General features: G+C 48.2%; 86 protein-coding genes, 10 tRNA genes and 1 pseudogene. 42 read left to right on the forward strand and 55 right to left on the reverse strand.

The annotated features are described in order from the left end of the window. Positions 1-1,386: pseudogene (gene tnpC / locus KIU71_RS16595) on the forward strand (IS66 family transposase); the annotation flags it as partial. A gap of 81 nt (positions 1,387-1,467) precedes the next feature. Then, the gene (locus KIU71_RS16600) at positions 1,468-1,776 is read left to right on the forward strand and encodes an amidase family protein (RefSeq protein ID WP_214132566.1); all 309 of its coding nucleotides are present in this window, start codon (positions 1,468-1,470) and stop codon (positions 1,774-1,776) included. Positions 1,777-1,991: 215 nt separating this feature from the next. Here KIU71_RS16600 and KIU71_RS16605 read toward each other — a convergent pair whose 3' ends face one another. The 4 genes from KIU71_RS16605 to KIU71_RS16620 all read right to left on the reverse strand — a co-directional run bounded on the left by KIU71_RS16605 (position 1,992) and on the right by KIU71_RS16620 (position 4,031). After that, the gene (locus KIU71_RS16605; protein WP_214132462.1) at positions 1,992-2,981 is read right to left on the reverse strand and encodes a serine hydrolase domain-containing protein; all 990 of its coding nucleotides are present in this window, start codon (positions 2,979-2,981) and stop codon (positions 1,992-1,994) included. Between the two features lie 700 nt (positions 2,982-3,681). Next, a tRNA-Val gene (locus tag KIU71_RS16610) sits at positions 3,682-3,757 on the reverse strand. A 100-nt stretch (positions 3,758-3,857) separates the two neighbouring features. Beyond that, positions 3,858-3,933 (reverse strand) — tRNA-Val (locus KIU71_RS16615). 22 nt (positions 3,934-3,955) lie between these two features. After that, positions 3,956-4,031, reverse strand: a tRNA-Val gene (locus KIU71_RS16620). 304 nt (positions 4,032-4,335) lie between these two features. Here KIU71_RS16620 and gltX point away from each other — a divergent pair. The 4 genes from gltX to KIU71_RS16640 all read left to right on the forward strand — a co-directional run bounded on the left by gltX (position 4,336) and on the right by KIU71_RS16640 (position 6,501). Continuing rightward, complete coding sequence (gltX, locus tag KIU71_RS16625; protein WP_214132463.1) at positions 4,336-5,745, forward strand: glutamate--tRNA ligase; 1,410 nt, start codon at positions 4,336-4,338, stop codon at positions 5,743-5,745. 87 nt (positions 5,746-5,832) lie between these two features. Next, a tRNA-Ala gene (locus tag KIU71_RS16630) sits at positions 5,833-5,908 on the forward strand. A 266-nt stretch (positions 5,909-6,174) separates the two neighbouring features. Next, positions 6,175-6,250, forward strand: a tRNA-Glu gene (locus KIU71_RS16635). Between the two features lie 175 nt (positions 6,251-6,425). After that, positions 6,426-6,501 (forward strand) — tRNA-Glu (locus tag KIU71_RS16640). 50 nt (positions 6,502-6,551) lie between these two features. Here the strand turns inward: KIU71_RS16640 and KIU71_RS16645 are convergent. Next, positions 6,552-6,974: a hypothetical protein gene (locus tag KIU71_RS16645; RefSeq protein ID WP_214132464.1), complete on the reverse strand. Its 423-nt coding sequence runs from the start codon at positions 6,972-6,974 to the stop codon at positions 6,552-6,554. A gap of 166 nt (positions 6,975-7,140) precedes the next feature. Here KIU71_RS16645 and KIU71_RS16650 point away from each other — a divergent pair, with 166 nt between their 5' ends. From KIU71_RS16650 to KIU71_RS16660, 3 genes are all read left to right on the forward strand, one after another. Beyond that, positions 7,141-8,100 carry a tRNA-dihydrouridine synthase gene (locus KIU71_RS16650; RefSeq protein WP_214132466.1) on the forward strand — a complete coding sequence of 320 codons (960 nt, stop codon included), beginning with the start codon at positions 7,141-7,143 and terminating at the stop codon, positions 8,098-8,100. 223 nt (positions 8,101-8,323) lie between these two features. After that, the gene (locus tag KIU71_RS16655; RefSeq protein WP_390881942.1) at positions 8,324-9,685 is read left to right on the forward strand and encodes an amidohydrolase; all 1,362 of its coding nucleotides are present in this window, start codon (positions 8,324-8,326) and stop codon (positions 9,683-9,685) included. Beyond that, positions 9,682-10,977 (forward strand): amidohydrolase family protein, encoded by a 1,296-nt coding sequence (locus KIU71_RS16660; protein ID WP_214132469.1) that lies wholly within the window; start codon positions 9,682-9,684, stop codon positions 10,975-10,977. The genes KIU71_RS16655 and KIU71_RS16660 overlap by 4 nt, the downstream gene beginning before the upstream one ends. Positions 10,978-11,027: 50 nt before the next feature. Here the strand turns inward: KIU71_RS16660 and KIU71_RS16665 are convergent, their stop codons facing one another. Beyond that, complete coding sequence (locus KIU71_RS16665; protein ID WP_250207604.1) at positions 11,028-11,708, reverse strand: arylesterase; 681 nt, start codon at positions 11,706-11,708, stop codon at positions 11,028-11,030. A 23-nt stretch (positions 11,709-11,731) separates the two neighbouring features. Between KIU71_RS16665 and KIU71_RS16670 the strand changes: the two genes are divergently transcribed. Next, complete coding sequence (locus KIU71_RS16670; RefSeq protein WP_214132470.1) at positions 11,732-12,412, forward strand: ABC transporter ATP-binding protein; 681 nt, start codon at positions 11,732-11,734, stop codon at positions 12,410-12,412. Next, on the forward strand, positions 12,413-14,932 hold the full coding sequence (locus tag KIU71_RS16675) for an ABC transporter permease (RefSeq protein WP_214132472.1): 2,520 nt from the start codon (positions 12,413-12,415) through the stop codon (positions 14,930-14,932). 349 nt (positions 14,933-15,281) lie between these two features. Here the strand turns inward: KIU71_RS16675 and KIU71_RS16680 are convergent, their stop codons facing one another. After that, on the reverse strand, positions 15,282-16,226 hold the full coding sequence (locus KIU71_RS16680; protein WP_214132473.1) for a LysR family transcriptional regulator: 945 nt from the start codon (positions 16,224-16,226) through the stop codon (positions 15,282-15,284). Positions 16,227-16,382: 156 nt separating this feature from the next. On the opposite strand from KIU71_RS16680, the gene KIU71_RS16685 reads away from it, so the two are divergent. The 6 genes from KIU71_RS16685 to KIU71_RS16710 all read left to right on the forward strand — a co-directional run bounded on the left by KIU71_RS16685 (position 16,383) and on the right by KIU71_RS16710 (position 20,041). After that, positions 16,383-17,549, forward strand: coding sequence for an MFS transporter (locus KIU71_RS16685; RefSeq protein WP_214132474.1), 1,167 nt, complete (start codon positions 16,383-16,385; stop codon positions 17,547-17,549). Between the two features lie 2 nt (positions 17,550-17,551). Continuing rightward, a complete protein-coding gene (locus KIU71_RS16690) occupies positions 17,552-18,088 on the forward strand; it encodes a hypothetical protein (RefSeq protein WP_214132475.1) in 537 nt (178 codons plus the stop codon). Between the two features lie 102 nt (positions 18,089-18,190). After that, positions 18,191-18,565 (forward strand): hypothetical protein, encoded by a 375-nt coding sequence (locus tag KIU71_RS16695; protein WP_214132476.1) that lies wholly within the window; start codon positions 18,191-18,193, stop codon positions 18,563-18,565. 25 nt (positions 18,566-18,590) lie between these two features. Next, positions 18,591-19,094 (forward strand): DUF2867 domain-containing protein, encoded by a 504-nt coding sequence (locus tag KIU71_RS16700; RefSeq protein WP_214132478.1) that lies wholly within the window; start codon positions 18,591-18,593, stop codon positions 19,092-19,094. Further along, positions 19,091-19,642 (forward strand): TetR/AcrR family transcriptional regulator, encoded by a 552-nt coding sequence (locus KIU71_RS16705; RefSeq protein WP_214132479.1) that lies wholly within the window; start codon positions 19,091-19,093, stop codon positions 19,640-19,642. The genes KIU71_RS16700 and KIU71_RS16705 overlap by 4 nt, the downstream gene beginning before the upstream one ends. 3 nt (positions 19,643-19,645) lie before the next feature. Beyond that, positions 19,646-20,041: a DUF6463 family protein gene (locus KIU71_RS16710; RefSeq protein WP_214132481.1), complete on the forward strand. Its 396-nt coding sequence runs from the start codon at positions 19,646-19,648 to the stop codon at positions 20,039-20,041. Between the two features lie 314 nt (positions 20,042-20,355). Here KIU71_RS16710 and KIU71_RS16715 read toward each other — a convergent pair whose 3' ends face one another. Continuing rightward, positions 20,356-21,255 carry a TIGR01777 family oxidoreductase gene (locus KIU71_RS16715; RefSeq protein ID WP_214132483.1) on the reverse strand — a complete coding sequence of 300 codons (900 nt, stop codon included), beginning with the start codon at positions 21,253-21,255 and terminating at the stop codon, positions 20,356-20,358. After that, complete coding sequence (gene folX, locus KIU71_RS16720) at positions 21,252-21,629, reverse strand: dihydroneopterin triphosphate 2'-epimerase (protein ID WP_214132485.1); 378 nt, start codon at positions 21,627-21,629, stop codon at positions 21,252-21,254. The genes KIU71_RS16715 and folX overlap by 4 nt, the downstream gene beginning before the upstream one ends. Positions 21,630-21,710: 81 nt before the next feature. Here folX and KIU71_RS16725 point away from each other — a divergent pair, with 81 nt between their 5' ends. Next, the gene (locus KIU71_RS16725) at positions 21,711-22,733 is read left to right on the forward strand and encodes an AI-2E family transporter (protein ID WP_214132486.1); all 1,023 of its coding nucleotides are present in this window, start codon (positions 21,711-21,713) and stop codon (positions 22,731-22,733) included. A gap of 4 nt (positions 22,734-22,737) precedes the next feature. Here the strand turns inward: KIU71_RS16725 and KIU71_RS16730 are convergent, their stop codons facing one another. From KIU71_RS16730 to KIU71_RS16780, 11 genes are all read right to left on the reverse strand, one after another. Next, positions 22,738-24,075: an ATP-binding protein gene (locus KIU71_RS16730; RefSeq protein WP_214132488.1), complete on the reverse strand. Its 1,338-nt coding sequence runs from the start codon at positions 24,073-24,075 to the stop codon at positions 22,738-22,740. Positions 24,076-24,079: 4 nt separating this feature from the next. After that, positions 24,080-24,763, reverse strand: coding sequence for a response regulator transcription factor (locus tag KIU71_RS16735; protein ID WP_214132491.1), 684 nt, complete (start codon positions 24,761-24,763; stop codon positions 24,080-24,082). Next, the gene (locus KIU71_RS17900; protein WP_250207605.1) at positions 24,760-25,122 is read right to left on the reverse strand and encodes a PepSY domain-containing protein; all 363 of its coding nucleotides are present in this window, start codon (positions 25,120-25,122) and stop codon (positions 24,760-24,762) included. Before KIU71_RS17900 ends, KIU71_RS16735 begins: the two co-directional genes overlap by 4 nt. Positions 25,123-25,227: 105 nt before the next feature. Then, positions 25,228-25,653, reverse strand: coding sequence for an alternative ribosome rescue aminoacyl-tRNA hydrolase ArfB (arfB, locus tag KIU71_RS16745; protein WP_214132492.1), 426 nt, complete (start codon positions 25,651-25,653; stop codon positions 25,228-25,230). A gap of 27 nt (positions 25,654-25,680) precedes the next feature. After that, positions 25,681-25,980 (reverse strand): YciI family protein, encoded by a 300-nt coding sequence (locus tag KIU71_RS16750; RefSeq protein WP_214132493.1) that lies wholly within the window; start codon positions 25,978-25,980, stop codon positions 25,681-25,683. Between the two features lie 3 nt (positions 25,981-25,983). After that, a complete protein-coding gene (gene trpA / locus KIU71_RS16755) occupies positions 25,984-26,808 on the reverse strand; it encodes a tryptophan synthase subunit alpha (protein WP_214132495.1) in 825 nt (274 codons plus the stop codon). Further along, positions 26,808-27,989, reverse strand: a complete 1,182-nt coding sequence (gene trpB / locus KIU71_RS16760) for a tryptophan synthase subunit beta (protein WP_214132496.1) — start codon at positions 27,987-27,989, stop codon at positions 26,808-26,810. The genes trpA and trpB overlap by 1 nt, the downstream gene beginning before the upstream one ends. Before the next feature lie 15 nt (positions 27,990-28,004). Then, positions 28,005-29,408, reverse strand: coding sequence for a bifunctional indole-3-glycerol-phosphate synthase TrpC/phosphoribosylanthranilate isomerase TrpF (gene trpCF, locus KIU71_RS16765; protein ID WP_214132497.1), 1,404 nt, complete (start codon positions 29,406-29,408; stop codon positions 28,005-28,007). Further along, a complete protein-coding gene (gene trpD, locus KIU71_RS16770; protein ID WP_214132498.1) occupies positions 29,409-30,443 on the reverse strand; it encodes an anthranilate phosphoribosyltransferase in 1,035 nt (344 codons plus the stop codon). A gap of 3 nt (positions 30,444-30,446) precedes the next feature. Then, entirely contained in the window at positions 30,447-31,058 is a 612-nt protein-coding gene (locus KIU71_RS16775; protein WP_214132500.1) for an aminodeoxychorismate/anthranilate synthase component II, read from the reverse strand. After that, entirely contained in the window at positions 31,055-32,656 is a 1,602-nt protein-coding gene (locus tag KIU71_RS16780; RefSeq protein ID WP_214132501.1) for an anthranilate synthase component 1, read from the reverse strand. Before KIU71_RS16780 ends, KIU71_RS16775 begins: the two co-directional genes overlap by 4 nt. Positions 32,657-32,878: 222 nt before the next feature. Between KIU71_RS16780 and KIU71_RS16785 the strand changes: the two genes are divergently transcribed. Genes KIU71_RS16785 through rluB form a run of 5 tightly spaced genes read left to right on the forward strand, consistent with a single transcriptional unit; the run spans position 32,879 to position 36,728 of the window. Then, entirely contained in the window at positions 32,879-33,748 is an 870-nt protein-coding gene (locus KIU71_RS16785) for a PHP domain-containing protein (protein ID WP_250207606.1), read from the forward strand. A 27-nt stretch (positions 33,749-33,775) separates the two neighbouring features. Further along, positions 33,776-34,396, forward strand: coding sequence for an L-threonylcarbamoyladenylate synthase (locus KIU71_RS16790; protein ID WP_214132505.1), 621 nt, complete (start codon positions 33,776-33,778; stop codon positions 34,394-34,396). Between the two features lie 3 nt (positions 34,397-34,399). Beyond that, positions 34,400-35,233 (forward strand): segregation and condensation protein A, encoded by an 834-nt coding sequence (locus KIU71_RS16795; RefSeq protein ID WP_214132506.1) that lies wholly within the window; start codon positions 34,400-34,402, stop codon positions 35,231-35,233. Next, positions 35,230-35,856, forward strand: a complete 627-nt coding sequence (gene scpB, locus KIU71_RS16800; protein ID WP_214132512.1) for an SMC-Scp complex subunit ScpB — start codon at positions 35,230-35,232, stop codon at positions 35,854-35,856. The genes KIU71_RS16795 and scpB overlap by 4 nt, the downstream gene beginning before the upstream one ends. After that, positions 35,856-36,728: a 23S rRNA pseudouridine(2605) synthase RluB gene (gene rluB / locus KIU71_RS16805; RefSeq protein ID WP_214132513.1), complete on the forward strand. Its 873-nt coding sequence runs from the start codon at positions 35,856-35,858 to the stop codon at positions 36,726-36,728. The genes scpB and rluB overlap by 1 nt, the downstream gene beginning before the upstream one ends. A gap of 16 nt (positions 36,729-36,744) precedes the next feature. Here rluB and KIU71_RS16810 read toward each other — a convergent pair whose 3' ends face one another. The 8 genes from KIU71_RS16810 to KIU71_RS16845 form a co-directional block, all read right to left on the reverse strand. Further along, positions 36,745-37,446 (reverse strand): hypothetical protein, encoded by a 702-nt coding sequence (locus KIU71_RS16810; RefSeq protein ID WP_214132514.1) that lies wholly within the window; start codon positions 37,444-37,446, stop codon positions 36,745-36,747. Positions 37,447-37,707: 261 nt separating this feature from the next. Further along, positions 37,708-38,058 carry an outer membrane protein assembly factor BamE gene (locus KIU71_RS16815; protein ID WP_214132519.1) on the reverse strand — a complete coding sequence of 117 codons (351 nt, stop codon included), beginning with the start codon at positions 38,056-38,058 and terminating at the stop codon, positions 37,708-37,710. A gap of 170 nt (positions 38,059-38,228) precedes the next feature. Next, a complete protein-coding gene (gene recN / locus KIU71_RS16820) occupies positions 38,229-39,899 on the reverse strand; it encodes a DNA repair protein RecN (protein WP_214132521.1) in 1,671 nt (556 codons plus the stop codon). Between the two features lie 134 nt (positions 39,900-40,033). Next, positions 40,034-40,909 (reverse strand): NAD(+) kinase, encoded by an 876-nt coding sequence (nadK, locus tag KIU71_RS16825; protein ID WP_214132522.1) that lies wholly within the window; start codon positions 40,907-40,909, stop codon positions 40,034-40,036. A gap of 55 nt (positions 40,910-40,964) precedes the next feature. Then, positions 40,965-41,732 carry a 3-hydroxybutyrate dehydrogenase gene (locus KIU71_RS16830; RefSeq protein WP_214132523.1) on the reverse strand — a complete coding sequence of 256 codons (768 nt, stop codon included), beginning with the start codon at positions 41,730-41,732 and terminating at the stop codon, positions 40,965-40,967. Continuing rightward, positions 41,729-42,805, reverse strand: a complete 1,077-nt coding sequence (locus KIU71_RS16835; RefSeq protein WP_214132524.1) for an extracellular catalytic domain type 2 short-chain-length polyhydroxyalkanoate depolymerase — start codon at positions 42,803-42,805, stop codon at positions 41,729-41,731. The genes KIU71_RS16830 and KIU71_RS16835 overlap by 4 nt, the downstream gene beginning before the upstream one ends. Before the next feature lie 43 nt (positions 42,806-42,848). Continuing rightward, positions 42,849-44,051: an E22 family MetX-like putative esterase gene (locus KIU71_RS16840; protein ID WP_214132525.1), complete on the reverse strand. Its 1,203-nt coding sequence runs from the start codon at positions 44,049-44,051 to the stop codon at positions 42,849-42,851. A gap of 13 nt (positions 44,052-44,064) precedes the next feature. Then, positions 44,065-45,360, reverse strand: coding sequence for a GntP family permease (locus tag KIU71_RS16845; protein ID WP_214132526.1), 1,296 nt, complete (start codon positions 45,358-45,360; stop codon positions 44,065-44,067). 203 nt (positions 45,361-45,563) lie between these two features. Between KIU71_RS16845 and KIU71_RS16850 the strand changes: the two genes are divergently transcribed. The 3 genes from KIU71_RS16850 (at position 45,564) to KIU71_RS16860 (ending at position 49,175) form a co-directional block, all read left to right on the forward strand. After that, positions 45,564-47,879, forward strand: coding sequence for a TonB-dependent receptor (locus KIU71_RS16850; RefSeq protein WP_214132527.1), 2,316 nt, complete (start codon positions 45,564-45,566; stop codon positions 47,877-47,879). 67 nt (positions 47,880-47,946) lie between these two features. Further along, entirely contained in the window at positions 47,947-48,618 is a 672-nt protein-coding gene (locus tag KIU71_RS16855; RefSeq protein WP_250207607.1) for a response regulator, read from the forward strand. Positions 48,619-48,671: 53 nt separating this feature from the next. Beyond that, positions 48,672-49,175 (forward strand): hypothetical protein, encoded by a 504-nt coding sequence (locus KIU71_RS16860; protein WP_214132528.1) that lies wholly within the window; start codon positions 48,672-48,674, stop codon positions 49,173-49,175. Between the two features lie 7 nt (positions 49,176-49,182). Here KIU71_RS16860 and KIU71_RS16865 read toward each other — a convergent pair whose 3' ends face one another. Continuing rightward, a complete protein-coding gene (locus KIU71_RS16865) occupies positions 49,183-52,572 on the reverse strand; it encodes a PAS domain-containing hybrid sensor histidine kinase/response regulator (protein WP_214132529.1) in 3,390 nt (1,129 codons plus the stop codon). Between the two features lie 242 nt (positions 52,573-52,814). Between KIU71_RS16865 and grpE the strand changes: the two genes are divergently transcribed. From grpE to KIU71_RS16890, 5 genes are all read left to right on the forward strand, one after another. Further along, positions 52,815-53,462, forward strand: a complete 648-nt coding sequence (gene grpE, locus KIU71_RS16870; RefSeq protein ID WP_214132530.1) for a nucleotide exchange factor GrpE — start codon at positions 52,815-52,817, stop codon at positions 53,460-53,462. A 99-nt stretch (positions 53,463-53,561) separates the two neighbouring features. Further along, positions 53,562-55,481, forward strand: a complete 1,920-nt coding sequence (gene dnaK / locus KIU71_RS16875) for a molecular chaperone DnaK (RefSeq protein WP_214132531.1) — start codon at positions 53,562-53,564, stop codon at positions 55,479-55,481. 128 nt (positions 55,482-55,609) lie between these two features. Beyond that, complete coding sequence (gene dnaJ, locus KIU71_RS16880; protein ID WP_214132532.1) at positions 55,610-56,752, forward strand: molecular chaperone DnaJ; 1,143 nt, start codon at positions 55,610-55,612, stop codon at positions 56,750-56,752. A gap of 119 nt (positions 56,753-56,871) precedes the next feature. Next, the gene (locus KIU71_RS16885; protein ID WP_214132533.1) at positions 56,872-57,351 is read left to right on the forward strand and encodes a c-type cytochrome; all 480 of its coding nucleotides are present in this window, start codon (positions 56,872-56,874) and stop codon (positions 57,349-57,351) included. 238 nt (positions 57,352-57,589) lie between these two features. After that, complete coding sequence (locus KIU71_RS16890; RefSeq protein WP_214132534.1) at positions 57,590-58,294, forward strand: hypothetical protein; 705 nt, start codon at positions 57,590-57,592, stop codon at positions 58,292-58,294. A 10-nt stretch (positions 58,295-58,304) separates the two neighbouring features. On the opposite strand, the gene KIU71_RS16895 is transcribed toward KIU71_RS16890, so the two are convergent. Genes KIU71_RS16895 through KIU71_RS16905 form a run of 3 tightly spaced genes read right to left on the reverse strand, consistent with a single transcriptional unit; the run spans position 58,305 to position 61,041 of the window. Beyond that, positions 58,305-58,985, reverse strand: a complete 681-nt coding sequence (locus tag KIU71_RS16895; protein WP_214132535.1) for a cytochrome b/b6 domain-containing protein — start codon at positions 58,983-58,985, stop codon at positions 58,305-58,307. Between the two features lie 3 nt (positions 58,986-58,988). Continuing rightward, positions 58,989-60,503: a PH domain-containing protein gene (locus tag KIU71_RS16900; protein WP_214132536.1), complete on the reverse strand. Its 1,515-nt coding sequence runs from the start codon at positions 60,501-60,503 to the stop codon at positions 58,989-58,991. 4 nt (positions 60,504-60,507) lie between these two features. Continuing rightward, a complete protein-coding gene (locus tag KIU71_RS16905; RefSeq protein ID WP_214132537.1) occupies positions 60,508-61,041 on the reverse strand; it encodes a PH domain-containing protein in 534 nt (177 codons plus the stop codon). 173 nt (positions 61,042-61,214) lie between these two features. On the opposite strand from KIU71_RS16905, the gene dapB reads away from it, so the two are divergent. From dapB to greA, 4 genes are all read left to right on the forward strand, one after another. Continuing rightward, positions 61,215-62,033 carry a 4-hydroxy-tetrahydrodipicolinate reductase gene (gene dapB, locus KIU71_RS16910; RefSeq protein WP_214132538.1) on the forward strand — a complete coding sequence of 273 codons (819 nt, stop codon included), beginning with the start codon at positions 61,215-61,217 and terminating at the stop codon, positions 62,031-62,033. A 240-nt stretch (positions 62,034-62,273) separates the two neighbouring features. Next, positions 62,274-63,419 carry a glutamine-hydrolyzing carbamoyl-phosphate synthase small subunit gene (gene carA, locus KIU71_RS16915; protein WP_214132539.1) on the forward strand — a complete coding sequence of 382 codons (1,146 nt, stop codon included), beginning with the start codon at positions 62,274-62,276 and terminating at the stop codon, positions 63,417-63,419. A gap of 11 nt (positions 63,420-63,430) precedes the next feature. Continuing rightward, positions 63,431-66,661: a carbamoyl-phosphate synthase large subunit gene (gene carB / locus KIU71_RS16920; RefSeq protein WP_214132540.1), complete on the forward strand. Its 3,231-nt coding sequence runs from the start codon at positions 63,431-63,433 to the stop codon at positions 66,659-66,661. A gap of 86 nt (positions 66,662-66,747) precedes the next feature. Then, on the forward strand, positions 66,748-67,224 hold the full coding sequence (gene greA / locus KIU71_RS16925) for a transcription elongation factor GreA (RefSeq protein WP_214132541.1): 477 nt from the start codon (positions 66,748-66,750) through the stop codon (positions 67,222-67,224). 18 nt (positions 67,225-67,242) lie between these two features. Here greA and KIU71_RS16930 read toward each other — a convergent pair whose 3' ends face one another. The 9 genes from KIU71_RS16930 to KIU71_RS16970 form a co-directional block, all read right to left on the reverse strand. Next, positions 67,243-67,791 carry a prepilin-type N-terminal cleavage/methylation domain-containing protein gene (locus KIU71_RS16930; protein ID WP_214132542.1) on the reverse strand — a complete coding sequence of 183 codons (549 nt, stop codon included), beginning with the start codon at positions 67,789-67,791 and terminating at the stop codon, positions 67,243-67,245. 130 nt (positions 67,792-67,921) lie between these two features. Continuing rightward, positions 67,922-69,568: a SulP family inorganic anion transporter gene (locus tag KIU71_RS16935; protein ID WP_214132543.1), complete on the reverse strand. Its 1,647-nt coding sequence runs from the start codon at positions 69,566-69,568 to the stop codon at positions 67,922-67,924. Positions 69,569-69,645: 77 nt separating this feature from the next. Further along, complete coding sequence (locus KIU71_RS16940) at positions 69,646-70,944, reverse strand: Xaa-Pro dipeptidase (protein ID WP_214132544.1); 1,299 nt, start codon at positions 70,942-70,944, stop codon at positions 69,646-69,648. 89 nt (positions 70,945-71,033) lie between these two features. Next, positions 71,034-72,536, reverse strand: a complete 1,503-nt coding sequence (gene lnt / locus KIU71_RS16945; protein ID WP_315853313.1) for an apolipoprotein N-acyltransferase — start codon at positions 72,534-72,536, stop codon at positions 71,034-71,036. An 11-nt stretch (positions 72,537-72,547) separates the two neighbouring features. Then, positions 72,548-73,423 carry a CNNM family magnesium/cobalt transport protein CorC gene (corC, locus tag KIU71_RS16950; protein ID WP_214132545.1) on the reverse strand — a complete coding sequence of 292 codons (876 nt, stop codon included), beginning with the start codon at positions 73,421-73,423 and terminating at the stop codon, positions 72,548-72,550. Positions 73,424-73,469: 46 nt separating this feature from the next. Continuing rightward, positions 73,470-73,925, reverse strand: a complete 456-nt coding sequence (gene ybeY / locus KIU71_RS16955) for an rRNA maturation RNase YbeY (protein WP_214132546.1) — start codon at positions 73,923-73,925, stop codon at positions 73,470-73,472. Then, a complete protein-coding gene (locus tag KIU71_RS16960) occupies positions 73,922-74,923 on the reverse strand; it encodes a PhoH family protein (protein ID WP_214132547.1) in 1,002 nt (333 codons plus the stop codon). The genes ybeY and KIU71_RS16960 overlap by 4 nt, the downstream gene beginning before the upstream one ends. Positions 74,924-74,937: 14 nt before the next feature. Then, positions 74,938-76,374: a tRNA (N6-isopentenyl adenosine(37)-C2)-methylthiotransferase MiaB gene (miaB, locus tag KIU71_RS16965; RefSeq protein WP_214132548.1), complete on the reverse strand. Its 1,437-nt coding sequence runs from the start codon at positions 76,372-76,374 to the stop codon at positions 74,938-74,940. Positions 76,375-76,473: 99 nt separating this feature from the next. Beyond that, the gene (locus KIU71_RS16970) at positions 76,474-77,451 is read right to left on the reverse strand and encodes a DMT family transporter (RefSeq protein ID WP_250207608.1); all 978 of its coding nucleotides are present in this window, start codon (positions 77,449-77,451) and stop codon (positions 76,474-76,476) included. 25 nt (positions 77,452-77,476) lie between these two features. On the opposite strand from KIU71_RS16970, the gene KIU71_RS16975 reads away from it, so the two are divergent. Genes KIU71_RS16975 through KIU71_RS16990 form a run of 4 tightly spaced genes read left to right on the forward strand, consistent with a single transcriptional unit; the run spans position 77,477 to position 80,729 of the window. Further along, positions 77,477-78,646: an FAD-dependent oxidoreductase gene (locus KIU71_RS16975; protein WP_214132549.1), complete on the forward strand. Its 1,170-nt coding sequence runs from the start codon at positions 77,477-77,479 to the stop codon at positions 78,644-78,646. Positions 78,647-78,649: 3 nt separating this feature from the next. Beyond that, positions 78,650-78,826 carry a hypothetical protein gene (locus KIU71_RS16980; protein ID WP_214132550.1) on the forward strand — a complete coding sequence of 59 codons (177 nt, stop codon included), beginning with the start codon at positions 78,650-78,652 and terminating at the stop codon, positions 78,824-78,826. Positions 78,827-78,875: 49 nt separating this feature from the next. Beyond that, a complete protein-coding gene (locus tag KIU71_RS16985) occupies positions 78,876-79,502 on the forward strand; it encodes a glutathione S-transferase family protein (protein WP_214132551.1) in 627 nt (208 codons plus the stop codon). 12 nt (positions 79,503-79,514) lie between these two features. After that, the gene (locus tag KIU71_RS16990; protein ID WP_214132552.1) at positions 79,515-80,729 is read left to right on the forward strand and encodes a PAS domain-containing sensor histidine kinase; all 1,215 of its coding nucleotides are present in this window, start codon (positions 79,515-79,517) and stop codon (positions 80,727-80,729) included. 38 nt (positions 80,730-80,767) lie between these two features. Here KIU71_RS16990 and KIU71_RS16995 read toward each other — a convergent pair whose 3' ends face one another. The 5 genes from KIU71_RS16995 to KIU71_RS17015 form a co-directional block, all read right to left on the reverse strand. Then, a complete protein-coding gene (locus tag KIU71_RS16995; RefSeq protein ID WP_214132553.1) occupies positions 80,768-82,207 on the reverse strand; it encodes an alanine/glycine:cation symporter family protein in 1,440 nt (479 codons plus the stop codon). 135 nt (positions 82,208-82,342) lie between these two features. After that, positions 82,343-82,418, reverse strand: a tRNA-Gln gene (locus KIU71_RS17000). A 52-nt stretch (positions 82,419-82,470) separates the two neighbouring features. After that, positions 82,471-82,546, reverse strand: a tRNA-Gln gene (locus KIU71_RS17005). A gap of 4 nt (positions 82,547-82,550) precedes the next feature. Then, positions 82,551-82,635 (reverse strand) — tRNA-Leu (locus tag KIU71_RS17010). A 29-nt stretch (positions 82,636-82,664) separates the two neighbouring features. After that, positions 82,665-82,741 (reverse strand) — tRNA-Met (locus KIU71_RS17015). Between the two features lie 282 nt (positions 82,742-83,023). Here KIU71_RS17015 and KIU71_RS17020 point away from each other — a divergent pair. Continuing rightward, positions 83,024-83,710: a NirD/YgiW/YdeI family stress tolerance protein gene (locus KIU71_RS17020; RefSeq protein ID WP_214132554.1), complete on the forward strand. Its 687-nt coding sequence runs from the start codon at positions 83,024-83,026 to the stop codon at positions 83,708-83,710. A gap of 165 nt (positions 83,711-83,875) precedes the next feature. Here the strand turns inward: KIU71_RS17020 and KIU71_RS17025 are convergent, their stop codons facing one another. From KIU71_RS17025 to KIU71_RS17035, 3 genes are read right to left on the reverse strand one after another with little or no spacing between them, the layout of a single operon-like run. Next, complete coding sequence (locus KIU71_RS17025) at positions 83,876-84,235, reverse strand: hypothetical protein (protein WP_214132555.1); 360 nt, start codon at positions 84,233-84,235, stop codon at positions 83,876-83,878. 50 nt (positions 84,236-84,285) lie between these two features. Further along, positions 84,286-85,071 carry a phytanoyl-CoA dioxygenase family protein gene (locus KIU71_RS17030; RefSeq protein WP_214132556.1) on the reverse strand — a complete coding sequence of 262 codons (786 nt, stop codon included), beginning with the start codon at positions 85,069-85,071 and terminating at the stop codon, positions 84,286-84,288. Positions 85,072-85,125: 54 nt separating this feature from the next. Then, complete coding sequence (locus tag KIU71_RS17035; RefSeq protein ID WP_214132557.1) at positions 85,126-85,587, reverse strand: hypothetical protein; 462 nt, start codon at positions 85,585-85,587, stop codon at positions 85,126-85,128. 191 nt (positions 85,588-85,778) lie between these two features. Between KIU71_RS17035 and KIU71_RS17040 the strand changes: the two genes are divergently transcribed. Both KIU71_RS17040 and KIU71_RS17045 read left to right on the forward strand, forming a co-directional pair. Then, positions 85,779-86,024 (forward strand): type II toxin-antitoxin system CcdA family antitoxin, encoded by a 246-nt coding sequence (locus KIU71_RS17040; RefSeq protein WP_214132558.1) that lies wholly within the window; start codon positions 85,779-85,781, stop codon positions 86,022-86,024. Continuing rightward, the gene (locus tag KIU71_RS17045; RefSeq protein WP_214132559.1) at positions 86,024-86,341 is read left to right on the forward strand and encodes a CcdB family protein; all 318 of its coding nucleotides are present in this window, start codon (positions 86,024-86,026) and stop codon (positions 86,339-86,341) included. The genes KIU71_RS17040 and KIU71_RS17045 overlap by 1 nt, the downstream gene beginning before the upstream one ends. A 93-nt stretch (positions 86,342-86,434) precedes the next feature. Here the strand turns inward: KIU71_RS17045 and KIU71_RS17050 are convergent, their stop codons facing one another. From KIU71_RS17050 to KIU71_RS17075, 6 genes are all read right to left on the reverse strand, one after another. After that, the gene (locus KIU71_RS17050) at positions 86,435-86,677 is read right to left on the reverse strand and encodes a hypothetical protein (RefSeq protein WP_214132560.1); all 243 of its coding nucleotides are present in this window, start codon (positions 86,675-86,677) and stop codon (positions 86,435-86,437) included. Positions 86,678-86,775: 98 nt separating this feature from the next. Continuing rightward, positions 86,776-87,072 (reverse strand): HigA family addiction module antitoxin, encoded by a 297-nt coding sequence (locus KIU71_RS17055; RefSeq protein ID WP_214132561.1) that lies wholly within the window; start codon positions 87,070-87,072, stop codon positions 86,776-86,778. Beyond that, on the reverse strand, positions 87,072-87,350 hold the full coding sequence (locus tag KIU71_RS17060; protein WP_214132562.1) for a type II toxin-antitoxin system RelE/ParE family toxin: 279 nt from the start codon (positions 87,348-87,350) through the stop codon (positions 87,072-87,074). Before KIU71_RS17060 ends, KIU71_RS17055 begins: the two co-directional genes overlap by 1 nt. Before the next feature lie 164 nt (positions 87,351-87,514). Beyond that, entirely contained in the window at positions 87,515-87,943 is a 429-nt protein-coding gene (locus KIU71_RS17065; RefSeq protein ID WP_214132563.1) for a DUF4265 domain-containing protein, read from the reverse strand. Between the two features lie 117 nt (positions 87,944-88,060). Next, positions 88,061-88,492: a hypothetical protein gene (locus tag KIU71_RS17070; protein ID WP_214132564.1), complete on the reverse strand. Its 432-nt coding sequence runs from the start codon at positions 88,490-88,492 to the stop codon at positions 88,061-88,063. 127 nt (positions 88,493-88,619) lie between these two features. Next, complete coding sequence (locus KIU71_RS17075; RefSeq protein ID WP_214132565.1) at positions 88,620-89,102, reverse strand: hypothetical protein; 483 nt, start codon at positions 89,100-89,102, stop codon at positions 88,620-88,622. Between the last annotated feature and the right edge of the window lie 89 nt (positions 89,103-89,191).

Here is an 89,191-nt window from a genome sequence, read left to right on the forward strand (position 1 = left end):
CAACTGGCGCAAAAGGATACCCTCATTCTCACCTTGCAACAGCAGTTGTTGGTGTTGCGTCGTCGTCAGTTTGGCCGCTCCTCTGAGCAAGTCGACAAACAAGTCCATCAAATCGAGCTTCAGCTTGAAGAGTTAGAAACCCAGGCGGCACAAACACCGGATGTGACACTGCCCACGGCAGAAACAAAGGATGCGCCTAAACGCAGAGTCGCCTTGCCTTCGCACTTACCGCGTGAAGATATGCGTGTTGAGCCTGCTAAAACGTGCCCAGAGTGCAGCGGCGAGCTGAAGCCTATCGGTGAGGATGTCTCGGAAGTGTTGGATGTGGTGCCGGCCTCTTATCGCGTGATTAAAATCGTGCGGCCCAAATACAGCTGTGTGCTGTGACACGCTTATCCAAGGTGACGCGCCACAACGCGTTATCCCCAAAGGCTTAGCCAGTAGCGCGTTGCTCACTCAAGTCATGGTCGATAAATACCTCGACCATCAACCGCTGTACCGTCAGTCCGAGCGCATGGCACGTGAAGGTGTGGATATCGAACGCTCCACCTTGGCAGGCTGGGTGGGTCAGGTCAGCACCCTTATCTCACCCTTGGTCGATGCCATTGGTAAACACGTCAAAAACGCCAACCATCTTTATGCGGATGACACCACAGCACCGACCTTAAAACCAGGTAAAGGCACAACCCAAACAGGGCGCTACTGGACTTATGTACGTGATGGGCGGGACTTGAATGAGCACGTCCCGCCAGCCGTGTGGCTACAATACTCTGAAAACAGAAAGAGCCTTCATCCCACTTCGCACTTAAAGGGTTACACCGGCTCAATGCAAACCGATGCCTATGCCGGATATAACGACGTATACCGTAAAGAGGTCACGTTTATCGGGTGTTGGGCACATGTCAGGCACAAGTTCTACGACATAACCCAATCGGGTCCTTCACCGATTGCCGAGCAGGCCGTCGCTATTATCCAACGGCTTTACGCCATTGAAAAAAATATCAAAAACAAACCGCCGGACGAACGACAACAAGTCAGACAACAGCAGGCCATCCCCATACTGGATGAACTGCATACCTGGCTGCAAAATACATTGCGTATGCCAAAAATGGACAGGCATCTATCGACAACAACACCGCCGAGCGTTCACTTCGTCCGATAGCATTAGGGCGTAAAAACTACCTGTTCGCCGGCTGAGTTGCAGGCGGGCAACGTGCTGCTACATTATACAGTCTGCTCAGCACAGCTAAACTCAATGGAATCAATCCGAGTCAGTATCTTACCGCTGTACTCAAACGCATTGGCCAACACCCCATCAATCGCGTTGATGAACTGTTGCCGTGGAATATCGACTTAACCCAAACCCACACTACCGACGCACTCTAAAAATAGGTGTCCACTTAAAAAGGAGTGGACACTTAAATTAAGATCAAGGTGTCATGACCGTACGCTTACGTTAAAAATTTCATAAGACCAAGATTTTACGAGCTGTTTAAAAAACACAATGTAGACTTGCTCCTTGCACCGACAACAGTTTCATTGCCTATGCACGCTTCTCCCACCAATCATCAAACTACTACGGTGAATGGTAAGGAAATTTCTATTTTCGAGAATGATAGAAACTCAACACCAGGTGCAGTGGCTGGATTACCCGGCATTACTATTCCAATAGGACGAAGTATAGAAAACCTGCCTATCGGCATTAACTTAGATGGCCCACGCAATGCCGACGAGCAATTCTTAAGTGACGTTGAAATTATTGAAACATTGGTGTGAAAAAGCTTATTAAATCTGCAGCATATAGTTGATTCGCTGGGCTTGCACTGTATAAGGAGCCATTGATAACTAACAGGTCGTATGCTTCGCTTGAGATTAACGCCAGAAAGGCCGTTGTCGATGATTATTGAGAATCAGATGCGGTGTAATAGATCTGACCTACACTGAATAAGCATTCTCAAAACATAGTCTGCTGTTGGTGAACTAATAATAGTTCACCAGCATTTGAGTATTGGAAAGATGTGTTCTTTGCTGAGTTTTTGATGCGATGCGTTGCCATATTTATCAATGTAGCTGTTGAGTAATATGACAATCGAAAACTCCAAGTCTGGTAGGTATTGCACAAGCGCTGTGTATCCAAAGTCTGTGCTGCCCCCGGCGTAGTAACTTAACGTTCCCCACGATGAAAAATGCCGAATGTTACCCAGCATCCACTGGCTATTTGCTTTTTGAAGCATCAGATTATTTTGGCTATTCGGAAATAATCTCCCATCTAGAATCGCTTCAAACCAAATACTCAAATCATCCGCTGAAGAAACCATCCCACCTTGACCTATCAATGCCCATGTCAGTTCTTTCTCAAAGGTGGTTTGACCACTGTCCGAGCCTCCATAGCCTTTGGCAAGCTTTGCTTCACGAATATTTTCATCGCCATAGAAGCCTGTGTTATTCAGTTTTAGCGGGTTGAGAATATTGTTGCGAACATAGTTTTGAAAGCGAGTCTTGGCGACTTCTTCCACAACAGCGGCTAAAAGCGTGTAAGCGGCATTAGAGTAAGCAATGCTTTCATTCTGTTCTCCAAGTAATCGAAGAGAGAAGATTTTTTCCAACGCTTCAGCTTTGCTCATTACATCAAAATCTGTCTCGTTATGGAAATTATCAAGTCCCGAGCTATGGGAAAGCAAGCTTCGTATCGTCAACTCTTTTTTGTCGTCAGGTGAGTCTGGAAAAATATCTGCGACTGTAGTTTCCAGTGCTAACTGACCTTCCGACACGAGCTTCAATATTGCGGCAGCCGTGAATGTTTTTGATATTGAACCAATATCAGTCACTGTTTCCGGTGTGTTTTTTAGCTCGCTAGCCCTATCTGAAAAACCATAGGAGTGACGGAATATCTCGCTGCCCTTCGATGTTATTATTATGGTTCCATCAAACTTTTCTCTTTTCTGTAAGCGGTGCAACTCATCTGACAGCTTGGTGACCACATCGTGGCCTGATTTTATGTTCGATGAACCGGGCTCATGTTCATCGGCCAATACCGTTGAACAGTTCATAAGCATGAACAGGGTAAAAACCGAATTGTATAGATATTTCAGACTCACTTATTGGCTTCTCAATAATTCGTATCTGATGATCAGCATATAGTGAACTGGCCCGTTAATTAAACGTTGATATGTAACAAGTTTTATCTGTCTGTTCTAAAGATGCAATGGCAACTATGCATTGGGTTCGTGGTCGCCGTAGACCTCAACAAAAGATAGCTGCCGTTAGTATAGCTATGTGTATCCACTGCAAAGGGGAACACCATCCGCGCAGATAAAGTTTTAACGCACCTGAAAGAACATCACTTGTCTTAAAAAAAAACCGGAGTCCAAGTACTGGCCTGCATTGGAAACTCAACCATGTTTGTTGGTATGAGTTACATTGATGTTAGGAGTAGCCGTAACCAAAGTGGTGAACGCTACTGCGGCACGGTCAGTCGACTTGAACTAACTTGCCTAGAAACTTCCAACAATCTTAATTTAAAAGTGGTGGATGTTGCTGCGGCACGGTCGGTTGACTTGAACTAACTTGCCTAGAAACTACAAATAATATCTATTTTAGGAGTGGTGGACGCTGCTGCGGCACGGTCAGTTGACTTGAACTAGCTTGCCTAGAAACTACAGATAAAATCGACTTTGGAAGTGGTGGACGCTACTGGGCTTGAACCAGTGACCCTCGCCTTGTAAGGGCGATGCTCTCCCAACTGAGCTAAGTGTCCATTGAATTATTTTCTTGAAAAGTGGTGGACGCTGCTGCGGCACGGTCGGTTGACTTGAACTAACTTGCCTAGAAACTGCAAATAATATCTATTTTAGGAGTGGTGGACGCTACTGGGCTTGAACCAGTGACCCTCGCCTTGTAAGGGCGATGCTCTCCCAACTGAGCTAAGCGTCCTAAGAGTCTGATATTTCAAAAGTGGTGGACGCTACTGGGCTTGAACCAGTGACCCTCGCCTTGTAAGGGCGATGCTCTCCCAACTGAGCTAAGCGTCCATCCGTTACCGCTGTCGCGATAAGTGGGCGGTATTATAGAGTTGTAAGTCGCGCTGTCAACCGTAAATTCGTGTGAAATTTCAATTGTTCACTTTGCGTTCAAAGTGTCTGTTCTGTGTACGTTAAATGCTCATTTAGCGCTCGATAGAGGCCTCATTGTCTGTGGTAGGGAAGGTCGCTGGTTGAGGTTGTTCATTTTTAAAGTAGGGCTTTCATCAAGATAGCAGCCTTTCATCAAGTGAGGGTTCGCTTGCGAACACAGGTGTTGTAGAATGCGCGGCAATATTTGATTTCGGATTAAACTATGTCGGTTGTTACGCGTTTTGCGCCTAGCCCTACGGGCTATCTTCATGTGGGAGGAGCAAGAACTGCTCTGTATTCTTGGTTGTACGCAAAGAGCCAGGGAGGCCAGTTCGTACTGCGTATTGAAGATACTGATATTGAACGTTCTACCGAAGAAGCAAAACAAGCTATTTTGGATGGCATGAATTGGCTAGGGCTTGATGCCGATGTCGGTCCGATTTATCAAACCGATCGGTTTGACCGTTACCGCGAGATTGTTGAGCAACTGCTTAAAGAAGGTAAAGCGTATAAATGCTTTATGCCAGCGGCGGAGCTGGACGACATTCGCGAGCAGCAAAAAGCGCGCGGTGAGAAACCTCGCTATCCGGGTACGTGGCGTGACCGCACAGACCATCCCGACGGCCAACCGTTTGTGATCCGCTTCAAGAACCCACTGGAAGGCAAGGTGAGTTTCGACGATCACGTTCGTGGCGCGATTGACGTTGCCAATAGTGAAATGGATGATCTCGTGATTGTACGTTCAGACGGCACGCCAACCTATAATTTCTGTGTAGTAATCGATGATTGGGATATGCAGGTAACGCACGTTGTGCGCGGGGAAGATCATATCAATAACACACCTCGACAAATCAATATTCTCAAAGCCTTGAACGCGCCGGTACCTGAATACGCGCACGTATCGATGATACTAGGCGATGATGGCAAAAAGCTTTCGAAGCGTCACGGTGCGGTGAGTGTGATGCAATATCGCGACGATGGTTATCTTCCTCAGGCGGTGTTGAACTATTTGGTGCGTTTGGGCTGGTCACATGGCGATCAGGAGATTTTTTCCAAACAGGAGATGATCGATCTGTTTTCGTTGGACGCCATCGGCCAATCTGCATCAGCTTTTAATACTGAAAAACTGATTTGGCTCAATCAGCACTATATTAAAACCTTGCCTACCGCTGAGGTTGCCGTTCATGCAAGCTGGCACTTTGAACAGCAGGGGATTGATATTACTCAGGGGCCAGCGTTGGAAGATGTCATCAGTGTACAGGCTGATCGCGTGAAAACCTTGGCCGAACTGGCCAGCATTAGTCGCTACTTCTATCAAGATTATGACGAGTTTGATGCTAACGCGGCGAAGAAGCATTTACGCCCTGTCGCGCGTGAAGCGCTAGAGGTGGTGCAGCAAAAGTTGGCTGACATTGATACGTGGTCGCCAGAAACTATTCAGGAGGCGATTAATGCCACGGCTGAATCCTTGGACATTGGCATGGGCAAAGTTGGCATGCCATTGCGTGTTGCAGTGACGGGCGGAGGCAACTCGCCATCGTTAGATTTGACCCTTAATCTGATAGAGAAGAGCAAAGTTGTACAACGAATAAACAAAGCGCTAGATTTTATACAAACGCGCGAAAATTCCTAAAAAAATCGTTGACACAAAAGGGGGGGATGCCTAGAATGCGCCCCGCTGTCACGGAACGAGACTCAGCTAAGAGTCGGGTTCACATACGGGGCCATAGCTCAGCTGGGAGAGCGCTTGCATGGCATGCAAGAGGTCGGCGGTTCGATCCCGCCTGGCTCCACCACGTTTTGCGATAGCGAAATTACTAGGTTAGGAAAAGGTCGTTCGGTTCGCCGGCTCACCTCTCCTGACAAAAAATCAGCAAAGCTTGCTTTGCTAACAAGAATACTAGGTAAGGTCGCTCAGTTTCTTACGAAACTTCGCCTTACAGAAATTTATCAAAGCGTGCTTTGATAGCAAAATTACTAGGTTAGGAAAAGGTCGTTCGGTTCGCCGGCTCACCTCTACTGACAAAAAATCAGCAAAGCTTGCTTTGCTAACAGATTTTTTGTCCCCTTCGTCTAGAGGCCTAGGACACCGCCCTTTCACGGCGGTAACAGGGGTTCGAATCCCCTAGGGGACGCCATTTTCGTGCTTTGCAGGTTAAGTTAAAGCACCCGTCAGGGACATGTCTGACGCTGATAAAATAGCAGAGCTTGCTTTGCTAACAAAAATACTAGGTTAGGAAAAGGTCGTTCGGTTCGCCGGCTCACCTCTCCTGACAAAAAATCAGCAAAGCTTGCTTTGCTAACAGATTTTTTGTCCCCTTCGTCTAGAGGCCTAGGACACCGCCCTTTCACGGCGGTAACAGGGGTTCGAATCCCCTAGGGGACGCCATATAGAAAAGCCCGCTTTTTAGCGGGCTTTTTTACATCTTTTGTTTTTGGTTATTCTTCTTGGCACTGAGAGTCAGCTAAGAACGCATCCAGCCATTCGTTCGCTTCAGCCACATTTGCTGCAAATACATGCGGTATATTGCACTCATCATACATTCTGCCCATTTGGCGGCGTGTGATTGATTGGCCTTCCGCCTGTTCGAGCACAAATGCGCAGGCAACCATACCCATGCTTTGGCGGTCGATCACTGTGCGTTTAAGTTCAGCTTCCGCTTCCGGTGTAAAAATGGGCATGCCTGTCATGACGGCAATTTGCGTCCACGGCGCGCTTAATTCGGTTCTAAGTTTCGCGGCAATATGACGATACGTTTTTATGGTTTCGGCGTTGAATGGGCCGTTTGAAACCACAGTTAACCGGTTGTTTTCGATGGTAATTTGGTATGTGCCATGCTGGGCATATTGCTTAGACATCATTCATCATGTCGCTTGAGCTAACAGCTGTAAGCTGAGTGTAGAGAATCCTCTATCGAATGCAACCCATTTTGAAAATAGGCCACGTTTACATCGCACCGCCTGTCAGTTATTCCATACGAGTAAACATGCTAAACTGCGCGCTGTATTTTTACTGATGGCAAACTTCATGCAAATCATGCTCGCCCCGATGGAAGGGGTTGTCGATCACCTGATGCGCGATATGCTAACAAGAATTGGTGGCTACGATCTGTGCGTCACTGAGTTTTTGCGCGTGGTTGAGTCGCTCCAGCCTGAGCATGTGTTTTATAAGATATGCCCTGAGCTTCGTCATAGAAGCTTAACGCCGTCTGGCGTGCCAGTTCGCGTGCAGCTTTTAGGGCAGCATCCACAGTGGATGGCGGCAAACGCGCAGCGAGCAGTCGAATTGGGCTCACCCGGCGTGGATATTAATTTTGGATGCCCGGCGAAAACTGTCAACAAAAGTCGTGGCGGGGCTGCATTATTGAACGAACCGAATACGCTGTTTGCCATCGTTGATGCAGTCAGGCGCGCAGTGCCTGCGGGGAAGCCGGTCACCGCTAAAATTCGCTTAGGTTTTGAGCATAAATCGCAAGTGTTTGATAATGTCAGCGCGTTGACTGACGCGGGCGCGACTGCCATCACAATTCATGCTCGCACTAAAACCGATGGGTACAAGCCTCCGGCCTACTGGGATTGGATTGCGCAGGTAAAGCAAATGAGGTCGGTGCCAGTGATCGCGAACGGTGAAATCTGGACTGCAGAGGATGCGGCGCGCTGTCGTGAAGTCTCGCAATGTGATGACATTATGCTAGGGCGGGGGGCGCTGTCGATGCCCAATTTAGCCCTCACTATCCGCGATGGCGAGCAGCCAATGCCATGGGATGAAGTTACAAATTGGTTGGTACGCTACTCCGGGTATGAAATCTTTGGTGATAAAGGGCGATATTACCCCAATCGCATCAAGCAATGGTTTGGTTATCTCAAGAATCAATACCCAGAGGCATTAGCTGTTTTTAATCAGATCCGCACATTGCGGCACGCCGAAGAGATCGTTGAGATTATCGACGCCAATCGGTGCATCAGTGTCTCATCTGAGTCTGCGTAACCTTACGACCAATCACAGCGCATCCGCGCTTAGGCGTGTTTTCAATCAGTTGCCATCATGATAAAACGGTAAGGGTAACCTAAACGTTGTGTCATCAGCGCGTTTTTAACCAATGATTAAATGACTTTACACACTCTACAATGAACACCAACAAAAGAAGAGCATTATGAAAAAACCACTGTCTTTAGGGGTTGTTGCACTTGGCTTGGTCGCCGCCGGCGTCATGTCAGGTTGTGCCGATAGCGATACTGGCGCAGACACCCAAGATCCAAAAGTTGAATTTAAGCAGAACCCGTACCCCAGCACATACAAGCCTTTGCCTAGCGAAACAACGTTAATCACTAATGTAACGGTGCTGGATGGCGTAGGCGGCAAAATCGACAATGGTGCAGTGCTCTTTGTCGATGGAAAAATCAGCGCCGTCGGTAAAGATATTGCCGCCCCTGATGATGCAGTGGTTATTGATGGGGCAGGAAAGTGGGTTACTCCCGGTATTATCGACACTCACAGTCATTTAGGCGTTTATCCTGCCCCCAGCACGCAATCGCATGCCGACGGCAATGAAATGACCTCACCTGTTACCGCTGATGTGTGGGCTGAACACTCTGTGTGGCCTCAGGATCCGGGGTTTGGTCGTGCTTTGGCCGGTGGCATTACGGCGCTTCAAATCTTACCGGGCTCCGCCAATCTATTTGGTGGCCGTTCAGTCACCCTAAAAAACCTACCCAGTCGCACCATGCAGGACATGAAGTTCCCAGGCGCGCCTTACGGAGTAAAAATGGCCTGTGGTGAAAACCCCAAAAGAGTTTACGGCGAGAAAGGCGGGCCAATGACACGGATGGGCAATGTTGCAGGCTATCGCCAGGCATGGGCAGACGCGCAAGCCTATGTGCACAGTTGGGAAAAGTACGAGCGTGAGTATGAGGCGGGTGGAAACCCCAAGCCGCCGAAAAGGGATCTGAATAACGACACATTAGCGGGCGTACTCAATGGCGAGATCATCGTACATATGCATTGTTATCGCGCCGACGAAATGACCGTGATGATGGACGTGATGAAAGAGTTTGACTATCAGATAGGCAGTTTTCACCATGCGGTGGAAGCCTACAAAATCGCTGATAAGTTAGCCGAAAACAACGTGTGTTCATCCATGTGGGCTGACTGGTGGGGCTTTAAGATGGAAGCGTACGATGGTATCCGTGAAAATATCCCGATGGTGCATCAAGCCGGCGCGTGTGCGGTTGTGCATTCTGATTCTGATCTCGGGATTCAACGCCTGAACCAAGAAGCTGCGAAAGCATGGTCAGATGGGAAACGTGCAGGTATTGATATTCCTATGGCGGATGCGTGGCAATGGTTATCCGCTAATCCGGCAAAGTCACTGGGTATATTTGACCAAACAGGATCACTGGAAGCAGGGAAAAATGCTGATTTAGTGATTTGGAGTGACAATCCATTTTCTACCTATACTCAAGCTGAGCAAGTCTTCATTGACGGCGCTTTAGCGTATGATCGCAACAACCCGGAAAGCTGGCCAATCAGCGATTTTGAATTAGGTCAGGTGGCTGAAGGAGATATAAAATGAAGCACTTTTATCAATTGGTTAAGGCCACCACAACGGCGTCGTTAACGCTGTGTTTCGCATCCCTAGCGTTTGCTCAGAATGTCGCATTAGTCGGCGCAACGGTTCATACCTTAAGCGACACTGGAACGCTTGAGAATGCCACGGTGCTGATGGCTGATGGCAACATTGAAGCTGTTGGCGAGGATCTCAACGTTCCTCAGAATTATGAGCGCATTGATGTGACGGGCAAAGTCATTACGCCCGGATTGTTTGGTGCATTTACCTCATTGGGTTTGCAAGAAGTCAGTTCATCTGCCGGCGTCGTAGACGACCGCGTGAAAGCGCATCCTGTGTCGGCTACCGGTGCGGCCTACGATGCAAGCTATGCGATCAACCCTGACTCGTCGCTGATGGCAATTACGCGTGTAGAAGGTTTTACCACGGCGGCCAGCGGTTTGAGCGATACCGACCAGCTATTTACCGGCCAAGGTGCCGTTATTTCATTGGCCAATACAACGTCACCTGTGCTGAAACCCCGTGCCTTCGTGCACACGCGGGTGGATAATCGCGGCGCAGCAGGAAACGGGGACAGCCGCGCTGCGTTGTGGGTTGCATTGGATCAGGTACTGAACGAGGCGGCTGGTGCCACATCTGCGGACTTGGCCGTGGGGGCGGATTGGCATGGTTTAACCAGCAAAGCTGATGTAAAAGCGCTGAAAAGTGTGTTGGCTGGCACAACGCCTTTACTTGTGACGGCGAATCGGGCTGCTGATATTCGTCAGGTGATTGCGCTTAAGCAACGGTTTAGTAGCTTAAAACTCGTGATTGTTGAAGGGCTTGAAGCATGGCGTGTCGCCAGCGAACTGGCCAGCGCACAAATTCCGGTCATCATTAACCCTGAGTATAACCTGCCGGGCGGTTTCGACCAGATGGGAGCAACCTTAGCTAACGCCGCGCGTCTTCATGAGGCTGGTGTCACGGTAGCCATTGGTATGGATACCCACAATATCCGGCTGGCGACCCAGCATGCAGGCAATGCTGTGGCAAATGGGTTACCCCATGAAGTGGGTTTAAAAGCCGTATCGCTGAATCCTGCCATCATTTACGGTGTGAGTGATCGTATGGGCAGCATTGAGTCGGGAAAAATGGCGAATATCGTGGTTTGGTCGGGTGATCCGTTAGAGGTCACCGAAGCGGCCGAGCAAGTGTGGATTAATGGCGAACCTACTGAAATGACATCTCGCCAAATCAAATTGCGCGATCGCTATTTACAGCTTAATCAGGCTAAAACCCAGCCTTACGTTAGACCTTAGTGAGTGAAAGCACTCCCCTAGCGCTGTTGAGCCGGGGGAGTGCCAACAACTTATTGTGATTGATGCAGTAACGGCGTGAGTTTTTCGCGCATGAACGCCGCGATAATGGGCTGAGCCTCTGCATTCGGATGAATGCCATCTCGCTGCATGAGCGCCGGATCTAAGGCGATATCAGCAAGAAAAAACGGCACCAGAGGAATATCGAACTCTTCTGCGATGAGAGAAAAACTGTCGGTGAACAGTTGGTTGTAACGCCGCCCATAATTGGTTGGGATCTGCATTTCCTGAATAAGCACCTCAACCCCTTCTGCTTGCGCTAATTTAACCATCGCTTTCAGATTCGCTTTTATTTTATTCACGTTATGGCCTTGCAGGCCGTCGTTACCACCGAGTTCGATCAGTAAATGTGTGGGTTCGTGCTGTTCGAGCAAGCGCGGCAGTCTTGCCAACCCACCGTCGGTTGTCTCACCACTAACCGCAGCATTTACCACTTCAATCTCAGCATTATGTTCTAGCCATTGTTTTTGTAACAAACTGACCCAACCTTGTTGAGATGTTAAGCCGTAGGCCGCACTTAAACTGTCTCCCAAGATGAGCAGCTTGACAGGTTTTACAGCGTTATCAGATGCTTGTATGTGATCTGAAAGCAACAATAGCGGTATTAATATCAACAGCGTGCTAACGCCGGGAAACGCCAAGCGTTTCGACAGTGTGCGCGTAAAATTAACCAAACTAAAGACTCCTCAAAAAGCTTATGATTGAAACGAAAGCGATTACCAAAACAGTTAGTACCAGTGAAGGCGAACTTCAGATCCTTCAGCCGATTTCTTTTCATGTCAAGGCAGGTGAGTCGATTGCTATTGTCGGTGCGTCGGGTTCCGGAAAATCGACCTTATTGGGCCTTCTCGCAGGTCTTGATGAAGTCAGTAGTGGAGAAATCATGCTTGATGGGCAGCCTCTTCACACCATGGACGAAGAGAAACGTGCGCGCTTGCGGGGCGAAAAAGTGGGCTTTATTTTCCAAAGTTTTATGCTGGTGCAGAGCCTTACGGCGCTGGAGAATATTATGCTGCCCGCAGAAATTAACGGTTTGAAGAATCCACGTGAGAAAGCCTTAGAGATTTTGCAGCAAGTCGGTTTGGGCCACCGTGCGCACCACTATCCAAATCAGTTGAGTGGTGGCGAACAACAACGTGTAGCGATTGCGCGTGCTTTTATTACACAACCTAAAATACTGTTTGCCGATGAGCCTACCGGCAATCTGGATGCAGCCAACAGCGATAAAGTCGAAGCCTTGTTATTCAAGTTAAACAAAGACAACAATACAACGCTTGTGCTCGTTACCCACGACACGGAACTGGCAAATAAGTGCGCTCGTCAGTTGCATATGCAAGCTGGCCAACTCAGCGAATCATCCTTACGTGAGGCCAGCTAAGTGAAGTCAGTCACTCTTCAACTTGCGTGGCGCTTGTTTCGCCATGAAGCCCGTCGTGGCGAGCTTACCATCATTTTATTCGCGATCATTTTGTCTGTTGCATCAGTTTTGTCACTGTCGCTGTTCAGTGAGCGCTTGCAACAAGCCTTGACCGATCGCTCAGCCGAATTCATTGCAGCAGACAGACGCTTAAACTCGCGCCACCCGGTTGAACAAACCTGGGTAGACGAAGCGGTAAATTACGGTTTACAAACTGCTCAGCAGGTGAGTACACGTTCAATGGTGTTTGGTGGCAACGAAATGGCATTGAGTGATTTGCGTGCCGTCAATCAAGACTACCCGTTAAAAGGAGCGATCACGGTTGCACCGCAACCGTTCGCCAGTGCTAGTGCAGTCGATGGTGCGCCGCAAGCCGGTGAAGTGTGGATAGACTCACGCCTTTTTCAGCTGTTGGATGTTGAACTGGGTGACACGATTTTTGTCGGTGACGCGCCGTTAACGGTCACTCAGGTGTTGGGCGAAATTCCTGATGCGGGGTTTAGTGTATTCAATACCGATCCGATTGTATTGATGTCAATGCAGGATCTGGCTGCGACTAACGTAGCGGGGCCTGGGAGCCGGGTGAATTACAAAACCTATTACACAGGCGAAGCATCGGCGCTGGAAGATTACTACGATTGGCTTCGTCCGCAGTTAAATGATGAAGTGCATTATTGGATGTCGGTCGAGGATGATGAGTCGCAAATCGGCAGAGCCGTAGCGCGTGCAGAGCGCTATTTTCTGTTAGCCAGTTTATTGGCTATCGTGCTCGCGGCGGTATCTATTGCTGTCGCAGCACAGCGTTACAGCCAACGCCATTTTGATCCCGTTGCTATCATGAAAACCATTGGAGCAACTAAGCGGCAGATCCAGCAGATTTATGTGCTGCAAATTACCTTTATAACCTTATTGGGTATATTCGTTGGTGCGGTATTGGGCGTCGGTATTCAACAGTTAGTGGTTACGGCGCTCGGGGATGCGGTTGAAGTTTCACTGAGTGTGTGGCATTGGCGACCTTTAGTGATTGCATTGTTTACCGGTTCGCTATGCGCGTTGATGTTTTCATTGTATCCGCTGATGCAACTGTTCTCTGTACCGCCACTGCGGGTATTGCGCAGAGATATGAATGCCAGCCTGAGTTCTCGCACACTGCAATTTGCAGCAGCGGGCGGCGCTATTTTTCTGTTGATGTGGGCTTATAGTAGCGACCTGATGGTCAGCGCTATTTTATTCGTTTCAGGGATTGTGCTTATCGCAGGCCTACTTGCGGTGACAATGGGCTTAATTGTGTTGGGTCGAAAACTCGGCGGCGGGGCCATTGGGCCGTGGCAACTGGCGTGGGCACGGATCAGACGCCGCGCGATGGACAACTCAGTGCAACTGATCAGCTTCTCCGTAACCATCATGCTATTGCTGGTCGTATTGGTGATGCGCAACGATATGATCGCGCAGTGGCGCGCGCAGTTGCCAGAAGGCACGCCAAATTATTTTGTCTCAAATGTTACTGAACAACAGCGCCCAGAGCTGATAGCGCATTTTGACGCGAACAATGTTCAGCATGACGATTTTTTCCCCGTCGTCAGAGGGCGGTTTGTGGCCATTAATGATGAACGCATTCGCACGGAAGTGACCAAAGAGGATGACGAAGAGCCACGTGAGGGGCGGGATGGACTAGGGCGTGAAGCGAACCTGACATGGGATTTGGAACTGCAAACTGGCAACGTGATCAAACAAGGGCGCTGGCTGGACGCGTGGCAGCCCGGTATGCCGGATGAAGTGTCGGTAGAATCTGAAGTTGCGCAGCGTTTGGATATTAATCTGGGCGATACACTTACCTTTAATGTCGGCAGCGAAATCATCACTGTCACGGTAACTAGTTTGCGTGAAGTCGATTGGCAAACGATGCAGCCCAACTTTTTCTTTGTGTTGCACCCGGAAGCCATGAAAAATTACGCAGCGACCTACATTACCAGTTTTCATTTGGATGAAAGTCGCAAATCTGAAATCACTCGTCTGATGATGCCGTTTGCGTCAGTGACGTTGTTTGACGTGGATGCGCGTATCAATCAGTTGCGTGATGTGGTGGATCAGGTGTCACTGGCGGTTGAGTTTATTTTGATCTTGGTGCTGGCGGCAGGAAGCTTAGTACTCATCGCTCAAGTTCAGGCTAGCATGGACGAGCGTCAACAAGAGCTCGCTATTCTTCGTACGTTGGGCGCAAAAGGCAGCTTGATCCGCTTAAGTGTGGTGTACGAATTTATCATTATTGGCGTTGTTGCGGGCTTTATGGCGGCGGTGGCGAATGAATTTAGTTTATGGCTGTTGCAGTCTCAGGTGTTTCAAATGGAAGCGTCGATACACTGGGAATATTGGCTGATAGCGCCAGCTGCTGGCGCAATCGTCGTGGGTATCTTGGGCGCTCTCGGGTGTTGGCGTTTGCTGGCGCTGAATACCGGTACACTGTTGCGCAAGATGGTGTAGTTAGAGCAGAGAGCGTCGTATTCAGGCGTGGGCGAGTCATAGAGTCTCGTACTGGGTGGTATAGTTTTATACTGGCGAAGGGCAGGATGAGACAAGGAGTGGACATTTAACGCCGAAAAGCAGCGGCGCATTTATACATCTTCTGCCTCTTTTTGTTAGCTCCTTTCTCTGCTAAATTTAAATTTATCCGATAGCTCAATCTTTGAAACCAGCTATCTAGTGAGACACTACTACCGAATTCAACAGGCCTTTGTGCTATATGAACTCAGCCAACAGCTTAAAGCCGAGCAAAGCGTAGAAACCGCCATCGATATTATTGAAACGGCTGTGAAAATATAAACAATCACATTTAATTCGGCAAGCTTTCTGCCCAAGTAGCGTGGGTGGATTCCTGTTGCTTAGCTAGATATTCAATAATGAAATCCACCAATAATTTGACTTTTTGCGGTAAGAATTCTCGTTTTGGGTAGATGGCAAATACACCCCCCTCTGGTTGTGGCGCCCTAAAGCTTGGATATGGAGAAACGAGCGTCCCCTTTGCTAAGCCTTCTTTGGCCAAAAAATGCGGAAGCTGGGCAAAACCAAATCCATCTTCACACAGGTGAGCCATAGTTTCGCCGTCGTCTGTCATGTGGGTTGAAATTAAGTTATACGGGATATACCCACCCGTCGAGTTGGGTAAAAATATCGGTTGGCGTTTTTGGCTTTGCTTAATTCGAAAACTTATCCAATTGTGTTGCTCGAAGTCTTTTGGTGATTGAGGTGTGCCATGTTTAGCTAGGTAATCAGGAGAGGCGCAAATCAAAAAATCCATCGGGGTTAAACATCTGGCCACAAGTCGGCTGTCACTAACAAATCCAGTGCGTATCGAAACATCAATATGGCTTTCAATAATATCTGTATATAAATCGTTTATTTCTATATCTAATTTTATATCAGGGTAATGTTGGCAAAAAGTGCGCAAAATTGGGCGTAGATAGAGATGTCCATAACACACCGCTGAACTAATACGTAATGTACCAGTTGGGCTATCATTTAGCTGTTTTAGCTCCTCTTCACAGGCGCTGAGGTCATTCAGTAATCGTCGCGCCGTTTGCTCATACTTCAACCCAGAAGGGGTGACTTTCAGGGCGCGAGTTGAACGTTGAAATAAGGTCAGTGCTAATTGCCTTTCTAACCGAGTGATGGCTTTGCTCACGGTTGAGGGATCTGACCGACACTTCTTTGCTGCAGCCACAAAAGAGCCTGCATCACATGTGGCTAAAAACATTTCAAGGGTGCGTAGTTTATCCATAACGTTCTCCAGCATTTACAAAAGTGGCAATACCAATAGGTATAACTAGCTCAATTATTAACGAATATTATTCACTACACAAAGTGAAACCCACCTATTTATTTGACAAATACAGCTCTTAAACTATCGCTATTGTATGCTCTTTAGGAGGTTTAGATGACGAGTTCAAAATATGCGCACAGCTATTTTCTGGTGGCCTTTTGCACTATGGCGTGCATGGCTTACATCAATTTCTTGCCTGCCGTTGTAGACGTAATGATCAACGGGCTAGGTTTGTCTCAGCAGCAGGCGGGCGAAGTAGTGGCAATAAACGGCTATGGCGGATTGTTAGGATTAGCGTTAGCCGTATGCTTGGGTGCTAGCTGCCCTTGGAGAAAAATAGTCGTCTACTGCTTAGTGACTATGATGGTCTTAGATTTAACCTCGCCCTTTACCCAGGACGGTAACTTTTTAGTGGTATGGCGTTTTTTTTCTGGGGTGATGGGCGGTGTGTCTATGGGCATAATGTTTTCATTTATCGCTAGATTACCTGTCCCCGACAAAGCCTTTGGTTTACTGCTTTTTTTACAATTTGTCTTAGGCTCACTGGTTATTTACCTTTTGCCCGAGTTAGAGCGCTCACTCAGTCAATATTCGGCGTTTCACCTTATGGCTGGTTTAGCGCTACTCGGATTAGGTGCGTTGGGTTTTATTCCTAGTCTCGCCCCACTCAAAAATGTAGCCACACCACAAAAACTTAAGGCCAAATTTAGTGTGAATAATATTGCCTTAATGCTCGCTATTTTTAGTTATCAACTTGCCGCGAGTGCTATCTGGGCGTATGCCAGTCAGATTGGCCAACAATTTAAGATACCCCACGGCGAGACCAGCACCATTATTGCCATAACCGGCCTACTTGGTTTAGTTGGTGCATCGTGGCCTGTGTTTTTAAATACTCAGCCACGGCGATATTTTTGGACCCTTGTGGGCATAGGACTGTCTGTTATGAGTGCGGTTATATTGCTTAATATGACCCAAACATATGTCTTTACTGTCGCTCTCGGATTGTTGTTTTTGTCGTGGCCAGCGGTAGTGTCATACACAATGGCAACGCTAGCCGAGCGAGATGCCGATGGGCAGCTTTCTACTATTGCCGGGCTATTTTCATTTCTTGGCTTGTCCAGTGGTCCATTGCTGGCAGCGGGATTAGTTTCGCCGAGTGACTTCTCTAGTGCAATAGTCGCTTGTGCCTTTGCCTTTCTTGTGAGCGGTGTCATAAATGCCAAAGCTATGGCGTCATCGGCACAGATATCACCCATTAATACACAGATTATGGAGAATTAACTATGTTCAAAGCATTATTCCGTTATACGGTAAATTCAATGCAAAAGAGGTATCAATATGATGTGGCCTATATGCATCACATCATCGATCTTGATGGTATGGCGTTTTTGAAACTTATGCTTTTTCAGCCCATTTATAGTCATTCTGCTAATGTCCCTCCTGGCCTAATACATGCTGCGAAGTTAAGAACCGTAATGCGAGCAGACTGTGGCGAGTGTACTGAATTACTCGCGAGAATGGCTCTAGAGCAAGGGCTAGACCCAGCCTTAATTGAGCAAATCCTGACCAAAGACGTGGCTCATTTGCCAGAAGATATTGCCTTAGTGGTGAATTTTACCGAACACAATTTAGATAAAACCATTGAGGCTGATATGTATCGAGAGCAAGTGCTGCAAACATGGGGAGAGAGGGGGCTAATCGCACTTTGCTACAGCTTAGCTTCAACTCAGGTATACCCGTTATTGAAAAATGCCTTGGGCTACAGTCATCACTGCCAAGATATTATGTTAAATCGAACAACAATCCGACCATTAAGATAGTATCCAACTAGTTTGAATAATATTTAACCAATAGACTTTCTCTAAAAGCATACCATATGGTATGGTATGTTTAGTAAGAGAATATTAAGGACGAATATAATCATGAATATGTACCTTATTGCAGCGGCTCTACTATCGATATTTGTAGGACTAGTGCACTCCGCATTAGGTGAAGTGCTTGTGTTTAAAAATCTCAGGCGTAGAACAGTGGTGCCCACCTTATCTGCGGTTCCCTTACAGGCACGCAACGTCAGAATTTTATGGGCCACCTGGCATATTGCCAGCATTTTTGGTTTTGCTGTGGCCTACATTCTCTTTCATGCCTCTACTCAACCAGCCCTCGAGGTGTATGTCATCAATGCCTTAGCACTGGCCATGTTGTCATCTGGGTTATTGGTCATGGTTGCCACCAGAGGTAAACATCCTGGCTGGGTTGGCCTAACGAGTGTGGCCGTGTTGTGTTGGCTTGGCCAATAACATTTATGAAAAGGAAGAAATCATTATGTTTAACTTTGTTACCAGCGGCCCCATTGAACAGCAAGATCGACTGGCCTCTTTTGCTCGCGGTTCTCATTTTAGAGATGCACTAAGCGCCAATATAAACCACCTCTTTATGACCCCTTCACAGCTACAGCACGGTATTTTTGCTCATATGCCCAGTTGGGTGAATACACTCATGTCTATCCGTAACAGGGTAGTAAAGTGGTTCGGGTTTAATACCTCAGAGAATACTATGGTTCCTGAATCTATCGAGTTAGACGTGGGAGACACCGCCGGCTTTATGCACGTGATTGCTAAGTATCCAGAAGAAATTATTTCCTACGCGGAAGATCGCCATATGGCATTTTACCTGTCTGTGAGTAAGCGGAATAACAAGGTGATTGTATCTACCTTAGTCAATCAAAAGACAGTTATAGGTAGACTATACGTGACCTCTATCCTTCCATTTCACTACATTATTGCTCGCGCTGTTATCCATAGTGCAGTTAAGGCGCAACGAATATGAATCAAGCTGGAACGACTCAAGCAAAAGAAGAATGGCTCGAATTTGCACTAAAAGTGCTGCTCACCGAAGGGCCAGAACAAATCAAAATCGGCCCTTTGTGTGAAAAGAAAGGCGTTACCAAGGGATCTTTTTATCATCACTTTAAAAATAGGCCAATGTTTATTAAGGAATTAATGCAATTTTGGTATCACATCATGACCCTCGATTTTATCGCCAAAGCCAATACCGAGGCCACCCCGCTTGAGCGGCTGGAAAAGCTCGACAAGATCATTGCGGAGAAACAAATTGGTAGTGAAAACCACATTCGCGCATGGGCGTTAAAAGAGCCTATGATTGTTGAATATCTGGCCAAGATAGATAGCAAACGCCAACAATATTTGTTCGACTGTTATGTAGAAATGGGGCTTGATAAAGAGTTGGCAAAAGACATAGCCCTTATGGCCTATGCTAATTTCTTGGGGATGCGGCAAATACACCCGGCTCCATCCATGGACACCATCTTGCGAGTCACAGCATTAGGCTCAAAAACATTTTTAGGGAAGGTATAAATCATGAAATATTCTGGATATTACTTACTTTTTACTGGCGTAATACACAACATAATCGGCTTGCTATTAGGCTGGCCGGTTTTAATGGATATGCACCGAGATGTTTGGTTTGCCAGCACAATAGTCAATGGAGAAATGCAGTTTGACCGAGAAGCCATCATTTGGTTTTTAAACGCTGGGTGCTTTTGGATCATGTTTGGTTGGACGCTACAAAAAGCCATTAATCAAGGATTCACCCCACCTCGCTCATTAGGTTGGGGCTTTGCTATTATCGGCGTAATTAACGTGATCATCCTGCCTGTATCTGGCGCCTATTTATTTATCATCCAAGGTGGGATCCTGATTTACGGGGTATCTAATCGCAAACGGCTTGATGCAAAAGTGCACCAGAAAACGTGAAGAAATGATTCCTTAATGTGTTAGAACTATTTGGGAGTATCAGTAAAAGAAATACTAACGCTATGTACAGTCCTTGCCAAGGATTGGTAGCTAAGTGTACAGATGGTTTAGCTGATAGTCTACTGTCCATTTAGGTGGAAAAATGCGTTATCCCAAGGTCCGCTGTACATACTTTTAAGACCTTCAGCATGAAACATTACTACTCCCCTACACCAAGCCGCAGAGTACATTCGCATTGCAAATCTTTCGGTTCCGGCAGTTTTCCCTTGCTCATCAATGCAAGGTCATTGCTGAGTTACCAGTCACAACACGAACTAGGCATCAATAATTTGTGCCAGTGCGTCTTCGAGTTTCGGGTAGAGAAAGGCGAAGCCTTCTTTGTCCAACGCTGAGGGCACAACGTTCTGACCGTAAACCAGTAAATCGGCTGACTCGCCCATCAGGATCCGCAGTGCAAACTCGGGCATGGGGATAAGGGCAGGGCGATGCAGCGCAGAACCCAGTTTTTTAACAAACTGACGATTGGTTTCCGGGTATGGCGCTGTCAGGTTGTACGCTCCTTGGCTGACATCACGGTTCAACAAATGATATATCGCATTGATCATGTCGGTGATGTGGATCCAACTCATGTATTGCTTGCCCGACGCAATCGGCCCACCCAGCCCCATTTTAAACGGTAACATCATTTTGGCTAATGCGCCGCCATCGTCAGAGAGCACAACGCCAGTGCGCAGTAAGCAGACTCGGGTTTGCGCCGAAGCCGCTTGTTTGGCAATACGTTCCCATTCAGCACAGAGCCGGTGCGAAAACTCATCATGGGTATCATCAAATTGCTCGCTGATAGGTTGGCTGCCTTGGCGACCGTAGTAGCCAATGGCTGAACCGCTAATCATGACGCTTGGTGGCAGTGATGACGCCTGAATTAGGTCAACCAGTTGTCGCGTAACATCATAGCGGCTCTGTTCAATGCGTTGCTTTTGCGCATCGGTCCAGCGTTTATCGGCAATGGGCTCGCCGGCGAGATTAATCACCGCCTCAAACGTATCTAGATCAGTCAAATCATCGAGGGTGCTGATTAACTGACAACGGGAGGGGAGCAGGCGTTTCGCTTTGTCGGGGTTGCGCGTTAGCACGGTAAATTGAAACGTACTTGCATACCGATGAATAAATGCGCGGCCAATCAGGCCAGTTCCTCCCGTAATCAATATTTTCATGACGCTGATTTTTCCTTAGTACAAGACAGCATTAATGACACCGAATCAGAAAACCGTAGTGCATGTGGCTTATCCACTTCAACTTCAGCATAGCTTACCCAGCGATGTTCTGCGGCAATGGCCAACACATCAGCAGTCAATTTTTCGAGTAGATAAAATCGATTATCTTCAACTAAGCGAATGATGGCTTTGGTAATGGTTTTGTAGTTCAGGGCATCATCCATCTGGTCACTATTCGTTGCCTGTTCAGCGTCATAATGGATCTTCACATTCACCACCACATCCTGTTTGTTCTTAATTTCATCTTCGTTAATACCGATGTAGGTGCGCAAACGAAGATTTTTGATGCGAATGGTGGCTTGGTTCAGTGTCATGTTGAAAGAGATCCCTAATGTTGTATTCAATATTGATGAGATTTGTTAATTTAACGCCAAATACATTCACTGCATGTGGTCATGGAAGTCAAATCGTCTACTGCCAAAGCGCTGGTTATTTGCGCCTCTGTTGTTATCGTTCTAGCCGGTTTAAAAGCAGCGAACGAAATCGTCGTACCTTTTTTACTTTCAGGTTTTATCGCCATTGCCTGTAGCCCTTTGATCAACTTGGGTTGCCGGTTGCGAGTGCCACGATGGCTGTCGATTACATTGGTTATACTGCTGATAATGGTATTTGGTTTTATGCTAGCAGGTTTAGTCGGTCAATCGATGACTGATTTTCGGGAGAACCTGCCTGAATACCGCGAACAGTTGAGTGGTGAATTTGCCTGGCTTGCTGCCAAACTCGCCACGTTCAATATCCATATCAATACCGACTTAATCCGTCAGCACCTGGATCCTAGCATGGCCATGTCCATGACAACGAATATTCTGGGTGGCCTGGGTGGCGTTTTGTCGAACCTGTTTCTTATTTTGCTGACCATTGTATTTATGCTGTTTGAGGCGGAAAGCATGCCGCGCCGATTGCATGTGGCCATGGCCGATCCTGATATGAAACTCAATCATATTGACCGTTTCATAAAATCAGTAAACAGCTATTTAGCGATCAAAACCTTAGTCAGCTTAGCTACTGGCTTTATCGTTGGTGTGTGGCTATGGGTGCTAAATGTCGACTACTTTATGCTGTGGGCTGTGCTCGCCTTTTTGCTCAATTATATCCCTAATATTGGCTCGATTATCGCGGCTATTCCTGCTGTGATGATGGCATTCGTTCAATATGGCTTTGGTGTTGCCGGACTTGTTGGGCTTGGTTTTATTGTTGTTAACACCGTAATGGGCAACATGGTTGAACCACGCCTGATGGGCAGGGGGTTGGGCTTGTCGACACTGGTGGTATTTTTGTCTTTGATCTTTTGGGGTTGGCTGCTTGGCAGCGTCGGTATGTTGCTGAGCGTACCGTTGACGATGGTGGTCAAAATAGCGTTGGAATCGCGCTCAGAAACCAATTGGCTGGCGATACTATTATCGAGCGATTCGCGCTGATCATTTACGCGCTGGGGAGCCGCACGCTGAAGCGTGCTCCATTGGCTGGACTTTTACTGATACGTAACTGGCCGTCGTAAGATTCGACTAAATCCATGACAACAGACAAACCTATGCCTTGGCCTTCTGCATAGGTATCGAGTCGTTTACCACGGCTTAGAATGTCTGACGCGTGCGCCACATCAATGCCGTTGCCATCATCATCAATGTGAATGACAACACTGTGTTGCTGCTGGTGAGCGCTTATTTCTATCAGCCGCCGTGCCGATTTGCAGGCGTTGTCGAGCAAGTTACCGAGTATCTCAAGTAGGTCGGTTTCATCCGCTTTTATGCTCACGGCCGGGTCACCGCTAATCTCTATATCGAGTTGGCGGCTGGCGTGCACTTTTTGCATAGCCCCCACCAGTTTTTTCAGCACCGGGCGCAACAGAACCGGCATCACTCGAGCCTCAGATGTGCCTACCGCTCGTTTGAGTTGGCGCTGGATAATCTGGTTAATTTGTTGCAGTGGCTCGGTGGCAGAGGGCGGCATCGCGCTATCACCAGACAGCACAGCCAGTGGCGTTTTCAAACTGTGCGCTAAGTCGCCAAGACTATTTTTATAGCGCATTCGCTGCTGGGCCTCGGCGCTGAGTAATTGATTGATACTGAGTTTCAGTGGCTCCAGCTCAGGCGGGTATTGCGCTGTGAGCCGCTCAATTTCGCCTTTGCCCGCAGCTTCAATGTTGCTAACGATTTCTGTGACGGGTGCCAGTAAACGGTGGGAGATAAAATAGATAAGCACCAACAGCACCGCACTAAGAAGCAGTAACCAGCGCCAAAGCGTTGTCATAAACATCTGCTTTTCTTGCTGAAACTCAAACTGTTCATTGAATATCACGAAGGTGACAGGCTCAAATTGACCGTCATTTTCGTATTCAGCACTGTACAAGTAGCGAAAGGGATCCTCTGTTCGGTTAACGTCTGCGATGGTTTCCAGCGGAAACGTATCGAACTGTTCGCTGCCAACCTCGGGCGCAATGATGTTTTGCGGGTCGTTGTAGTCCAACGCTGACAATGAGCGCCACACAACTTCACCTTGCCACAAAACAAAGCCCATATAGCCCGAACCCGGTAAGTTTAATTGTTCTTCGAACAACTGTTGCGGCATGAAGGCGCTGTCTTGGTCTAACTCAAAGGCGGTGATCATGGCCAGACTCATGAGCTTTAATTCATTGTATTTTGCCTGTTCAAGACTGGAGACAAAGGCGCGTTCCAGCGTGAACATCATGGCAGGCACGAATACTAACAACGAGATGATTGCAAAAATTAAGCTGCGCGCACGCAGCGAAATATTGCTCATTCGGCTAGTCGCCTTTGAGATTTTTATTGAGGCGATAGCCGCGACCGCGCAGGGTTTCGATGGGCTTTAACGTGTTTTCCGGGTCAATTTTTTTGCGTAATCGGCCTACAAATACTTCAATCACGTTGCTGTCTAAATCGAAATCCTGATCGTAAATATGCTCTGTTAATTCTGTTTTAGACACTACTTTGTCAGGGTTTAGCATCAAGTACTCCATGACCTTGTATTCATAAGCGGTCAGATCGAGTGCTTTGCCGTGCACGCTGAGTTCTTCACTGCGCGTATCCAGCGCAATGGGACCAAGCTCAATCACGGGGTTTGCCTGCCCGGAGGCGCGGCGGATCAAGGCTTTGATCCGCGCCAGTAATTCTTCGTTGTGAAAGGGTTTGGTCAGGTAGTCGTCGGCTCCGGCATCCAAACCTTCGACTTTTTCTTGCCAGCGCTCACGCGCCGTTAAGATGAGAATAGGGCATTCTACTGAATTTTTACGTGCGCGCCTGATCACATCAAAGCCATCCACAACGGGCAAGCCGATGTCAATGATGGCGAGGTCATAAGGATGCTCGCTGAGTTGAAATAAGGCTTTCTTACCGTCGTCTGCCAGGTCAACACTGTATCCATGATTTCTCAGTAAGGTATCGAGCTGCATCAGCAATCGACTATCGTCTTCTACAACCAATAGCCTCATTGCTCATCCTTCTTATCGATAGGCTGTTTAACCTGCCCTGAATTCTTATCCACATCAACCGATATGACGCGCCCTGACTTCTGCAACATTTTGACGCGATAATCATCCCGACGCCGTTCAACTTTCAGCACACGGCCGTTCATTTGTTCACGCGCGCGTGCAGCAGCCTGACTCTTACTGATATCGCGTTGTGTATTGGTGCGAGCTCGTTGTAATTCACGAATTTGTGCGGCACGTTGTGCTTCTTGCTGAGCGTCGCGTTGCTGCTGTTCTTGCGTGTCTTTTTGCTGAGCAATGGCTGGTTGAACATCAATCACGAACGTCAATACACACAGCAAGATACACCCGATTTTTCTCATACAGACCCTGTCAACTCACCCAAGAGATAACCTTTATACGCAATAGTGTAATGGAAACTTGCAGTAAAGCATACGCTGTGTGAATGAACAGAGCCTGAATTGTTGCTAGTCTAAATCCACTTTGCCGCGTAACGACTTGTTAAGGCCAGTGCGTTTCTTGGCTTCAATACGACGCCGCTGTGAGGCGCGCGTAGGGCGCGTTGGTTTTCGTGTGGGTGGAATGTACGCCGCTTCGTTGATAATAGTGACAAGTCTTTCAAGCGCGTCGCGTTTGTTCGCTTCCTGCGTGCGGTGCTGCTGGGCTTTAATCACCAGAACGCCTTCCGTGGTGACTCTGGAATCATTTCGATTAAGCAACTGTTCTTTTAGCCTGTCTGGCAAAGAGGAGGCGCTGATGTCAAAACGTAAATGGATGGCGGAAGACACTTTATTGACGTTTTGACCGCCTGACCCCTGAGCGCGCATTGCGCTGAGGTCTATCTCACTTAGTGCAATGCTTAGGTTGTCGTTTATGGGTAGCTGTTCTGTCAATCTATCCCTCCCTTTTGTTGACTAACACTACGGCAGCACTTTTTTAAACGGCTTCACAACCACCGATTCATACACTCCTGCGGCAAGGTATGGGTCGGCATCTGCCCAAGTTTTCGCTGCGTTGAAGTCGTCAAACTGAGCAATCACAATGCTACCACTAAATCCGTCTGGGCCGGGATCTTCATTATCAACGGCTGGATTAGGGCCTGCGACCAGTAAGCGGCCTTCTTCAGCCAGTGCGCGTAAGCGCGCCAAATGCGCGGGGCGGGTTTGAAGGCGTTGAGACAGCGTGTTCGGCGCATCCTGAGCAACAATTGAATAAAACATACATTATATTCCTGTGCGTGGCGCTTTAGCCGTTGCGGCTTTCATGTCGCGCACAAATTTATCCAGCGCGGCAAGCATTTTCGGTTCATCATCTACATGTTCAGCGATGATATTGACCGTGGCTGAGCCTGAAATCGCCCCGGCCGCCCCGGCATTAATCGCGTCGTTTACCTGTTGAGGCGTGGAAATACCAAAACCTAACAAGGGGGGCGCAACGTCATATTGTGTGAGTTTATCGATTAGCGCTTTCGCTGGCACAGCGGCAGCGGTTTCTGCGCCTGTCACGCCAGCCCGTCCGAGCAAGTACGTATACCCTGAGGACTTTTCACCGATGGTTTTCAATGTTTCATCACTGGCATTGGGAGGCGCAATGAGAATTTGCTGAATACTGTGCTGCTGGGCTGTATCGATAAACCGTTGCGCCTCGCGCAGGGGGACATCGGCAATAAGTATCGAATCGACACCAGCCTGCGCCGCATCATCATAAAATGTGTCAATCCCTCGCTTGAGTACAAGATTGCTGTAAAGCAGCAAACCTATCGGCACATCCGGGTGTTGCGCACGAATATTGCGTATGATGTCAAAGCAATCCGTTGGCGTTATCCGACTTTTCAGTGCTCGTATGCTGGCGCGCTGGATAGTGGGGCCATCTGCAATGGGATCAGAATAGGGAATACCAAGCTCTAGCGCATCGGCACCACTGTCGATCAATTGATTGATAATCGATTCGCTGACGGATTTATCCGGATCACCCAGCATCACAAATGGCACAAACGCGCCTTCATTTTTGGCTTCTAAACGGTTGAACAGGTTTCTGTAGCGATCCATTATTCATCGTCTCCTAAAATGTTGATCACGTGGGCTAAATCTTTGTCGCCACGCCCTGAGAGGTTAAGCACAATAATGGTGTCATCTTCAGCCTCGTCTGCCATGTTGAGCGCATGGGCGAGTGCATGAGAGGATTCCAACGCAGGAATAATACCTTCTTTACGTGCCAATAGTTTAAACGCATTCAACGCCTCATCATCAGTCACGGCAACGTATTCGGCGCGGCCAATGTCAGACAAATAAGCGTGTTGTGGGCCTACAGCGGGGTAGTCCAAGCCTGCTGAGAGTGAGTACGATTCCTCAATCTGACCGTCTTTGTCTTGCATGATATAGCTGTATGCGCCGTGTAGAATACCTTTCGAGCCCGTGCAAATTGTCGCTCCGTGTTCTTTGGTGTGTATACCTTTACCGGCCGGTTCAACACCGACCAATCGCACCGATGGTTCGTCAATAAAGTCGGCAAACATGCCAATTGCATTTGAACCACCGCCAACACAGGCAACCACGGCGTCCGGTAAACGGCCTTCTTTTTCCATGATTTGGCGGCGCGTCTCTTCACCGATCATGCGGTGATATTCCCTGACGATAGTGGGAAACGGGTGAGGGCCAGCGGCCGTGCCAAGCAGATAATGCGCGGTGTCGTAGTTTGCTGACCAATCACGCATTGCTTCATTAACGGCATCTTTGAGCGTACCTGATCCTGCATTCACGGGGATGACTTCAGCGCCCATCAGTCGCATGCGAAACACGTTCGGTGCTTGGCGTTCTACATCTTTTGCACCCATATAGATGCGCGCCTTGAGCCCCAGCAACGCGCAGGCTAGCGCAGTGGCCACGCCGTGTTGACCCGCGCCGGTTTCCGCAATGACTTCTTTTTTACCCATGCGTTTGGTTAACAGCGCTTGGCCCAACACCTGATTGGTTTTATGAGCACCTCCGTGCAGAAGATCTTCACGTTTTAGGTACAATTTCACCTTCGGGTTTGAGACTAAGTTTCGGCTCAATGTCATTGCTGTGGGTCGACCCGCGTAGTTTTTCAACAGGTCAAAGAACTCTTCTTGGAATGACGCATCCTCTTTGGCATCAATAAATGCCTGTTCAAGCTGGTCAAGCGCGGGGATCAATAGCTCTGGCACGTACATGCCACCGTATTCACCAAATTTTGTCTCAAGTTTGTGCATATCTTTTACTCCAATTTAATAAGCGCGTAACGCTGAAAACAGTGCGTCTAATTTTTGCTTATCTTTGTGGCCTGGTAACGCTTCAACGCCTGAATTCACATCGATTAGGCCCACGCCCGTGGCTGCCGCCTGGCGTGCGTTTTGTGGTGAAATTCCGCCGGCCAAAACCACAGACGGCAAGGATTCGATCTGCGATAGCAGCGACCAATCAAACTGCTTACCTGTGCCGCCACTCTGGCTGCCGACTTGGCAATCCAGCAGCACGCGATTACAGGTAGCTCGCAAGGTATTGTTGGGGTCTGTCAGCGCTGCTGGCAATGACTCAGAAATACCCAGCGCTTTCCAAATCTCACAGCAGTCAGCAAGGCGCTCGCGCAAAGCAGCCATGTACTCTGTTGACTCGCTTCCGTGGAGCTGTACCACAGACAAGCTAAGGGTATCTGCATAGCTGGCAACGGTATCAATATCTTCATCGACAAAAACCCCTACGTAGGGCTGTGCAACCGCATGAGCGATCACTTGCGCATCCGCTAACGAAACGGCTCGTGGTGATTTTGCAGCAAAAATAAGCCCGGCATAGTGCGCAGGGCTATCCGCCACCCATTGTGCTTGCTCTACTGTGGTGATCCCGCACACTTTGACTGCGGGATAAAGTAAGTCGGTAACAGCGCGAGCCAGATCGTCTTGCGCCATGAGTGCACTGCCGACCAAAAAACCATCGCAAAATGGCGATAACCGAGCGACATCCTGATGCGTATAGATGCCACTTTCCGAAATAACCACATGCTCAAAATCAACGTCTTTAAGCAAGGGGACGAGTCGTTCTGTGGTCGCTAAATCGGTACTTAAATCACGCAGATTGCGATTATTAATCCCGATAATATTGGCTTGCAATGCAATAGCGCGGTGCATCTCTTGTTCATTGCTCACTTCGGTTAAAACGTCCATGGAATACTGGCGAGCGAGTGTGGCTAGCGTTCGATATTCGTCATCGTTGAGCACCGACAACATGAGTAAGATCGCGTCAGCTCCGTGAACGCGCGCCAGATGAACCTGATACTCATCAATGAAAAAATCTTTGTTGATGACTGGTTGTGTTACGCGCTGCGTGACAAAGTCGAGATATTCGTAAGTGCCCTGAAAATACTTTTCATCTGTGAGCACCGAAATACAGGCTGCGTGGGGCGCATAGGCAGTGATGATTTCTTCTAAATCAAAGTGTGCTCGAATTAAGCCTTTGCTGGGTGACGCTTTTTTACATTCAAAAATGAATCCCGTCGACTCAGCAGACAACGCTGCGAAAAATGACTTTTCCGTGGGTTTGATACGGTCTACAAAATCTGCGAGCGGCCGAGCTTGTTTGCGCTGCTCAACCTCTTTGCGCTTGTCCTTAACAATTTTTTCTAGCACATTGGCCATCTATACGGTCTCCTGACTGAGTTTTGCCGCTGCTTCTATCGTGTTGAGCGGTTTTCCCTGTTGAATCGCATTCATGGCTAATTCAGCAGCGTCTTTGTACGTTGTTGCGACGCCGGTTAACTGGATGAGTGCCGCCGCATTAATCGCAATCGCTGCGGTGTGCGCCGCTTTGCCCTGACCCGCTAGTACGTCGGCAATTAGCTGTCGGTTCTGTTCGGGATCGCCGCCGGCAATTTCTGACAGCGCATATCGGGGTAAACCGAATAATTCCGGACTCAGCTCAACGGCTCGTTGACCTTCCTCGCTAATTTCGATGCCGTGTGTTACGTCATGGATGGCAATTTCATCTAAACCACTGCCATGAACAATTAATGCTTTTTCGCTGTTCAAGCTTGCTGCCGCGTCGGCGTAGGTTTGCAGCAAAGAGGGGCTATACACCCCGAATACACTGTGAGTTGGGGCTGCCGGATTTGCCAGCGGCCCTAAAATATTAAACAGTGTGCGCGTTTTCAGTGAGGTTCTCACCGGCATCGCGTACTTCACACCGGCATGGTAAACCGGCGCGAATAGAAAGCAAAAGTTAGTTTGGTCTAAGCTATTCCTTGCAGCCGCTGGCGACGACATGAGCGCATAACCAAAGGCGTTGAACAGGTCCGCAGAACCTGATTGACTGGAAACGCTGCGATTGCCGTGTTTAGCCACTTTTACTCCACAGCTTGCAGCAACGATCGCTGCAGCGCTGGAAATATTGATGGTGTTATGACCGTCGCCGCCGGTACCGACGATATCTGCAAAGGCGTAATCAGGTCGGCTAAACTCAGCGGCATTTTGACGCATGGCATGCGCTGCACCGGCGATTTCGCTGGGACGTTCGCCTTTTATTTTTAACCCTACAAGCAAAGCGGCAAGTTGAGCGTCATCAAGCTCGCCCTGCATCACTGCGCTAAACAGCAAAAAGCTGGTGTTTTGATCAAGTGTCTGACCTTGATAAATCTGCTCTAGGGCAGCGGTAATCTGTGAAATATCTAACGCCATGCTTCAGTCCTGATTAGTGTCTTTGGGTGCGATAAGAAACTGCACAGCTTGCAGCAACAGTTGGCTACCCTGTGCGGTAAGGATGGATTCGGGATGAAACTGAAATCCGATCATTTTGTCAGCGGCATGATAGACCGCCATTGCCATGTTGTTGACTGTAGCGGTAACTTCAAGCTCCACCGGCATATTGTTGCCAATTAGCGAGTGATAGCGAGCGACAGGTAACGGCTGAGACACATGAGCAAACATCCGATCGCCGCAGTGCTCGATAGCGGATGATTTACCGTGAACAACTTCGCCTGCGCGTTCAATAACGCCACCATAGTGTTCAACAATGGCTTGATGGCCCAGACAAATACCCACCACGGGGAAGCGGCCTTTCACTTTCGCTAATAAGGCGGGCATACAGCCGGCGCTGGCGGGATTGCCCGGGCCAGGTGAGAGGACTAATACTACCGGTGAGACCGCGGATTGATGCTCCATTTGTGCAACGATGTAGTCGGCATCCACGGTATTACGAAAAATCTGCACGTCAAAGGCAAGGGTACGCAGTTCATCCACGAGGTTGTAAGAAAATGAATCGATGTTGTCGAGTAAAAATACGCAGGTTTTCATGATAGTGCTCCAGCGTGAGTCTGCTGGCTACTCAAGATCGCTGTGATCACAGCCTGCGCTTTACCGCGGGTTTCATCGGCTTCGGCTTGCGGAATGGAGTCATGTACGACACCGGCACCAGCCTGAATATAGGCCACTCCGTTGCGCACAAAGGCACTACGAATGACGATGCAGGAATCCATGTCGCCCTGACCATTTAGGTAACCCACGGCACCGCCATAACTTCCGCGCCGTTGCTTTTCTGTTTCTCGAATCAATGATGCGGCACTGACCTTGGGCGCACCAACAAGTGTGCCCATGTTCATGCACGCCTGATAGGCATGTAAGGCGTCTAAATCATCGCGCAGTTCACCGACCACTCGAGAAACCAAATGCATGACGTGCGAATACCGGTCAACTTTGAGCAAATCCTTAACATAACGAGTACCGGCCTTACTCACACGGGCTACATCATTGCGGGCTAAGTCAACCAACATAATATGTTCCGATGTTTCTTTACTGTCTTCGCGCAAATTCAATTCAATCCGACTGTCGAGATCGTGGTTTAAGCTACCGTCCGGACGTTTACCACGAGGCCGCGTGCCCGCAATAGGATAGATTTCAACGATGTTACTGATGGCAGAATACTTAAGCGCGGATTCAGGCGATGCGCCGAACATAGTAAAATCTGCATCTTTCAGAAAAAACATATAAGGGCTGGGGTTTTGTTGGCGCAGCGTCGCATAAGCATGTTCGGCAGAAGGGCAAGCGATGGAAAATGTGCGAGAGGGAACCACCTGAAAAATATCACCGGCCAAAATGTGTTCTTTCAGAAACTCTACATCTTTTACGTAATCACCATCAGACTTATCGACGCGCACACGCTTATCGCTAGCCGCCTGTGGTGCTGGCGCTAATGCGCTGGGTAATTGGCTGATCGCTGTTTGAATCGCTTCTACCCGTTGATTAATACGTAGATAGTTATCAGCTACGTTTGGCCCGGAAAATACACTCCCGACAATATCGGTTGTTTGTGCCTGATGATCAATTCTTAACAGGGTCTCGGCGACGTAAAACACGTAATCGGGGCAGGTATTTTCGCTATCGTCGACTGTAGGTAAGTCTTCAAACGTAGCGAGTAAATCGTAGGCAAAAACACCGCCCAAGAACACCGCATGAGGAACATCACGAATGGCTTTTATACCGTTAATGACAGCGCGTAAAGCGTCAAATACTGACGGGCTTTTTAGGCGAGTATCTTCGTCACTGTTCGGATCGCTGGGCGGGCACGAGAGCGTGATAGCACCACTGTCGTGAGAGACACAGGTTATTTGGGCGGGGCAGTTGGCTTTAATGATGTCAATGATGTTAGTGCCGTTACTGGTCACAGGGGAGCAGGTGACGTCTTGGTGCTGACATTCAATACGTAGCGCCGCATCTACCAACAACAGGCTCTTAAGATTGTCTTTACTGTCAATTTCAGCTGATTCGAGCAGCAGTGCGTAGGGGCTGTCTTTACACAACTCCGCATACGCAATAAGCGGGTCGCGAATGTAGCCTGCGGTTTGGCAAATGGATTCAACGCGCCCGGTCGTTGTGCCAAGTTGAGTTAAACTCATGTCCTAATTACTCCGTCCATCAGGTAAAAAAAAAGCCCGTAATCACGGGCTTTCGTCTATTTGCTGCGCACACGCGCACATCGCCCGATTCATTTCAGCGAGTGCCACCACCAGTTTGATGCAGTTGTGTGAGCCATTGTAAAAATATTCCTGTGATGCGCTTGGGCATTAATGGTAACGAGGCTATTCGCCGCGTATACTGTGCATATAGAAGAAAACAATTTGAGTCTTGTGTCAACCGTAAATTCATCTAGCCCGTTAAAAATTGACCTGCATAGCCACACGCGTCACTCCGATGGGCATCTCACGCCAGAGGAAATTGTTCAGCGTGCACATACGATGCAGGTAGACGTTTTGGCGATTACTGATCACGACACTGTCGCTGGGATAGCACCTGCACTGCGTTACCAACAGCGCCAGAAGCGGCCGTTAAACCTGATTGCGGGTATTGAACTGTCAACCCGTTGGCACGCGTTTGATATTCATATTATTGGGCTGAACATTGATCCGACTGACAGCGCGTTTCAGTCCCGCTTGGCATGTCAACACGAAACGCGACGTGCTCGCGCAGCGAACATTGCGCGCAAGTTGGGTCTGTGCGGTTTCGACGAGGCTGCAGAACAGGCTATCGACAGTGCACAGGGCGGTCAGGTAACGCGCTCGCATTTTGCCAAGGCTTTGGTGAGCGCGGGTATCGTGAAAGACAATGTGCAGGCGTTTAAGCAGTATCTAGGTAAAGGTAAGCGGGCTTATGTGGCAGCGCAGTGGATATCAATTCAAGAGGCCATAACATGGATTAAAGAGGCCGGTGGTCAAGCGGTGCTGGCGCATCCCAGCCATTATGACATGGCCACAAAGTGGCTACGTCGTTTGGTCAGCGAATTTGCACTCGCCGGTGGGCATGGCATTGAGCTCAGCTATCCCAATTTAACCAAAGAAAAACAGGCACTGCTCATTGAGATGGCGCGGTCGGCTGAATTGATGGGCTCTTCAGGCTCTGACTTTCACTTCCCCAGCCGATGGACAGAGCTAGGCAGGCGTTCAACTTTACCTGACGACATCACGCCAATATGGCATGATTGGAATCTATAACAAGAGGCAGCGCGGTTTCGCGATATTATGAGTCAGTTTTTTTACATACACCCAGATAACCCGCAGGTACGGCTATTGCGCCAAGCGGTCGAACTTATCCGAGACGGGCAAGTGGTGGTCTATCCGACCGATTCAGGTTATGCCATTGGCTGCCAAATGGACGACAAATCGGCGCTGGAACAACTCTGCCGTATTCGTGATATTGGTAAAGACCATAATTTTACCTTGATGTGTCGCGACATGTCGGAAATCTCAAACTATGCGCGTGTTGACAACACGGCGTTCCGACAAATCAAAAACAACACCCCCGGACCGTACACCTTCGTATTAAAGGCGACCAAGGAAGTTCCTAAGCGTTTGCAAAATCCGAAGCGAAAAACCATTGGTATTCGCGTACCGAACAATACGATTGCCCTGCAATTGCTGGAAGCGTTGGGTGAACCATTGATGTCGACGACTCTGTTGCTTCCGGGCGAAGACATTGCTGAATCAGATCCGGATGCGATCCGCGAAAAGCTGGAGAAACAGGTTGGTCTGATTATTCATGGGGGTTACCTAGGCGAGCAGCCGACGACCGTTATCGACATGTCGGAAGGCGAAAACACCATTATCCGCCTTGGCAGCGGTGATCCCAGCCCCTTTGAGTAGGTGATGGCCGACGATACGCGCGATCCAATCGGCCAAGAGCCTGTTCAACAGCCTCTGCCGCTGGCATTTGTTCATGGAGAGGCACTGATCGAGAAGCCCGAAGACTTGTATATTCCGCCAGATGCACTGGAGGTGATTCTTGATTCATTTGAGGGGCCACTGGACTTATTGCTGTATCTCATTCGTAAGCAAAAATTCGATATTGTCAGTATGCCAGTATTGAAAATAACTCAGCAGTACATGCAGTATGTGGATGTAATGCAGGAACTCAAACTTGAGCTTGCCGCAGAGTACCTGCTGATGGCGGCGATTTTAGCCGAAATAAAATCGCGTTTGTTACTGCCCAAACGTCCCGCCGAGGAAGAAGACGAAGGCGACCCTCGCGCTGAGTTGATGCGTCGTTTGAAAGAATATGAAGTCATTAAAAAGGCCGCTCATGATTTGGATAGACTGCCTAGAGCTGAACGTGACCATTTCACGGCAAGCGCCATACCGGCGGACAGTATTGAGCCGATCCGCCTGTTGCCGCACACCTCACTCCAGGAGTTAACCTTAGCGTTTCAGGCGGCCATGCAACGCGCCAAAGCATTTGAACACCATCATATTGCCAAAGAGACGCTCTCGACACGTGAACGTATGGCCGCAATTTTACAGCGTTTATCGCTGCAGCAGTACACGCCGATGCAGCACCTTTACACGGTTGAAGAAGGCAGGACTGGTGTGGTCGTGACATTTCTGGCGCTCCTCGAACTGACGAAAGAGGGGCTGGTAGACTGTATTCAGGCTGAGGCGTATTCACACGTTCACGTCAAACTGAAATCGAATGATTTGCTATGACAAGTATCTCTAAAAAGCAGTTAAAACAGTTGGTTGAGGCCGCTATTTTTGTGGCTGATGAGCCTTTGTCTAAAGCCCGCTTGCAACAAACCTGCTTGGCGGATTTCAATGTATCGACACTGCAATTGAATAAGGTGCTAAACGAGCTCACCGAAGATTATGCGTCACGTGGTATTCAGTTGGTCGAGCTGGCCTCAGGGTATCGTTTCCAATCCAATGATGCATTGAGTCCGTGGTTATCAACATTGTGGCAAGAGAATGCGCCACGTTTATCGCGTGCTTTATTGGAAACACTGGCGTTAATTGCCTACCGTCAACCCATCACTCGCGGTGAAATTGAAGATGTTCGCGGCGTTGCTGTGAGTAGTAATATCATGCGAACCCTGATGGAGCGTGAGTGGGTGAAAGCCATTGGCCACAAGGAAGTTCCGGGTCGGCCGGCGCTTTATGCGACTACCGATCGGTTTTTAGACTATTTTGGGTTAAAATCGTTAAACGAATTACCGACTGAAGCTGCATTTGACGCGTTACTGTCCGACAATCAGACAGCAGACGATGCTTCTCCACCGACTACTATGGGGGATCGAGATCCCGATGAACCCAGTAAAGAGCATTTACATTAATGAGTGAAAAACTACAAAAAATCCTCGCAACCTACGGCTTAGGTTCACGTCGTGAGATGGAAAAATGGATAGCAGATGGTCGGGTCTCTGTGGATGGCACCACGGCGACACTGGGTGACCGCGCCGAAGCTTCAGCGCAGATCCGCGTGGATGGGCATATCATCACGGGCGTGGATAAAGAAACCTCCTGCCGCGTGCTGATGTACAACAAACCTGAGGGCGAATTATGCAGCCGCAGCGATCCACAAGGTCGTAGCACTGTTTTTGACCGCTTACCCCAGATCAAACCCGGCCGATGGATCGCCGTCGGGCGCTTAGATATTAATACATCCGGTTTGTTGCTGTTCACCAACGATGGTGAGTTGGCAAATCGATTGATGCACCCTAAACATGAAGTGGAGCGCGAATACGCCGTGCGCGTGTTCGGAGAGGTTGGCCCGACGCATATTAAAGCGCTCAAAAAAGGCGTTAAGCTGGATGATGGCGTGGCTAAATTTACTTCCATCAAAGCAAAATCACGTTCCAGTGAGGATGAAAGTCTGAATCAGTGGTTCAACGTAACCCTGTCGGAAGGCAGAAATCGTGAAGTTCGCCGCTTGTGGGAGTCTCAAGGGGCGCAGGTAAGCCGACTTATCCGTGTTCGTTATGGTGCGCTGGAACTGAAAAAGCGATTACCTCAGGGAGCATGGATCGAACTGGGGCTGGATGATATCAATGCACTAAGAGGCATGGTGAAACTTCAACCGGAGACTGAATCGAAGGTCGTCGATAAACTTTCTCAGCTTGATCATGCGCGCTTGTCTCGCATGCGTCGTTCAGTAAAAAAACATAAATTGATCAAAGCGCGTCATCATAAATTTCAAACGAAATAACGTTGTTAACGGGTATTTATTCTCCGCTGAAACGTCTGACCACTTTAGCCGCCGTTGTTGCATCGTCTATGACTAAATTGACATCACGGTGCAGCACGATTTCACCACTCACTTCGCTTCCTTTTTCGATTCGAAGTGTGGGTTTGTTTTGCTGGTTCCAACCTTTATTGTTTGAACGTTCATAAATAATATCGCCCATAACAACGCTGTTATTAAATAGATGGATGTCACCATTAACCGTTTCAACGTCTTCTCCTACAAGCGTATTGTTCAATGAAATATCACCGTTGACGGTTTCGACATCCCCCGACACATCACCAGCGGCATCAATGCTGATATCGCCGTTAACAGACTCTACGTCATCGTGGGCTTTAAAACGCTCTCCTATTTGAATGTCGCCGTTGACTATTTCAACGGACTCAACGGTCACGTCGTTTTTAATCGATATGCTGCCATTGACCGTGGACACTTCCTGAGCCGTTACCCTGTTGTGCAATGTTACGCTGCCGTTGACCGACGATACATCGTTGACTTGTTTGCCTTCCGACACAGATACGTCACCTAACACACTGCTCATTGACCTATCATCCTCTAAATCGAATTCATAATCGCCTTTTGCAGGGCCACCCACATGAATAATACAGCCTGACAAAAGCGTTACTGATGATGCAATTACGAGCGCGGATACAAGAGTTTTTTTAGTATGAGGTAAAGTCATGGTCGATTTCCTTAGTGTTGTAATTAACGATACTTGTTGGTGTCGTCGTCATTTCTGTGGTGGCATTGCACCAACTGTGCCAGTCTAAAATAACTAAGTAAATCAATTGGATAAATAGTTTTACGGCCGCATATGTTGCATATTTAGTAGCGCAACAAGCGAAAAGTTCGCGTAAATGACTAAAGGCTAACGAGCCAATACAGCTCACAAAAAAGCCGCGATACTGGCGTCATCGCGGCTGCATGAATAGGGTAAGTAAACTTATTGGTCGAGCGGTGTGTTAAAGTCTTCCGATAGTTCAAAGTCACCTTCGACTTTGGCCACTTTGTCATCCTCGAAATCAATAATCAAAGACTTTTTAAAATCTTCACCACGCTTGCTCATACCGCGCTTCATTTCATACAGGTAATACCAGGTATCATGGTCAAAAGAATCTTGAACGACAGGGTTTCCAAGCACGTAAATAACCTGTTCTTTATTCATACCAATGCGCAATTTTTTAACGTCGCGTTCGTCCAAAAAGTTTCCCTGAGGAACATCGATACGATAGATCCAGTTTGAGCAACCTGAAAGAAACAGTGATAACGACAAAATGACAGCAAAAAACTTCATGCGAACCTTAATGAGTAAAGTGATTAAAATGGCACCGTATTGCGCCAACGCAGCCTAAACGCTGAACTGGGCAACGCGCCGAGCATGCTACCTCAGCACGGTATGACCAATCAATAACTAATTAGTTCGATCGCAATAAACGCCCGCCCAGCCAAAACGCGGCTCACGCTTTATTGAGCAACATTTTCCAGTAAAGAGCGCGCGTTAGATAACGCACTTTCTGTGACCTTATCACCGGCCAATAGGCGCGCTAATTCAGAAATCCTGTCGTCTGCGCTCAGGTTGAGTATCTGTGTTTCGGTGTTATTTCCCGTTACCTGCTTAGTCACAAACAGTTGGTTGTGTGCCTGAGCCGCTACTTGGGGTAAGTGAGTGACGCACAGTACTTGCGCATGCTTACCCATGGTACGCAGTAACTGACCAACAATGCTCGCCGTTGGGCCACTGATGCCCGTATCAACCTCATCGAAAATTAAGGTCGGTATCGCGCCGTTATTCGATGCAATAACGTGCATCGCTAACCCGATGCGGGCCAACTCTCCACCCGATACCACTTTATCTAAACTGTCGGCCTTCTGACCTGGGTTGGTTGCGATTAAAAACGTCACATCATCGCTGCCTAACGCGCTGCGCTTCTCGGGCGAAAACGCGACGTCGATACTGAGTGTTGCATGCGGCATGTTCATGCGCTGTATTTGCGTTTCAATCGCCGCTGCCAGCTCTATTGCATGCGCCTGGCGAGACTCACTCAAGCGTTGTGCTGCTTGATTGTAATCAGCCTTTAGCTTATCAAGACGGGTTTGCATGTCTTCCAGTTCGTCACTGGCATTATGAATATCGCTCAGTTCTTGTGCCAGTGTCATATGGTGCGAATACAACATTTCCGGCATCACCTGATGCTTTCTGGCCAGTTCGTTAACTTTGTCGAAGCGGGCTTGAACCTCAGCAATTTCAGCAGGATCAACGTCCAAATCTTCGTTATAAGCGCGCAGCTCAGTGGCAGCCTCTTTAACCTGAATGGCTGCTTCGTTGAGGAGACTCACAATGGGTTCAAGTGCGGGATCGCTGTCACACAAATCTTGCAGGCTATCGACGCTTTGCTGAATGGCGCTGAGAGCATTAAATTCATCATCGTCATAAAGACGCGCATAACTGTGTTGTGTCTCTTCTAACAATGCCTGGCTGTTACTCAAGCGCTTGTGTTCTATTTCCAGTGATTCAAATTCAGTATCGCCCAAACCAAACTCATCAAGTTCACTAACCTGATAGCTCAACAGTTGAACGCGATCTTCTCGAGCCTGTGCCTGGGACTGTAAATATTCAAAGCGCGATTGCGCTTCATTCAATACTTTGTAGGCGGACTGTGTCTGAGTGACCAGTTCTGGATGCTCTGCGAAATTATCCAACAACTGTCGCTGAACTGAATCTTTTAACAATGACTGGTGCGCATTCTGACCGTGAATACTGATCAGAAACGCGCCGAGTTGTTTGAGCTGCTGCAACGACACCGGAATACCGTTGATAAATGCCTTAGAACGCCCCTCAGCCGAAATAACACGGCGTATAAAACATTCTCCCTCATCGTCAAGTTCGTGCTCAACCAACCACTGCTGAACTTTCGTGCGATTATTGATATCGAAATGCGCGATGATCTCTGCCTTCGCAGCACCAGAGCGCACCATATTGGCGTCTGCACGCCCTCCAATACATAGAGAAAGCGCATCAATACCAATGGATTTGCCCGCACCCGTTTCACCGGTAATCGCAGACATACCCTCTGCCAGCGAAAGACTGATATTTTTAACGACAGCAAAATTCTGAATGGACAAATGAGTCAGCATAATTAACAACTAGGTTTATATACAGTATGTGTAAATATATACAGTATTTGGCGTTTGTAAAGGGGGGCAGGAAAAAACTGTCATCTTTTACTCAGTCCCTGTATCAGGGCCTACAAACAACAATGCCAACCATCTCAATACAGTTTGCTGCCCCAGCCGAGCTTGTTCCGCAACACGGTGAAGTAGTTGTACCCTTTGGGATGAACCAGCGATAAGCGGTCAGGGTTTTTGCGCACGCGTATTTCGTCGCCTGGCAGCACGGGGAGAACAATATGACTGTCGCAGCTTACCTGTAAATTACTGCTATTGACTTTGGATACACGCATCGATACCGCGCTGTTGGCGTCGACAACAATAGGGCGGCTACTTAATGTATGCGGAAACATTGGCACCAAGGTTAATGCATCTAATTTAGGCATAAGAATTGGCCCACCACCACTGAGTGAATAGGCGGTCGAGCCTGTCGGCGTGGCGATAATCAAACCGTCGGATCGTTGCGAAAATACAAATTGGTCGTCGATATAAACTTCAAACTCCATCATGTGCGCCACTTTGCCGTGGTGCAGCACGACTTCATTGACGGCTGAGCTAGCGCTTTTTAACTTTTCATGACGGAACACTTCCACTTCGAGTAAAAAGCGCTGTTCGGTGACGCTGTCACCGTTGAAAATTAAATCCAACTGTTGCTGAATATCGTCGGGGTTGATGTCTGTGAGAAACCCAAGATTGCCGCGGTTTACTCCCACAACGTCGACATTGAAACGGGCCAGCACGCGCGCAGCGCCAATCATTTTCCCATCACCACCGACAACAATGGCTAAGTCGGCTTGCTTACCAATATCAACCAGGCTGCACGGAATAATATCGTTACCTGCAAATTCTTCCGCAATGTGCTCTTCAATCAATACGGTGCAATCGCGGGCACGCAGATAATCAATAACCGCTGCAAGGCTAATTTGTGTGCCTTCGTGTGCAGATTTCCCAATCAAACCAACGGTTTTATACGCCATATGTGAGTCACTAAAGTCGCAGATAATGGCTGCACGTTAGCATAATTTATGTCGCCTAGCGACAGGTCCAGCCACCATCTAAAATCAGCGTTTGTCCGGTGATGTTGCGAGCGGAGTTGCTGAGCAAAAACAACGCCGTATCTGCCAGTTCGTTCACGTCAATAAACGCTTTTTTCGGCATCGGCTCTAGCATGATTTTGTTGATAACATCGGCTTCACTAATCTTGTTCTCGAGCGCTTGCGCTTTGATTTGTTGCTCTACCAACGGCGTTTTAACATAGGCAGGGCAGAGAGTATTAATCGTTACATCGCAGTCGCCGGTCTCCAGTGCCACGGTTTTCGCGAAACCGAGTAGGCCATGCTTCGCCGCAACATAGGCAGATTTAAACGGCGATGCTATCACCGAGTGGATCGAGCCCACGTTAATGATCCGTCCAAAATTCTGTGCGCGCATGTGAGGCAAAAATGCCTGCGTCAATAACGCTGGCCCAACGAGCATAACATTGATCAATTGTTGCCATTTATGTGCTGGAAAATCCTCCAGTTTCGCAACGTGCTGTATACCTGCGTTGTTGATTAGCACATCCACCGGTGTATCGGCGAGTATGTCGGGCAGCGCCGCCACGTCGTCAGCGTTACACACATCCACGCCCACCGCGTTTGCCGAAAAGCCTTGCCCGCTCAGCTTGTCAGCCGCAGCCTGAGCGGCGGCTTTGTTCACATCGGCAATAATCACAAAGAAACCGGACTGCGCCAGCTTCTCGGCAATGCCATAACCGATGCCACTGGCACCCCCGGTGATCAATACATTTTTAGTGGTCATTGAGATTTTTCCTTAAAACTGTTTGCAGCTAATGCGCGCGCCATATTCTCCACGGCGATGATCTGCGGGCCATTCTTGTTCGCGTAGTTTTCGTCAGTGTATCCCCACCAATCCCAGCAACCTTGCGGATTGAGAGGCATAAACAAAGACTTTTTCGTTTGCGGATAAAGCACGACCATTTGATTGGTGTCGGCCCACGCATTGAGTCCTGTTTGGGTGGCGTAGGCGTCACCCACGGCCCCCATGTATTGGTTGCAGCCATGAAAACTGATGTGTAGCTCACAGCTTCCGCTAGCGTTGTCTTGTTCACACTCGGTGGGCACATAGACAACCCCTTCATCCGCCAGTGAACTTGCTGCTTCCTTTCCTAGCGCTTGCTGATCAAAACGATAAAGTTTGCCGCTGGATTGGGTTGGCTTGTCTGCCAGAGGGCCGCGAATATGTGTCAGCAACGCGCCGGCAGCATCATAGTCGCATGCGCCTATAAACGGAGCGGCAGATTGATCGCACTGCGTGCCGTTTTGCTCGGTGGGGAAATGATGCGCAAAGGGTTTATCATTCACATAACGCACATGCTCTTCGCCAGCCCACTGAGTATACTGCGCAACAAGTGCGTCAGCGGCGCCACGGTTGACCGTGGTGTCAGCGGTACCATGCAGGATCCATACTTTGCTACCGGCAAGATGCTCAAGAGGCGCTATGACCCCCGCGTCTTCATATAAGGTGGCTTGTTGTGATAGCGCATCAACCTCAATTGGTGGTTCCATTTTAGACACGCACTGACTTAACGCGATGCCGATATCGCCTTGTGCACAAAAATACGGGCCTGCACCAATCACACCAATACCAGTGACCCAGTCACTGTGGGCAAGATGGAATTGAGTCGCCATGTAACCTCCCGATGAGAGGCCACTTACCGTCGTGTTCTCCAACGTAAGATTGAGCGCCGGTAACGTTTCTGCTGCAATCGAATGCGACCCGCAGGCAAACAGAGATGTCAGGCTAAGCGCCAGTGCTTTGCATTTCGCTAAGCGTTTTTTGCTCGAACGTGGTGATTGAGTGAGTGTTGTCATGGAAATCCTTTATCGTAACGATGATCAAATAATTGGCGCAATTTTAGCGTGCAGGTGAATCGAGAAACTGTTTAATTTTTTCTGCTTGCTGTTGTATCCCAACCACACCCTCAAGATGCCCCAGCGTACCGTTAAGTTCCGCATACTCAACCGCTTTGCCTTGTGCCGCCATTGCCGTGTATGCGCTGTGGGCGTGGTAGGGCATGAGTAGCAAGTCTGTTGATGCCGGGAGAAATAGGGTTTTCGCCTGAATGTCGGCGAGTCCGGTTTTGAGTGAGTCTTTCTGACCTGCCATAAAAAGCTGGCACGCACGAACCAGATAGAGAAGATGATTCGCATCCATCATGGATGCGCGCTTCGCTGCGCGTTGGTAGAGCCAATCAGTGATGGCATGATCAGCGCGAATGTCATTTAATGGCGCATTTTCAAGCGGTGAATGTGCCAGTGCTTTCCCTTGCTGATTAAAGTATTCCGGCGTTAACGCCACTTGGGTGATGAACATGAGTGCGGCGGTCAGGCCTTCCAATGGTGGCTGATCCCCATAGTAGTTGCCGTTATTCCATAGCGGATCGAGTTTGATGGGAATGGCCCATTGTTCAAGCGCGGTAGTGGTCCAGGCATCGCTTTGTGCCGAGCCGATCACGGAAATGAGCCTTTCTACCCACTCTGGATAGGCGCTGGCCCATTCGATAGCTTGCATTGAGCCCATAGATGGGCCGACAACCGCATGCAGTTGGTTGATGCCCAGTGACTCCAGTAGCGCTTTTTGTACATTTACCATGTCGCGCATGGTGACCACTGGGAAGTCAAGCCCATAGGGTTTGCCAGTCTGCGGGTTCGTAGAAGCGGGTCCGGTTGTGATGACATTTGGGTCATGAACACCCAGATTAGCAATTGCATCAACGCTAACAACAAAATACGTGTTGGTGTCGATAGCCTTCCCAGGGCCGATGATTGCATCCCAGTAACCTGGCGTTGAGTCGCTTTTTGAATACTTCCCAGCGGCGTGCGAGCTGCCGGTAAAGTAGTGGGTTATTAGAACAACATTGTTCTTGTCCTCATTTAGCGTGCCGTAACTTTCCCAGCCTACGGCGAGCATAGGGATTTGTTTGCCATTAAAAAAGGTGAAGTTCTGTACTTCAAACCGCTGTTTCTCGACGAAAAGTGTCGTGTCATCAGCGTGAGAAACAACAGGAAATAGCAACGCGCTAAGGAGCGCGATCAGAAAAACGTGAGTTCTCAGCACAACAATATCTCCCTTAAAACACGCTAAATAAAGCAATAGCCATGATAACGCCAATCATCGGGATCACTACCGTCAATGCGGCAAGGGGCCAATACGCCGCCTGATGAGTCTCGCCACAAATAGCGCGAATGGTCGTCACAACATAGCCGTTATGCGGTAGCGAGTCGAGAGCACCCGAAGAAATTGACACAATGCGGTGTAATTCCTCTGGGTCGACGCCTTGATCGATATAATGCGGGCCAACGAGCGGCAATGCGATCGCTTGCCCACCCGATGCTGATCCCGTCAGCCCCGCAATAACGCTGACGGCAATTGCAGCACCAATCAATTCGTTGCCGGGTATTTGGGTCATCACCTCAACGGTTTGTTGAAAAGCGGTGGTTGATTTGGCGATAGCACCAAACCCAACAACGGCGGCCGTGTTCCCAATGGCCAACAGTGCTCCCGTGGTGCCGAGGTTAACCGCCTGCGGTAAGTTGTGGAAGTGTTTAAAATTTATTGCCATTAACGTGAGCACACCGCCCCCTAAGGCAACAATGAGCGCGAGTTGTGCCAGTGATTCATGTAGCGTAAAGGATAATACCAACACCACCATGAGCGGAATGATACCGGTGACAGGGTGGGGATATTCACGCTCAGGGATCTTCGGATCGGTGTCACGCGCTTCAAACCTTTCGCCCTCGGCAACAGCTTTGCCAATCATTCGCTTCAGCCACCAATAGCCGAATGTTGCCATAAAAATAGCAACGACAAGGCTGACTTCCCAGCCTGCAAACGGGGATGTACCTAGGTATTTTATGGGGATCCAGTTCTGAATTTCCGGTGAGCCCGCCGAGGTCATCGTAAAAGTGACCGAGCCAAATGCTAATGTGGCGGGAATGAAACGGCGCGGCAAATTGGCGTCTTTAAACAGACTGATCGCCATCGGATAGACCGAAAATGCAACGATGAATACGCTTACGCCACCGTAAGTGAGTATCGCACACGCGATAACTACTGCTAACACGGCTTGTTGGTAGCCTAATTTATTGATTATCCAGCGGGCAACTGAATCCGCAGCGCCGGTGTCTTCCATAAATTTACCGAACAAAGCGCCGAGTAAAAACATAAAAAACCAACTTGCGATAAAGCCTGTAAAGCCTTGCATGTAGGTGGTTACAAAATTACTGTCGCCTAAAAAAACGGGTAGACCACTGGTTAGTGCAACGATAAGTGCACATAAAGGCGCAGCGATAAATAAATTCATTCCGCGAATGGTGAGGATAATCAGTAGTGCAAGACCGCCAATCAAACCGAATAAACTGAGCATAATGGTTTCCTATTGAGTGCTGTGACCGCAGCCTCTTGAAAACGATGGACATTGTGTCTGCTAAACATTTTATTGCCCATAGTACCATCGTACTACATACGTTAACGTCAGTTTCACATACATTTAACACCAGACCGCAGCCCTGTATCAGCAGCAGCATGTAACAACGATTAATAGAATGATGACAAACAAGGGACACAACCATGCAAACTCAACCCAATAAAATAACGAATTCACGTTGCTTTAGCCGAAGTGCCTGCGCCGTAGCAATTGCAACCGCAATGTGCTCTGCGCCGGTATTCGCTCAGCAGACCGGCGACACAGAGCCCGCTGCGGAGAGAAAGCTTGAGCGGATTGAAGTCACCGCGCGTAAAACTGTTGAATCATTACAGGAAGTTCCGGTAGCGATCACTTCGCTGGGTGAGCAAGAACTCGCTGAAAAAGGCATCTCGGTGCTGACCGAACTGCAGCAGTTTTCCCCGAATACCACACTACAAACCAGCCGTGGAACAAACTCAACGCTAACGGCGTTTATTCGTGGGTTGGGGCAGCAGGACCCGCTGTGGGGATATGAGCCAGGTGTTGGTATTTACATTGATGATGTTTACTTAGCGCGTCCGCAAGGTGCCGTACTTGATTTGCTTGACGTTCAACGTATTGAAGTATTGCGTGGACCACAAGGCACCTTATACGGTAAAAACACGATTGGCGGCGCGGTTAAGTACGTCACTAAAGAGATGACGGGTGATACTTCGTTAACGGTTCAAGGAACAGTCGGTAGTTATTCGCAGAAAGACTTGAAAGTGACGGGGCAATTGCCAGTCATTGACGACACGTTATTCATTGGTTTTGGCTATGCGGATTTGAGTCGCGACGGATTTGGTACTTTCTTGCAATCAGCACTACCGGATCAAGATCTGGAAAACTACAACAAGGATTTGTGGGCGGCGCGTTTGTCGGTTGAGTTACACCCCGCTGATGACTTGTTTATTCGTGTAGGCTGGGACAAAACCAAAGATACGTCAAATGCTAAAGGCGGCTATCGTCTTATGCCAAGTCTACTAACCGATGCGCCTGTGCCGGATAGCGTGTTTGATTCCTACACCAGTTTGCCGACATTCAATGAAGTGACACTAGAAGGGCTGAGCTGGCTGATCCGCTATGATGTTAGCGACAATTTAGAGCTTAAATATATCGGCTCAGATCGGGAAAGCTATTCACCTACCAATATTGACTTTGACAACACGGCGTTAGACATTTTCGATGTACCTGCTGAATACGATGACAGCAATACCACCCACGAGGTACAAGCGAATTATGACAATGGCAATTGGTCTGTTGTCAGCGGTGTGTATCTTTATGACGGCGAGTCGTGCGGAAACTTCGATGCGATTTTAGGGTTTTTGGGCCGCGAAGCGTTTGGTACGCCAGGCTTAACCCGTGAAGTCAGCGGTTGCAATAACAGCGATAGCTGGGCGGTGTATTCACAAGCCAGCTTTAACTTAACCGATCAGCTTTCCATGTCGATAGGCGCGCGTTACACCGATGAAGAGAAACAAGCGACGGTAAATAATGGGCTGATTTTCGACAACGTTTATCCCTCCACTGGTTGGATACCGGGTTATGTTCGACCTGCTGGGGATTTGGTTCCTCAGGTACTTGGCACTGATACCGATGGCGACGGTGTACTTGATGCGCCAGCCGTTGACAGTTGGTCGCGCTTCACGCCACGTGTAGGAATCGAATATCAAGTCAACAGAGACTTAATGTTTTACGCCAGCTACTCACAGGGTTTCAAATCCGGTACGTTTAACCCGCGCGCTTCAACGCAGGAGCCCGGTGTTAAGCCAGAGGTTGTTGACTCTTATGAAGTGGGCATGAAGAGTGATTGGGGCTCGAATTTCCGTGCCAACGTCACCTTGTTTGCCTATGACCATTCTGACCGTCAGTACATCGGCGTAGAAGGCAATAGTGATGATCCAACCGCATTGCAACAGCGCTTGCGCAATGCTGCGGAAACCTCAGCCGAGGGGATCGAAACCGAATTCACTTACATTGCAACAGACGATCTAACCTTTGGCCTATCAGCGGGCTATATCGACTTTGAGATCAAGCGCAACGACGCCATACCGCCGCTAATTGGTTTATCCAACACGCCTGAGTTTACCTATAACTTTTCGGCAAACTACATATTGGAAACGGGTATCGGTGATATTGTCTTCAATGCGAATTACTACTATCGCGACGACTATCTCATCTTTGAAACCAGTGACCTTATTCAGCAGGAAGGCTACGGGCTGGTTAATGTCAGCGCCAGTTGGGAAAGTATGGACGGTAGCTGGTTTGCCAGCTTACACGGCAAAAACCTGACCGATAAAGAGTATGTCATTGGCGGTTACGATTTTGTCACGCAAAATGAAGATGGGACGCTTGGCCCGGGCCTAGGTGGTGATACGACACTGATTGGCTACTACGGTGACCCGCGTACAGTTCATTTAACCGTCGGATATCGGTTTTAAGTTTTCAAACTAGCTTCATGTGTGTACCTTGGCGGCTTCGGCCGCCTTTTTTGTGATAACATTTCCCATGATGACAACGCATATTCAGACACCTTTTAAAACCAACGTTCTCATTGCAGACGACCATCCGCTCTTCAGAGCGGCGATGCGCCGTGCACTGCATGATGTGATAGATGGAGAAATACTTGAAGTGGATGCGTTTCAGGGCGCGCGTTTGCAATTGCAAGAAAATCAAGACATTGAACTGGTATTTCTTGATTTATCGATGCCCGGCAATGAGGGGCTCACGGGTTTAACGCAGCTACGCAACGAGTTCCCAAATACGTTAGTGGTGATTGTTTCTGCGCAGGACGAGGCGGGGCTTATCCGTCGTGCAATGACACTCGGCAGCAGTGGCTACATACCGAAATCAACGCCATTACCACAAATTGTAGAGGCAGTTAAAACCGTTCTTAATGGTGAAAACTGGTTGCCTAGCGACATAGTACTTGATGTTGCGGAAACACAAGAGGACCAGTTTTTAGCCAAACTAGCTCAGCTGACTCCCCATCAATTCACGGTATTAAAACTGATCGCTAATGGATTACTGAATAAACAGATTGCGCATGAACTGAGCATCTCTGAGTCCACCGTCAAACAACATGTTTCCGCCGTACTCAAAAAACTGAATGTGATCAATCGCACGCAGGCAAGTGTTATGTTTAGACAGATCATGAACACAGAGCCAACCGCTAAATAAACCCTTTTTTGTCCGGTAGCGTATTGATTTTTAACCAATACCGGATGTCTCTTATGTCGCAACCATTTTCATGCTCTATCAGTCACAATGTTATGCGGATCCGCTTTCTGTCAAATTGGGATCATCGGCGTGACTACGCTGCTATGTATAATGCGACAGGGCACATTGCAAAAACTGCATTCAGGCAACAACAATGGGCACTGTGGGTAGACTGGAACAACTGGTTGATACAAATTCCTGAAGAAGAGCGCATTTGTTTGCGCACCATTCAGCGCCATATTGCGGCAGGGCTGAGTCACATTGTTCATGTGACTCAGCACAACCCTGTTACCGAGTGGCAGCTAAATAACGTGGCAAGTCAGCACAACACCATTGAAGCGAAGCTGGTGGAAAAAGACGGGCAAGCGATTAAATGGTTGTGTAGTAAGGGGTATGATCCTGAGTGTATTGCGGTCGACATCAAACCCGAGTGGTTGTTGGCTACGGATGGATTTAACAACGAATTGACCTCACTGGGACTCGACCCAAAACTGTTCTCCGCTGACCACAACAAATAGCGTCGGCTTAGGGCCGATTCTGTAGTAACTGCTTTAACATTCTCTTCAGGGCAGCTGGTTTCACCGGTTTAGGCAGATAGCGTAGCCCCGCATTTAAGGCTAGTTCTCGGATGGAATCATCTCGATTAGCCGTGGTTAAAATACCCGGTACGGTTTTTTTCCAGAGGCGAGTCGCCTGAATAACCGCTTCCGTTCCTGTTTCGTCACCATTGAGATGGAAGTCGACCAACATAACGTCAGGTGCAGTTGGACATACCTGCTCAATATGAGCGTATCCATCAGTCACCAGCACGGTGGCTCCCCATTGTGCGAGCAGCGCCGACATTGCCGCCTGGATCTGTGTGTCATTTTCAATGAGCAAAACACGCTGCTCATGCAGAAATGCTTCCTCAGTCCAATCGATACGAGGCTCGTGTTGCACCGAGTGACTGATGAAAGAAGCGTTTGGCATGGCGGCGGTGGGAACGGTGATGGTAAAACACGTACCACGACCAAACTCTGAACGCATGTCCACGTTGTGATCCAACAGGGTTGCCATGCGATCAACAATCGTCAGACCCAGACCCAAACCTAGTGCTTTAGCGTGAGGGTTGACCTGATGAAATTCATCGAAAATAGCGCGTTGCTGCGAGGGCTCGATACCAATACCATTGTCAGCCACTACGATGCGTGCAGCGTCACTTTGCGGTGTGCGACGCATTCCAATCAACACTTTTGCCCCGCCTTGATCTTTTGCGTAGCGAATGGCATTAGACAGCAAGTTTTGCAGAATCCGACGCAAGAGTTTTTTGTCTGAATGCAGCACTATTTGGCTGGGCACATAGCGGATTTCAACCTGTTTTTGCTGGGCGATAACGCTGAATTCGGTCAGTAAAGATCGCATTAAATCGTTAAAACTAAACTGTCCGCGATTGGGCTGCAACACGCCCGATTCCAGTTTCGTCATGTCTAGCAATGTATTTAAAAGCGACTCTGCACTGTTTAGCGATTGCTCTATACCTTGACTGATATCGCGAATAGCGGGGTCGATAGCGCTACTGTTAGCGCGCTGAGTTAACATCGAAGCATACAGTACCGCGGCATTAAAAGGTTGCAACAAGTCATGTCCGGCAGCGGCTAAAAACTTTGTTTTACTGACGTTGGCGCGATCGGCGGCATCCCGTGCCTTCTCTAACTGCTGCGTACGTTGTGTGACGCGGTTTTCAAGATCGGTTTTCGCCAGCCTGAGTTCATCCTGAATACGAATATAGTCACTGATATCGCTGTAGGTCGTCACATATCCGCCATTGGGCAACGGGCTGCCGTTGATTTCAATTGTCTTGTGGTCAGATTGCTTGCGCACATATTTGTATTCACTGCCGTGGCGCATATAGCTAATACGTTTCTCAATTTCAGCATCAATATCATCGACATCACCAAAAAGTCCGCGTTGGGCATTCGCGTACAAGATGCTGCGTATTGGCAGACCCACTTTGATAAAGTCGCTAGGGTAGTCGAACATCTCGATATATCGGTCATTCCATGCCAACAACGTGAGGTCACGGTCAAGCACACTGATCCCCTGTTGAATGTGCTGTACTGATGACTGCAAAACTTCGTGATTAAACTGTAAGGTTTGTGATGTCAGCTCAGCCAGTTCGACGCGTTCAGCCGTTGAGGTGCGGTCTGTAGTGGCGATGGTAGAGAGTAAAATCCGCGCACCTGCGTTGCCGACCTGCGCGGCCAGCAGTTGTTCGCAACGCGATACCATCGAACCACTGGCAATGGCGGTCTGTGAACTATGACCCACCTGGCTGGCAATATCTTCATACTGCGAGGCAGGGAGTACGCGTTGCAGCAACGCCAATAAATCGGCAACCTTCACCATCATCAGGGGGAAGCTGTCATCCTCTGACAGTGGGCGATTCTGCGTGTTTTTGATCAGCAATGAGATACCGAAATGTACCGCAAAGTTGATGGCTAAGCTGGAAACAAAGCCCAGACCGAGGGTTTGGTCCGTGGGTGTTGGCGCGAAATAATAGGTCGCGGTAATGCTTGGCCACAATAGCCAGCTGAACCAGCAGATGCCGCCAGCGAGAATACCCAACCACGCTGCCAGTGGGTGAGAACGACCCCAGTACAGAGAGATCACGATGGCAGGCATTAACTGGGCCAGTAACGCGATGGCGATGGTACCGCTTTGAACCAGCGGTGTAGATTGGCTGATGTTTACATGATAGGCATAGGCGAGCGACAACACGACCAGTACCGTTAAGCGTCGAATCGTTAAGATTTGCGCAGTGGGCATGGGCTTCTGGCCAGTGGTGGCCAAGGTGAAACGCAACCAAATTGGGGTCACAAGGTTGTTGGAAATCATAATCCCCAGTGCCAACGTGGCCACGATCACCATTGACGTTGCTGCGCTGATACCGCCGATAAATGCAATCACGGATACCGCGCTATTTTGCTGCGCGATCGGTATGGCTAATGCAAAACTGTCTGATGAGAACTGGGCCGGGTCAAGTTGCATTTTCCCCGCTAAGGCGATGGGCAGAATAAATACTGTCATCACCAGTAAGTAGAGTGGAAATGCCCATCGAGCGGTGCGCAACTCGCGCTCGCCATTATTCTCGACAAACGTGATATGGAACTGCCGAGGTAAACAAAATGCGGCACACACGCCTAATAGAATGTGGCAGACGTACACCCACCATGCGCTATGGGTGGTCAACACTTCACGTGCGAGCGGGTGCTCAGTCGCTGAAACGATCAAATCCAGAGGGCCGCCATACAGATAAAAACACACATACACACCAACGCTGACAATACCAATAAGCTTGAGCACAGATTCAAAAGCGATGCTGGTCATTAGCCCAGGATGCTTTTCGGTCAGGCTCAATGTACGCGTACCAAACAAGATGGCGAACAGTGCCATCAAGCCAGCAACATACAATCCAATACCTGCAGTTTGTGGCGTGTTTTCACTGGATATTAAGGTTAACGACAACGTAATGGCGTCGAGTTGCAGTGCGATATAGGGCACGACACCAACAAAACAAATCAGCGTGACCAGCACGCCGAGCCCAAAACGATTCTGATACCGTGAGCCAATAAAGTCCGCGAGTGAGCTGATTTGTTGCGTTTGGCAATACTTTGCGATTTTGAGCAGTACACTGAAGGCCAGAACAAACACCAAAATCATGCCGATATAGGTGGGAACAAACGCCCAACCGTATTGTGCCGCTTGCGTGGTGGTGCCAAAAAATGCCCAGGATGTGCAGTGTACGCCCAGTGCCAGACTGTAAATAAGGGGGTGTTGCTGATGTTCAGATTTACGTCGGTCTGCCCAAAATGCGATAGCAAATAAAATAATCAGGTAGACCGCGATAATGGCAGACACCGTCCATAAATTAAACATAGCCGATTTCTAAACGCTTACTATGCACAAACATTAACACAGTCAATTCTCCAATGTCCTTGATATTCAGCGATTTTTACCCTGTTTTCATGCGGTCGTTAAGACAGGTTATGCTTTATCGCATCAGCAAATCTAAAAAATATCCGTAAAAGTCGTGTGGATACCCTTGATCCGTTCCTAACCAACCCCATAAATGCCAGCAGCAAATCGGGTTACATAGACACAAACTATTGGAGGGCTGCATGAGCGACCACCGCGACGTGCAAAATCAAAATGAGTCTCAGGCGAATGATGACGCTGAGCTTGAACAAAACGCAAACACCGAAGAGTTCGCCGAAGGCGCATCAGCAGATGCTGCACCTGCTGAGGGTGAGCTGGAATCTTCCGAAGCGGTGATCGCCGCACTGGAGGGTGAATTGGCCGCTGCACAAGCGACGATAGAAGGCCAGAAAGAAGGTGTACTGCGAGCGCGCGCTGAAATGGAAAATGCAAAACGTCGCGCAGAGGGCGAGGTAGAGAAAGCGCGCAAGTTTGCGCTTGAGCGGTTTGCCGGTGAGCTTTTGCCCGTCGTGGATAACCTAGAGCGCGCATTGCAGGTGGCTGACGCCGAAAACGACGCGGTAAAGCCGCTTCTGGAAGGTGTTGAGTTAACCATGAAGTCGTTTATGACGACAATCAGCAAGTTTGGAATGGAGCTTATCGATCCGCAAGGTGAGAGCTTCAATCCTGAACTGCATCAGGCGATGTCAATGCAGGAGTCTGCAGACGTTGAGCCGAACACCGTGATTGCGGTGATGCAGAAAGGTTATCAATTGAACGGTCGACTTTTACGCCCCGCCATGGTGATGGTGTCGCGTGCCCCGGAAGGCGGCGTGGATACGCAAGCCTAGTCGCTTCAATTGAAACAATTTACGTGGTGGTGTGTTGAATTTAATGACAAAGCCCCCACAACTAACGCAGGTATTTGAAACAGTTTTTGGAGACACGCAATGGGTAGAATCATTGGTATCGATTTAGGTACAACAAATTCATGTGTCGCAGTTCTAGACGGCGACAAAGCAAAAGTTATTGAAAATGCAGAAGGCGAGCGCACAACCCCGTCGATCATCGCTTATGCAAATGATGGTGAAACGTTAGTTGGTCAGCCAGCGAAGCGTCAGGCGGTCACTAACCCGGCCAATACGTTGTTTGCGATCAAACGTTTGATAGGACGTCGCTTTGAAGATAAAGAAGTGCAGCGTGATATCGATATTATGCCGTACAAAATCATCAAGGCAGATAATGGCGACGCTTGGGTTGAAGCGAAAGGCGAGAAAATGGCGCCACCGCAAATCTCTGCAGAAGTATTGAAGAAAATGAAGAAAACCGCTGAGGACTATCTTGGTGAGACAGTAACCGGTGCCGTTATCACAGTACCCGCTTACTTCAATGACTCTCAGCGCCAAGCAACCAAAGATGCTGGCCGAATTGCCGGTCTTGATGTCAAGCGTATCATCAACGAACCGACTGCCGCTGCGTTGGCTTACGGCATGGACAAGAAAAAAGGCGACAATGTGGTTGCCGTGTATGACCTTGGTGGTGGTACCTTTGATATTTCAATCATTGAGATTGATGAAGTTGACGGTGAGCATACCTTCGAAGTATTAGCGACCAATGGTGATACTCACTTAGGTGGTGAAGATTTCGATAACCGCATGATCACGTATCTCGTCGACGAATTTAAGAAAGATCAAGGCTTCGACCTACGTAAAGATCCTCTTGCCATGCAGCGTTTGAAAGAAGCTGGCGAGAAAGCAAAAATCGAATTGTCATCAGCGCAGCAGACCGAAGTGAACTTGCCGTATATTACCGCTGATTCTTCAGGTCCTAAGCACCTCGCGATCAAGGTGACGCGTGCGAAACTTGAATCGTTAGTTGAAGATATGGTGAAAGCCACACTAGGCCCGGTTAAGCAGGCATTGGCTGATGCTGACCTTAGTGTGGGTGATGTGAACGACATCATCATGGTCGGTGGTCAAACACGTATGCCGTTAGTGCAGAAGTACGTGTCTGAATTCTTTGGCAAAGAGCCGCGTAAAGATGTTAACCCTGATGAGGCCGTTGCTGTTGGTGCCGCTATCCAAGGTGGCGTGCTATCAGGTGACGTGAAAGACGTATTGCTATTGGACGTTACCCCTCTGTCTCTGGGTATCGAAACCATGGGCGGCGTAATGACCGCATTGATCGAAAAGAACACGACAATCCCGACGAAGAAGTCGCAAACCTTCTCAACGGCGGAAGATAACCAATCCGCGGTCACGGTTCACGTGCTTCAGGGTGAGCGCAAGCAAGCAGCCGGGAACAAGTCGTTAGGGCAATTTAATCTCGAAGGTATTCGTGCCGCTGCACGGGGCACGCCTCAGATTGAAGTGACTTTCGATATCGATGCCGACGGTATTTTGCATGTATCAGCGAAAGATAAAGATACAGGCAAAGAACAGAAGATCACGATTAAAGCATCTTCTGGTCTGAGCGATGAAGAAGTCGAAAAAATGGTGCAGGACGCCGAAGCGAATAAAGAGTCAGACAAGAAGTTTGAAGAATTGGTACAAGCTCGCAATCAGGCCGATGGTCTGATCCACGGAACGCGTAAGCAAGTCGAAGAAGCGGGCGATGCATTACCTGCGGATGATAAGGCAACGATTGAAGCGGCTGTAGACGCACTTGAAACTGCGCGTAAAGGCGAAGATAAAGCGGAAATCGAAGCCAAGACGCAAGAGCTTATTCAGGCTTCGGCTAAACTCATGGAAATTGCGCAAGCCAGTGCGCAACAAGCCGGCGCTGAGCAGCCTGCTGATGAAACTCAGGCAAAAAGCGACGATGACGTTGTAGATGCTGAGTTTGAAGAAGTGAAAGACGACAAGAAGTAGCAATTATTTGGGGTGTATTCTTACGCCCCCTAATTGTCTAGCAGGCAAAGGCGTAGCAGTTTTTCTGACTACGCCTTTTTGCCGACAGAGTCACAAATCAGTTGTAAAAGGTGAGACCAGCAAAGCGTATGTCAAAACGAGATTACTACGAAGTATTGGGTGTCGAAAAAGGCGCTACCGAGCGTGATATTAAAAAAGCTTATAAAAAGCTAGCAATGAAATATCACCCTGACCGGACGGCGGGCGATAAGGCGCTTGAAGAAAAGTTTAAAGAAATTCAAGAAGCCGTTGAAGTGCTCACCGATGAACGCAAGCGCGCCGCTTACGATCAATACGGCCACGCAGGTGTCGATCCAAACCGCGGAGGTGGCGGTGGTTTCGGCGGAGGCGCTGATTTCGGTGATATCTTCGGTGATGTTTTTGGCGATATCTTTGGTGGCGGCGGTCGCGGAGGTCGTCAGTCGCGTGCGCGCGGCGGTGCGGACTTGCGCTATAACCTAGAGCTCTCACTGGAAGAAGCGGTTCGTGGAAAAGACGTCGAAATTCGCGTCCCCACCTTGGTAGAGTGTGACGTGTGCGACGGTTCAGGTGCGAAGAAAGGTTCCACGCCGACAACATGCCCAACGTGTCATGGCAATGGCCAAGTACAAATGCGCCAGGGATTCTTTGCGGTTCAACAAACCTGTCCAACCTGTTCTGGCAAAGGCAAAATCATTAGCGATCCTTGCGGCAGCTGCCGTGGTCAGGGGCGCAAAGAGAAAACCAAAACGTTATCGGTGAAAGTACCTGCTGGGGTCGACACCGGTGATCGCATTCGTCTAACGGGCGAGGGTGAGGCCGGCGAACATGGCGCGCCTGCAGGCGATCTGTACGTTCAGGTACATGTCAAAGAGCATAAGATTTTTGCTCGCGATGGCAATAATCTCTACTGCGAAGTCCCGCTTAGCTTCACCACGGCGGCGCTGGGTGGAGAGCTTCAGGTACCCACCTTGGACGGTAAAGTAAAGTTAAAGATTACGCCAGAGACGCAAACCGGCAGGATGTTCAGGTTACGGGGCAAAGGTGTTAAGTCGGTCCGCAGTGGTGCTGTCGGCGATTTGATGTGCAAAGTGGTTGTTGAGACGCCGGTCAATTTGTCGTCTCGTCAGAAAGAACTACTTCAGGAGTTGGATGAGTCAATGGGAAGTGGTCAGGACATTTCTAAACACCGCCCGAAGGAGCAAGGCTTCTTTGATGGTGTTAAAAAATTCTTTGATGACCTAACCAACTAAGCGATTAGTCAACCGAAAGCCCCTTCATCAGAAAGGGGCTTTTTTTATGGCCTTTACCTATACTGTGATCCCAGTAATAATAAAATCTATTAAGCTGTTTATGTGTTTAAGGAAAAATAATGAAAAAATCAGTTACCGTAGTATTGGCTGCCGGCCTCAGTGTTTGTGCTGCTTTATCGACACCAGTGATGGCGGAGCCTGCAACGAGTGAGAAGCAGGCTGCCAATACTGTTCAATTTCGGCAGGCACTACTTCAGTTGGTCCGCAGCAACATGGGCCCACTGGGTGCGATGGCGAAAGGTCACATTGCTTATGACGAAAACGTCATGAAAACGAACGGTTTACGTATTGAGCAGTTATCGATGATGATGACCGATTACTTTGCGACCGATACCTCAGGTTTTGACGTGGAAACCGATGCACTGCCGAAAATTTGGCAGAATATGACTGATTTTGAAGACAAAGTGTCGGCGATGACTAAAGCGGCTGAAGCGTTACAGATAGCCGCCAGCAGTGCTGACGAAGGTCGCTACCGCAGTGCTATCGGCGAACTAGGGGCATCCTGCAAGGGCTGCCATGACGAATATAAGAAAGATTAATGCTTACCCCTAATGGCTGCCGTTAACGGCAGCCTTTTCATCCCCTTCAATCACTTAATCGTTTTTAATCGTTTTTAATTGTTGATTGGTCTGATTTTTTGCGCTACCGTGTCAACGTGTCAAAAAAATGACGTCAAGATCATTACCCATGACACAGTAAGATAAGCATCAATTAAGAATGCTGTCTTTACGCGCTAATTATAATCAATCGGTTGAATCCGATACTTAGGGGATACACATGCGTTCAATATTATTCGTATTGGCGATGGTTGTTTGCAATCCATCGTCCGCCAACTTTATACCGTTCAATGATACTGCCTCCGGCACGTATGGATTCGAAGATACCAGTACCAACACACAGTGGCTAAGCTTAGAATTGAGTTTAGGGCAAACACTTGCTGATTCATTAGCTCAGTTTTCATCATTGGGCTATAAATTGGCCACAGGTGCACAAGTATTCAGTCTGCTCGATACTTTTTTCACAGCAGATATGCTGAACGGTAAGTTCGTGGATACGGCTCGTTCAAATCGCATTGCCTGCGGTCCTGCCACAGATTGCTACGCCTCTGGGCTTGATTGGCAAGCGCTATTTTTACCGAACTTAGTCTCTGAGCCGGATATCGAAAACGGTGTCGTTAATGAAGAAAAGCGCAGTGCCATGGGACTATTCGATGCGGGGAATACCGTTGCTGGAGCTCCGGCATTTAATTTGGGGGGAACTTATGTGCGCCCCAATATCCTCAATTATGTTTACAACGACACCTTTACCCAGTACACCGTCGCCGACAATAACACGGTGTTTCGGTACGGTTTTTTTCTGGTGAATGCGCCGCAGCTGCAAATTGAGCCGGTTGTGCCCACGGTGAACGAACCATCAAGTCTAGCAATACTTGTCTTGGCATTGGCTGGAGTCGCAGCGAAACGTGGCCGCCTTAACAACTAAGGTTCCATCCTTACCACATCGGTTCAGGTTGCGGTGGCCACACCGCGACCAACAAATAAACGAACAGCCCAATCAGTGCGGCGACTCCCACCGCGAGCAAAAGTCGAGATGATTTGATCGCGGGGCTGGAAACCTTTTTTTTGCCGGTAATCATTGCTCCGATCAAGTTGTTTTTCTTGTAAAACTGATAAAACAAGACGGCAGCAATGTGAAGCGCGACGATGATCAATAAAACATCGAACAGATTGAAGTGAACAAACTCCATCCACTCTTTCACGTTCTCGTCGGCCAGAGCACGGTACGGGCCATCTGAAAAAATATCATCGCTAACAAACAATCCACTCACCGCTTGCAGCGCGATGAGTATCAGCATCACAATCACCATCCAGCCGCCCATGGGGTTGTGGCTTGCATGCGGTGTAGAATGCCTGTCGGTTACGGTTTTTGCGTACTGCCATGTTGCACCCGGCGAGTAAATAAAGGCTGTAAAGCGCGCATACCGCGTACCGACAAATCCCCAACAGAGACGAAAGAGCACCAGTGCTAACAGGCAATAGCCGATAGTAAAGTGCCAATCAATCGCATTATCTAAAATCTTTGCAGTCAACCATTGCGCTGCAAAGCCTGCGACTAACAGCCAGTGAAAAAGTCGTGTGGGAATGTCCCACACTAACGTGTTAGGTTTATTCATCGTTCACATCCAGGCCTTATCAGTTTGCATCGATTGAGTCAGCGCCGCATTGACTAAAGTCGCGGCCGTTTCTTCAGGTACAAAAGGAATGTTGGCTAGATGCGAGGCGTAATTCAGCTTGGCGCTCGCAAGCCCTTGTTTCTTTTGCAATACACTCTGTTGAAAACACGTATTTTGGCTCTTATACAGCGGATAAACGGACAGTTTCGTGCCAAGCAATCCGTTTCTGATATACACAAATTCGCGGGTTATGTGATAACCCCAACGGTACCACCGTAATGTAATTAATATCGCTAGCAGCAAAGGGATGAGCAACCAAAGGAAACTCAGCACATCGGCGGTCTCTTGACAGTGTCTGATGATCAATAGTACAGCCATCACTAGCGAGGGTAATACCAGAATCATCATATAACGCATAATATACCGAGGGCTAATAGCGCTAAAGAAAACGTCGTAAGGGGAAGGGTGAGCAAAGCCATGCTGAGCAAGTGATGATGCCTGCGATGGCGTGACGGAGGGGACTATCAACGATTTAACGCTGCCATTTTGATGCTGAGCAGCACCTTTGATTTGCTTGAATGTGAGGTTAACCCGGCCAAACACTCTGTCGAGCCAGTTCTGTTTGTACTCTATGTGTTGAATACGACTGACTTTTGCGCTGGTCTGATAGCGTGTCAGCAAGCCGCTTTGCCGTTTGAGCCTGCCCGCTTCTGAAAACAAGCGATACCCATGAAACGAAATGATCGAGCCACCGATCGATAGCAACAGCACAAACGCAATAAAGAGGATTATCGTGGAAGCGACGATCACACTGAACAGTAACAAGCCTTGCTCAGACACGGAGAACAATTGCTCAACGTTAAAAAATGACAGGGTGTCGTCCAGTTGACGCAGTGCATCATCAATAAAGGGAGATAGCGCCGCCAATACTAAGAATACACGGTTGTTGGTGATCCCGTGGATGACCAAGTCGCTTATGTTACGTTCCAGCAAGGGGGAAGCCGATGCGGGAACCGATGTCGAGGTCTCAGTTGCTGTTAGGGTGGACATGGTGGAGGCGGTCTGCTGAACCACTTCGCGCAACGTTTCAGCATTGGCGACAGTCATTGCCACAATGGTTGCTTCTTGCTTAGCCGAACCTGCGGTGTCAAAAATCACCACACAGCTATCACTCATGCGATAGTAAAATGGCTGCTCGATTTTGACATCCTGAATTTTGTCGAACGGGATGTTCAATCTGAGTTTGCTAAATAATCCTCTGCGAATATCAATTTGTTGGCCTTCAATTTTAAATTGAAAGGTGAGGTACGCAGAAACCACATAGGCAATTAATAGGCAAAAAAGGGCGCTTAAGATAGCGTATCCCCACAGTGTATTTTGGTTGAAAAAACTGCGCACTCCCAGAAACATCGGCACTAAAACGATCACATTCGCAATAACAGCTCGAATAAGCTTGTCAATAAAGTACAGCATGGCAACTGGCTTTACACGTTGCCACCCACTAAATTGCTCTAGCATGGCGTCAGTCATCTGGGTTGTCGGTTTGTGCGAGCAGGCGGCTACGAAGTTCATGTGCGACCGGCGTAGGTAAGCCAGGAATCGAAAATGTTTGCAACGCACTACCGGCTGAATACACATGTAATTGTGCCAGGTTGGCAATGCGGTCAACCGGGCCCTGACTCACTTCGATATGTTGGATACGTGATGCAGGCTGTGAAATCAGCGACCGGCTGAGCAACCCATGTTGATAACTGATATCTGCGCTTCGTACCGCATACCGTTTATGGCCGTCAGCCAACCAGCGATAAAAAATGACTAAAGCTATCAATAGGGAGACACCGATAAACAATTCGGTTTCCCACACTCTGAACGGTTGAGGTAGCTCAACCTCAGTAAAATAGGCTGTGAACCACGCAATCCCGATAATCACAGCGCCCATCACGCTGCCTAATGCGCAACGAATGTGGCGATAATGTGATGCTAACGGCTGCAGTTCGAGCTCATCCAGCGTGTACCGATCAGCAATGCTTTCTTGTTCTTTGTCAGTGGAGTTCATCAATCGTGGTTATTACCTGTGCCGTGGAAGTTTATTCAACCTTTACCATCAAGAGGCGCTGGTCTCGTCATGGACTTGTATGGCATAGTTTGCCCCAGTTAATCGTCGGAATAAACTGGTTTAGAGACCGGTTGAGTCGCACGGTGCTAAACCGCAAGTGATTAAGGAATTTTATGAAGGTGGCAATCTTAGGTGCGAACGGTCGCATGGGGCGGGCATTGTTAGAGGCGGTGGATAGTACCCAGGGCATTTCACTGGGCGCCACGTGTGTGCGAGAGACTTCAGCGTATCTCGGGCAGCGGGCTGGGCAATTGGTGCATTTGGATCATGACGCTGACACGGAAATAACAACACTAACCAAAGACACCCTGTTGGGGTGTAGCGTGGTGATTGACTTTACCTTACCCGAGACACTAGAACATCACTTAGCAATATGCGCTGAGGCTAAGACACCTATGATTATTGGCACCACGGGATTAAGCTCAACGCAACGCGACTGCCTCGACTCCTACGCCCAGCGCTTACCGATTGTGTTTGCGGCCAATTACAGTGTGGGAGTCACGTTAATGGCACGGTTGTGTCAGGTCGCCGCGAGTCGTCTGGCCGACTCGGCGGATATTGAGATCATCGAAGCCCATCATCGGCATAAACGTGATGCTCCTTCAGGAACGGCGATGTTAATCGGTGAAGCAATTGCACAGCAAACCAACCGTAATTTAGAAACTGACGGCGTCTACGCCCGACACGGCGATATGGGTGAGCGGGAACAACGTAGTATTGGGTTTTCGACAATTCGAGGTGGCGATATTATCGGTGAGCACACCGCGCTATTTGCGGATGTTGGTGAACGTTTAGAAATTACTCATAAAGCGAGCAGTCGACAAACCTTTGCGCTTGGTGCGTTGCGCGCTGCGCGTTGGATTATCGACAAACCGGCGGGTTTGTACAGCATGGAAAATGTTTTGGATTTGAAAGATATTTTATCTTTTTAGAGCGTTTGTTTTAAAAAATGTCCTTACACTGCGTTTTAATAAATTAACTGGATTTCGTTAGACCTGCATTTCTGCATGATGTATACTCAGTGGAATTTGCCAAAAATCCGCGCTTTAGTCTGTTAAAGCGCTATTTTAGTAGCTGCAAAGGCCGCAAGTGAGCAAAGGATGCTCATTTTTCGTCATGCATTTAGTGTTTTTACAGTAAATGCTTGGGTTAACTTATTTTTGGAGGTTGACTTGGCTTATTCTGCCCTGTTAGTGCTTGAAGATGGTTCTGTTTTCAAAGGCACTTCAATTGGTGCTGACGGTACCACTGTCGGAGAAGTTGTTTTTAATACGTCAATGACGGGTTACCAAGAAATTCTTACTGATCCATCCTACGCTGAACAAATCGTTACACTCACTTATCCTCATATCGGTAACACCGGGACTAATGCTCAAGATGTCGAATCCAATGCCGTTCACGCGAAGGGATTGATTATCCGAGATCTTCCGCTGCTGGCGAGCAACTTCAGAAGCGAACAATCCTTAAGTGATTACTTACGCGAGAATAATGTGGTGGCAATTGCGGATATTGATACCCGCCGCCTAACACGAATCTTGCGTGATAAAGGTGCGCAGAATGGCTGTATCATCGCCGACACATCCGCATCAGGGGCATCATTAAATGAAGCCACAGCCAGTGAAAAAGCCAACGCGTTTCCGGGCTTAAAGGGAATGGATTTGGCGAAAGTCGTTTCAACTAATGCGGTAACACAATGGACCGGTAATACCTGGGCGTTAGGAAAAGGCTATCAAGCGGCGCCTGATTCAACTTTTCATGTAGTCGCCTATGATTTCGGCGCTAAGCACAACATTTTGCGTATGTTGGTTGAGCGCGGATGTAAAGTCACTTTGGTGCCTGCGCAAACCTCTGCAGAAGATGCGCTAGCGCTCAATCCAGATGGTATCTTCTTATCGAATGGGCCGGGTGACCCTGAACCCTGTGACTACGCAATCGCAGCAACCAAAGAGTTTTTAGCCAAAAACGTTCCGGTATTCGGTATTTGTCTGGGTCATCAACTCTTAGCGTTGGCCTGTGATGCGAAAACAGTAAAAATGAAGTTCGGCCATCATGGCGCTAACCATCCGGTCAAGGATATCGCTCGTAACGTGGTTATGATCACGAGCCAGAATCATGGTTTCGCGGTGGATGAAGCAAGTTTACCTGAGACACTAAAGGTCACTCACGTGTCTCTGTTTGATGGCTCATTACAGGGTATTGCTCATAAAACTAAACCGGCGTTTAGTTTTCAGGGGCACCCCGAAGCCAGTCCCGGTCCGCAAGATGCCTCTGCATTGTTCGACCATTTCATCACCCTGATGACCAATCAGCAACGCTAGGACATATTACGATGCCAAAACGTACCGACATAAACAGTATTCTTATCCTGGGGGCAGGCCCCATTGTGATTGGTCAAGCCTGCGAATTTGATTACTCCGGTGCTCAAGCCTGCAAAGCGCTGAGAGAAGAGGGCTATCGGGTTATTCTGGTTAACTCAAACCCAGCCACGATCATGACCGACCCTGAAATGGCCGATGCGACCTATATTGAGCCCATTCACTGGGAAGTGGTTAGAAAAATTATTGAGAAAGAGCGCCCTGATGCCGTGCTACCGACCATGGGCGGACAAACGGCGTTAAATTGCGCGCTTGATTTAAACAAGCACGGTGTGCTTGACGAGTTTAACGTTGAGTTAATTGGTGCAAGTGCTGACGCGATTGATAAGGCAGAGGATCGTGAACGCTTTGATCAGGCGATGAAATCTATTGGCCTAGAGTGCCCACATGCAGAGATAGCCCACTCTATTGAACAAGCGCATGATGTGCTTAGCCGTATTGGTTTTCCGTGTATTATTCGACCGTCGTTTACCATGGGCGGCACGGGCGGCGGTATTGCCTACAATATCGATGAATTTAACGAAATTTGTACGCGTGGTTTAGATTTATCGCCAACGAATGAATTACTGATTGATGAATCGTTAATTGGCTGGAAAGAATACGAAATGGAAGTTGTGCGTGATAAAAACGACAACTGCATTATCGTGTGTACCATTGAAAACTTCGACCCGATGGGTGTGCACACCGGCGACTCTATTACCGTAGCACCGGCGCAGACCCTGACCGACAAAGAATTCCAACTTATGCGTAATGCGGCAATGGCCGTGTTGCGTGAGATTGGCGTCGAAACGGGCGGATCCAACGTTCAGTTCGGGATTGACCCTAACACAGGCCGCATGGTGATCATTGAAATGAATCCACGCGTGTCTCGTTCTTCAGCCCTCGCGTCGAAGGCGACGGGCTTCCCAATTGCCAAAGTGGCCGCAAAATTAGCCGTTGGTTATACGCTGGATGAGCTTGCCAATGATATCACCGGTGGAGCAACACCGGCTTCGTTCGAACCTGCCATAGACTATGTCGTTACCAAGATCCCTCGCTTTAACTTTGAAAAATTTGCGGGTGCGAATGATCGCTTAACCACACAGATGAAATCAGTCGGTGAGGTGATGGCAATTGGTCGAAACCAACAGGAATCTTTGCAAAAGGCCCTGCGCGGCCTAGAAGTCGGGGCCAACGGTTTATCACCTATTTTGGATTTGAACGACTCTGATGCGCGTAACAAGCTGGTTTACGAGCTTAGAGAGCCGGGTGCCGAACGGATCTGGTATATCGGCGATGCGTTCAGAATGGGCATGAGTATTGACGAAGTGTTCGAATTGACCAACATCGATCGTTGGTATCTGGTGCAATTAGAGGAGCTTGTGCAGTTAGAAGCATTGGTTGAGCGACAAGGCGTAGCGCAAATTGATGGTGACCTAATGCGCACGCTTAAGCGTAAAGGCTTCTCTGACTCGCGCTTGGCTGAGCTGACGAATGTGGCAGAGAGTGATATCCGCGACATTCGGGTTAAACACAATGTACTGCCCGTGTATAAACGCGTTGATACGTGTGCTGCAGAATTTTCGACCAGCACCGCGTACATGTATTCTACTTATGATGAAGAGTGTGAAGCCAACCCCAGTGATCGTGATAAAATCATGGTATTGGGCGGCGGTCCAAACCGGATCGGTCAAGGTATTGAGTTTGATTACTGTTGTGTTCACGCTGCGCTTTCCATGCGTGAAGATGGCTATGAAACCATCATGGTTAACTGTAATCCTGAGACCGTGTCCACCGATTACGACACCTCAGATCGTCTGTATTTCGAACCGGTAACCTTGGAAGACGTACTGGAAATCGTGCGTGTAGAAAAGCCTAAAGGTGTGATTGTGCAATATGGCGGTCAGACGCCGCTCAAGCTGGCACGTGCGCTGGAAGAAAATGGCGTACCGATTATTGGTACGTCGCCGGATGCCATCGACCGAGCAGAAGATCGTGAGCGCTTCCAGCAAATGGTGAATAAGTTAGGCTTGAAACAGCCCGCCAACGCAACCGTGCGCAATATCGATGAAGCGCTATTGCGCGCAGAAGAGTTAGGATTCCCGTTGGTGGTCAGACCGTCTTATGTTTTGGGTGGTCGAGCGATGGAAATCGTTTACGACATGAAGGACCTGAAGCGCTATTTAAATGAGGCGGTTAAGGTGTCAAACGACTCGCCCGTACTGCTCGACCGTTTCCTTGATGATGCCGTAGAAGTTGACATAGACGCGATCAGTGATGGAAAAACGGTTGTCATCGGCGGGATCATGGAGCATATCGAACAGGCCGGGGTGCACTCTGGTGATTCGGCGTGTTCATTACCACCGTATTCTTTATCGAAAGACATTCAGGACGTGATGCGTGAACAGGTCAAAGCCATGGCCATTGAGCTTGGCGTGGTCGGCCTGATGAACACCCAGTTCGCAATCAAAGATGGCGAAGTCTATCTGATTGAAGTTAATCCGCGTGCGGCACGTACCGTGCCGTTCGTGTCTAAAGCAACGGGTTTGCCCATCGCTAAGATTGCTGCCCGCGCGATGGCGGGTCAATCGCTTGAATCACAAGGTGTCACGAAGGAAGTGATACCGCCGTTCTTCTCCGTCAAAGAAGTGGTTCTGCCTTTCGCTAAATTCCGTGGTGTTGACCCACTGTTGGGCCCGGAAATGCGTTCGACAGGTGAAGTCATGGGCGTAGGTGATACGTTTGAAGAAGCGTACGCCAAAGCGAATTTAGGTGCAGGCTCGCCCTTGCCAAAATCTGGAAAAGCGCTATTGTCTGTACGTGAGCATGACAAAACCAAACTGATTGGATTGGCTAAGGAGCTGGTTGCTAAGGGCTTTGAAATTGAAGCAACGCGTGGCACCGCCACCGTCTTATACGATGCCGGCATTGTAACTACCGTGGTCAACAAGCTTTCTGAAGGCCGCCCCAATATTGTTGATGCGATTAAAAACAAACGTTACACCTACATTGTGAACACCACCGAAGGTCGACAGGCAATCAATGATTCGGTGTACATTCGCAGAGAGGCGTTAGCGAGTAAAACGACGTACACGACAACCATCAACGCAGGCTTTGCAACGATCCGTGCAAAAGACTTTGACGATAAAGCAAACGTATCGTCTGTACAGGAATTGCATGAGCGTGTACGCCAGCGCGCTGAGTAAGTGACAAGTGCCGCACTACGCGGTATATTTCGAATCAAGTGCGCTTCAGGGCGCACTTTTTTGTGCTAAGAATAAGAGAGAGAACGATGAGTCAATACCCCATGACAGCAGAAGGTGCGAAACAGCTTCGTGACGAACTGCATGAATTAAAATCGGTCAAGCGTCCGCAGATTATCGCGTCTATCGCAGAAGCGCGTGAGCATGGCGATTTGAAAGAAAACGCTGAATACCACGCCGCGCGTGAACAACAAAGTTTTTGTGAGGGGCGTATACAGGATATCGAGGGTAAGTTATCGAACGCGCAAATCATTGATGTGACCAAGATGGAAAATACCGGCAAGGTTATCTTTGGCACCACGGTAACTATCTTGAACAGCACCACCGATGAAGAAACCACATACCGCATCGTCGGTGATGATGAAGCGGATATTAAGCAGAATCGTATTTCGGTTAATTCACCGATTGCTCGTGGCTTGATTGGTAAAATGATTGATGATGTGGTGAATATTCAAACGCCTGCCGGCACCGTAGAATTCGAAATTATTGCGGTCGAGTATATTTAGCACATCCGCATGGCTTACTTAACAGTCGCTGCTCTGTATCTCGTAGGTGGGTGGCGAGTCCACGCTGGTTGCCATATTGTACTGAACATAGCAAAGAGGTTCAGTCCCGCTGGCTGCGGGGCTGACACCAATACTGATGTGATAAAATTGCACATGGTCATCGTCAATATCGAATAACCAATCTGCATCCTGACAGGCGCTGGCACTGGCTAGATGATGGCATATGTTGAAATTCATTGAGCTGAGCATATCTTCTGCGCCAGTACTGCGCGAGCCCGATGCGCCGTTATAGGCGATATAGCCATAACGTGTTGTGATTGTGGCGCCGCCGTCTAACGTCACCACAGCATCTTCTTCTTTTTCCACGCGCTGAATAACCGATTTGGCGTAAACAATGGTATTTGCTGACTTAAGTGCCCCCTCCAAGCCGGTCAGTGTGGATGCGACAGCTTCTGATTGAAAGCTAATAAAGCGGGGGAGTGCAACAACGGCGAGTATTCCTAAAATGACTATGACGATAATCAATTCGATTAACGTAAATCCAGACAGTGGCTTTGTGTGTTGCACTCGTTGAGTCTCATTTATGAAGTTGAAATAAGGGCGTATTGATCAAACGTTGTATTGCGCAAACCAACACGGCTCAATATAACAAGCAAGAAGGCGCCCGTAAACGCCCGTTATTGCTCAACAATTTAATTCATTTGAGGCTAGACAGTGCTTTTTCTAATGCAACGGTTCTATCGTGGGTAAACGCATCGTTGCTAAGGAGTTCTTCAACACCCAATCGTTTGAGCTTTTCTGCCGCTTTACGGGTTTTCATCACCACGTACACCGCTTTGCCAAGCTCCGTGGCTTCTTTGACAACATTTTCAATAGACAATGAAATCGTGTCATCGAGCATAGACACATCACTTAAATCGATAATCACGACCTCATGATCAGCAATGGCAGCACGTTCCCGTGCCAGCGCCTTAGAAACGCCAAAAATCATGGCGCCGGATAAGTAGAAAAACAGGATCCTGCCTTCGCCAAGATTCAGTAATCTTTTCTGCTCGCGGGTTAACGGCAGTTTATCGTCCATGTCACTGATGGCGCGGATATTCTTGGATTGGCTCGCACTGAGCTTTTCGATAGTAATGATATTGGCAATAAATACACCGATACCGACGGCAGCAATTAGGTCCACGAATACCGTCAGGAGCAACACCGCATACATGATCAGGGTTGAGTGAAACGAAACGCGATGGGCACGTTTGATAAAACTCCAATCCAGAATGTCGACACCGACTTTAACGGCGATCCCGGCTAATACAGCGAGCGGAATGTTGCCTATAAGCTGCGCCGCCCCAAACACGGCAATAATGAGTACGACAACCCGAACCACGCCAGACAAGGCGGTTTTTGCTCCTGATTGAATGTTGACTACCGTGCCCATGGTCGCGCCTGCGCCCGGTAATCCACCAAACATGCCCGACACAATGTTACCCAGCCCCTGACCGATAAGTTCTTTGTCTGATTTATGCTCGGTACGCGTTAGGTTGTCAGCGATCACGGAGGTAAGCATTGAATCAATACAGCCCAACATACCCAGTACCATGGCATCGAGCAGCATGGTCTGGAATTGTTCCGCAGTGAAACTGGGTAAGTTCAGGCTAGGTAATGAAGCATTGATGTCGCCAATACGTTGAATGTCAGCGTAACTGAAAAACAACACTGACAGGAGTGACACAATCACCAGCGCATACAACTGCGGTGGGATCAACTTTTTCCATTTTGCTGGCGTAAAAAATAGGATGCCTAAGGTGAGTAGCCCCAGTAATAATTCCTGCCATTGAATATTGCTCAGTAATGTGGGGAGATTTTGTAAGGTTCCGCCAACACCACCGGCGGGTGCACTTTGGCCGATTAAAGGGGCAAATTGAATGATAATCAAAATACAGCCAATACCCGACATAAACCCGGAAATCACGCTGTATGGCATCAGCGTAATGTATTTACCCAGCTTGAGCACACCGAACGCTATTTGAAACACCCCGGCCATCATGACGACCGTAAACGCCATGGCCAATCCATTATCTGGATTGTCGGCAATCATGGTCGTTACCACCGCCGCCATCACCACCGTCATTGGCCCAGTGGGTTCCGAAATAAGGGTAGGGGTACCGCCAAAGAGAGCGGCAAATAAGCCTACGAGGATGGCACCGTATAAGCCTGCTTCCGCGCCAGCACCTGATGCCACGCCAAATGTCAACGCCAGCGGCAGAGAGACGATTGCCGCTGTGACCCCACCGAGGATATCGCCGCGTAAATTCGTTCGATTTATCGTGTTAAGCCAAGTGGTCATATTTATATTAATATAATATTGTTTCGTAAAGTATAAATTAAAATAAATAACGATGCAGCATTAATGAACACGGAAATTTACTGGTCTGGCGAGTCGGAATGTTTGAGTATCTTGCCTGATTGCATCACAAAGCCGACCGACTCGAGCAGACTGATGTCTGACAGTGGGTCGCCTTTCACCGCAATAATATCAGCGTGCTTGCCTGCACTGATGCTACCTAATGTTTCTGATTGATTCAGCAACGCCGCGGCATTAATGGTTGCTGCCTGAATTGCCTGCATCGGTGTCATACCAAATTGCACCATGCGAGCAAATTGCATCGCATTGTCACCGTGAGGGTACACGCCCGCATCAGTACCAAACACCATTTTAACGCCTGCCTCGACGGCTTTTCTGAAGTTTTCTCGTTGCCGTTTCCCAACCGTGCGCTCTTTAGCCAGACTTTCTTCCAGGATCCCAGCTTTTTCGCCCTCACCGAGAATATACTCAGTCACGTAGATATCCATCGAGAACACGGTGCCGTTTTGCTTTGCCAATTCAATACTTTCATCATTCAAGAAGCTCACATGCTCGACGGAATCCACGCCAGCTTTAATCGCATTATAGATCCCCTCGGTACCGTGGGCATGGGCCGCTACGGTTAAGCCACGCATGTGAGATTCTTCAACAATCGCCTGCATTTCAGCGAGTGTGAGCTGTTGCACACCCACTTTTGTGCCTTTAGACAACACGCCGCCCGTTGCACAAATCTTGGTTACATTGGCACCATACTTGATATTTTCACGTACTTTTGCCCGCACAGCCCACGGGCCATCTGCAACACCACCGCCAGTCGCGGCGTAGTCAGACGGGAGCAGGTTATTGTCACAATGCCCGCCCGTAACGCCAATCGAGTGCCCGGCGACAAATAACCTTGGCCCAACAATATCGCCTGCATCAATAGCATCCTTAAGCGCTACATCGGCGTAACCGTCTGCTCCGACATTGCGCACCGTGGTGAAACCTGCCATCACTGTTTTCCGCGCATTGTTTACGCCATTAATAGTGGCTCTGGGCAATGAAATGGCTAAACTCTTGTATCCGTGATCATCTGCGTTGCCTGTGAGGTGAACGTGCATATCCATCAGGCCTGGCAGCAAGGTATAACCGGAAAGTTTAATTACGTTTGCATTGGGGGGCGGTTGACTATCGGTGCTGACTTTTGTGATTTGGCCGGCTTCAATGGTCACAAGGGGGTTTTCTACCCGCACTCCGTTTTCTACATCGATGTAGGCATCTGCACTAAGATATTGGGTGCTTGCGTCACTGAGCGCGCTGAATAAACAGCTTACTCCTATAACAATGTAGCAAAGTGGTTGGTGCAATCGCTGAAACATGCGGGTGAGACCTTTGTGTCGATTCATTGGCGTCAGTATAGCAGGGGTTGCCAGCGCAACAATGATTAACTCAATGAAAGCATAGGCCGTTAGCGTGCAGAGCGCTTACGCAAAAGAAATGCGCTTAGTGCAAACAAACTCGTAACGATCCAAATGGGTAAATCACCAAAGCGTCGATAAGGTGTGGTGCCTGATACCAGCGGAATGGTGTAGCTGGCGCTGGCAAGTTCGAACTGCGGTAACGCCAGCGTCTGCTCGCCTCGATGATCAACAAAGGCGCTTATTCCATTATTGGTCGAGCGTATCAGTGGTAAGCCAAACTCTTTGGCGCGTACCTGCGCAATTTCCATGTGTTGGGCTGGGCCATGGGAGCGGCCAAACCAGGCATCGTTGCTCACCGTTAACATCACTTGAGTATCGTTATAGAGATTCGCCCGGACTTGACGCGGAAAAGCGATTTCAAAGCAAATAGCCGGCGCAATCGCAATGCCATTAGCGATTAAGTTTCTTTGCTGGAAGTCGCCGCGGGTGAAACTGGACATCGGCAAATCAAATATCGGCGCCAATCGACGCAGCCATCGCTCAAAGGGGACAAATTCACCAATCGGCAGTAAATGATGTTTATCAAACCGATTATTGTGGAAGTAGCGGTAGTGACCATTTTCATCACCAGGTTGTTTTCGCCCGACGACAATCAGATTATTAAATACCTGCTCATTTTCAAAATTATAATTCACGATGCCGGTGATGAGTGCACTCCCGGCGTTTGCCGTAACGGTGTCTAATTCGTGTAAGTAATCCAGCGCGAGCGATTCCAGTTTGGGGATTGCGGCTTCTGGCCAAACAATCAAATCGTGGCCTAAATACGGGGTTGTCTCGCTTGCGTAGGTTTGCATGGTCGGCGCATCCTGCTCAGGAACCCATCGTAATGCCTGTTGTATGTTGCCTTGTACCATCGCCGTGCGCAGCGTCTGCCCGTTCGGTTTTGACCACTCAACACTGTTCAGAACCGATCCCGCAAAGGGAAAAACGATCAGTAAAAGCCAGCAAGAGACCCAATGCCGCTGATGGAGCGCGTAAGCCATGCCTGAACTCATGAGTATGAGTAGCGCGGAAACACCGGTTTCCCCGACCACCGGAAGCCACCCACCTAACGGGGAGTGCAATTGTGAGTATCCCACAGATAACCACGGAAAGCCGGTTAACACCCAGCTACGCAGCCATTCTGTTACCACCCACAGAAGCGGTAAAACCAAGGCCCAATGCGAGGCTTTGAAGAAGCGATGTGCGATGTACACCGCGAGTGCAGGGTAGAGCGCGAGATAACTGCACAGCAGGAACATCATGGCGACTGAGGCGATTAAAGGAATGCCGCCAAAGTCAGCCAGACTGACGTGCACCCAGCTAATACCTGCGCCGAACCAGCCTAACCCAAACCACCAGGCCGTCAACGTTTTTGACACGGTACCGGGTTGGTGCAGTAAGTAGAATAAGCCGGTTAAACTGACTATTGGCCACCACCATAGGCCGAAAGGCGCATAGCTAAAGGTCAGTAAAGCGCCTAAAGCCAGCGCGATGACAGAGTGGGCGATCGGTTTCAGCGCTATTCTTCCGTAGACGATTCTCTGGCTTCAGGCAGTGTCAGTTTCAGTTGTTGAAGACGACGTTTGTCCGACTGCGTTACCTTAAAAAGAATGTTATTAATTTCAATTTCTTCATTGGTTTCAGGCATATGCCCAAACGCTTTGAGGACGATACCACCGATAGTATCCGCTTCATCTTCACTGAACTTAGTTTCAAAAAAGCGGTTAAACTCATCCAATGGCGTTAACGCTTTTACCGAGTAGGTGTGTTTATTCAGCGGACGTATATCATCGGTTCCGTCCTCTTCGGTATCAAACTCATCCTCGATTTCACCCACAATTAATTCAAGAATATCTTCAATGGTGACCAGCCCGGAAACGCCGCCATACTCATCAACCACGATGGCCATGTGATAACGTTGTTGGCGAAATTCTTTCAACAACACATCCACGCGTTTGCTTTCCGGCACGATGACTGCGGGACGTAATACATCGCGTAACTTGAATTCTTTACCAGGTATAAAGGCGTACGCAAGTAAATCCTTTGCCAGCAAAATACCTTCTATATGATCTTTATCTTCGCTGATCACAGGAAAACGCGAGTGGGCGGAATCGAGCATTAACGGCAGAAATTCATCAACGCTCTGTTCAATATCAATGGTGGTCATTTGCGCTCGGGGTATCATGATTTCGCGCACACGCATGTCATGCACACCAATCACGCCCTCAATCATTTCGCGAGTTTGCGGGTCGATGACCTCTCGGGCTTGCGCCTCGCTGATCACTTCAACGAGGTCTTCTTTGCTTTTCGGTTCTCCATTAAATGGCTGGAGTATCTTTTCAAACCAGCCTTTCTGTGCAGAACCGCTGGTAGAGTGCGGGTTATCTTCGCTCATAGAATTTAAATTTTATCGCCAAAACGCCGTTGTCGGCTGTTAATAGTTAATGATCTTGGTAGGGGTCGTCAATCCCTAATTTAGCCAGCAGCTGAGTTTCTAACCGTTCCATTTCTTGCGCTTGCTGTTCTTCAATATGGTCATAGCCCAGTAAATGCAACACTCCGTGTAGCGTGAGATGGGCATAATGATGGTCTAAAGGCTTTCCCTGCTCGCGCGCTTCCTGCTCAACGACATCAGCGCAAATGACCAGATCGCCCAGTAGTGGAATATTCACCTCCGGTGGGCACTCAAACGGAAAAGACAGTACATTCGTGGGTTTGTCTTTACCTCTAAACTGGTCGTTTAACTGTTGCGATTCAGCGGAAGAAACAAAGCGTACGGTAATTTCTTTGTTGTCAATTCCAGCATAGGCCAAGACTGAATCAATCCATATCGCAAGCGTTGCATCATCAGGCACTGTATTTTCACAGGCTACCTGACGGTCTACTACTGCTGTCATTGCGCGTCAGTCTTAGGTTTTTGTGCTGATTCGTAATCCTCATACGCTTTCACAATGCGCGCCACTACCGGGTGTCGGACTACGTCATTGGCATTGAAAAAGTTAAACGACAACTCTTTTACATCCTGTAAAACTTCAATGGAGTGTCTTAAACCAGAGCGCGTATTGCGCGGAAGGTCGATCTGCGTAATGTCACCGGTGATCACCGCTTTGCTATTGAAACCAATGCGGGTTAGAAACATTTTCATCTGCTCAACCGTGGTGTTTTGACTTTCATCAAGAATAATAAAGGCATCGTTCAACGTTCTACCGCGCATATAAGCCAGTGGCGCAACTTCAATGACATTCCGTTCAATGAGTTTTTCGACTTTTTCAAAACCTAACATTTCAAACAGTGCGTCGTACAATGGACGCAGGTAAGGATCAACTTTTTGCGACAAGTCACCCGGCAAAAACCCTAATTTTTCACCCGCCTCAACCGCTGGACGAGTGAGCAGGATACGTCGTATTTCTTGACGCTCCAAAGCATCCACTGCGCATGCCACTGCCAGATACGTTTTTCCTGTTCCGGCGGGGCCGACACCAAAAGTGATGTCATGGCTGACAATATTCGCCACATACTGAGACTGGTTAGGGTTACGCGGTTTGATTACACCACGCTTGGTTTTAACGTGCACCTCTTTGCCATAATCACCTGCCTCAGCACGTTCCAGACATTTGGCTTCCTGAATGGCTAAATGCACTTTATCGGCCTGTAAATCTGGTATTTTGCCCTTCACTGGCTGAGTTTCTATATACAGCAACTTCAGTAATTCACCCGCGCCGCCGGCGCGCTGAGGTTCACCTATCACTTTAAAGGCGTTATTGCGGTAGGTGATCTCGACGCCCAATCGACGTTCAATCTGTTTAATATTGTCGTCAAACGGGCCGCATAAACTGGAAAGACGCTTCTGGTCTTCAGGCTCAAGAATAATTTCGTTGCTGGTTAGGTTACTCACATGACCTCATAAGGTTAAACTGTCGGTTGAAACTGACTCACGCCTAACGCATCAGGCTCGAAAAGTTTCGCTTTGGTTAATATACTTTGCGGGCTCACGGCAACGCGCAATCCCATTTCCTGCTCGGTACGCACAACATCGCCGCGCAGTGAATTCGAAAACACATCGGTGATGATGACATCAACGAACTGCCCAATCATGTCTGGCGTGCCTTCAAAATTAACCACTCTGTTATTTTCCGTTCTACCGGTAAGTTCCATTGGATTTTTCTTCGACGGACCTTCAACCAGCAAACGCTGTTCGGTACCAACCATATTGCGCGCAATGCGCAATGCCTGTTGATTAATACGTTGTTGCAGCAAATACAAACGCTGTTTCTTGGTGTCTTCTGTCACATCGTCAACGGCGTCGGCGGCGGGTGTGCCGGGACGAGCACTGTAAATAAAGCTAAAGCTCAGGTCGTAATCAATGGCCTGAATTAAATCCATGGTTGCTTCGAAATCAGCGTCGGTCTCACCCGGGAAACCGATAATAAAATCAGATGACATGCTGATGTTAGGACGAACTTTGCGCAACTTACGGATGGTCGACTTATACTCAAGCGCAGTATGGCCTCGCTTCATCAAATTTAAGATTCGGTCAGAACCACTTTGTACGGGCAGGTGTAAATGATCAACCAACTCAGGGATCTCGGCGTACGCTGCAATGATATCGTCAGTGAATTCCACCGGATGCGACGTGGTGTAGCGAATACGGTCGATGCCATCGATAGAGGCAACAAGTTCGAGCAATTCAGCAAAACGACAAATAGTGCCATCATGATGCGGCCCACGAAATGCATTGACATTCTGACCCAGCAGATTCACTTCGCGAACGCCTTGCTCAGCCAGTTGGGCAATTTCAAACAAGACATCGTCAACGGGGCGACTGACTTCTTCGCCACGAGTGTAGGGCACGACACAAAAACTGCAGTATTTAGAGCAGCCTTCCATGATCGAAACAAATGCTGTTGGCCCTTCAGCGCGGGGCTCTGGTAGCCGATCAAATTTTTCAATTTCCGGAAAGCTCACATCGACGACCGCTTTTTCGCCGGCTTTTATTTGCTCAATCATCTCGGGCAGACGATGCAGCGTTTGAGGGCCAAAGACTAGATCAACAAAAGGCGCTCGCTGGCGTATGGCATCGCCTTCCTGAGACGCGACACAACCGCCCACGCCGATGATCAAGCCGGGGTTGGTTTTTTTGAGGTTCTTCCAGCGTCCCAGTTGATGGAATACTTTCTCTTGGGCTTTTTCACGGATCGAACAGGTATTCAGCAAGATCACGTCTGCATCATCGGCTTCCTCAGCCAATGAATAGCCGTGGGTGCTATCGAGGAGATCAGCCATTTTTTCCGAGTCATACTCGTTCATTTGGCAGCCCCACGTTTTGATAAACAACTTTTTACTCATGCGTTTCTAAAAGCTCAATAAGGTGTATGGATAGCAGGTCGATAACTGCTCAAAATAGCCGCATATTGTAACGCTTTGAGAGGACTAACGCCACCACATTCACCAAAACCACCGTTGACGAATGGTGACATTGGCAGCCCAGATGATGAGCAAACTGCCTACCACGAGTGACACAGTGATTGGCTCTTGCCAGCCAATGGCACCGATAACGGCGGCAAATATCACGCTGGTGTAAGATAAAAGTCCAATTTTCACCGGGGAAGCCAATGCGAACGCTTTTGTCATCAATAGTTGGCCCAGTCCGGCGAGCAGGCCCATGAGCGCCAGCCAAGGTAACAAAGCCAGCACAACCGCCTGCCAGCGGACAAACAGAGGGAACGCTGACATCAACGTGGCCGCGCCGGTAAAATACACCACAATTCGTAAAGAGGGCTCTGTATCGGTTAGTTTGCGGATTGTGCATTTTGTGGTTGCCACGAGACACGCGCAAATAAACGCGACAACAATCGGAAGCCAAGCGACATGGCCCGGCAATGACGTTTCACTGGCCGGTGTCATTAACAGGATAATACCGACACCGACGAACCCAATCACCATGGCCACTAGCGTCTTTACATCGATCAGCTCTTGCAGCCACACTCTGGCGATAATGGGTACGATAAATGGGGCCAATAGCAAGGCCATCATGGCTTGTGCGAGTGTCATCGTCGCCAAGACAAAAAAGAATAGGTACATGGCAACCATGCCACAGGCAGCTCTGAATAGATGTAAACGCAAACGCGTCGTTTTTAGCGATCGTAACCCGCTGCGTGCGCCGTGGCGAAACAAAAGGGGAAGTAGCACAACCAAGGCACTGGCGTTACGGAAGAAAACCAACTGCGCTGGCGGCATGTCGGTACTGAGCGCTTTCACAATGCCACCGACACCCGCAAAGCACAATTCAGCAAAGATGAGACACAATGCGCCTATCGCCAAGCTACGTGAGGGGCTAGGAGTCAACGAAGAGGATTTAGATGGGGGCATCAAGCGTAGGGCAGTGAGTAGTTGAAAGGTTGGCGGAATTCGCCATAATACCATTAAAGGACCAACGAATGTGCGCATTATGTACGATGTTATTGTAGTAGGTGGGGGAATGATTGGCGCATCGACGGCCTTGGGATTAGCGCAGCAAGGGAAAACCGTGGCTGTCATTGAGAAAAATACCCCACAGCCTTTCACGGTAGATCAATTGCCTGATATTCGTTTATCCGCCCTCAGTTTACAGTCTGTTACTCTGTTGCAGGCGCTTGGCGTGTGGCAGCGGATTGAGCAGATGCGCTGCAAAGCCTACACCGACCTATCCGTATGGGAACAAGCACAGCCGTTCAATGCAATGGCCAGGTTCAGTTCAGCTGATTTACGGTTGGATAAATTGGGCTACTTCGTTGAAAACCGGCTAACCCAATTAGCACTGCATGAAGCGTTGCACCAATTCGACCGTGTTGATTGGTATACGCAGCACAGTATTCATGCCATCGACGCTGACAAAGGCTCCGTCACACTCTCCAGCACTGACAACGATGCTGAATTGATTGAAGCGCAGTGGATTATTGGCGCTGATGGGGCTCAATCAGCAGTGCGACAACTCTGTGGTATCGGCCAGACGGGTTGGCAGTATGCGCAACATGCATTAGGTATTATTATTGCCTTGCCGCAGGATTCAGGAGCAACGACGTGGCAGGAATTTCGGCCCAGTGGGCCTGTCGCTTTTCTCCCCATGTACGATCATTACGCGGCATTGATATGGTATGACTCAGCTCAGGCTACCACTGAGCGTCTGCAACTGGACGATGAAGCTCTCTATGCCGCCGTTGATGGCGTGTTTCCAACACATTTACCCCGCGGTTTTTCGATCGTCAACCGAGCCGCTTTTCCGTTGGCTCGTGCACATGCCAATCGATACAGCGTTGGCCGCGTCGTATTGATTGGCGATGCAGCGCACACCATCAATCCGCTAGCCGGGCAGGGTGTGAATATTGGATTTAAGGATGTCGAGGCGCTGTTATCCGTTTTTGCCGCGCACGAGCAGGTCAGCGAAGCGCTGATTGAAAAAGAGTACGAACGCAAACGGCGATACCAAAATGCGTTAATGATGACCACGATGGATATGCTGTATGTTGCCTTTAGCAACGACATCACGCCCCTTAAACTCGCACGCAACGCAGGCTTGGCCTTAGCTGAACGAGCCGGTCCGTTGAAACGACGTGCACTCAAATACGCGATAGGATTTTAACTTATGACGCTACTCATTATCATCGCAGTGCTGTTCGCCACGCTGTTTATTGTTATCCCATTGATTGAGCGTTCCAAAATGCGTATCAGTGGCGAGGATGCGGCCAAAATAAGTCGCTGGATTTGGCCGTTAATGATTATATTAGTGGTAGCGCAATTGATAAGAATGATTGTAAGCTAACTGCTGCCCAACAGCCACTGGCTACGCTTAGAAAAAGGAATACACAACAATGCTGACAATTTATGGATATTCAGGTACTCGCTCGATACGAGCGACCTGGGCGGCTGAAGAGCTTGGTATTGCCTACGAGTATCAGTGTGTTGATCTGAAGCGCGGGTTACATAAAAGCCCTGAGTATCTTGCCGTTGCGGCTACCGGAAAAGTGCCATCACTGCGCGACGATGGGCTGACTATCACTGAATCCGGCGCGATAGTGACGTATTTGGCGGATCAAGCGGGGCGGCTGATCCCCAGCACCGGTACTGCCAAACGTGGAAAGTATGAAGAAGCGATGTACTTTGTTCACACTGAGCTTGAACAACCGCTCTGGTCGATTGGCAAGCACAAATTTGCGCTGCCAGAAGATAAACGTATCGAGCAAAACATTTCATTGGGTGAGTGGGAATTTCAGCAGGTACTGTCGGTCTTTGCAAAAATGCTTGGTGATCAAACGTATTTACTTGGCGACACGTTTAGCGTCGCTGACGTCGCGGCAGGGCACACATTGTCGTGGGCGAAAGGGTTTAAACAAGCGCTCACGCACGACAATGTGATTGAGTACGCTGAGCGAGTATTGACTCGCCCCGCTTTAGCCAGAGCCAGACAGCGAGAAGCTGAAGCAGTATCAGTTAGTTAAGGAACAGATTAGATGATTTTAGCCTTTCTGAGCGGGTGCGCCGTTGGTGTAATTGCGCTGATCATTTTGGGCATACCGGCACGTAAAAGCCGTAAACAAGTTAACGAATTGAGCGAAACGCTAAGCAACGTTTTTGATAGTTCATTACATGGCGTGATTGTTTTCACGCCTGTTCGTGACGCACAAGATAAGATTTGCGATTTTCGTTTCGAACTTATCAATCGTGCTGGCTGTGATATCATTGGCAAGTCGGATGATGTCATTGGTAATACAATGTTGACACTTTTCCCCGGCAATAAGGAAGCAGGTCTTTTCGACCACTATTGCACGGTGGTAGAGACCAAGAAACCGTTCAGCACCGTTATTTATTACGACCACGATCATCTCCAGGTATGGTTTTCGATTAGCGCGGTCAGTAATGCGGATGGACTCATTGTCACGTTTTATGATGTGTCTGAACTAAAATCCAATGAAGCGAGGCTGTTGACTCATCAACGTGACCTTACCGCCGTGAATCAGAATCTTGAACAGTTTGCCTATATTGCATCCCATGACCTGCAAGAACCGCTGCGTAAAATTCGCTCATTCGGCAATATTTTATCCACTCGATACGCTGATGGTTTGGACGAGAAAGCCCGCGATTACATCTCACGTATGCAAATAGCCGCGGAGAGAATGCAACTTTTGATCACAGACTTGCTGGCCTTTTCACGGGTCTCCAAACAAGACGATGGCGGAGAATTTACCGATCTCAACAAAACACTCAGTATTGTAAAAGATAACCTCGGTGAATTGATCAGTGAAGCAGACGCCGTGGTAGAAGTGCGCCGTTTGCCGGTGGTTCGCGCTGGTGCAACTCAAATGATCCAGCTGTTTCAAAACCTCGTGTCAAACGCGATCAAATATGCAAAAGAGGATGTCGCTAGCAAAGTGCTTATTGATGCGACGCCGGTAAAAATCACCATTGACGGTTCGATGCGATCCTATTGGGAAATCAGCGTTGCTGACAATGGTATCGGGTTCGCGCCTGAAGATTATGAAGAGATATTTCTTATATTTCACCGTCTGCATGGTCGCAGTGTCTACAGTGGTTCGGGTATAGGTTTAGCGATCTGCCAAAAAATCGTACACAACTACGGCGGCACTATTCGCGCCGAGAGCCAATTGGGGGAAGGGGCGCGCTTTATCGTACAATTACCCGACGAGGATGGGGTAACCGTGGGATAACGGCCCCCATTTATCGTTACTTTGAACGGCACTAGGCGCTATCTTTGAGCCTTTACCGGCGCTGGCGCTGCGGCGTTCCAAATACCATCTTCATTTTCGCCCTGTATTTCACAGTCGCCTTGCACATACTCAGGTTGTTCACCGCGATCGCGTTTGGCAAAGTAATCTTTGCTGATCGACACGATAGTCGGCGTTAACCACATAATGGCAATAATATTGATCACGGTCATCAGGCCCAGCGCCATATCGGCCATCGCCCACACCTGTGGCAATGCGGCCATGGAGCCCCATAAAATCATTAACAAATAACCCACCGTGTAAAAAGAGCGGCCGACCTTATTGTCGAGCCTGAACATGTGTAAGTTGCTCTCACCGTATGCATAGTTGGCAACCACGGAAGTAAATGCGAATAGCGTGATGGCTGCTGCAACGAAATCTCCTCCGCCTTCTCCCAAATGTGACGCCATTGCTGTTTGGGTGAGACGAATACCTTCCATCTGCTCACCGCTTGAACCGCCGGCGAGTAGAATAATAAATGCGGTACAGGTACATAAAATCATGGTGTCTATGAATACACCCAGCATTTGCACATAACCTTGCGAGACGGGGTGGTTAGGATTGGGTGTGGCACTGGCAGCAGCATGCGGAACACTGCCAGAGCCGGCTTCATTAGAATACAAGCCGCGTTGAATGCCATTTTTAACCGCGGCAGCAAACGCACCCGCAGCAGCCTCTGTCAACCCAAACGCGCTTAGTACAATATCTTTAAGCACAGCAGGTAGTAACTCAATATTGGAGACCGTGATAAACACAGCAACCAGAATGTAGCAAACGCCCATAAAGGGAACGATCCATTCGGCAAAGCGCGCGATCGCCCGCAGACCACCAATAACGATAAGGCCTGCGACTAGGATGATAGCGAGACCAGAATGCAACGTATCGATGTTATACGCATTGTTTAATGCATCGGTAATGGTGTTTGCTTGCACTGCACTGAAAATAAAGCCATAGCCCATAAATAAGCAGAGTGAAAACAGTACCGCTAGCCATTTTTTCTTTAAGCCTTGCTGAATGTAATAGGCTGGGCCACCACGAAATTCACCGTTGCTGTCTTTCACTTTGTATAACTGGCCTAGCACACTTTCGGCAAAACCCGTCGCCATGCCCAGTAGTGCAATAACCCACATCCAGAAAATTGCACCAGATCCGCCTAACGATATCGCTACCGCAACTCCGGCCAAGTTACCTGTGCCTACGCGGGCGGAGAGGCTGGTACACAGTGCTTGAAACGAACTAATGCCAGCGGCATCGCTTCGGGTAGAACCGCGCATAATAGAAAACATATGGCCGAAGTGACGCAATTGCAGTGCACCGAGTTTCCAGGTAAACCATATGCCACAACCCAACAGCATATAGATCAGCACCTGACCTTGGCCCCATAACACATTGTTGATAGCTGAAACGATCTCGTTGATCAAAAGAAAAATCCCACAAAATGGCGCAAAGCCTGAAAGTCTGCCGCCGAACGGTTTAGATGTCTAGAACTCTATCGTCTAATTCAGTTAAAAAAAAGACACAAAAAAAGCGCCGTACTTGTCGGCGCTTTTTCTGAATGGCTGGGGTAGCTGGACTCGAACCAACGAATCGCGGGATCAAAACCCGCTGCCTTACCAACTTGGCTATACCCCAATTTTGGGTGTTTTTTGTCTGCTCATTATTGCGCAGCCACAAAACAAAAGAGTGGCTGGGGTAGCTGGACTCGAACCAACGAATCGCGGGATCAAAACCCGCTGCCTTACCAACTTGGCTATACCCCAACAATGGTGCGGAAGGAGAGACTTGAACTCTCACGCCGTGAAGCACTGGAACCTAAATCCAGCGTGTCTACCAATTCCACCACTTCCGCATATCAAACTCTCACTTTAGCAGTGAGAATGGTGGCTACGGCGGGACTCGAACCTGCGACCCCATCATTATGAGTGATGTGCTCTAACCAGCTGAGCTACGTAGCCACGTGGGCACTCCGTTTTGGAGTGGCGCGTATTATGCTGATTACCCTATGAAGCGTCAACCCCTTTTTAGGGGAATATACGGGCTTCGAAGTCAAATGCCTACAAACTAATCAAATGTGCGATTTATCGCTCGTGTAAATCTTACAGTTCGTCTGTAACCTTTCAATATCGTCGGCTTTCGAAACCGCCGTCAGATGGTTGAAAAGTGAGCTAAGGCGTTGATATTAAACGCTGGTACGTAACTTGAATCAAATTTATTGTCTAACAACTGAGGAGGATGTAATGAAATTTATGAAAACTTCAATCGCCGCCGCAATGTTGACAGCATTGACTGCAGTCTCTGCGACTGGCGTAGTGCAAGCCAATGAACATAAGAAATCAGATGAGATGAAAAGTGAGCATCACCAGCATCTCTCAATGATTGACGACGACGCGTGGGTAACCATTACCGGTAAAGTCACTAAGGCAGAAGCCGACGGCTTTATGCTTGATTACGGTCATGGCGATATTCGCATCGATTTGGAAGACGGTAATTACACTGAAGCGACGGCTGAAATGATTGATGGCGACAGCGTCACCGTCACCGGTCAATTGGATGATGACGTATTTGCCACACGTTCAATTGAAGCCTCAAGTGTTTATGTGCCGCGTTTGATGACAACCTATATCTCAAGTTCGCTTGATGATGAGTCATCAGATCTTTACAAGTTCGCCTCCAGAGTACCAACCAATACGTCACAATTGACGGTAACGGGTACGGTCATCGCGGCTGAGGATGAACACATTCAGCTGGATGTTGGCGAAAATCATTTAGTTGTCGATTTGAGTGAGTTGCCAATCGACGTGACATCAGAATCTAGTAGTTTCGAAGTCACCGAAGGTGATTACGTTGAAGTGCAAGTGCGCTTCGATCCAGAAATCTTTGGCACGTACGATATCGACGCCACAGCGATTACTAAAATCGGATAATACAATCTTTACTGTTAAAAAAGCCTCTCACGAGGCTTTTTTTATGCGCTTTGAAGTTCCGGGGATGGGTTTTCCAACAATTCTGGGAAAACGTAGACGGGCATAAGATTAATGCCTCAGTGACCGCAGGGAACGGGTTTAGCACTTGTTAGTGACCAGCCGATACTACACGTATTCTGCTTGTTTATATTTTCTATAACCTGCTCGTGTTAATTCGTTGAGCTCTTGAAAGAGTTTGGCATCGGTTGCTTTAAAGTTGAAGCATGATTTACCTTGCATTCGCTTTTTAAGTTCTGGCGATAGGCTTTCCAATAATTCTGGAAAGACGTAGACAGGCATTAGATGAAAACTGACATAATGCCGATTGATTTTGACCGAGCCAAAGTACATTGGCTTCTTGTTTTTCATGACATGATGAGTGTTTAAGTAATAATTGTCGGGCTTATCGGTGACAACGACCATGTCGCTTGAATATGCACGCAAAATTTCTTTTAGGTGATTAAATATTTCTTCTGAATTATCCACATTTTACAGCCTCTTAGACTAAAACTTTAAGAAGTCACATGACGCTTCAATCACGCGCTTGTCGCGTGCACTCCTTTGTTATTGGTTTTTATCTCTATCGCACTCTCAAATGCACTAGGATTTTCGAGTTTTCCCAGTGTTTCAGCGTCTGGCAAGCAACTGTCATCCACGAATTTCACTAGCTCGAGAACCGGATCGCAAAACAATACATCAAGTGATAGACGATCTATGCCGTATATTCCTCGATGAATCATATTTGCGCTAAATACCAACAAATCGCCTGCATCTAAGGTAACTCTTACTCCAGTAGGGAGGTCCTCATGGTTCTTGCGGCCATTCTGCTCTAAGCGTACATCAAGCTCTTCTTTGCTATCCCAGCGTCTGTGGGTTCCGGGTATCAACTCAATACCTGGTTCATCGACCAAAGGAATTCGAAAATGAAGGACATTGGGACCTAGAAGGGCTTCCTTCTGCTCTTCAACGGACAAATGATATTGCGGATCTCTATGCCAATAATTTTTCTGGGAGCTATTCGCCGGATCAAAAAACAGCTGGGTATTCATAAATGTTGCGCAACTGCCCATGATAGAAGTCACTACGTCCATCAGCTTATCTGAACCGATGAACGTGAATAATGACACTCTCTCAGAATCCATCAAGTGCTTTTGGGCTGTTAGATAAGCAAAGTTTATAGCCTTTTCAGCGTAGAACCTCGAATTCTCCTGCATCCATGACTGATGGAACTGAAGGACCACTTGTCGCAGCTTCTGAAGCTCACTCACTTCAAAAACATCTTTAAGAACGAGATAGCCATTTTCTTCATAATCCGTCTTCATGAGCATACCAATAATACTGCCCCTGTGAACGGAGTGAACGTGTTTAGCGCTTCGCTAGGCATGTCCACTTAAAACCTCGATCTGGGAGATGTCCATGATCCTTATATGCGTTTGATAATAGTACTTATTAGACGGTTTTTTCCTTGTACCAAAAGTAATTTTAACTCGTTGAGCTTCGCCATTTACTCTGATGGATTTATTGATGAAATACTCTTGAGGTTTTACTCCATATTTTTGAACGAAAAGAGAAATAACACTGGGGTGTAGAGCAACGGTTACTGCTCGTTGGTCACGGTAGTCAAATTCAGTGTTGAGATAAACATAAGGACCCTGATTCCCGGCAGCCTTAATCTTGAGCGTGTATTCTCCGGCGATACCTGTTGGTGCAGATTCAGCGGCACTTCTGATTATTTCCATGGTGTCTGAATACACCACCTCAGCTTTATGGGGTGATGCAATTTGAGTCGAACTACAACCTGATAGAAATAAAACAAGTGTGATTAAAACTATTTTCATTATTTATTTCCTTATAAATGCCTAACGCAAAGCTAGTGGGCAGTGACGTAGCGGCATAATCGCGAAGCGCAGCTGCGTTACTGTCCCAGTGACCGAATGGAACGAGTTAAGCGCCTGGTTACATGCCAGCCCTGCTATCAAATGCGCATTTCTATGCGTATACTGTGTTTGAAATAAACAGGAGATTGGCAATGACAGACCTTTATGATTTAACTGCACCCAAAAAAGCAACAAACTTGAGTTTGAACAGCGACTTGTTAAATAAAGCTAGAGGATTAAAAATTAACCTGTCTGCAACTTTGGAACAAGCATTAAACGATAAGCTTAAGACTGAGGCGGCCGCAAAATGGAAAAAAGACAACGCTGCAGCCATAGAAGCGTACAATGAGTTTGTTGCGGAAAGTGGGTTATTGAGTGATGAATACAGAGAGTTTTAATGGCCCAGTTTGATGTTTATAGAAACCCAAGCAAACAATCTAAAGAAGCCTATCCTTATTTAGTAGATATGCAAAATAGTGTGATTGACCAATTGGCGACAAGACTGATTGTGCCACTAAGTATTGCGCGCTCGAAGCCCACTATGCTGATGAAAAACCTGATGCCAGAAATACTTTTTGAGGGCGAGCGTTACTTCTTCTTAACCCAGCAACTTACTTCCATGCCAGCAGAAAACCTAAAATCGCCGATTGGTACATTAGAGAGTTCAAGGTCTTTGCTGATAGATGCGATAGACTTCGCCATTACTGGCATATAACTTTAAGCTAAGGGGCAATGATGTGGGGCTATAATCGCGAAGAGGCCCCGCGTTACTGTCCCAGCGAACCAAGTGAGCGCGTTTAGCGCCTTGTTATACATACAGGCTCCCAAACAACAGCAGTACAGGAAGCATAAAAAACATAGCATACCGTTTTAGCTGTTGATCTTCGCCCGCAGAACGGATGAATTTTTGATAAACGAATTTTGCAAAAATAATTACTGCGACAGTAAATGAAATAGTCAGATAAACAGGATCCAAACCAATTAGCTCAGCGACTAAAACGACGTAAGGAATTAAAGCGGCAAATTCAAATCCTTTTCCAGAAAAATCCATATTTGTTTCCTTTTACAGTATGTATAACGCTAAGCTAACGGGCAGTGACGTAGCGGCATAATGTTTGAGTTGACACCATAGTCGTTTGTTAGGCCCCACTACGCAGCTTCGAAGTCGTAAGGTGAAACATTTAATTTTTCTTTTTCCATTCTCGTTTGCCAAAGGTCGTATGCATTTTGAACACGTAACCAATGATCTGCGTTTGGTTTAGAGAATACCAGTTCCAATCTGACCGCCATTTCTGGACTGATAGCTGCATTCCCATTAAGTATTTTGGATAGCGTTTTGCGGCTAACTCCAAGATGTTCTGCGGCGTCAGTAATAGTTATCCCAAGCGACTCTATAACCAGTTCCTTTAGAATTTCACCGGGATGTGCTGGGTTGAACATTTGCATTAGTGATAATCCTCATAGTTAACGATTTCGGCATTTTGACCTTTAAACCGAAAGGTCACACGCCAATTCCCACTGACTCTGACGGACCATATCTCTTTCCTATTACCTTTTAGCTGATGCAGGAATAGGCCAGGTAAATCCATATCGTCTGGTGATATAGCCTGATCCAAGTTGGAGAGAATAAGCCGAAGTTTTTTCTCATGTTTCTTTTGAATCCCAGACGTTTTACCAGTGGAATAAAACTTCTCGAGACCTTTGTGAATAAAGCTAATGATCATTGTTTGATTGTAACCCAGGTGGTTACAAAGTCAATATTTGGTGGGCAAGGGCCTAACTTTTCAATAACGGGCGCAGGCACGTGGGGCATAATGGCGAAGCCGCCCCGCGTGTATGCGTCCCAGCGAGCATCGCGAGTGAGTTTATTGACTTGTTAGAAGCGTTCTCAATCAAAGCGCCAAACTGGAAACGCGAAATCTATCCCCAGTTCCTCATATGCGTCTATTAAATGGTTAAGTTTAACTATATCGATATTTGGAGGGACGTCTATGGCATATAGTCTGTATTGTGCAAATCCTTCGTAGGAACAGCCAAGAGAAACAATTACTTCGAAGAAAGCCGTTAAATCCAAATCTATGTTATTCAAAAGAGAAATGACAGAGTGCCCTGACTCTTTAATTAGTTCAAATTCAAATATGTGATCATTTACAGGATCAGGTTCTGCACTAAATATATCTTCGTTAGCCAAACCGTCTAAAAAGAAGGGAACATTCTTTAACTGGTAATGCTCGCCAACTCTCTCACACCAGATACCCTCCGCTCCTACAGGCGGCCATTCGTCTTCAATATCAAGAGCGAATAAAACCTTTTCCATTTACTTATCCCTTAGAGCTTCTAACGCTAAGCTAGCGGGCACGAAGATGCGGCGAGAATGGCGAAGCCGCCGCGTGTTTGTGTCCCAGTGACCGCAGGGAACGTGGTAAGCGCTTTGTTAGCCTTCATACCCTTGAACCCTATAAAAACCTACCAAACAAAGTACTTTGACTACCAGCCCAATGAAAGTTGACATTATTGCAGTGGAAATCGCCACGCTTAAATACCCAGCTGAAGGACTATCGCTCCAGTTATACCCTATAGATATGAAGTTGATCAGGGTAACTGTAATCCCTATTAACAAACCAACGTTTCCACACGAGTGAAAAACACGCTGTGCCAAAAGATTGGTTTCAGATTTTTTGACAGCTTTGATCGTAATTTTAATTGAATTAAACGAATGTATAGAAATAGCAAAAAACATTGTTGGAACAATGACCAGACCTAATATAGTGGGAAATGTTTGGTCTAGAAATAAAGGCAGAGAATTACCAAACCATAGGCCTAAAATAATAGTTGCTATAAAAATCAAACAGCTTATGAAATACAAGGCTTTCTCCAGGAGGCTAACACCAAACTAAGGGGCAATTACTTGTTGGTGATAATGCGGAACGCGCCAACGAGTAATTGTCCCAGTGAGCGCAGCGAACGATCTTTAGTGCCTTGTTATGCACATTCTACTTAAAATAGACAGCAAGACTAATACTTATAACAGCAAGAACAAAACATCCCAAAGACAGATAACTAAAAACTTTCACCATTAAGTCCAGTTTGAAATAACTATTTGTGGTTACATTAACATCGTCTAATTTTTTCAGTATGTCGCTCTTAGTTATTGCTTTATCTGAAGGGGTTTTCTTCTTTTTCTCAATTAACTTTTCGATTTCATATAATGAAAGTGGAACTTCAATTCCACTAGAAAAATATTTTGACAAGATACTTTGCACTGTAAGGCTTCCAGTTATAGATAAAAGCCATAATGCTATTGCGGAATAATACCAAACCGAAATGGTAGACATCTTATCGTGGAAGCTAATAGCAATTGCAAGGCCGCCTGAAGAAATAGTCATAATTTGCTTAAGAAAAGATTCTCTAAGTCTTATGATTTCTTTTTCTACATCAGTATTGTTGACCACTTTGCCTCCATGGTGCATAGACACAATGACTCCCTCAGAAATGCTAGCCTCCGCATTTTCGTGGGTTAGCTAACAGCAAAACTGCTCACCAGAGCCATAATTAGTTTGTTCAA

Source organism: Alteromonas oceanisediminis (genome assembly GCF_018474025.1).
Lineage (GTDB): Bacteria > Pseudomonadota > Gammaproteobacteria > Enterobacterales > Alteromonadaceae > Alteromonas_E > Alteromonas_E oceanisediminis.

Bases quoted from the DNA above. Each gene is read 5' to 3' on its own strand.
- gltX (WP_214132463.1), top strand. From the start codon at position 4,336: ATGTCGGTTGTTACGCGTTTTGCGCCTAGCCCTACGGGCTATCTTCAT.
- KIU71_RS16645 (WP_214132464.1), bottom strand. From the start codon at position 6,974: ATGATGTCTAAGCAATATGCCCAGCATGGCACATACCAAATTACCATC.
- KIU71_RS16650 (WP_214132466.1), top strand. From the start codon at position 7,141: ATGCAAATCATGCTCGCCCCGATGGAAGGGGTTGTCGATCACCTGATG.
- KIU71_RS16655 (WP_390881942.1), top strand. From the start codon at position 8,324: ATGTCAGGTTGTGCCGATAGCGATACTGGCGCAGACACCCAAGATCCA.
- KIU71_RS16660 (WP_214132469.1), top strand. From the start codon at position 9,682: ATGAAGCACTTTTATCAATTGGTTAAGGCCACCACAACGGCGTCGTTA.
- KIU71_RS16670 (WP_214132470.1), top strand. From the start codon at position 11,732: ATGATTGAAACGAAAGCGATTACCAAAACAGTTAGTACCAGTGAAGGC.
- KIU71_RS16680 (WP_214132473.1), bottom strand. From the start codon at position 16,226: ATGGATAAACTACGCACCCTTGAAATGTTTTTAGCCACATGTGATGCA.
- KIU71_RS16685 (WP_214132474.1), top strand. From the start codon at position 16,383: ATGACGAGTTCAAAATATGCGCACAGCTATTTTCTGGTGGCCTTTTGC.
- KIU71_RS16690 (WP_214132475.1), top strand. From the start codon at position 17,552: ATGTTCAAAGCATTATTCCGTTATACGGTAAATTCAATGCAAAAGAGG.
- KIU71_RS16695 (WP_214132476.1), top strand. From the start codon at position 18,191: ATGAATATGTACCTTATTGCAGCGGCTCTACTATCGATATTTGTAGGA.
- KIU71_RS16700 (WP_214132478.1), top strand. From the start codon at position 18,591: ATGTTTAACTTTGTTACCAGCGGCCCCATTGAACAGCAAGATCGACTG.
- KIU71_RS16705 (WP_214132479.1), top strand. From the start codon at position 19,091: ATGAATCAAGCTGGAACGACTCAAGCAAAAGAAGAATGGCTCGAATTT.
- KIU71_RS16710 (WP_214132481.1), top strand. From the start codon at position 19,646: ATGAAATATTCTGGATATTACTTACTTTTTACTGGCGTAATACACAAC.
- KIU71_RS16715 (WP_214132483.1), bottom strand. From the start codon at position 21,255: ATGAAAATATTGATTACGGGAGGAACTGGCCTGATTGGCCGCGCATTT.
- folX (WP_214132485.1), bottom strand. From the start codon at position 21,629: ATGACACTGAACCAAGCCACCATTCGCATCAAAAATCTTCGTTTGCGC.
- KIU71_RS16725 (WP_214132486.1), top strand. From the start codon at position 21,711: ATGGAAGTCAAATCGTCTACTGCCAAAGCGCTGGTTATTTGCGCCTCT.
- KIU71_RS16730 (WP_214132488.1), bottom strand. From the start codon at position 24,075: ATGAGCAATATTTCGCTGCGTGCGCGCAGCTTAATTTTTGCAATCATC.
- KIU71_RS16735 (WP_214132491.1), bottom strand. From the start codon at position 24,763: ATGAGGCTATTGGTTGTAGAAGACGATAGTCGATTGCTGATGCAGCTC.
- KIU71_RS17900 (WP_250207605.1), bottom strand. From the start codon at position 25,122: ATGAGAAAAATCGGGTGTATCTTGCTGTGTGTATTGACGTTCGTGATT.
- KIU71_RS16750 (WP_214132493.1), bottom strand. From the start codon at position 25,980: ATGTTTTATTCAATTGTTGCTCAGGATGCGCCGAACACGCTGTCTCAA.
- trpA (WP_214132495.1), bottom strand. From the start codon at position 26,808: ATGGATCGCTACAGAAACCTGTTCAACCGTTTAGAAGCCAAAAATGAA.
- trpB (WP_214132496.1), bottom strand. From the start codon at position 27,989: ATGCACAAACTTGAGACAAAATTTGGTGAATACGGTGGCATGTACGTG.
- trpCF (WP_214132497.1), bottom strand. From the start codon at position 29,408: ATGGCCAATGTGCTAGAAAAAATTGTTAAGGACAAGCGCAAAGAGGTT.
- trpD (WP_214132498.1), bottom strand. From the start codon at position 30,443: ATGGCGTTAGATATTTCACAGATTACCGCTGCCCTAGAGCAGATTTAT.
- KIU71_RS16775 (WP_214132500.1), bottom strand. From the start codon at position 31,058: ATGAAAACCTGCGTATTTTTACTCGACAACATCGATTCATTTTCTTAC.
- KIU71_RS16780 (WP_214132501.1), bottom strand. From the start codon at position 32,656: ATGAGTTTAACTCAACTTGGCACAACGACCGGGCGCGTTGAATCCATT.
- KIU71_RS16790 (WP_214132505.1), top strand. From the start codon at position 33,776: ATGAGTCAGTTTTTTTACATACACCCAGATAACCCGCAGGTACGGCTA.
- KIU71_RS16795 (WP_214132506.1), top strand. From the start codon at position 34,400: ATGGCCGACGATACGCGCGATCCAATCGGCCAAGAGCCTGTTCAACAG.
- scpB (WP_214132512.1), top strand. From the start codon at position 35,230: ATGACAAGTATCTCTAAAAAGCAGTTAAAACAGTTGGTTGAGGCCGCT.
- rluB (WP_214132513.1), top strand. From the start codon at position 35,856: ATGAGTGAAAAACTACAAAAAATCCTCGCAACCTACGGCTTAGGTTCA.
- KIU71_RS16810 (WP_214132514.1), bottom strand. From the start codon at position 37,446: ATGACTTTACCTCATACTAAAAAAACTCTTGTATCCGCGCTCGTAATT.
- KIU71_RS16815 (WP_214132519.1), bottom strand. From the start codon at position 38,058: ATGAAGTTTTTTGCTGTCATTTTGTCGTTATCACTGTTTCTTTCAGGT.
- recN (WP_214132521.1), bottom strand. From the start codon at position 39,899: ATGCTGACTCATTTGTCCATTCAGAATTTTGCTGTCGTTAAAAATATC.
- nadK (WP_214132522.1), bottom strand. From the start codon at position 40,909: ATGGCGTATAAAACCGTTGGTTTGATTGGGAAATCTGCACACGAAGGC.
- KIU71_RS16830 (WP_214132523.1), bottom strand. From the start codon at position 41,732: ATGACCACTAAAAATGTATTGATCACCGGGGGTGCCAGTGGCATCGGT.
- KIU71_RS16835 (WP_214132524.1), bottom strand. From the start codon at position 42,805: ATGACAACACTCACTCAATCACCACGTTCGAGCAAAAAACGCTTAGCG.
- KIU71_RS16845 (WP_214132526.1), bottom strand. From the start codon at position 45,360: ATGCTCAGTTTATTCGGTTTGATTGGCGGTCTTGCACTACTGATTATC.
- KIU71_RS16850 (WP_214132527.1), top strand. From the start codon at position 45,564: ATGCAAACTCAACCCAATAAAATAACGAATTCACGTTGCTTTAGCCGA.
- KIU71_RS16855 (WP_250207607.1), top strand. From the start codon at position 47,947: ATGATGACAACGCATATTCAGACACCTTTTAAAACCAACGTTCTCATT.
- KIU71_RS16860 (WP_214132528.1), top strand. From the start codon at position 48,672: ATGTCGCAACCATTTTCATGCTCTATCAGTCACAATGTTATGCGGATC.
- KIU71_RS16865 (WP_214132529.1), bottom strand. From the start codon at position 52,572: ATGTTTAATTTATGGACGGTGTCTGCCATTATCGCGGTCTACCTGATT.
- grpE (WP_214132530.1), top strand. From the start codon at position 52,815: ATGAGCGACCACCGCGACGTGCAAAATCAAAATGAGTCTCAGGCGAAT.
- dnaK (WP_214132531.1), top strand. From the start codon at position 53,562: ATGGGTAGAATCATTGGTATCGATTTAGGTACAACAAATTCATGTGTC.
- dnaJ (WP_214132532.1), top strand. From the start codon at position 55,610: ATGTCAAAACGAGATTACTACGAAGTATTGGGTGTCGAAAAAGGCGCT.
- KIU71_RS16885 (WP_214132533.1), top strand. From the start codon at position 56,872: ATGAAAAAATCAGTTACCGTAGTATTGGCTGCCGGCCTCAGTGTTTGT.
- KIU71_RS16890 (WP_214132534.1), top strand. From the start codon at position 57,590: ATGCGTTCAATATTATTCGTATTGGCGATGGTTGTTTGCAATCCATCG.
- KIU71_RS16895 (WP_214132535.1), bottom strand. From the start codon at position 58,985: ATGAATAAACCTAACACGTTAGTGTGGGACATTCCCACACGACTTTTT.
- KIU71_RS16900 (WP_214132536.1), bottom strand. From the start codon at position 60,503: ATGCTAGAGCAATTTAGTGGGTGGCAACGTGTAAAGCCAGTTGCCATG.
- KIU71_RS16905 (WP_214132537.1), bottom strand. From the start codon at position 61,041: ATGAACTCCACTGACAAAGAACAAGAAAGCATTGCTGATCGGTACACG.
- dapB (WP_214132538.1), top strand. From the start codon at position 61,215: ATGAAGGTGGCAATCTTAGGTGCGAACGGTCGCATGGGGCGGGCATTG.
- carB (WP_214132540.1), top strand. From the start codon at position 63,431: ATGCCAAAACGTACCGACATAAACAGTATTCTTATCCTGGGGGCAGGC.
- greA (WP_214132541.1), top strand. From the start codon at position 66,748: ATGAGTCAATACCCCATGACAGCAGAAGGTGCGAAACAGCTTCGTGAC.
- KIU71_RS16935 (WP_214132543.1), bottom strand. From the start codon at position 69,568: ATGACCACTTGGCTTAACACGATAAATCGAACGAATTTACGCGGCGAT.
- KIU71_RS16940 (WP_214132544.1), bottom strand. From the start codon at position 70,944: ATGTTTCAGCGATTGCACCAACCACTTTGCTACATTGTTATAGGAGTA.
- corC (WP_214132545.1), bottom strand. From the start codon at position 73,423: ATGAGCGAAGATAACCCGCACTCTACCAGCGGTTCTGCACAGAAAGGC.
- ybeY (WP_214132546.1), bottom strand. From the start codon at position 73,925: ATGACAGCAGTAGTAGACCGTCAGGTAGCCTGTGAAAATACAGTGCCT.
- miaB (WP_214132548.1), bottom strand. From the start codon at position 76,374: ATGAGTAAAAAGTTGTTTATCAAAACGTGGGGCTGCCAAATGAACGAG.
- KIU71_RS16970 (WP_250207608.1), bottom strand. From the start codon at position 77,451: ATGGTATTATGGCGAATTCCGCCAACCTTTCAACTACTCACTGCCCTA.
- KIU71_RS16975 (WP_214132549.1), top strand. From the start codon at position 77,477: ATGTACGATGTTATTGTAGTAGGTGGGGGAATGATTGGCGCATCGACG.
- KIU71_RS16980 (WP_214132550.1), top strand. From the start codon at position 78,650: ATGACGCTACTCATTATCATCGCAGTGCTGTTCGCCACGCTGTTTATT.
- KIU71_RS16985 (WP_214132551.1), top strand. From the start codon at position 78,876: ATGCTGACAATTTATGGATATTCAGGTACTCGCTCGATACGAGCGACC.
- KIU71_RS16990 (WP_214132552.1), top strand. From the start codon at position 79,515: ATGATTTTAGCCTTTCTGAGCGGGTGCGCCGTTGGTGTAATTGCGCTG.
- KIU71_RS17020 (WP_214132554.1), top strand. From the start codon at position 83,024: ATGAAATTTATGAAAACTTCAATCGCCGCCGCAATGTTGACAGCATTG.
- KIU71_RS17030 (WP_214132556.1), bottom strand. From the start codon at position 85,071: ATGAAGACGGATTATGAAGAAAATGGCTATCTCGTTCTTAAAGATGTT.
- KIU71_RS17035 (WP_214132557.1), bottom strand. From the start codon at position 85,587: ATGAAAATAGTTTTAATCACACTTGTTTTATTTCTATCAGGTTGTAGT.
- KIU71_RS17040 (WP_214132558.1), top strand. From the start codon at position 85,779: ATGACAGACCTTTATGATTTAACTGCACCCAAAAAAGCAACAAACTTG.
- KIU71_RS17045 (WP_214132559.1), top strand. From the start codon at position 86,024: ATGGCCCAGTTTGATGTTTATAGAAACCCAAGCAAACAATCTAAAGAA.
- KIU71_RS17050 (WP_214132560.1), bottom strand. From the start codon at position 86,677: ATGGATTTTTCTGGAAAAGGATTTGAATTTGCCGCTTTAATTCCTTAC.
- KIU71_RS17055 (WP_214132561.1), bottom strand. From the start codon at position 87,072: ATGCAAATGTTCAACCCAGCACATCCCGGTGAAATTCTAAAGGAACTG.
- KIU71_RS17060 (WP_214132562.1), bottom strand. From the start codon at position 87,350: ATGATCATTAGCTTTATTCACAAAGGTCTCGAGAAGTTTTATTCCACT.
- KIU71_RS17065 (WP_214132563.1), bottom strand. From the start codon at position 87,943: ATGGAAAAGGTTTTATTCGCTCTTGATATTGAAGACGAATGGCCGCCT.